Origin of the sequence: Spirosoma luteum DSM 19990, assembly GCF_000374065.1 — a bacterium.
Lineage (GTDB): Bacteria > Bacteroidota > Bacteroidia > Cytophagales > Spirosomataceae > Spirosoma > Spirosoma luteum.
The window spans coordinates 922,166-1,037,508 of the sequence record NZ_KB893245.1; the positions used below are offsets into that span (position 1 = coordinate 922,166).

Consider the following 115,343-nt stretch of genomic DNA (forward strand, 5'->3'; position numbering starts at 1 on the left):
TCGAGCGTAAAGCTCGGTCGTTCGGGCAGGTAGAACCCATCGGCACACCAGGGCACCGGGGTCAAATCCGTTGTGTCATACCCTTTCTTGTGTGGGTTCAACCGGATACTTACGGGTGTGGGCTGGGCCAGAGCTGCTTGGAAAGCCGGAAACTCCGCTGCCAGTTGCGCCTGCATCTGCTCCTCAAAAGCAGCCGGTAACGCAGGAGTCGATGCCGCTGGAGGGGATCCGGCCGATTCCCGTTTGTTTGCATTCATTCGGTAAAAATACGGAACAGTCGCCCGGTTTTCACTAAACTTGCGGCATGGCTGCCCTACAAGACCAATTTGCCCGTATAAAGACCTTTATTTTCGATATCGACGGTGTACTGACCGATGGTGGCATCAGCCTGCTGGCAACGGGCGAACGCTTTCGAACCGTCTCCATTCGGGATACCTACGCTATTGAACAGGCTGTAAAAGCGGGCTACCGGGTGGCTATCGTGTCGGCATCAAATGCCGAAGGAGTACGAAACTGGTTAGCTACTATGGGGGTAACCGATGTGTTTATGGGTGGGCCATCCGACCAGAAACTGAACGCCTACCTCGGCTACATTGCCCGCGATACCCTGAACGAATCCGAAATTCTGTACATGGGCGACGATCTGCCCGACTGCCCAATTCTGAGCCGCCCGAACGTGCTGGGTACCTGCCCCGCCGATGCGGTAGATGAAGTGCAGACCATTTGCCAGTATATATCACCGAAACCGGGGGGGCATGAAGCCGCCCGTGATGTCATCGAGCAAGTGATGCGGGCACAGGGCAAATGGGGTGTTATGAATGATAAATGATGACCGGGTAGCCGGTGCGATTATAAATGATTGTCTGGATTGGCGTTCGAGTGATGAACGGGCCATTCTCCATTTTTGCTCAATGATGAACAACCTAGCTGAACGGGACCGGGCCGTAATCTGGCATCCTTTTACGCAGATGCAAACGGCTCCGCTGCCCGTACCCATTGTACGGGGCGAAGGGTCGGTGCTGTACGGGGCCGATGGCCGCGAGTTCCTGGATATAATTTCGTCCTGGTGGGTTAATCTGCACGGACATGCTCACCCGCACATTGCCCGGCGGGTATCGGAGCAGTTGACTACCCTCGAACACGTTATTTTTGCGGGCTTTACGCATCAGCCCGCCGTTGAACTGGCCGAGCGATTACTGGCTATACTGCCGCCCAATCAGGCAAAGGTTTTTTACTCCGATAATGGTTCTACCGCCGTTGAGGTAGCCCTGAAAATGGCGTTTCAGTACTGGCACAATATTGGTCAGCCGCGCCGGAAAGTAGTAGCGTTTGAGAATGCCTACCACGGGGATACCTTCGGGGCCATGGCGGTGGGGGGGCGCAGTGCCTTTACCGCCCCGTTTGCACCTTTTCTGTTCGATGTGGACTATCTGCCCGTTCCCATTGCCGGTCAGGAAGAATCCGTTCTGAAACAGGCTGAGGCACTGTTTACCGATGAGGTAGCCGCTTTTATTGTCGAGCCCCTCGTGCAGGGGGCGGGGGGCATGGTCATGTACGAACCCGGTCCGCTGGATGCGCTGTTCAAACTCGCCCGCCAGCAGGGTACGCTCCTTATTGCCGATGAGGTAATGACCGGTTTTGGCCGTACCGGACAACTGTTTGCCTCCCATTACCTGACCGAAAAGCCCGACCTGATGTGCCTCTCCAAAGGGCTGACGGGTGGCACCATGGCCCTGGGGGTAACGACCTGTACGCAGGCCATCTACGACGAGTTTTTATCCTCCGATAAGCTCAGGACGCTTTTTCATGGTCATTCATTTACCGCCAATCCGGTGGCCTGCGCTGCTTCGCTGGCCAGTATGGACCTGTTGCTTCTGGACGAAACCCGGGCTGCCATTCAGCGTATTGGGCAGAAACATAGTACGTTTGCCCGACAACTGGCCACGCATTCGACCGTTGAAAATATCCGGCAGCGGGGAACTCTGCTCGCCTTCGACCTGAAGGCAGACGACCAAACATCCTATTTCAACACCATTCGGGATGTAGCTAATGATTTTTTGATTAGTCGTAACGTGCTGATGCGCCCGCTGGGCAATGTGCTGTACCTGATGCCGCCCTACTGCACCACAGATGAGCAACTCGACTACACGTACCAACAGATAATTGACTTGCTGCAAATGATTTGATACGGATCACTTGACATTGTGCTGGTAAACGCGCAATTTTGGTGAAGTAAAACAAGCGGGAGTAGCTCAGTTGGTAGAGCGGCAGCTTCCCAAGCTGCAGGCCGTGGGTTCGAACCCCATTTCCCGCTCAAGTATAAATACATAAAAATGAGCCGGTTAACTGAAAAGTTAACCGGCTCATTTCTTTGGTTACCGCAAGCGATTGAAACGGTGGTTGAAACACCACAGCCGGTTGGTATTTTTACAATCTGTTACAGGTCTAGTTCGTCCTTCGTTTCAACACTCATTGATTTTCACGGCTACAATTAATTGCGTAAGAGTATGCTTGGACGTTTTTCTGAACGGTGGCAATGTAGGAGGGAGGTATCCGAAAACCGGCCTTATCGCGTTCAATAAACCCGTTCAGTTTAGTGGTTCAGGTTTTGGGGCCGTAGCAAGGGTTAGTTGAACAGTTTTATAACTGCCTGAAAGGTATTCAACCAGAATTCAGCAGGTGAAGTAATCTACAAACGCTCCTCAGCTATTGTACGATTGTCAGGCTGCAACGTTGCAGATTTTTCGGGCTGTCAGTCAGAAACCGGACCTTTGTTTCATCAGTTTAAGCAAACGACCAGCCATGACCAACACCCCTGAACACCAGATTTTCAACCTCATTATTCTTGATGAGAGCGGTTCGATGGAACCCATCAAGCCCGCCCTTCTGACCGGTTTTCACGAAATGGTGCAGACCATTCGGGGTGCCCAAGCTTTATACCCCGGCCAGCAACACTTTATTACGCTGGTTACCTTCAACGGCCTTGCAATCCGTACCCTGCTGGATAAACAACAGGTCGATATGCTGCAACCCATGACAGACCAGCAGTATCAGCCGGATGCCAGCACTCCCCTGTATGATGCCATGGGGCGCAGCCTGATGCGACTGGAATGGCAAACCGAACAGCTAACTGACTATTCGGTGCTGGTCAGCATCATGACCGATGGGCAGGAGAACGCTTCCCGGGAGTTCAGCGGCTCCGCGGTTCGGGCGCTGGTGGATCGGCTGACAAAACTGGGCTGGTCCTTCACCTACATGGGCGCCAATCATGATGTCGAACGCACAGCTTCTTCCCTGTCAATTCCCTCTTCCCTGCGCTTTGAAAATAGCCAGGCGAGTGTGCGGGACATTTTCGATAAGGATCGTAAAGGACGAATGGCCTACTATGATAAAAAGAGTAAAGGAATGTCGAGTCGGCAGGCCGAAGAAGGTTTCTGGGAACAACCCTGACGGGAAATGAATTTTATCCGCCATTTTTACCCCGTTCGTTATTCCACCCTCGATCTGCTATCCTTTGCTGACTGTTCACCTCCTTCGTGCGCCTGATTATGAACCCGGCGACTATTTTGACGTCTGTTCATTACTAACCTCCCTGGACCTCCATTCTCTACAGTTTGTTGTGCCTGAAACCATCATCGATGACGAAACCTACAACGACCTGAATCAGGGATGGGGAGGGCGGCATTTCCGGGAGCCGGTCTCTTTCAACTACCAATCTCCGGTGGGGAAAGTCATGTACGACTCAGACAGGGGTCTTCCCCTGTCGTGGCAGGAACTGTTCCGGGTATGTAATTTTTACCGGCAGACCGGGGCTGGTACCAGCGATGCGGATGTGGTCATGCTCTTGACCAATAGGCCCAATGCGCTCAACTGGTTCAGTGCCTACGAGGGTCGTAACGTCTTTATCCACACCGCCGACTGGGCCCGGTTCATCCCTTCGCCACCGGCCTATCCGATTGCCTACCAGATTCTGGCCAACATCCTTCGCCTGCAAACGGGGTTGTCCGTTGATGATCATGGCGTGTGGCGGGTATTTCACGAGCAGGCGATTGGCTGCATGAATGATCTATGTCAGCAGAAAGACCAGATCGCGCTCAAACTGCGGACGGGTGACATTTGTGATGCCTGTTTGCGTCAGTTAAAGGAAGAGGAAGTGCCGGACTGGCTGGTGGAAACAGTCCTTTCCGGCTTCGAGAAGTTACGCAAGCAGATGTTGTTTCGGCAGGGGTTTCGGCAAACCCGGGATCCCGGACCGGTTCTAGTGAATCAGCACCATCAGATTATCTTCCCCGAACAGGGCAATCTGGAGCTGGCCATTCCCACGCTGCACCGGTTGGTTTACCTGTTTTTCCTGCAACACCCCGAAGGTGTTTCACGGCAGCAGCTGCCCGCTTATCACCCCGAACTACTCGCGCTCTACGAACGAATCAGCGGTCTGGGGGATCAGCAGATCATGCGCCAGAACGTGGACCGGCTAACGAACCGGCTGGATAATTCATTCGTAGAAAAGCGAACCCGCATTAACACAAAGCTCGTCAAAACGCTGGGTGAGACGCTGGCCAAACCCTATCAGATCACCGGAGAACGGGGTGGGCTGTATCGGATTGGGCTTCCCAGGGATAAAGTAGTGTATGTCCTTCCATGAATATACACCGTAAAAAAATAAATCACCTTCGGTCAAATTCATCCCTTAACGCCTTCTTTATGCCTTCTCAAGCCACCAGTGCCGCGCTGGAAGCGATCCATCACCGACTCATCGATTCCTGGAAACGACAGGCGCACACAAGCCTGGTACCCATGATTTATCCGGACTTTAAGCCAGGCTCATTACTGTTTATCGGAATCAATCCCTCACTGGGTGAACGTGATATTGTCAATGTACTGAAGGGGACCGAGTTCGAGTCCTTTGTTCCCAACCGGGAGTCCGTCAGGCCTTATTTCACCTTTCAACCCGAGTTAATTCATGGTCAGGTAGCCGATTGGCAGGCGATCCAGGCGTATCACCGGCAACGGTTGCGCTACTTTCAACGGCATCGGGAACTGGCCGCAGCGGTGGGCATGCCCTGGGAGCAATTGGATTTGTTTCAACTTCGGGAATCGGCCCAGGTTAATCTGGTCACACTGCTACAGGAAAACAGGACCGATGAATTTTTTACCGAACAGCTGACCCTGTTTTATGATCTGTTAGCGCTCATGGCACCCAGGGCCATCGTCGTTGTGAATGGCAAAACGGGCGAATTGCTTAAAAAGCGGTGGTTGATCGATCAGGCTGACGAATCTATTCTTAGCCCTACTCCCCAGGCCGATGTATTTCAGTTGACCTTACGAGGTCAGCAGATACCCGTTATTTTTAGTGTTCATCTACAATACAAACCCGTGGCTGAACGAATGCGCATTAATCAGCACGTCGTAGAGCAAGTTAAACGGTACACCTCCCTGACATAAGTCAGTACCGGGACCTCCCGGCAAATAGGCTACAGGAAGACGTCTGGCTGGTAGAAGCGGGAGTAACTATCATCAACCCGATCGACAAGGGCATCTAACCGACAGTAGTAGCATCACTCATTTGGAAGTATGCCAAATGGCGGTTACCTTAGTGACATAAAACATCAACCTCATGGAGCTGACCACCGATACAGAATGGACAGGCGATGGCTTTGCCATCGTGGAGCAAACCCGGGCCGGGGTGAGCCGGGCCAAAGCCGATGAAATTGCCCGGCCTTTGGGCCTGACCGATAAAGAGATGGCACGTATTCTGAATCTCTCGGAACGGACCCTGCACCGGCTGCGGCCCGATGCCCGGTTAGACAGCAATGCCTCGGAGCGACTGCTGCTGCTGGATGTCCTGATTAAGCATGGATTGGCCGTATTCGACGGGCGGATGGATGTGCTGGGCCGCTGGCTCCATGGCCCATTGCCCGAGCTTCGCCGGCAAGCTCCCGTTGCACTCCTGGATACGACCACGGGCTTTACCATGGTCCATACGGTGCTGGGTCGGATTGAACACGGCATCTACTCCTAGCTTTTTTCATGGTCTCAACTGAATCGCCGGTGCGCGTGTACCGACTGATCAAAGAACGTTTTCTGAGTACCCCTCTTTCGACCGAAGGAGCCCGGCGGCTGGGCGGTCGGTGGAATCCCCCCGGTATTGGTGTGCTGTATGCATCTGCCAGCCCTGAACTGGCCTTGCTGGAACAGATGGTTCACTTGCGGTCCTTACCGTACAGCGATTTACCCCGGTTGGTCCTGCTTACCCTGGCACTCCCGGAGCCGCCCCGGTTGCTTGGAGTGACGGAGTTGCCGGAAAACTGGCGGGACGAATCGGATTTCAGTGAGAACCGCAAACTCATTGCCCCTTGGCTGACCCGGCCCGACGTATTGACCCTGGGCGTACCGTCAGCGGTGGTACCTGATTCTTTCAACTTCCTGATCCATCCCTTACACCCTTCTTTCGAGGGGGTGACGGTCGAACGGACATCGGCGTTTTCGGTGGATGCGCGTTTGTGGCATGAGCCGGGTGAACTAGCCAAATGAGTCGTTGCCGGACTCATGGTCAGACCAGGTCCAATCCGGACGGTATATGAATACTTTTGTATATTGCCCGGCAAAACGCAAAGGCCCTTTAACGCTTACGCGGGTAATTGGCCGGCCTGTTCGTAAGTAATTGCTTTGTTCCTTTTCGTTTGCATACCACACATCAACTTCCCGTCTATGTCCTCCAACTTTTCCTTCCTTGAAAAGGAGTTTCCGCTCCTACATACAATTGGGATTGCTGCCGAGTCCTACCTACACTCCGATCCGGTCTACTGCTTGGTCAAGCTGCGGTTGTTTGGCGAAAAAATGACCGAGATCCTCTTCGATGAACACGCGCTGGATTTTCCCTCTGATAACAGCTTTCACAACCGGCTCGAATCGCTAAAGGAGGAAAAGCTACTCCCGCTGGCGGTGAAGGACTTATTCTATCTCCTCAAGAAGAAAGGTAATCAGGCCGTTCATGATAACATCGGTACCCAGGAGATAGCGAAACAGGGACTGGAGGAAGCCTTCAAAATCGCGAAGTGGTTCTACGAAACCTATTCCGAGGAGAACCAGAACATCTACATGCGCACGTTCCAGGTGCCCGAACGCACCGATGACACGCTGGCGCTGCAAAAACTGGAAGCGGAATACAAAGCGCTGGAAACAACCCTGAATGCGCTACTGGCCGAGCGGCAAACCGATGGTCTGTCGGAGGAGAAACAGCAGGCCATTCAGCAGCGATCGGAACAGGCGGCCCGTAAAATCGAGATGTCGGAAGCCGAAACCCGCCACCTGATTGATGCGATGTTGCGAAAAGCGGGCTGGGAGGTCGATACCGAAACGATCAATTTCAAAAAGCACAAGACGCTGCCCCAGAAGGGGAAAAATCGCGCCATTGCCGAGTGGCCTGCCGGTACGCTCTGGGCCGACTACGCCCTGTTTGTGGGCATCGACCTGTACGGCTTCGTTGAGGCCAAAAAATACGCCCAGGACATATCTACCGACCTGCGGCAAACCAAAATATACGCCGAAACAGTACAGGCTACCCACGGGGCCACCCTGCTTGGCCAATGGGAAACGTACCGGGTACCTTTCCTGTTTTCGACCAACGGCCGACCCTACCTGGAGCAAATCAAGACCAAGAGCGGCATCTGGTTTCTGGACGTTCGGCAGAAAACCAACCCAGCCTATCCCTTACAGGGCTGGTACTCGCCCGAGGGATTGGTGAATCTGTGGGCGCAGGATATTCAGCAGGTCAACCAGAAACTGGCGGACACCCCGCTTGATTTTCTGCAAAGCAAAGCGGGACTGGGCTTGCGTACCTATCAGATCAAAGCCATTGAGGCCGTTGAAACTAAACTCCTCCGGGAACCCGGCGACCGCAAAGCACTGGTGGCCATGGCGACCGGCACGGGCAAAACAAGAACAATTATCGGCCTGTGCTACCACCTGATCCAGACCAATCGGTTTAAACGCATTCTCTTTCTAGTCGATCGCACCCTGCTGGGCATCCAGGCGATTAATGCCTTTAAAGACAACAAGGTCGTTGACCTGAGTACGTTTGCCGATATCTACGGGGTGAAGGAGTTGAAACAGGCCCTGCCCGATGCCGAAACCCGGCTCCAGTTTGCCACGGTACAGGGCATGGTGAAGCGGCTGTTCTATGCCGATGAGGAGGCCACTATGCCCACCGTCGATCAGTATGATTGCATCATCATCGATGAGGCCCACCGGGGGTATCTGCTCGATAAAGAAATAGATGAAGAGGGACTCAACTTCAAAAACCAGCAGGACTACGTCAGCAAGTACCGCATGGTGCTGGACTATTTTGACGCCTACGCCATTGGGCTGACCGCTACCCCGGCCCTGCACACCACCGAAATCTTTGGCAAAGCCGTTTATACCTACTCCTACCGTGAAGCCGTCATCGACGGGTATCTGATCGACCATGACCCACCCCACCTCATCAAAACGAAGTTAGGCGAAGAGGGTATCAAGTGGAAAGCCGGGGAAAAACCTACGGCGTTCGATCCGGAGAACAACGAGGTGGTGGAGCTGGACGAGCTGGAGGACGAGCTACAGTTCGACATCGAAGGATTTAATAAACGGGTGCTGAACGAGAGTTTTAACCGCACGGTGGTAAAGCGGCTGGTGCAGGAACTCGATCCCGACGGTGACGAAAAGACGCTGATCTTTGCCGCCAACGACATGCACGCCGATACCATCGTGAATTTACTGAAAGAGGAATTCCGGGCCATCGGCCTGGCCATTCAGGACGATGCCATCCAGAAAATTACGGGCAAGTCCTACAATCCGCCGGAGCAGCTAAAACGCTACAAGAACGAGAAGTTTCCGACCATTGCCGTGACGGTCGATCTGTTGACGACCGGTATTGACGTACCAGCTATTTGTAACATTGTCTTCATGCGCCGGGTCAAATCCCGGATTCTGTACGAGCAGATGCTGGGCCGGGCTACCCGCCGATGCGATGAGATCGGCAAGGAAATCTTTCAGATCTACGATGCCGTCCGGCTTTACGAGGCCCTGGAAGATTATACCCAGATGAAACCAGTGGTGGTGAACCCCACCGCTACGTTTGAGCAGCTGGTGCACGAACTACCGGCCATTGATTCGGAGGAGCGGGTGCAGGGGCAAATCGAACAGCTCATCGCCAAACTACAGCGTAAGAAGCACCGAATGACCAGCGACCACGAGGAATGGTTTAGCTACAATGCCGGCGGGCAACGCCCGGATGACTTTATCCAGTCGCTGCGGGAGCAACCCATTGCCCAAAGCCGGGAACAGCTGCCGAAGCTAGCCACGCTCTGGCGCTACCTGGACGAGCTGAAATTTGCAGGAAACCCGGTGTACGTATCTGAGCACGAAGATGAGTTTCTGGGCATGGAAACCGGCTACGGGCGGGCCAGTAAACCAGCCGATTACCTGGACAGCTTCACCCGGTTCATCCAGGAGAATCAGAATAAAATTGCAGCCCTGAACATCGTTTGCACCCGGCCGGCCGAATTAAGCCGCCAGTCGTTAAAGGAATTATTGATAGCTTTGGCCCAGGATGGTTACCAGCCCAACGCGATAAAAGCCGCCTGGAAACAGGCCCGGAACGAAGACATTGGGGCCGACATTATTTCGATGATCCGAACGCTGGCCTTGGGCAGTACGCTGGAGAGCCACGAGGACAAGATCAAGAAGGCGGTCAACAAGGTGCGCGCCATGCAGCCCTGGAACAAGGTGCAGCAAAAGTGGATCGACCGCTTTGAGAAGCAGCTATTGGCCGAAACGGTGTTGCAGGTAGATGACCTGGACGAATCGCCGTTTGCCGATGCGGGGGGCTTTACCCAACTTAACAAAGTGTTCGATAACCGGTTGGGCCAGGTTATCCAGACCATCAATTATCATTTGTACCAGCAGGCTTGACAAGAAGATTGAAGGAACCACCCCCAACCCCCTCCTAAAACAGGAGGGGGCTTTCCAGGGAAGCCCCTTTATAGCCCCCCTGTTTTAGGAGAGGGTTGGGGGTGGTCAACACGCAAAACGTTAACCCACTTATGCGCCAATGAGAACCGGCCAATTGAATAATCTAAACGTACTGATGCCTATCCGGAAGGAGTTGCGCAACAACGCTACAGAAAGTGAACAGTTCCTCTGGCAATTTCTAAAAGGAAATAAGTTGGCGGGCCGTAAATACAGGCGGCAGCATAGCATCGGATTGTTTATACTGGATTTTTACTGTCCATCCGAGCGGTTGGCTATTGAACTAGACGGAGCGGTGCATGATACTACCGACGCAAAACAACAGGATGAAGACCGGCAAAAAGCCATTGAAGGACTATCGATTACCGTGCTGCGTTTTAAAAATGAAGCCGTTCTGAAAAACATTAATCAGGTGCTGGACGAGATAGAAAAGCATTTTAAATGAGCACCACCCCCTGCCCCCTCCTAAAACAGGAGGGAGTTCCAGCGGAACCCTCTTTTTTACCCCCTCCTGTTTTAGGAGGGGGCAGGGGGTGGTAAAACCAACAAAACCATGAGTGCCGAAGACATTGCCAATAAACTCTGGGGCCTGTGTAACCTCCTCCGCGACGATGGGGTGACCTACCACCAGTATCTCAACGAGTTGACCTATATCCTGTTTCTGCGACTGTCGGAACTCAAGAAGTTTGAGGCCGATATTCCCGAAGAATACCGCTGGGGCAAACTGACGGCCATCACCGACAATAAAGACCTGTTCGATACCTACCGCGAACTGCTGGCCACCATTTCGGCCAAGTCGGACAATGCAGCCGTGAAGGAGATTTACACCAATGCCTCCACCACGCTGCGCAAGCCGGTCAACCTGAAATCACTGATCACCAGCATCAACGCCCTGAACTGGTACGATGAACACGAACAGGACAAGCTGGCCACCATTTACGAAGAGTTGCTGGAGAAAAACGCCGGGGAGAAGAAATCCGGGGCCGGGCAGTACTTCACCCCGCGCCCGCTGATCAACGTGATGGTAGAACTGCTGGCCCCGCGCCTGGGCGAACGCTGGAACGACCCCGCTGCTGGTACGTTCGGCTTTATGATTGCCGCCAATGAATATCTGCGCCAAAAGAACGACGATTACTACGACCTCGACATCACCGCCCGGACGTTTCAGGTGAACGAAGCCTTCAGCGGTTGCGAACTGGTGCAGGATGCACACCGGCTGGCCCTGATGAATGCCAAACTGCACGGCCTGGAAAGTCCTATCTACCTCGGCGACACGCTCTCCGAACTGGGCAAAAGCTTCCGTAATTACGATGGGGTGCTGGCCAACCCGCCATTTGGGACCAAGCAGGGGGGCGAACGCCCTTCGCGCGATGATCTGACGTACCTGAGCAGCAACAAGCAGCTCAACTTTTTGCAACATATCTACCGCTCCCTGCACAAACGCGGGGGCGCGCGGGCGGCCGTAGTGCTGCCCGATAACGTCTTATTTGAAGATGGCGACGGCCGCAAAATCCGGCGCGATTTGATGGATAAGTGCAACCTGCACACCATTCTGCGCCTGCCAACGGGCATTTTCTACGCGGCTGGTGTAAAAACCAACGTGCTGTTTTTTGAACGAGGCACTTCGGAGACGGGCAATACGCAGAAGGTCTGGTTTTACGACATGCGGACCAACGCGCCCAGCTACGGCAAGCGCACACCCTTTACGCGGGCTGCTTTTGCCGATTTTGCTCGGGCCTACACCGGGGGTATTGACCTTGCCGACCTGAGCGACAATTATGACGGCACCATCGACCACGCCAAACGGGCCACCGTAACCGACGAACGCTTCAGCTGCCTTACCCGCGAGCAGATTACGGCCAAGAACGACTCGCTGGATCTGGGCCTGATTGCCGACGACAGCCACAGTACCGGCACCGACGATGCCGAGCCACTCGACATTGCCCGCGAAGCCGCCAATGAATTGAAGGCAATGCACCTTGAATTAGAAAAGATTATTGAACTGCTGGGATGATGGAAAATGAATTGCCAGAAGGGTGGATATTAGCCAAAGTCAATGAATACTTTGAATTGGTAAAAGATAAAATTGAACCCGCTGAAAACACGTCGCTTTCATATGTCGGCTTAGAGCACTTAATGAAAGGCGGTGGAATTGACGTGACTGGAAATTCAGATGAATTGAAAAGTACAAAATCTGTTTTTCAGAAGGGCGATGTGTTATATGGAAAGTTAAGACCTTATCTGAATAAACATGCTTTTGTAAATTTTAATGGCGTTTGCTCGACAGATATTCTTGTTTTTAGATCAAAAGAAAATTCTAATAACAAATATTTAAATTATTACTTAGGAACGACTGAAGTAATAAGTTATGCAAATGAAAATTCGCAAGGAATAAATCTGCCAAGAGTTTCAGGGACAATAATGGGTAATTTAGAAATTCCTCTCCCACCCCTTGCCGAGCAAACCCGCATTGTTGCCAAGTTAGATACGGCCTTTGGTCATTTGGAGACGCTGAAAATGGGCTTAGCCCGCATTCCTGAACTTCTCAAGAAATTCCGCCAAACCGTTCTCACTCAAGCTGTAACGGGGAAATTGACGGAAGAGTGGCGAGAGGAGAATCCTCATACAGAAGATTCTAAAATACTACTTGATAGAATCTTTGAGTATAAACAAGAATGGGCAATAGGTGAAGCTTTAAAGGGTAATTCTGAAGCAAGAAGACTATTAAGTAGACTTAAGCATGCGAAGGAAATTTCCCCTGAAAACATTCCGGATAAGTGGCTACTTGGATCACTATACGATGTCTGTCATTTAGTGGTAGATTGCCACAACAAAACGGCACCATATGAGCCATCTGGAATATACTTAGTAAGAACTACGAATGTAAAAAATGGTCAGATAATCTTAGAAGATATAAGATACATTTCGGAAGAAACTTATGATTATTGGGCACGGAGATGTCCCCCAATGCCAGGTGATATAATCTTCACAAGGGAAGCACCTATGGGCGAAGCAGCAATAATACCTGATAACATGCAAATCTGTTTAGGACAGAGGACTATGCTGTTGAGAATGCCAGGTAATTTACTGTTAAACAAGTATTTGCTTTACACATTACTTGCTCCAACCATGAATAACCAAATAAAAGATAAAGCGGTTGGAATGGGGGTCGAGCATCTACGAGTAGGTGATGTTGAATCATTAATGATTCCACTACCTCCCCTCGAAGAACAACAAGTAATCGTCAATCGGGTAGAAGCGTTATTTGCCAAATCGGATGCCATCGAAGCGCAGTACCAGTCGCTGAAAGCAAAGATTGACCAACTGCCGCAGGCGTTACTGGCCAAAGCCTTCCGGGGCGAGTTGGTGCAACAAGATCCCACCGATGAACCAGCCTCGGTGCTGCTGGAGAAAATAAAGGGATTAACGGAAGCTGTCGGGGGCAAAAAGAAAACCAAAGCCGGGCAAACGTCGCTGGCGTTTATGGAGGAGTAGTATTGGCTTCCGGCACTGTACGCAAAGCCATCAGCGTTTTTTCTATGACCCCAACCGAAACGCAAAGCCATACAGAACGCCTGTACGGGTACAGCCTTACCGACTGGCAACCCCTCTTCGCGTTTATCCCGCAGATGGAGTCGTCGGAGCAACTCACCGGAGATGCTTTAGAAAACCTGGTCTGGGACTTTGTCCGGGCAAGCACTCGCACCCCTAACATTGAGATTGTATTTGACTGGCCCAACTGGCACGAGGGCAAAGCCGTGGTAATGCAGCCCAAACTAACGTTCGAACACTACGACTTACTCACCCTCTGTATGTTCATCACGGCCATTGTTCGGGCCGAGCGGTTTAACGAAGGCATCCTTATGGATTGCTACGAAAGAGGGATTATCGTAAGCGTTCTCAAAGCCATAAAAGCGCGTGTAGAAGAGCATTTCCATCAACCTGGATCTTATTGATCTGATATTGTTCCCCTGGCTGACACCGGAAAACGGCTTTATCTTTCGTGTCCTAGTACTGAGTAGTCTGGCTCTTGAATGGGAGCATAATCTTGCCTGCCAAAACTGCCATTATCTGACGCAACAGCCTGGTCTTGCCGACAACTACTGTAAAAGTACTCGCCAATATGAAGTTATATCATTACGCTGACAAGATAGGACTCGGAAAGTACAAAGGCCTAACCCTCAGGCAGATTTATCAGGGAACCTTGTCCATAGATAACAGTCCGGTGGCTGATCGCCAATGGGGGTCAGTTCGCAAATCAGCAATGGATAGTTTCGTGATATAAAATTAACCCGTTGCAACAACTCTATTGTGTATTGTTCCTACAATCCGCTACCCGTGAACTCAGTATGTAGGGCAAATGCAATTCAGATAAGCATTACCAATAAGCAGGCGCTACTGATGGCAATAGTTGACCAAATCCTACCCACGAAAACTGCCGATACATCCGCGTCAGTAGCTGACATTGACCAACTGGTTTACAGGTTATATTTCCCCATAACACTCAACTGATCTAAAAACTGGGTCCTTTTGTAAGGGCCAAAACGTTTGTCCTGCACACTGATTAATATACCATCACTGGCGGCAGAGAACTATACACCCTGCTCTGAAAATACCTTTTCAATCGCTTCGTAGGTCTGTCTGTCGGCCAGATTTGTGGTTATGTAAATTGAATTAGCTTCTTCCAAGGGGGTACGCTGCCCGTAAGCCACATGTAAGGCAACGGAAAGCAGAATGGCCATGCAAAAGCCGGGTGTCAGTAAACGGAAGAATTTCGTGGCCGCCGATAACAAGAGGTTACACTTGCGCAGGAATACATGGATCAACGCGAACTATGAGAGTTTTGACCACCTAGTGACGGGCCGCTGGTGTGGTAGGACGTTTACAGGAAAATGCTGTTTTGAACCAATTTGCGTACCTATAGCACGTCAACTTGCTCATAATCATCGATAAACTCTTATAATTCGCGAAGATTTAGCTTCTGGCGAAGGAAATCGAAACCAGCAATGCCATATATAAATAGGGCTGAAAATTTAAAGGCCGCTTGCCCGGAAATATCAATCGAGCCCCTTTGTTCAACCAGCTTGACCCAGACTGATGCCAAACTGTACAGGTGCAGGGCCAGAAAACAACCAATAGCTAGGCTGATAATAATAATACCAATTAATGCTAATCGCCGGGTGGAGTGAAGTGAGTTCATGGTGTATACTTCGATAAGTCAAGTAATGGATACCCTGTGGCAATTTGTCTGCCAAGTAACCTATCGGGCACGTTTATTTATCTTTTGGTTTCCATTCCGGATGTATTCATATGATAAAGGTGATAACATACCTGTTTTGGGTATTTATCTGTTGTCCGGTAGGGAGCCAATAAGCCATTAGTATATAGCAATTACGGGGCTACCTGTGAACTATTATCCACATAAATGGTGGCTTTTTTGGACAGAGATGGCATGCCAACGGGTGAGTACAGGACGAGTTTGGCTATGAGTTCTGGAAGATAACCGCTGCTTAGTCTATCAGGATGACACCCCACTAGGGCTTGTAAAACAACTGTATCCTATATCCGGATGGGTGGTACCTGAACAAATTTTGGCGAACTAGTCCATCTTTTCTGAACAAAAAAAATCCCGGCTAGTTAATTAGCGGTTGAAAATAATTCATTACACTAAAAACTGTATAGTTATGAAAAAGGTAATCATGGTTGCTTCAGTGTGTGCCATGCTGCTGATAGCTCAAGATGGATTTTCTCAGGCGGCTCAGGAAACCAAGGCAGCCAAGAAGGAAATGAAAGCGGAAAAGAAAATGGCAAAAGCCCGCGAACTTAACACCAATGCCGCTACGGGCAAAGGTGTAGAGGTTGCCGGTGTATCGGACCCCAATACCCGTAATGCTAAAGCGGATCGAAAAATGGAAAAGGCCCAGAAGAAAGTGATTAAAGCCGATGCCAAAGAATTGAAGGCCGCAGCCAAAGACAAGAAAAAGCAGGCTGCTGGTGTCAACTAACATTACGCACTAATCTCACCTCATTACTAAACCTGAAAAAGCTCCATCGTAACGGGTGGAGCTTTATTTTTTGCTGTTTTTCCGTAAGTTACTGGCGAATGGGAAAAAGGGTAAGGGCCATTGGGGCATTATCCCCTTCAATAATTCGTATCCTCCTATCCGTGGCCTACTGGCATTGCCATGATCAGGTTAGCCTGACATCCTTCGGCAAGTTTTCTGGTGGCTTCCGTTCCATCCTGGGCATAAGTTAGCGTTATGCCTGATGGCAGGGCTGAATGTGTTGGGTTAGCAAGAATAAATCATCACCATCAACCATAATTATGGTAAAATTCAAAGGTAGGTGCGTGTTTGGATTTCACGGGAATAAATAGGTTGATAATCAACTTTTTAAGCTGTTACCTGTACTGGCAGGTAACTAACCCCCTTTGGTAATGGACTGTTCAGGTTAATTAATAAAACATTAAATGGTCTACTAACCAGGGGGTTAGTAGTTGTTTTATGCACTGAAATCAAGTATCATTGTACACCTACGAAGCCCGCTCCTGCTAGTATACCACCGTTTAGCTCAACTGATTTATGTGTACCTCTACCGTATGGGTAGTTGATGATGATGAAGACGATCAGCTGTTTATTCGAACAGCGTTTGCCAGTGGTAAACAGCCTATCGAGGTCTTTTCCCTAAGCGACGGTTCAGAACTATTACCCAAGCTGGGTGAATGTGTCGAATTACCCGGTCTGATACTGTTGGATATTAACATGCCCCGAAAGAATGGTTTTGAAACCCTGATAGAACTACGGGCTGTTCCTGCCTATGCCGATATACCGGTTGTCATGCTAACGACCTCATCGGAAGCAGAAGAACGTAATCGTTCGCTGGCATTAGGAGCCAATCAGTTTCTAACGAAACCCCTGTCGTACGATCAATTGAAATTACTGGCAGAAGAGTTGAGTGATGAATGGAACCTGGTTTAACTTTTCCATTAAGCCAGGTACGTACCTGTCGCAGTCATATTATATTACGCTAAACTTTTTCGTAAAGCGTACTCGCCAAACCCTTAGTCAGGCTTACGCCACCTTACAACTCACGCCCTCCATGGCCTGTAACGCGCGCAGAAACGTGTTGGCAGGGTGAACTTTCAGGGTGCGTGATTGCAGACTGACTTCAATGCGCTCCTGATGGTCCACCACATTCAGCGATAGGGTGCAGGTGCCGGGGTGAGCATTGACGAGGTCGTTTATCTGTGCAACCAGTTGCGCACTAAGCGAGTCGATGGTAAGCGATACACGGAGTTCCTTGCAGAATTTCTCGCGCATTTCGGTGAGGAGCCGGATGGTGACTGCCTTAAATTCCAGGTTATCCGAGTTCCAGCGATTCTGGGTTTTGCCGGTGATGTGCAGGAACCGCCCCACCTCAATGTACTGCCCCAGCCGAACATAATCTTCCCCGAACAGGGCCAGTTCGATAGACGTATTATAATCCTCAATCTTGAAGATGCAGAACGGGTTACCGTTTTTGGCAATCTTGGTCTGCATAGCCGATACGATACCTGCTACCTTGATTTCGGGCTGGCGCGTTTCGTAGATTTTGTCCAGCGTGCAGTTGCAGAAGCCGTCTAGTTCCAGCCGGAATTCGTCGAGCGGGTGGCCGGTGATGTAGAACCCGACTACGTCTTTCTCGAATTTGAGTTTTTCGATCTGGTTCCACTCCGTTACCACAGGCGGTTTAGGCCGGGAGAGCATGGGTTCTCCGCCCATCATCGCCCCAAACAACGACTGCTGGGCGGCTGCCTTTTCGGCGTGGTAGTTGTTGGCGTAGCGGATAATTTTGTCCAGGAAGGGCGACGTATCACCTTCCGCCAAGTCGAAATACTGCGCCCGGTGGTATTCATCGATGCTGTCGAAAGCACCCGCGTAGGCCAGTGATTCAAATGTTTTTTTGTTGACCGTTCGGAGGTTGACCCGGATGGCGAAGTCGAAAATATCGTTGAAAGGGCCACCAGCATTACGCTCTTCGATGATGGCTTCTACGGCGGCATCGCCCGCGCCTTTGATACCACCCAGCCCAAACCGGATTTCGCCCTTTTTGTTGACCCCGAAGAACCGCTCTGATTCATTCACATCCGGCCCTAACACCGGCAGGCTGAGGTTTTTACATTCTTCCATGAAGAACGTAATCTTATCAATCGTGCCCAGGCAGCTGGTCAACACGGCGGCCATATACTCCGATGTGTAGTGGGCTTTGAGGTAGGCGGTCTGGTACGCCACGAAGGCATAACAGGTGGAGTGCGATTTGTTGAAGGCGTAGGACGCGAAGGCTTCCCAGTCGGTCCATACTTTTTCGCAGACTTTCAGGTTCAGGCCGTTTGCTTTGCAGCCGTCCATAAACTTGCCCTTCATCTTGTCGAGCACGTCTTTCTGCTTCTTCCCCATGGCTTTCCGCAGCACGTCGGCATCACCCTTGGTAAAGTTGCCGAGTTTCTGCGACAGCAGCATCAACTGCTCCTGATACACCGTAATGCCGTACGTGTCGCCCAGGTACTCTTCCATTTCGGGCAGGTCGTACTTAACTTCTTCGCGGCCGTGCTTGCGGTTAATATAATTCGGAATGTAGGCAATCGGGCCGGGACGGTAGAGGGCGTTCATAGCAATGAGGTCCTCGAAGCGGTCGGGCTTGAGGTCCTTCATGTGCTTTTTCATCCCATCCGATTCAAATTGGAAAATGGCGTTGGTTTCGCCCCGCTGAAATAGTTCGTAGGTTGCCGGATCGTCGAGTGGAATGTTATCTATCTCAATGGTTTCGCCGTGATTCTGCTTGATCAGGCGCAGGCATTCTTTGATGATGGTCAGGTTGCGAAGTCCCAGAAAGTCCATCTTGATTACGCCTGCATCCTCAATCACTTTACCCTCGTACTGGGTAATAATCAGGTTCGTATCTTTCGAAGTCGATACCGGTACAATGTCCGATAAATCACTGGGGGCAATGATGATACCGGCGGCATGGACGCCCGTGTTCCGTACCGTCCCTTCCAGTCGACGTGCCTGTTTCAGTACATTTTGGACTTTCTCGGTATCAATCATTTTCATCGTGCGACCCACACTTTGGTCGCCCGATTCCAGGGCCCGCATCTTCTTCACGTTCTCCACCTCGTCGGGCTGGATCAGGTTGGATAACCCGCCCGGCCCGTCGATGGGGTCCTCAAAAATGCGCTTCAGTGTCATGTTATAGGTTGGCTTGTCGGGTACAAGCTTCGCCAGCATATTAGCATCGCTCAGGGGTAGGTCCATTACGCGGGACACGTCCTTGATAGCCGATTTAGCCGCCATGGTGCCGTAGGTAACAATAGCCGCAACCTGTTGCTTGCCGTACTTTTCCACCACATAATCAATCACTTTCTGCCGACCTTCGTCGTCAAAGTCGGTGTCGATATCGGGCATTGACTTCCGGTCGGGGTTGAGGAACCGCTCGAACAGAAGGTCGTATTTAATTGGGTCGATGTTGGTGATACCGGTACAGTAGGCCACCACCGAGCCTGCCGCCGAACCACGCCCTGGTCCAATCATAACGCCCAGATCGCGCCCGGCCTTGATGAAGTCCGATACAATTAGGAAGTAGCCCGCGAACCCCATCGTTCGGATGGTAAACAATTCAAAATCTATGCGTTCCTGCACATTGGGTAATATGTCAACATACCGTTCTTTGGCCCCCGTGTAAGTGAGGTGGCGCAGGTATTCCCACTGGTTCAGGACATCGTCGGTATGCTGCTGGAACTCTTTGGGAATGGGGAAGTTGGGCAGCATAATATCGCGCTTCAGCTTCAGCACGTCCACCTTGCCCACAATCTCGTTGGTATTGTCGATAGCTTCGGGCAGGTCTTTGAAGAGCGTGCTCATCTCCTGCGTGTTCTTGAAATAGAACTGGTCGGAGAAGAAGGCAAAGCGGGTATTCTTCGGCATCACATCATCGTCGCTGAAATCCTTCATCGACGGGGTGCTCTGCTTTTCGTTGGTGTTCACACACAGCAGAATATCGTGCGCTACCCAGTCGTCCTGATCCACGTAATGCGAATCGTTGGAGGCAATAATCTTGACGTTGTACTTCCGGGCAAACTTGATTAATACTTCGTTGGCCTTAATCTGGTCAGGAATCTCGTGGCGTTGCAGTTCAACGTAATAATCCTCGCCGAATCGGTCGAGCCACCATTTGAATTCAATTTCGCCTGCTTCCTCGCCCTTTTTTAGAATCGTTTTGGGCACGCTGGCCCCAATGCAGCAGGTGGAGGCAATCAGGCCCTCTTTGTACTGCTCAATCAGGGCTTTAGTCACGCGCGGGTATTTGCCATACAGCCCCTCCATGTAGCCCAGGGAGCAGAGTTTCGCCAGGTTTTTGTAGCCCTGTGCGTTTTTGGCTAACAGCAACTGGTGGTACCGAACGTCTTTTTGCTCTTTGGTAAACTGTTTTTTGTGGTGATCCTCCACTACGTAAAACTCACAGCCCACAATGGGCTTGATACCCTGCTTACTGGCTTCGGCCACAAACTCGAATACACCGAACATATTGCCGTGGTCCGTAATGGCAACGGCGGGCATATTATCGGCTTTAGCCTTGCTAATCAGCTTCTTGATATTGGCCTGCCCATCGAGCAACGAGTATTGGGTGTGGCAGTGGAGGTGGGAGAATTGCATGGTTTCCGCTAATTACTGGCTTAAAAATAACCACTTTCAGCGGGGAAGCGGCAAGGTTGCCGGGAGAATTTCTGCAGAATTCAAGTAACCGGCTGATGGTGAAACAACTGAGTTAAATTAACTCTTTTACCGCTTTTGAAATCCGTCGTTTTACTTCAGGCCACGTAATGCCTTTCAGTACTATCGGATCCGCCTGGGCTTCAGCATCATCAAAGTAGGTCAGGGAGCGAACCACATACCCTTGATCGCTATTGGTGTATTTTAATTTAAAAAGTTGAAGCATCTGCTCCAGCGTAAAATGATTGAGCAATTCGGCCATGTCCCAGAAACCTTTTTTTGCACCCCGCCCACTAACGGCCCCTAGTTTCATGGCAATCACATCATCAACTGACCAAAGTCGGATAGCTGTTTCTTCCGTAAAGTCAACCAATAGCGGATAACGATGAGCCAGCAGATTAACTTTTACCATGTCAATCATCAGGCTAAGTGTATTTTTTCCTTCGTCCGTTTTAACAATTCCGGGAAAATAGCTTACCAGTTCGTCAAATACGTCTGCTTCCGAAAAAGACTGATTGGTGAATAAATCAAGGTCGATTGATAACCGGTGCCCGTACCGCAGTGAAAGGTTTGTGCCACCAGCCAAAGCGAATTGGTTAAGTGTAGGCAATTGCATAAGCTTTTTTAAGAGTTCCAGGGTAGCGGGTTTGACTGTTGCCGTTTGTAGCATCGAAACTGATCGGGAGTAAGATCAAATATAGTGCAACAGAAGGAAAGCGTTTTCTTCTTGAGATAGGCTGCCTGAGTAATCTCTGTTTTTACGCGTTCATGACCGTAATAGCGTAATACCTCCAGCATATCGTCCCACAAGCCGTAGTTCATCACTTTTTCAATGATAAACCGGGCGTTGGTCTCGTAATCGAGCGATTGCATATCTACATCCCAAAATGCAGTGGGAGAGAGCGTGGGTATCGTATTCATTGTGGGAAAGCTATATTGAGGAGTTGTTGCGCTTTTTTGAGATTTTCCAGCGTGGCGGCTATGTCTAATTTGCTATCGGTCATTACGCGATACTCACCTTGCCAGCGGGCTATTGTCATCCAATAGCCTTTTGGAAATTTTGTAATCTTTACTGGTGTTCCAATTTGATCGCTGGTCTTCAATAAACTTTCTAGTTTATGTCAATTAGAATGTCTGGTTTCCCGACCTGCCTTCTCACTTCAACGGTTTTAAGTATTGCTTCTGCATAATTCAACTTTTTTCTAATCATCGAAACGACAAAACGCTGAGCAATTTCATGAAGCCCAACATTAATGTTAGCATCGATATCTTTGTACTTCGGGTCTGCCCAGGCGGCTAACCAGCAGATGAAAGCGTCTTGCGATAACTCACTGGTAGCGTATTGAAATAGATTAGGGCGGTCCTGATTTTTCATCGTGGAGACAGGTTCGATAGTATGGCGGCAAGATACGGATTTGACCAGTACCCCAATTAGTTTCGACTGGCTAGTAAGACAGGTAAGCAAGTTTTAGGAGCAGCTAATTGCCTGAATGGTAACGACATAACGTCTTGACTAAGCTATCATTCTACTTTCAGTACTTTACTCATTGGCTATCAATGCATTTTTTTATCCACAAAGTTGCATATGCAACTTTACTTTCTAATCTTTAGGCTATGAATACCGAAAACTACTGCATTGCGGGTCGGTTGCGGATGCTGGCTCGGGTAATGACGGGGCGTTACAACGATGCGTTTACGCAGGAGGGGGTAACTTTTGCTCAGGCGGGTTTACTCATGCGCATTTTCGCCCAACCGGGCATTCGTCAGGCTACCTTGTCGAAACAGTTGCAGATCGAAAAATCGGCGATGAGCCGGGATGTGCAACTTCTGCAAAAGAATGGCTGGCTGACCGATAACCTCCGCAATGGCCTTTTCCTGACCGAAGAAGGTACCCTGCTGGCCAAGCGATGCCATAAGATATGGAAAGCCTTAAATCAACAGGTATGGGAAGAAATTGGTCCCGACACTGTGGCGGGCCTGTCCGCTTTTTCTGATAAAATTCTAATAACGAACACCCAATGACTACACAACTATTATCCCAAATCTGGCTGGCGAACCAGAATGCTGCACAAGGCCCTATTCGCAAACTGACTCCCGATAACTACCGCAACCGCCTGACGCCCGAAACGGCTTCGGCGGGATTCATTGCCCTGCACACGGCGGAGGTAATTCACCGGTTTGCCAGCATGTTATTTGGTCGGGACGTTACGATTACCCTACAGGCGGTAGGGGGCGTTTCAGACGAGGGAAAACCCCTCGATTTGGCCGCTGTTCAGCAATTGGTAACGGACAGCTTCGAACTGATTGCCGACCATATTCAGCAAGTCAGCAACGAGCAGTGGACGGAGGTTATTTCGTCGCCCTTTGGTGAAGTACCCCGGATGCAGCTCCTTGTCTTTCTAATGCACCACAATTCGTACCATGCCGGGCAGATTGCGCAGGCTATCAAGAAGGGAAAAGCGCTTCAACCTGACTCCGTTCAGCCTTTGTAAGCCTGAACTGTAGACCAACGAAAAAATGAAGCCGTCTTTTTTACAAACCACACGGAAAGAGTCAGCCAGTACGTGGCGATTTCGACAGTTGATGAATTGGTATCCCATGTATTTTGGAACGGGTGGTAAAATCCTGTTCTGGTCGGGCGACTCCCGCGAAGTACACATTCGTCTGCGCCGAAATCTGTGGACGTACAATTACGTGGGTACCATTTTTGGCGGCAGCCTGTTTTCTGCCGGTGACCCGTTTTATATGCTGATGCTATTACGAATACTGGGCAACCAGTACGTCGTCTGGGATAAATCGGCCAGCATTCAATTCCGTAAACCGGGGCGACAGACGCTCTACGCTCGATTTGAACTGACGGAGGAAAAAATTGAGCACATCCGGCAGGAGGTAGCAGCTGGTGGAAAAACCGAGCAAACATTTACCCTGGATTGGGTTGATGAAAACGGGGTTGTCCATGCAAAGCTTGAGCGGCTCTGCTACATTGCGGACAGGCGGTTTTATGAACAACGCAAAAACGATCGGCAGCAAACACGGCTTTATCGGTAATTAGTCATGATGCAGGAGAAGCATTTATCGGTTCAGCGCACAGCCCGGTACTATACTATCGGCGAACTGACGGATCAAACGAAAAACATCTGGTTCTGCCTGCATGGGTTTGGGCAACTGGCGCAGTACTTCGGGCGGAAGTTCACTGATTTGGCCGATGGCGAAACGGTTATTGTGGTGCCGGAGGGGTTGTCCCGGATGTACCTCAACAACGACTATAAGCGGGTGGGAGCCTCCTGGCTTACCCGCGAAGACCGTGACCACGAAATCAGCGATTTCATCGGCTATCTGAACGAGCTCTACGACAATATTATGGACCGCTGCGACCCCGAAAAAGTACATATCACGGTACTCGGTTTTTCGCAGGGGGCGGCTACAGCCTGTCGGTGGCTGAATGCGGGTCACGTTCGGGCCGACCGGCTTATTTTGTGGGCGGGCTACTTCCCGCAGAGCGTATCGGGGATGATTCAGCCGGAGACGTTGACCAATACGGAAACGCATTATGTGTACGGAAACCAGGACGAATACATCCAGGAAATACCTGACATCGATGGCTACCTGAATCGTCTGAAAACGGATATCCCAACCCTGAGAATCACGGCTTTCGACGGTGAACACCGCGTGGAATCAGAGGTGTTGAAGCAGTTAGTGGCCATCACGCAATCGATTCCGTAGCCGTTGGAAGAAAGTGAGTTTTTTGTAACCTCCAACCGTGATAACCTCGCCCAAAGCCGCTGAGTCTTCATGCAAGCTAATCAAGGGTGCGTTTAGTTGGCCGGACTTCAATTGTATCTCTTGGGTCAGGTAGCCAATGCTGGCTATTTGCAGAGTAATCTGATCACTCGTGAGTTCAGTCGGTATGCGAACCTGAAAATGGCCTTCGGCATCCGTATTGGCCCCTCTATTCGTTCCTTTAATAACAACAGTGGCTCCCGAAAGAGCCGCGTGCGTCGCCTGTTCAATTACCCGGCCCGTAATGACCCATACCGAATCGGTCACTATATCTTCGCCCATAATGGGCAACACTGAAGGGATAGCTAAGTCGGTGATGTGTTGCCGGGTTGGCTCGAGTGGGGCTGGTAACGTGTTGGCCTGTGCCGCTTGAAGGCCAAGTAGACCAGCTGTCAGCAAACTAAAAATCCGGGCGGGTGACCGTGAAACTGGTGGATCAACGGATAACACCCGGCCAAGTTGCCCCGCCCGAAAGCGACCACATCCCGCCCCCTTCTTTTGCGCCAACAGGCTGATAACCTGCTGATCGGTCAGGGTGGAGAAGTCTACCACCGTCTTCTGACAGCTCGTACAGAATCGTCCCGCTTCCAGGGTTTCCATGTCCTGCCAGCGCTGCGGGCAGGGTGTTGGAATCGTAAGATGAACCGGTTTTATAGCCATACGCTGGTCCTTGTTGCTAATCAGCCGTTATTTCCTCTAAACTAAAAAATAAATGACTGGCCGACAACTGCTGCCGTTACTTCCGGTGAATAGTCTGGGCCCCGGCCTGGGCCCCGGCCAGAATGGTCATGTCGGCGATGGTAACGTGGGCGGGAGCCGTAACGGCAAACACAATGGAATCGGCAATGTCCTCGGCGGTGAGGGGGGTAAAGCCCTGATAAATTTTGTCGGCCCGCTCTTTATCGCCTTTGAACCGCACCATTGAAAACTCCGTTTCCACCGCGCCAGGCGCAATATTGGTCACTTTAATACCGTGCTGGGTTAAATCCAGCCGCATACCGTTGCTGAGGGCTTCCACGGCGGCTTTACTGGCGCAATACACTGCTCCATTCGGATAGGTTTCTTTGCCCGCCACCGAACTCAGGTTCACAATATGGCCCCGTTTGCGGGTTACCATGCCGGGCATAACCGCCTTCGACACGTACAATAACCCCTGCACATTGCCATCAATCATCTGGTCCCAGTCAGCAGGGTCTCCGTCCTGAATAGCCGACATCCCATAGGCATTGCCCGCACTATTCACCAGAATATCAATTGCCTGCCATTCTTCGGCTAGGGTGTTAATGGATTCATAGACCTCTACCCAGTTGCGTACGTCGAAATTGAGGGTCGTAACCAGCGTTTTTGCTCCCAGGTACTCCTGCATTTCGTCCAGCCGTTCCTGTCGGCGGCCACACAGAATCAAACTAAAATCAAGGTCAGCGAAGGCTTCGGCGGTGGCGCGGCCAATGCCGGAGGTTGCGCCGGTAATAAGTGCAATACGAGCCATAGAAATGATAGAAAAGAAATGAGTCCGCAAAGATAAACGTACAATCGGAGGTTTGAGGAAGATGACCGTTTAATCAGAAAATTGGATTTCAGGAAAATCATTATTTCTCCAGTTAATGTGCTGTTTAAAAGGGTGTTACTTGATAAATGGCTATGACAGGGAAAATAGCAGGCGGTTTTTGGTTAAGTTTTTGCAATGTCCTCTCAGGATGTGGTTTTGGACAAAAACGAGTTATCGGGTCGTCTGAAAACTACTGGCCCACCCTTACCCCGTATTATTCCTTTATAGGCTTTTTTTATAACCACTCTCGCCGGTCCTCTATGTTACCAGAATTTTCGATTGTTATTCCTACCTACAAACAACCGGCCGTATTGCTCAAATGCCTTGATGCACTCAGTCGTCAGCGACTGCCGCGCAACCAGTTTGAGATTATAATAGTGGGTGAAGACGACTTACCCGAAACTGAAACCGCCGTTCAGCTATTTGCCAAACAGATTGCCCGGAACGGTGGCCCGCTGGAAGTTCGTTACCTCAGTCAGCCCGAACGGAAAGGGCCAGCCGCAGCCCGGAACCGGGGCTGGCGGGCCGCCCGGGGCCGTATTATTGCGTTTACCGACGAAGATTGCCTGCCCGAACCGGGATGGCTTTCGTCGGCACTTCCCGGTTTTCAGCGTGGTGCCCAGGTCATGACGGGTCAGTTGCGGGTCCATTTGCCCAACCGGCCAACCCCCCTCGACCGTACCGCTATGTTGCTGAAACGAACCGATTTTCTGTCCGCCAACTGCCTTTGCCGAAAATCTACGCTGGAGCGGGTTGGCGGTTTTGAAGAAGCCTTCAACACGGCCTGGCACGAAGACAGTGACCTTCAGTTTAAATTTATTCAAGCAGGTATTCCTATCGGCAAATGCCCCGAAGCCGTAGTAGTCTACCATATCCGACCTTATCCCTGGTATGGTCTTTTACACGATGAGCGTAATAACAGCTACGATGCACTGCTGTATAAACGACATCCCCGCTTATTTCGGGAACGGATTCCGTCCCACCGGCGGCAGACATTCCATTATTATGCGGCTGTATTGAGTATGGCCATCAGCCTTATTGGCCTGCCGATGGGTCAGGCTGCTATTTCTCTAACCGGCTTAGGGGTATGGGTAGCCTTATCGGTAGACCTGGTTATGCGATACCTTCCCAGTTACCCACTTTCCTGGCCAATCATCAAGCATGCTATCATTACGGCACTGGCAACCCCGTTCTTATCGGTTTACTGGCGCCTGCATGGAGCCTTCAAATACAAAGTATTGTATCTGTAAGAATTTGACAGTTGTATAGTAAACAATACCCGCTTCTCGATGTCGTGTAAAGCATAGGGGAAACTCGCAAAAGCCGAATTAGTAGCGTAAAAAGCCTGCTTTTAGGCTAAAGACCCGAATACAAACAGTATTTTAAGGAACCAATAACGATTTGATTGTATTTTTGACAGACAGAGACAGTATTACTCAACTGGCTTTGTCTGTTCATGAATCATTTGCATCAGGCGTTTAGCGTTCGGTTTACGTACACCGTTTTTTTTACCGAGCGACTTTTTGATCCGACCAATTCCGTACTTGCCGATTTCTTTACTCAGCAGGTAAATGGCGAAATCCGCAAAAAAATCCTGTTCGTTATCGACTCGGGAGTGCTCGATACCCATCCATCTCTCAAAGCGGACATAAGCGCGTACTTTGCTCAACTAACTGGTGCGGTTGACCTTGTCTCCGATATACTCATCATCCCTGGTGGGGAAACAGCCAAAAATGAACCCGCTTACGTTGAACAGATCGTTGATGCCGTTGATCGCTATGGTGTGGACCGGCATTCGTACGTAGTTGGTATCGGGGGCGGTTCGGTATTGGATTTGGTAGGCTACGCAGCCGGTATTTCGCACCGGGGTATCCGCCACATCCGCATCCCAACAACGGTACTCTCCCAGAATGACTCCGGCGTCGGTGTTAAAAACGGCGTGAACTACCGGGGTAAGAAAAACTTCCTTGGCACCTTCGTCCCCCCCGTAGCGGTGTTCAACGATAGCCAGTTTTTAACCACGCTCGACGACCGCGACTGGCGGGCGGGCATTGCCGAAGCGGTAAAAGTAGCACTCATCAAAGATGTCGCTTTTTTCGAGTGGATCGAGACTAATGCCGAAGCACTGGCCACCCGGGATAAATCGGCGATGGATTACCTCATTCACCGCTGCGCGGAAATGCACCTGACCCATATCTCGGGGGGCGACCCGTTTGAGATGGGCTCTTCCCGACCACTGGATTTTGGGCACTGGAGTGCCCACAAACTCGAACAACTCACCAATTTTGACCTGCGCCACGGCGAAGCGGTCGCTATTGGTATTGCGCTGGATAGTTTGTACTCCCAGCAAATCGGCTGGCTCACCGAAGCTGATACCAACCGAATTCTGACTACGCTGCGTACCCTTGGCTTTTCGCTCTACCAACCGATGCTGGATGCCAATAATAGCGAAGGCGTGTTGAAAGGGCTGGCCGAGTTCCGGGAGCATCTGGGCGGGCAGCTTACCATCATGTTATTGAAGAGCCTTGGCAAGGGCGTAGAAGTACACGAAATGGATGCCGACCAGATTCGGCGGGCCATTGCCACCCTGAAAGAACAGGAACAACAGGCGCTACCCGCATGAAAACACTCCTTGGACACCTTGGCTACTGCACTAATATTCATGCAGGCGAAACCTGGACGGACCACTTTGCGGCCTTACAGGAAGCCATTCCTACCCTGAAACAGCGACTTTCGCCCGATGCGCCGTTTGGCATCGGACTGCGGCTCTCCAACATAGCCAGCGAAGAACTGGAACAACCCGATAACCTGGTGGCTTTCCAGCACTGGCTGGCCGATAACGATTGCTACGTTTTTACGATGAACGGATTTCCGTTTGGCGGCTTCCACGATGTTCGGGTAAAGGATCAGGTACACACCCCCGACTGGACTACGGAAGCAAGGGTTGAGTATACCAAACGGCTGTTTCGGATTTTGTCCGTGCTGCTGCCCGTCGACGAGCTGGGAAACCCCATACAGGGGGGCGTTTCTACCTCGCCACTATCGTACCGGCGCTGGTTTGAGTGGGAACTGCCCGCAGCCCGCGATCATATTTTTTCGCAGACTACGCAGAACGTTCTTGAGGTGGTGGCCGAACTGGTCCGGCTGCGGCAGCAAACCGACCGGCTCATGCACCTCGATCTGGAACCGGAACCCGATGGCGTGATTGAAACCGCCGATGAGTTTATCGCCTGGTTTACGGATTACCTGTTGCCCATGGGTATCGAGCAACTGAGCGAGCAGTTTGGCCTGACCGACGAAGAAGCGGAAGCTACCATCTGCGAACACGTCCGGCTGTGTTACGATGTGTGCCATTTTGCCGTTGGCTACGAACGCCCGGCCGAGGTGCTGGACAAACTCAAAAACTACGGCCTGCGCGTTGGTAAAATCCAGATTAGCGCGGCCTTGAAAGCCGAATTTCCTGACACTTCGGCAGAACGGGAAGCCGTGCGGCAGTCCTTTGGGCAGTTTAACGAGCCAACATATCTGCATCAGGTAGTGTCGAGAACACAGGTAGGCGGGTTGTTGCGCTTTCCTGATTTACCCGAAGCACTGGCTGCTTTTAGCGACGATCATGCCGAATGGCGGGCTCACTTCCACGTTCCCCTTTTTGTGGATGACTACGGCGTGCTGAAGTCCACCCAGGATGATATTCGTGAGGTGCTGCGTCTACAGGCCGAACGGGCGTTTACGAGTCAGATGGAAGTGGAAACCTATACCTGGGGCGTATTGCCCGGTGAATTGAAAAAAGAGTTGATCGACTCTATTGAACGGGAGTTGACATGGGTGAGTAAATTAATTATGAATGAGCAAATGAGTGAATAACCATCAGACAGAGCATCGCTCAGACGACCCGGTTATCATTCATCATTTATAATTCATTAGTCTACATTAGTTATGAAAAAGACCGTAGTACTCGACGTTGTGGGCTTGTCTTATTCGCTGATTGGCGAGCACACGCCTTTTCTGAAGCAGTGGTTTGCCAGTAAACACCAGGCTACCATTGACCCTATGCTTCCGGCTGTTACCACCTCTGTACAGTCTACGTATGTAACGGGCAAATGGCCCAGTGAAACGGGTATTGTGGGCAACGGCTGGTACGACCGAACCGATGCAGAAGTGAAGTTCTGGAAGCAGTCGAACAAGCTGGTAGCGGGCGAGAAAATATGGGAAGCGGCCAAAAAGATTGACCCCAATTTCACCGTTTCTAAAATGTTCTGGTGGTACAACATGTACTCCACCGCCGACTTTTCGGCCACGCCCCGGCCACAATACCCGTCGGACGGCATGAAGCTTCCGGATTGTTATACTCACCCCGCTGACCTGCGTGATAAATTACAGCAGGAACTCGGCACCTTTCCGCTGTTTCAATTCTGGGGGCCTGCTACTACCATCAAATGCAGCCGCTGGATTGCCGATGCTTCTCTGCTGGTCGACAAATGGCATAACCCGACGCTGACGCTGATTTACCTGCCGCATCTGGACTATTGCCTGCAAAAGTTCGGCCAGGATTTTTCGGTAATAGCCAAAGACCTGCGCGAGATTGACGACGTTTGCCGGGACCTGATTCAATACTACGAAAAACAGGGCGCCGAAGTAATTGTCCTGTCAGAATACGGGATTACGAATGTGAGCAAGCCCATCCACATCAACCGGATTCTGCGCGAAGCGGGCATGATTCGCTACCGGGAGGAGCGCGGACTGGAACTGTTTGATGCGGGGGCATCACCCGCCTTTGCTACACCGGATCACCAGATGGCCCACGTTTACATCAACGACCCGTCAGTGGCTGACAAGGTCAGGACATTGCTGGAAAAAACGCCGGGTATCGAGTTAGTGCTGGACAAGGCTCAGCAGAAGGACTATCACATTGATCATGAACGGTCTGGTGATTTAGTTGTGGTGGCTGATGCCGACAGCTGGTTTACCTATTATTACTGGCTCGATGATGCCCGCGCCCCGGACTATGCCCGTCTGGTAGCCATCCACCAGAAACCCGGCTACGATCCCGTCGAGATGTTTATGGACCAGACCAACCCACTTATCAAACTGAAAGCCGGGTACAAATTAGGGCGTAAACTACTCGGCTTCCGGTATCTGATGAACGTCATTTCCCTGGATGCAACCCTCATCAAGGGGTCGCACGGGCGGGTGGATATAGCACCCGAGCACCACCCGGTATTTGTGAGCAGTCGGAACGTTGGGAAATCAATGAAAGCGACGAGTGTTTACGACCAAATCTGGAATACGCTTACCGTCGACACAGCGCAAAAACAGATTCTGTAGGTTCTTGGTTATTACGTTGAAAGCCTGTAATTTACCTGTATGAAAGCCCTCATCGTCCTTCTGTTGTTGGTTTCTGCCTGCGCATCGCACCGTACACCAACTGTAAACGCGCCGGCTGATGGTGCTGAGTACTATCAGCGCAGTCAACCGGTTGCTGGCTTTCAACAACGACTTTATCCCGACCCGGAAGGCGGATTGGGGCACTCGCAGGACCCCGATATCAAGGTAACGGATATCCGACTCACAGCTACGTATACGGTATTGTACATGCGGTACGGCAAAGACCCGGACGGGCGGAATAACAATCTTTACGGGTCGAGTGCTATTTCGTTCAATCCAAAGGCCGTGTTAGCGTCGGCGGATGGCAAAAAAACGTACGCACTGCTTAAAACGGAAGGTATTCCGATGTCACCCGAAACACTTGACATTAAAAATGATCAGCGGATACCCTTTGTGCTTTACTTCGAGCGGCTGGACCCCGGCATTGAGTCCTTCGATTTGTTCGAGTGTAAGAGCGATAACGAAAATTCCTGCTTCAATGTGGCTGGTATGACCGTCCGGAATCCAGACCGCTCTGCTGGTTCAAATTAGGGTAGGGCTTCGTTCGATGGCCTGGCCCTACGTGCGAAACCCAACAGGCTGTACCGGACGTAGACTGAATCCAAGTTGCTCCTCTATTTAGCAAATTTTCTTGTGGACTGCACTTACTACCCGTACCTACTGCCCATTTTTTCTGCTTATCCACACACCGAACGCCCGGATTAGACGTTACAAAGAAAGTAACCCTATCTAGTTAGTGCTGATTATGTCTTCTTTTGCCCGTATTATTTCCCGTTCCCGCGTACCTCTTCTTTTAGCTGTCGGTGTCTTTTTTAGCCTCGTTGCGATTGCCCAGGTTGCCTTAAACTACCGATTGCTAACCAGCTATATATTAGATGCTGATGCCTCTGTCAATAGGGAAAAGCCTACGCTGCTTGTGTTTGAACAGGCCGATGAGTTTGGGAAAGCCTTCAAACCAGATGATACCGGCAAACGGCCTACTCCCATAAATTTTACGAAAGAGACGGCAATTGGCATTGTCATCCCGCCTACCAGCAAGCCCCCTAAGCTATCGGTCAGCCGGGTGTTTGTGCAGGATTCCGTTCTGACGGTTCGCTATATTCGCCTGAAGGATACGACCGTAATTAATCATCCGTTGCCTGCTGTGGTTCAGCCTATGCTGCTGCTGGCTATTCCGAAGCAAACCGTTCTGAAAACCCGGCTTATCGAAAATGGAAAAGTTGTGCAGACGATAACGACCAAGCAAAAAGACAGCTAGTTATTCCACGCCTTTCACCCGCATTGGCAGCGTATACACCGACTCCGTTGCGGTGATGAACAGTACATTCCGCCCCTTGCCGCCAAAGCAGAGATTACCCACCCAGCGGGATGGAACCGGAATAGTACCCAGTTTTTCTCCAGCCGGTGAATATACGGTTACGCCTTTGCCCGACAGGTAAAGATTACCCTGATTATCGAGCGTCATACCATCGGAACCCTGCGAAACAAACAGCTGGCGATTCGTTAATGCCCCATCGGCGGCAATGTCGTACTTATACGTCTTGCCAGCCCGGATGTCGGCCACGTACAGGTGCTTCCCGTCGGGCGTTCCCACAATGCCGTTGGGCTGCTGTAGATCGGCATCAACGATGATGGGTTGCTGTTTCCCTTTGGGCAGGTAATACACCTTCTGCCCGTCGATATCCGGCTTTTTTCGCTCCCAGTAATCGCGCTGGTAATAGGGATCGGTGAAGTAAATGTTGCCTTTGGGGTCAATCCACAAATCGTTCGGGCCGTTCAGTTTCTTACTGTCAAAGTCGGTGAGCAGAACGGTAATTTTCTTATCTGGGCTGATGGACCATAATTCGTTTTTAACATCGGCACATGAAATCAGATTCCCCTTTTTATCGAAGTACAGCCCGTTTGAGCGGCCTGTTTTATCCATGTACAGGGATAATTCACCGTTTGTGTCGTACCGCCAGATTTTATCATTGGGCTGGTCGGTGAAGTAAATGTCCCCTTTCTTATTGACGGCCGGACCCTCGGTGAAGGTAAACTGACTGGACACCTGCTTAAGCTCCGCATTCGGAGCTACCACGGACAGCGAATCAAGTCTGCCAGACTGAGCCTGCATAGTTGCTGCAATAGCCATCATTCCTAAAAATATTAATCCTGCTTTGCCGTAGTAGTTCATATACCTGTTTAAATACACAATGTAGTACGTTTAATGTACTCTCGTTGCTTTACGCAAAAAGAACACGTTAAACTTACCGCTACGAACCAACTTAACCTAACCAATTCGCTAAGTGAAGGTACACTACCCATCAAAATTAGGAAACTGACCACCGCCCTATAAGCATTTAACTAAAGTGAAATATGCGTAGCCTTGTACTGGACCCTTAATGTGGGTTACCAAATGCTATCAGCATTCGGCTAAATACCGGATGGCCTACTGGCCATCATGCCAGAGAGACCTTAATTAGGCACTATATAAAGGTTAACCCGGCTAACCAGCAACAGAAGAAGATTTAAATAACAGTGGAGTTAAAACTCCGAAGACCGCAAATGTGCGATTGGTGAAGGGGATTATCTGTAAGTTTATAGAATGAAACCAGCGAGTAAAAATATTCTGATTACCGGCGTTTCCACGGGTATCGGCTACGGGGCCGCCAAACAGTTTATACAGAGAGGATACACTGTTTTCGGCAGTGTACGAACACCGGATGATGCCAACCGGATACGGGCCGAACTAGGCGAATCATTTACACCCCTCGTATTCGACGTGACCGATGCTGAAGCCATTGCCCAGGCCGCTCAGTTTCTGACGAATCACCTGGCTGGTAGTGGTCTGGGCGCCTTAATCAATAATGCGGGCGTGGCCATTGGTGGTCCCATTCAGGACCAGCCGATGGATGTATTCCGGCAGCATTTTGAGGTCAACGTACTAGGACTGGTACAGGTTACGCAGGCGTTTTTACCGCTGCTGGGGGCCCGGGAGAATCACCCGGTAAGGCCAGGTCGGATTCAGAACATCAGTTCGGTAAACGGGCAGGTAGCCATTCCCTTTATGGGCGCTTACGTGGGGTCTAAACACGCCGTAGAAGGGCTGTCGCACAGTCTGCGCCGGGAACTGGCCCTGTTTGGTATTAAGGTGATTATTGTGGGGCCGGGAGCTGTGAAAACCCCCATTTGGGGTAAGGGAACGGATATCAGCCGATATCAGAACACGCCTTATTACCCCGCCATGCAGTGGTTTCTGAAACAGGTTGAATCGGCAGAAGCGCGTGGCTTATCGGTCGATTACCTGGGGAAATGGTTGGTCGACATTCACGAAACTTCCCGGCCCCGCATTCGGTATGCGCTGGTACCCAACAAACTCATGAGCTGGACACTGCCCCGGCTGTTGCCTGTTCGTGCCATGGACTGGGTTCTGGGGCGAATCAGCGGGCTGAAACCGACTAAACACTAATCTTCAGATGGTACTCAAGCCTGCCTTTCAGAAAGATGACGAATTACTTACCGACATTGCCGAATGCCGTAGCCAACCCGACCGGCTGCACATCTGGTGGCTTGGTCAGAGTGGTTTTTTGCTGCAATTTGCAGGTAGCCATCTGCTGTTCGATCCCTACCTGTCCGACTCGCTGAGTCGAAAATACGCCGATACCGACAAGCCGCACGTGCGTTTGTCAGAACGGGTTATTGACCCCGCCCGGTTGACAATGATTGATGTAGTTACCTCAAGCCACAACCACACCGACCATCTGGATGCCGGCACGTTACGCCCCCTTATGGCGGCCAATCCCGCGCTGCAATTCGTTATCCCCGAAGCCAACCGGGTTTTTATTGCCGACCGGCTGGGGTGTGATCCCGCATGGCCGGTTGGACTGAACGACGGCCAGTCGGTCACGATTGGCCCGTTTACGTTTTACGGCGTTCCGGCCGCTCACAACGAACTGGAGCGCGATGACGCGGGGCACTGTAAATTCATGGGATTTGTGGTCGAACTAGGCGGAGATAACGGTGGGCCATTCCGTGTATATCACTCCGGCGACACGCTCTGGTACGATAGTATGGTGGATATACTCCGGCCCTTTGCGGTCGACGTTGCCTTCCTGCCCATCAACGGCAACAAACCCGAACGGCGGGTGGCCGGTAACCTCAACCCCGACGAAGCCGCCCGATTGGGCCGCGCTATAGAAGCAAAGCGAGTTATTCCGCATCATTACGATTTGTTTGCCTTCAACACCGCTGACCCCAACGAGTTTATACTGGCCTGTCAGCAGTACGGGACACCGCATCAGGTGATGCAGTTGGGGGAGCGAATAAGCCTGAGCCGGTAGTATAAACGGTCTAGTCCCTTTTTGTCATGCTGACGAAGGAAGCATCTTCGGGTAAGGCATTCTGTTTTCCAGTTACTGAAGATGCTTCCTTCGTCAGCATGACAAAAAAGATATGAAAAACTACCCTTTTGCTTGCCTGATTATCCTGGCTTCAGTGCTGGCGCAACTCGATTCCGTTGGGCAGAGTACGCCGGACTTTAAAATTCAGGTGGTCGATAGCCAGATTAGTATCGGGTATGGGCTGGCCATTGGCGATGTGGATGGCGACCGAAAAGCCGATATTTTGCTGGCCGACCAGAAAGAAATTGTCTGGTACAAGAACCCCGGCGACAAAACATCACCCTGGAAACGATACGTGATGGCGGCAAACCTGACCCCGCAGGATAACGTGTGCATTGCTGCCCGCGACCTCAACGGCGATGGTCGGGTAGAGGTGGCCGTTGGCGCAGGCTGGAACCCGTCAGAAACCAGTGACAGTACCAAATCGGGTGCTGTTTTTTACCTGATTCGGCCACAGGACCCAACCCAACGATGGGAACCCGTGCGCTTACCCCACGAAGTAACCACTCACCGGATGCGCTGGGCCAAAGTTGGCGCAGATAGCTACCAGTTGGTGGTGGCCCCCCTGCACGGGCTGGGCAATAAAGACGGTAAGGGGAGGGGTGTGCGTATATGGGGGTACACGTTTCCAAAGAATCCGAAAGGAATCTGGAACCAGCATCTGGTAGACTCAACTTTGCACCTTACTCATAATTTTGACGTGTGGGAAGATGGAAATGCGACCGGCATGATTGTGGCCAGTAAGGAAGGGGGACAGATTTTTCGGTGGCAGAAAAATAAGTGGCAACCTGTTGATGACGAATCAGCCAGCAATACGCTGGATATACTCAATAAAGGCGTTAGCGGCATCGGCGAAATCCGGCGCATGGACAACGGCCAGCGAATCGCTACCATTCAACCGATGCACGGCAATCTGCTTCAGATAGAGACTGGATTTTACTCCTTCCGCGAACCCCGAAAACCTGTTGATGAAAAAGAAATTACCCTCATTACCGACATATTCAATCAGGGGCATGCGCTGGTGTGCGGGGATTTTCTGGGTCTGGGCAGCGACCAGATAGTGGCTGGCTGGCGAAATCCCAATGCTGGAGGGAAAGTAGGCGTCCGGCTATTCAAACAAAAAGAACCAGGCAATATGGAAGGATACCCGCTGGACGACAGCGTTAGTATGGCCTGCGAAGATATGCAAGCCGCCGACCTGGACGGCGATGGTGACCTGGACCTGATCGCATCCGGCCGGTCAACGCACAACGTACTGATTTACTGGAATGGGCTGAAATAAGCTTACGGTATTTGGTTTAAGGTTTTCGGTTAGCTAACCGAAAACCTTAAACCAAATACCGTAAACTCCTAATCTATCTGATTGGTGAAGTTCCGCAGCGCGTTGGCCAACTGCTCAAGCTGGTGAGCGTTCGTTTCGTCAACCATTGGTTCGTGCGAAATGGTCAGGGTGTGGCTGGCCATGTTGAGCATCAGCGTACGAATTAGTTCATTATCGTATTCACCGGTTTTAAGGTGATCGCGCAGGGTTTCAATTTCCGACAGAATCCGGCCGATACCAATAGAACCGGGTAGCGCATTTAGCCAGCCTTCGAGTAGCAACAATCCCCGTTCGGCCGAAATATCTGCTTGTGTGCCATCGCCAAATGCTCCCAGCGTGTCGGTGAGCATTCGCTGTTCCAGTGTTTCTTCGGTATCTTCCATACTATAGTCAATGGTTTTAATGATTGTCAGAATAAACGTGTCGCCACTCCGTTTGTTTGGTTTTTGAGTGTATAATTGAGTAAATCGCATGTCATCAGCTTACCCTTACAGCTAAACAAGTTCGTCAACGTCAGATGGATTTTACCCGCCTACAACCCGATCTACAGTATCAATTTGCCCGGAGTGGCGGTGCCGGTGGGCAGAATGTCAATAAAGTAGCTACCAAAGCCGAGCTGCGTTTCAATGTCCGTAATTCTTCGTTATTGACCGACGAGGAACGGGCAATTCTGGAAGAAAAATTAGCCAGCAAGCTGACGACCGAGGGCGAACTGGTGCTGACGCATCAAACCGAGCGGACGCAGCTGGCTAATAAAGAGAAGGTAACGAAGAAGTTTTACCGACTGATTGAAAAAACGTTTGAAGTCCCCAAACCCCGCCGGGCAACCAAACCCTCAAAGGCATCGGTAGAGGAACGTATTACCAGCAAAAAAAAGAAGGGCGATACAAAAGCAGGCCGCCGAAAAGTCAACCCGGATTAGATTATAAGGACAGTTGAACTGGCGTGTATCCCATCGCTCGAAGGTAGTCCAGGATCGCCCTGCGTTGCGTTAGCGTTTGCGCTCCATATCGACCGGACCGGTTATTGATGTACACTTGACTGTCAGTACCAAACCAACACTCACCACCCTAATATGCCTTTTCTCCCCCGGTAATATTGGTGTGGCAAACTACTTTTCGAGCCGCGAACGGATTGGATGTCGACTCCGCCAATAATTTCAGTCCTGATTCGTCAATAATCCACAGGTATTTTCCATCCATGGGTGGGTCGCCATTCGTAACAAGAGCAGGATCAACCTGTATAATACTGACAGAGTTACCCTTCCGACCAAGGTCGATGATGTAGTCGATAAAGATGATATCTTCACCATCGAGTACTCGCCGGGTAAACTGAGTTCTTTCAAAGGGCGAAACCGCGGGACCTAGGCGGGTTTTCCACTCATCGGTTAACTCATTCACTCTGTTGCAACCGGACGTAGCCTTTCTCTTTGGCCTTTTCGAGGATCTCCAGGCTAAATCGCTTTAATGCATCAATTGCCCTGATTGGTTGCAACGGCCCAAAATCGGCTTCCGTCAATTCATTCCTGGTAGAAACAAGATATGTTCCGCTGGAATTAGTGTAAAATGAAAATGGCGCTCTGGCAAACAGTTTTTTAACTGTATTATCGTCCAGGAGTCGGGTCCGTTTCACCGCACGGCTAACTCTATTCGAACCCAGGAGAGAGTCCAGATACCATATATCATGCGGTTTGTCCAAGTATTCGTTCGGCAATAGGTAAATCAGCATCTCATTCCAGAACACGGGTTTACTTCCCTTCGGGCGCCTGATTCGTAGACCCGTAGGCTTTTGTATTGCTTTTTCGACTCCGTCCATAATCGCCCGTTGCTTTTGCAACGGGAGCGCTATGATCTGATCGACATACTCATCTACTGATACCTGGCTCATGCTGTTTACAACTAACTGGTTACGATCTATAAACGAAAAAACGGAGAAACGACGTTCACATCAAGCAATAAGTTGTTACAACTCCCGAATTTTGATATCCCGGTACCAGACGCGCTCTTTGGGGCTATGATTTTGCAGGGCTATTTTGCCTTTGGCGTGGGGCGTAGCATAAGGCCAGTCGGCAAATTTACTTTTGGCAACCATCGCTTTCCACTCGTCAGTACCATACATGTAATCCACTACTTTTTTGCCGTTCAGGAAATGCTCGACATGGTTATTATTCACCACAATCCGTCCCTTGTTCCATTCTCCGGGTGCTTTGGCAACGGTGAAATCCGAGGGGGGCATTACGTCGTAGTTGGCACCCGTCATCTGGGTATCCTTCAGCTTGTAAAGTTTCCCTTCGCCATCCAGATAGCCTTTGTCGTCAATCACCTGGTACTCAGGACCAGACATGTACGTAGACTTGATATCGGGGCTGTCGATGATTTTATACACAACGCCACTATTACTGCCTTTGGGAATTTTAAATTCAAACTCCAGTTCAAAGTTTTCATATTCTTTGTCAGTCACCAGGTCACCACCAGTACCGTCGGGTGTTAGGGCTCCCTCTTCAACGGACCAGCCAACAACGCTATCCTTATGGTAGCTATGCCAGCCTTTTATTGTTTTCCCATCAAAAAGGGATGTCCATTTGCCGGGTTTGAAGGCAACTACCAACAAGAGTGATAAAGTAAGTAAGGTTTTCATAGGGTTTCTGTTTTTGAGTAAAGATAGAATTTTCTTACCTATAGAGAAAACGGAGGTTTTCGTAAAAACGATGTCTTAGTCTACGGTATTAGCAGGGACACGGGTACTTTTACTCATCGTAATTCCTTCGATGGAATCGTGAATGCCATCAGGCCCGCCACCAGCAGAGGGAGCGAAAACAGCAGAAATAGCATGGTCCGGCTTACGCCCGCGTCCGACAGCAGGCCAAACAGGGCCGGGCCAATAATGGCACCAAAACGTCCCACACCCGTTGCCAGGCCCATACCTGTAGTGCGAATTGCCGCCGGATACACACGGGCGATTGTGGGGTAAAAGCCGTTGAAACCACCCTGCACAAAAAAGCCGATTAAAAACGTCATACCAAACATCAGCCCGTAAGCCATCGACAGCGTACCGTAGCCAATCATAGTACCAAAGGCGATGACCATAAATCCCAGAATCAATTGGCGCAGGCCCGTTCTGGCGGCCAACAACCCGAATAAAGCACTGCCCACAAAGGCACCCGCATTCAGGGCCGAACCAATATAGGTGGCCAGGTCGAAGGGCATACCGGCTTCTTTTGCCAGCGTGGGTACCCAGCTCATGAGCGTGTAAAGCGTGAGAAAGCCAAAAAATATACCCACCCACAGCCGCCATGTCGAACCCCGGTAGGCCGGAGCAAACAGGTCTGTCGGGCGGGTGGTAGTTGCCTGTGCGGGTAATGCAGGCAGGCTGTCGACGGTGGCCAGGTTCATGCGAACCAGCAGTTTATTAAGTTGTTTTAACGCATTTTTTGGTTGTTTCTCAAGTAGAAATGCCATGGACTCCGGCATGAACAACAGAATACACACCAGCATTAGGGCAGATACCAGCCCGGCTACCAGATACGCCGACCGCCACCCAAACAGCGGTACGGCCCAGGCCGTGAAAAATCCCGCCAGAATAGCCCCGACAGGCCACCCCGCCTGCACCAGTCCGACGGTAAAATCGCGTCGTTTGTTGTTCGAAAATTCAGCCGCTACAGCCGCCAGATTCGCCAGAATACCGCCAATGCCCAGCCCCGTTACTACCCGAAACACCAGCAGTTGCCAATAGGCCGATACGACCGATGAGAGCAGCATACCCGCCGTAATCAAACTCAGCGAGATAATAAATACCGTCCGCCGACCAATTGTATCGCCCAGTGGGGCCAGCAGAAAACAGCCAGCCGTCATGCCCGCCAGCCCCGCGCTGAACACGTAGCCAAGTTCGGTTTTCGAGAGACCCCACTCGCGGGTAATTTCTGAGCCGGTAAACGATACCACCAGTACGTCGATGCCATCGTTCATGTTCAGGATGAAACAGATAGCCACCAAAAGCAGTTGAAACGCCCCCATCGGGCGGTCATCAAGCAGGGTTTTAAGGTCAGTTTCGGGTAAAGAAGTCGTCACTATGGTTAGTTTGAATATACAATGATACGGAGTTTTGGGTTAGAGATGGAGGCTTAGCCACCAGCCGAATAGGCATCTTTCGGTAGTCGAACGGGCAGGATTATTAAGCTTTTGTTCCGCTATATGGATACAACCAGTTTCGTTTCCAGCCCACCGGCGGCCGTTTCCAGGGCTGTTTGGAGATTGCGAAGCGGGTGGTGCGACGAGATGATAAACCCCGGACGAATCACACGGGCCTGAATGAGCTGGAGCGTCCGCTGAAAATCGAACGGGTGGTCGTAGATGATGGATGGCACGAGGTGAATACCTTCGCGGGCTACCTTCAAAGGCGTAAACGCAGCCGGTTTTTCGGACAGTCCTACCAATACCACCTCCGACCCTCGTGGAGCGGCCGACGTAGCTAGTGAGGCCGTAATTGCCGAGCCGGCACACTCGAATACCGCACACACATCATTGCTGAGCCAAACGTCGGCCAGCATACGGCTTTGCTCGGCTGGGGTAGATTCACCAGTTGGGCTTACTGATTCGGCACCGAGGTCTGTAGCTATTTTTACCTTATCGGCATTGCGTTCAGTTACAAAAACGCGGTAGCCGAGTGCCAGCGCGAGGTGTGTTAACAACAAACCAATGGCTCCCAGCCCAATTACCGCGATGGTGTCACCTGGTTTCGCCCCCGACAGGAACAGGGCGTGTACGGCCACCGCCATGGGCTCCACCGTTACAGCATCGGCATCCGAAACAGTATCAGCAACGGCCCAGCAATAGTCGGCTGGCAGGGTGATGTACTCCGCAAAGCAGCCGGGTTCGTTCAGGCCGATGGTGCGCTTATTGGGACAGATGGTACCTCGTCCGGACAGGCAGTAACGGCACTGCCGACACGGGATGTTTGGCTCGATTATCACCCGCTCCCCAACTGTCCGCTCCATAACGCCTGCCCCCAAACTGTCGATAATCCCCAGGCCCTCGTGGCCAATAACAGTAGGCTGGTTCAACAGCCGATGCCCCAGAAACAGGTGTACGTCGGAGCCGCAGATGCCCACCTGGTTTAGCTTCACACGCACCTCACCAGCTCCAGGTTTGGGCAGTGGTACGTCGCGCAGGGTGATGTGGCCGGGGATGTCCAGAAAAGCAGCTTGCATGTTCTTGCAGGGCAAAGAAGTAGGGTGCCAAAAGTGGATGTCCACAGGAGTGATACCCAAAATGTGGCCTAAAAATACCACGAATTTTCTCAGTTGGGCCCAAAATAAGGATAAAACGAGGAGGGACGGGCCATGTTGGTTGTCGTGTGCTATAGCGAAAAAAATGGGGGCTAACACAGCGTTCCCGCGCTGAATCAGTCCCCATTCATTCTTTATCCAGACCTGTCTAGGTAGCCATATCGCGGGTCGCGTCGGGGTCATTGTATTTTCGGTCCAGACCTTCAGTCGATTTCTGGTCGGAGCGGTCCGGGCCAGATACCATATCCTGCGCCTTTACGCTACTCTCGTCAGTCATTTCGCGGGGCATGTTCCGGGCTTCCTTTGCTTCTTCGGGCCGCTCACCTGGTTTGTGTTCAGCGTTGTCTTTCGCATTTACATCGTACGGCCGGGCGGAGTCCCCGGTGTTTGGTTTCACTTGCATTCCTTCTTCCGAACCCGGTTCAGCAGTGGCTCCTTCGTCCAGCCCTTCGTACTTTGTTTCGGGTATAGCTCCATCCGGTTTTGGGCCGTTGGTTGGCACCACTCCGGGGGCAGTCGAGGTAAACGTTTGCGCGTTAATCTCGTGTGAGCGGTCGGGTTGGTCGGGCTCCTGAATTTCGGGCGTTACCGGATTGGGTGAACCCGGCAGGTCAGGTATTTCCGGACCCGGTACGGGGGGAGCCGGGGGCGTTTCGGGAATACCCGGAACGGGTTGCATCGGATCAGGGCTACCCGGCGTGGCCGGTATCATGTCGCCCGTTGGCTGACCAGTGCCTATCACGTTCCAGCCACCAAATGAGTTGGTTGGCGTCGTGTTATCGTTTTTTTTTGTCGATTCTGCCGACTCCTGTTCGGAGGGGAGACCGGTATTGACCGTAGCGCCGGCATCCGGATTACCCGTAATCTCAGCTACGGCAATGGCTGGTTCGGCATTTGTCTCGTCCAGTGTCTCGTTACCAAGACCTTCGCCAGCCTGGAGGGCCGCTTCGGAGTTTTCATACGTTTTGCCACGCAGTTCGTCGCCCTGAAGGCTACGTTCTTCGTCAGAACTGTATCGATTTCTGAGCTGTCCGTCTACAACATCGTCTTCCGTGTCGCCAATGGGGGTTAATTTACCATCAACGAGTTTAACCATATTTGTTTCGGCCTGGTCGGCTCCGAACTTAGTATCTGCATTTTCGTTCGAAACCAGGTTAGCCTGTTGAGCGCCATCGCTAAGGGTTGAATCTTCCATAATTAGTAGTGTCTGTTCTTTTGGTATAGGGAAAACAACCGGGAACCGAAAAGGTTTTTGGTGGCTAACACGGACAGAAATTCGCGTTACTTCAGAGCATTGAAAAGGATTTCGGCGGGGTGCAATGCCTTACGGCCCGTTCCATCTTTTATCTGGTGGCGGCAACTGGTACCAGCGGCTGAGATAATGGCACCTTCGGCCTGACGAACCGCGGGAAACAACACCAGTTCGCCAATTTGCATCGACAGGTCATAATGTTCTGCTTCGTAGCCAAACGAGCCAGCCATGCCACAACAGCCCGATGGTATCAACTGTACGGTGTAATTCGGGGGTAATAACAGGACTTTTTTGACCGGAATCATACTGGACAGGGCTTTCTGGTGGCAGTGGCCGTGTACTTTCACGACCTGGGTATCGGTGGTGAATAACGTACGGTCGATTCGTCCGGCATCGGCTTCGCGGGCCAGCCATTCTTCAAACAGAAAAACGTTTTTGGCCAGCCGAAGCGCATCCTCTTTCAATTCTGCCGGAACCAGGTCGGGATATTCGTCGCGGAAGGTCAGGATGGCCGATGGTTCCAGCCCAATCAGGGGAGCATCCTCCGATACAATGTCCTTAAGCAGAGCCACATTCCTGATGGCGAGTTGCTGAGCCTCTTTCACCAGCCCTTTCGATAAATACGTCCGGCCACTTTCAACGTGCCGGGGAATGCCAACGGTGTATCCCAAACGCTCCAGGAGCTGCGTAGCTTTCTGGCCTACTTCCACATCGTTGTAATTGGTAAATTCATCGCAGAAGAGAAGGATTGACCGACCCGCCGGGCGGGTGCCATTCGGTTCACTTCTCAACGAAAACCACTTCTTTAACGTTGTCTTCCCCAGTTCCGGCATGGAGCGGTTAGGGTGGAAACCAACGGCCCGGTTGGCCATTCTGCTCAGTGCGGAGGAGCCGTAAATACCGTTGTAAGCCCAGGGGGCCAAACTGGCCAGTGACATCAATTTAGTGAAGTTCCCTACCAGCCGTGCCCGGAGCGGAATGCCTTTTCGTTCATACTGCTGCTGCAAAAATTCGGCCTTCATTTTAGCCATGTCGACGCCCGACGGGCATTCGGCTTTGCAGGCTTTACAGGATAAGCATAGGTCCAGCACGTTTTTTACGGCTTCATAGTCGTGGTCGGTGGGGGTGTCCTGATTGCTGTAAAAATGCCGTAGCATATTAGCTCTGCCGCGGGTGGTATCACTTTCCCGACGGGTAGCCATGTAACTGGGGCACATTGTCCCGCCCGAAATTTCGGTTTTGCGGCAATCGCCGGAGCCGGAGCATTTTTCGGCCAGTTCCAGTAATCCGCCTTCGTTCGAAAAGTCGAACACCGTTTTTGGCTGGGGAAGAACTATATCCGCCACGTAGCGCAGGGATTCGTTCATAGGCGGGGTATCCACTACCTTACCCGGATTGAATACATTATGCGGGTCCCAGAGGGCTTTTACGTCCTTACATAACTGGTAATTCTCGGGTCCGAGCATGAACGCGATGCACTCACCCCGTAGCCGGCCATCGCCGTGTTCGCCGGACAGAGAGCCACCGTATCGTTTGACCAACTGCGCCGTATCCATCAGCAAGGCCCTGAAATCGGTGCGCCCCGCCGATGTTTTTAGATTCATCAATGGCAGAGCATGAATTTCGCCCGCTCCCGCATGAGCCGAGAACTGGAGCCGAAGGCCATACTGTTCCCACGCCAGCCGGCCGAGGTCATCAATAAAATCCGGCAGGTCGAGCACATCCACCGCCGTGTCTTCAATAACGTTCACCGGTTTAGCGTCGCCGGCAACGTTGTACATCACGCCCAGTCCGGCCTTGCGCAGTGCCCAGGGTTTCTTGGTTTCCTCATCAAACAGAATAGGGTAGGTATAGCCCAGCCCTTTTTCGGTCAGTTCCCACACGAAGGCTTCGGCCCGCCGGGTGACGGCCTCCAGCGTGTCGTCAAAAAACTCGACCATCAGAATCGCCGTGGGGTCGCCCTCTACAAAGGTGCGGTTCTTGCTTTGCTCAATGTTGACTTTGGTCAGTTGCAGAATGTGATCGTCCACCAGTTCGGAGGCCGAACAGTTGTGCGCCAGCGCCACCAGATTCGCTTCCAGTGATTGCCGTATGGTGGAAAAATGAGCGCAGACCAGCGCAATTTCTTTAGGAGGTAAGGGCAGCAAATTCAGTTTGGCTTCGGTGATGAAGCAGAGCGTCCCTTCCGAACCGGCAATGAGGGAGGCAAAGTTGAATAGGGGTCCCGTCTGTTGCGATTCCGACGGAACAAAAAACGCTGCCAGTGCATCCAGAGCGTAGCCCGTGTTCCGGCGCGTAACGGTTGGTTTGGGATACCCGTCGTGAATTTGCTGCTGCATGGCCGGTTGCGACAGCCAGTCGCGGAACTGAACGTACAGCCGTTGTTCGAGCGGACTTACTACGTTTTCCCCCCGGCATTTGGCATCGAACTGCTCCTGAGTGAGTGGGCCGAAGGTGACATCGGCTCCGTCGCTCAGGATGGTACGTACCTCCAGCAGATGGTCGCGGGTGGTGCCCCAGATAATGGAGTGCAATCCGCAGGAGTTATTGCCAATCATACCGCCAATCATGGCCCGGCTGGCGGTACTGGTTTCCGGTCCAAACAGCAGTCCGTACGGTTTCAGAAAAGCGTTCAGGTCATCGCGGATAACACCCGGTTGTACGCGTACCCACCGCTCCTGTTCGTTGACTTCCAGAATCTGCCCGAAGTATTTTGAAATATCGACCACGATACCGTTCCCCACTACTTGCCCGGCCAGTGACGTACCGGCAGCGCGCGGAATAAGCCCGACCGGCGTTCCGGCTACTTTATGCTGTTGCGTAAACCGCAGCAGTTTCTTAATGTCGGCTACGGATTTTGGCAGAGCTACCGCGACGGGTATTTCCTGATAGACCGACGCATCCGTTGCGTACAGTACGCGCTGGGCCGTATGCGCTGGGGACTCATCGAAATACAGGTCACCCTCAAAGCTGGGCAACAAGGTAGAAAAAGGCAGTTTTGGCGAAACGAGGAACATAAAATGGTTCTTTATTCAATACATAAAGGTACGAACAAAGCGATTTTACTACGTGTCTCTCCTGGGTTCGAATCCGGCAAAAGAGCATCCCTCAGCGGACGATTTTAATCGTCCGCTGAGGGATGCATTCCGATTACTCGGTATCACTGCCGGGAGGGGCGTAAGCGCAGATTTTTTGTGTAAACAATACCCGAAAAGGTTAACAGGGAAGCGAGTGGCTGCCCTACCGTAAATTGGGTACGGGTAATACTGGTAATCCCTCGTTGCCATCCTCACTCACGGCCTGCACCGCGAAGTAGTAATTGTCTTTGGAGTAGGGGAGGGTCATGCCGAGTTTAGGGGTGAAGAATTTCTTCTGCCAGAAAGGCCAGTACGTTTCGCGCATCAGCACGTAGTAGCCTTTCACTTTACCGGCTTTGGGTGCCTGCCAGTACAACGTAGTTGAGTTGGCCAGGGTCCGAACATCGATGGTTACCTGCTGGGGCATGGGGGGCGATTTGGCCAGGTTCGTCAGTGTGGCGAGGTTGAGGGCGGTATTTTTGCGGAGATAGTCGAAATCCATAAACTTGATCAAGTCACCGTATTCAATACCATCCTGCGTCCGCAAATCCTGGTGCTGGTGTTCGTAGTTCTCATTCATCTCGGTCATCCGAACGGCGGCAAAACCGCGTTGCACGTACGGCGTATGGTCGCCCCCGCGCAGATAGCGGTCATTACGGTACACCATTACAACTTCCAGGTTTTCGACGTAACGTTCGCCCACTTCTTTCAGATACCGGGCCAGGGTGCGGGCTTTTCCGTCATTCTCATTACCAAATCGCTGTATCTGGCCAATACGCCCCGTTGTGTCTTTGAGCAGTACACTTGGTAGTCCTTCGCTGAAAACGCGCAACCGGGTATTATCAATGATGCGGGTGTCGGAACTGTTGTTGCTGCCCATAATGTCGTTGTTTAGGACGGCTTCTAGGTTCCATTTTTCCTTCAGGGCCCGCTCCGCTAGATGCTCGGCGCCCAGTAATCCCTGCTCCTCGCCGGTGAGGGTAACGAAGATAACCGTAGCGGGAAACGACGATTTGCTCATAACCCGGCAGAGTTCGATGACAGCAGCCGTACCGGACCCATCGTCGTTGGCACCCGGTGCGTCGGATTCCCGGTTCATGACGTTGGTTACCCGGCTATCCATATGGCCCTGCACAATAAATATACGGTTGTCGTTGGGGTCAGTGCCTTTGAGGGTGGCCATCACGTTACCCATGTTGGCGGGCTTGTCTACGCGTCGCCCGTCGGGTTGCAGCATCCAGGTATCCAGCATGGCCGTCATGCGCCCGTTCGACTGTTTGGCGTATTGCTGGAACTTGCCCAGAATCCACTGTCGGGCAGCTCCCAGTCCTTTTTTGGCAACGGCAGCATTCGCATCGGCGGGAACACTCAGCGTGTGGCGGGTCCCGAAACTAACCAGCCCCGTTACGTGCGCCCGCAGGCTATCTGCCGATACCTGCGCAACCAGGTCGGCAATTTGCGGGTCACGGTTGATGATGACCGTTTGGGAAAAAGCGGGTAACGTACCCAGTAAAAAGGCAACGGGAAGGAGTTGTACTTTCATGAAGTTGATGATTAGTGGGCGAAGCTACTAAAAAACCGGCAGGGTGCCGCGCGCCGTTATTCACTAATTAGTGGCAGGATGGGCACTAGCGGGCGTTGGAGAAGGGTAGGCGATGAAGCCCATAACGCGCACGCTTTTAAGCCATCACCGAAAAAGTGGTTTTAATGCACGGGACGGATAAAGAATAATCGTAAACTTATGGTCGGATTCTCCGTTCAGGTTAGGGGTAAGACCAGCGGATAACCGTTGATGAATTTGCCCTCGCCTATTAGTTATTACTGTATGCCTGCTATCGAACCCGACCTCAAAAAAGCTATCGTCCGAATGCCGGGCGTGGAAAAAGACAAGCTGCTGCTGCGCCTGGTAGCTAAAGACGCTGTGCTGACCGAAAGGCTCCAGTTCGAGCTGGTCGAAGAAGGCAGGACCATCGACGAACGGCGTAAACTGATTCGGGACTTCATCGACCGAACGGCCCAAATTCATGCCGATACACCCGGCTGGCTGATGATGGATATGCGGACCGTGGCAGGTTACATCACCCGCCACCTGAAAGTAACCAAGGATAAATATGGCGAGGTGGACCTGATGCTGTACACCCTTAACACCTTTTACGACCACAACGCGCATCTATTGCAGAAATATAACTCCCGTTCCGATTCGGCGGCCGAATACATTGCCAAACGGACGGACATGATTCTGAAGAAAGTCGTTAAGCTCGATCCTGATTATTACATTGAATTCGCCGGGGGTATCAATAAACTCCTAGGTTGGATTCATAATACAGCCCCTGCTCACTACGCCCGGCAGCTTGGGTTGCCTGCCGATTGGCAGGTGTGATATTTATAGAATACTGATGGCTTCGTTAATCTGTTTGAGCAATAAATAAACCCTGAGTTATGTTTCTATAAATGTAGTATGCAGTATGAGTACAAATCAAACCGTTTTAATTACCGGGGGCACCGGCGACATTGGTCGTCGGCTGACGCAGTTGCTGCTCCAGCAGGGTTATCAGGTTGCTTACCTGAGCCGAAGTAACAAATCCATTCCTGATGTGACCGTTTATCAGTGGGATATAAAAAAAGGACACCTCGACCCGCAGGCCATTGCTACCGCCGACCATATAATTCATTTGGCGGGGGCTGGCATTGCTGATGAACGCTGGACCGACCAGCGTAAGGAGGAGATTCTCAAAAGCCGTACCCAATCCACAGACCTGTTGACGCAGGCGCTGACCAAAAATAAACACCATGTGAAGTCATTCATTGCTTCCTCGGCCATTGGCTATTACGGGGCCGACACCGGCGACCGGCCCATGACGGAAACCAGCGTTGGCGGTACCGATTTTATGGCGCAGGTTGTGCGGGCCTGGGAACGCTCCGAAGAGCAGGTAGCGGCACTCGGTATCCGAACCGTGAAACTGCGCACGGGCGTAGTGCTGACCATGACGGGCGGAGCGTTGCCTAAACTAGCGCAACCCGTTAAGCTGGGGGCGGGGGCGCCCATTGGGTCCGGGCAGCAGTACATATCCTGGATTCACCTCGATGACCTGTGCCGGATGTACATGCAGGCCTTAACCGATGAATCGTGGCAGGGAGTGTATAACGCCGTAGCGCCCAGCCCGGTCACCAACGAAACCCTGACCCGTGCCATTGCCGATGTACTGCACCGGCCAATGATTCTGCCCAACATTCCCACCTTTGTTATTAAGCTGCTCTACGGCGAAATGGCCATCGTGGTAACGGGCGGTAACTACGTACTAAACAAGCGTATTGCCGAAGAAACCAGTTTCACGTATCAGTTTACCGATGTAGGAACGGCCCTGGAGAATCTACTCTTGAATGGGTGAATACTGGAATGAGTGAATGAATCAACAGTTGGCTTGTGCCTGCGTTATTCATTCACTCATTCCAGTATTCACTCAGTCAACATTAACTCCATTCCCGGTCGGCGGAATCCTTCGTATTCCAGTTCTCGGTGGGGGCAAACCAGGTAGCTCCTTTTTTGAGGAATTTTTTGGCTGCCTCTTCGTTCAGTTCAACGCCGAGACCTGGCCGGTCAGGGACCTTAACGAACCCTTTTTCAACGATGGGTTTGATGCCCGTTACAATGTTCTCCCATCCCTCCACATCGACGCCGTGGTGTTCGAGAGCAACAAAGTTCTCCGTAGCAGCCGCGCAGTGAACATTGGCCATCATGGAAATGGGCGACCCGGCAAAGTGCATCGCCATCGGAATTCCGGCTTCTTCGGCATAGTCGCCAATCTTCTTCGTTTCCAGCAACCCGCCTGATGAGGCCAGATCGGGATGAATCATATCGACAGCTCGCGCGTCGATGAGTTTTTTGAAATTTTCTTTCAGATAGATATCCTCTCCGGTTAGCGTTGGGGTATCTATTGCATCCGAAACCTGTTTCCATTGATCGGTGTAGAACCAGGGGATCAAATCTTCCAGCCAGGCTAGCCGGAAGGGTTCCATTGCCTTTCCAATCTGAATGGCGGTATTGACATCGAAGTGCCCAAAATGGTCAGCAGCCAGTGGGGTGTCGTAGCCAACAATTTCCCGCACCCGCCCTACGTGGTCCACTAATTTATCCAGCCCTTTTTTTGTAACCTGAATGCGGGTGAAAGGGTGTTTTGTGTTGGCATAATTCCCCACCTTTCCCGGTTCTGAATCGCTCCACTGCCGCTTCACGCTCCAGTTACTCCCATTGACCAGTAATCCCGGCTGATCGGCGAGCATACCGATTCCAAAATCCATTTTCAAAAACGTATAGCCCTGATCTTTACGCTTCTTCATATTCTCCGCAAACCCCTCGTAGGTATCGGCTTCCGGTGTATCGGCATAGAGCCGGACAAAATCGCGGTATTTTCCACCCAGCAACTGATAGGCGGGCACGTTGTAGGCTTTTCCGGCCAGATCCCACAGGGCCATCTCTACACCACAAACGCCACCAGCCGCCCGGCTTTGCCCACCAAACTGCTTGATTTGTTTAAATACCTGCTCAACGTTACAGGGGTTCTTGCCCAATAGCCGACTTTTGAGCATCAGGGCGTAGTTGGCACTGGCTCCATCACGCACTTCGCCCCAGCCTACCAGACCCTGATTGGTATCAATCCGGATAATAGGGCTGCTGAAAGGCACCCCGTTCAGAACGGCCACGCGTAAATCGGTAATTTTCAGGTCTGCCGGTTTCGAGTCGCGCGGGACTTTCTGGGTGACAAATTCCAGTTCCTGATCCACCGAATGTGGGCTCGGCTTGTTATCAAACATAAAACCAAGAGACAGCCCACCCAGCCCGGCGTTGCGCAAAAAGTCACGGCGATCAGGGGAGGGAGAGCCGGAAGCGGCTAATCGGGACAACAAGTTTTTCATGGCAAAGGGATTTGAGGTTATGTTTATAGCTACTGGCGTGACTCACTCTTTATTTTGTGCAACGCCATACGGGTATATAAATAAACGAATGGCAGTATTTTACTCATGCTCCGTTCTTTTTGATTCGACGGATAGGGATGTCTGGTAACTGACGGATGAAAAGCTCATAATCAGACCTATATCCTGTTTGTTCACCCTAAACGCATGTATTGACCCCTTAAACTAGACCATGAAAGCACAAACACGATTTTTGTTAACCGTCCTTGCCCTGGCGGGGAGCCTGGCAGCCCACGCCCAGCGGGTAGGGTCAACGCCCGACTACGTCACTACTTTAACCGCCAGCTGGAAAGGAGAACGATTGCCCGATGGCCGCCCGAACGTTTCTGACCTGGTACTGGACCGCCTGCAAAACTGCACACTGGAGCAGATATGGGGCTATCTGAGTAATAAGGGCTACCGAAATCAGGTGGAGAAAAACTGGCTTATTCTTAAGCCCGGCGAAACCATGACGGGGCGGGTGGTAACGGCTCAGTTTATGCCCACCCGCCCCGACCTCGACAGTATGGTGCGGGCAGCGGGCAAAACCGAAGGCCGCTCCCAGAAGGGGGGAATCAATATCTGGCCCATCGACATCCTGAAGAAAGGGGATGTTTACGTGGCCGATGGTTATGGCAAGATTAAGGACGGAACCCTGATTGGGTCAAGCCTGGGGAATGCCATTTACGGCAAAACGGGCAAGGGCGTTATCTTCTACGGTTCAGTTCGGGATATGCAGGAACTGAAAGATACCAAAGGGTTCAATGCCTGGGTGAAAGGACAGGATCCATCGTACATCAAAGACATGACGCCCACTTCCATCAATGCCCCGATTCGGATTGGCGACGTTACCGTGTTGCCCGGCGATGTGGTGTTTGCCAATGAATACGGGGTGGTTTTTATTCCGGCTCACCTGGTAGAAGGCTTGGTATCTGCTTCGGAAATGACGGCCCTGCGCGACGAATTCGAGCGAGTACTGTTGCAGCAGGGAAAATACCCATCCGGCGAAATTCATGGTGATTGGTCCGATAAGATAAAGGGAGAGTTCAGAACGTGGGTGGCCAAATACCCCAAAAAATTAGCCATCACGACTAAAGAAATAGAAACGTACCTGGCAAAAGAAGGCCATTAATTCACTACCCTGATGAGATTCAGTGCTGCTTTTTTGCTTCCTTTTTGGGTTGCACTTTACGTTTATGTTCCCTTATCGGCGCAAACAATTCCGAAAGACGAACTGGTTTTTCTAACGTCCGACTGGAAAGGAGAACGATTCCCGGATGGTCGGCCTAAAATTTCTGATGCCCTAGTAGAACGGGCCAAACACATCGGGATTGATGATGCCTGGACTGTTTTGAAGAATGAAGGCTACACCAATCAGTTTGAAGGGGGTTGGAAATTGATACAGAATGATGTGCCGGTAACCGGGCGGGCCGTAACGGCGATGTTCATGCCCAGCCGACCCGATGTGGAGAAAAACATTAAAGAGCGGGGAATTACCAAACAGGGACGAAAAGGGAACACCAACACCTGGCCCATTGAAACGTTAACGAAAGGGGATGTGTATGTAGCCGATGCGTTTGGCAAAATTGGCGGGGGCACCCTGATGGGGGCTACCCTAGGGAATGCCATCTTTAGTAAAACGGGAAACGGCGTTGTTTTCGACGGGGCCGCCCGCGATTTGCAGGAGCTGCAGAACATCAAAGGATTCAACGCATTCGTCCGCGATTTTCACCCTTCTTTTCTGGAAGAAATGGTATTGATGGGCCTCAACTCTCCCATTCGCATTGGGCGCGTTATGGTGCTGCCGGGCGATTTGGTTATTGCCCAGCGGGAAGGTGTTCTTTTTGTGCCAGCCCACCTGGCCGAGCAGGTTGTCAGTACTGCTGAGTTCGTTACCCGCAAGGACCTGTTTGGCTTCGAGATGGTCAAATCTGGGCGCTACACAACCGGCCAGATCGACAGCCAGTGGACGGAGGAAATCAAAACAGCGTTTCTTACCTGGTTAGGTAAGCACCCCGAAGCGGGAACCATGACTAAAACTGAGTTAGACAAAGTAATGAGTAAACGAACCTGGTAAGGAGTGGTTTTAATCACAAAAAAGCCTTCCCCCGTTCAGGGTAAGGCTTTTTTGTGTGATGCCAGAGACAACGAACTGCTAATAAAACTTAGCCCGTTTGTCTTCTACTTTAGCCGCATCTTTGATAGCTTCGTTGATATACAGGCTAATCCGGGACGTGTTGTTCTGCTGAATCTGCGTTTTATACATCGTATAGTCTGCCACGGCCGGGGCTGGCGTTATGGATGTTGTTTCCATCATCAAAACACCGCCTTCACCAATAAATGGTTTTGAGCGTTTACCCGGCTTGAGACCAAAAGTTTTACCCAGCGCAATCGGATCTACACCGGCACTACGCAGGAACCCCGTTGCCAGATTAACGTCTTCGGCTGTTTCTACCAGTGCACCGGAACCATACTTCTGAGCAATACTTTCCAGTGTGCCAGTAGCATTTCCCAGTTTGCTGATAATCTGTTCCCCCTTCAGTTCGTTACGAACTTTGGCGGTGAGCTCATTACGGTAGTCATTCAGTGTCACCTTGTCCTTATCTGTCTTGTTGGTGAGTACGGCAATAACGTATTGATCACCCACTTCAAACGGTTCAGATACATCGCCCACATCAGTTTTATCATTAAAAGCCCAGCGCACAATCTGCCGTACTTCGGTACCCGCCAAGGCGTTGATTTGAGCGGCTCCTTCCGGAATACGCTCGGCGGTAGCCATAACCAGCGACTTGTCTTCTTTCACTTTGGTATCAAATGCTTCCCTGGTATGCACATCCGAAGCAAACTGATCCGCTTTCCGCAGGGCTTCATCCCGCGTAATCTGACTGGGAGAAATCGTTTTGCCGATGGCAGCAATACGGTACAATACATTTGTTTTGGGCTCCGTCACTTTGATGATGTGGTAGCCAAATTCGGTTTCGACCAGACGGGGAATCAACCCTTCTGACGAAGCGCCAAACACTGCCGACTCAAACGGTTTCACCATTTGGCCATTGTTCTTAAAATACCCAAGGTCGCCACCAGCGGACCGGGAACCATCATCGCTGTTTGTTTGCGCCAGTGCCTCAAAGCTGGCACCACCCTGAATCTGTTTCAGGATACCCTCGGCCCGCCGACGGGCATCTGCTTTGGCAGAATCGGCCAGCCCTTTGGTCTGGATCAAAATATGGCTGGCACGGGCGGTGAAATTGGTATCCCTCTTGGTACCGCCGTACTTATAGATGAAATAGGTGTTGCCTTCGCGGAAGGGACCGTAAATGCCCCCCTGTGTAAAGCTTGGAATAGCATCCTGAAGTTGCTGGGGCATTTCTCCGGCGGTCAGGTAAAGAGGAACCCGAACATCACTATTTTGCTGAGCAAAAACGGAGTCGTTTTGGGCCGCTCCCAATCCACGAGCCAGCGATTTGATTTCGGTGTACAGCGTCGCACTATCTTCTTTGGATGGAGCCACCGAAAAAGTTACGTACTGGATAGACCGGCTATCGGTGCCGGGATACTCATCCTTGTGCTTGTCAAGATAACTCTGCAACTGTGAGTCCGTCACCTTTACGGTCGTGTCGTTGATCGCGTAAAAGGGAACGAACAAAAACTTCACGTTAGCCTTGGCATTCTGCGCCTGATATTCTTTTTGAGCTTCAGCCGTAGTAGCAAACACCGACATCGTCATCAACCCTTCGTACTTTTCGCGCAGACGGTTTGATTTCAGATTATCTTCGAAGCTGGCCCAGGCTGCCTGCTGCTGAACCGGCAGATTTTTCAGCCCTTTGAGGTAACTGATGATAGAGCTCTTATCGAAAACGCCCGTTTGAGGATTGGTAAACGCCTGCCGCACAGTAGGACTTATGTTGTTCCCCTGTACCATGTCGACCAGCTCTTCGGGCGATACTTTCAGGCCCAGTTTGTCGAACTGTTTTTGGTACGCAATTTCAAACAGCATCTGATTCCAGGCTTGCTCCCGAATCTGACCCATTTCCTGCTCGGCTGGAGCACGGCCAGTTTGCTGCTCATATTGCGCCCGAATTTCATCCACTTTCGCATTGAAATCCTGATAGTCAATAGATTGGCCGTCAATAACACCAACTTCCTGCTGGTTTCCACCAAACAGCTGACTACGGCCACCGAGCAAATCACCCCCTACAATGAACAGTAGTAAACTGACAGCAATGACGCCGACAGCCAACCCTGAACGTTCTCTAATCTTATTAATGACAGACATTTCGCTTTTAACAGTCAATTTAGCCCGCAAAATAACAATTTTCCTTCGTGCAATACAAGGAAAAATCGTTTCGTAACGGGTGTTCGTGGGTGTATCGGCTTACGAAGTGCGTCCGGGTCAGGTAGTTTTTGTACAACTACACTGGCTCATCCCATAAAAGAAGCGTATGGGCAGGTCATAGCCCGGTGCTTACTGGGCAAGTTCCTGGGTTATTGTGCTGCTCAAGCGCAGGAGTTCGATTTCGGCCGCCTTCGCATTATACTCGGCCTCAATCAGGCGGGTTTGGGCATCGATGGCGTTACGCTGCACGTTACGAAACTCAACAAAGGTTGAGTTACCAATGCGGTATCGGTCATACGCAATGTCAACGTTCTGGTTAGCCAGCAGGTTATTCTGAACCTCTAAATTAAGCAGTTTTAAACTGTTCTGGTAAAGCTGATACGTTTGTGCCATGGCCGATTGGAGCTGTAATCGCTGGTCATTTTCCTGGCTCTGGGCGATAATTGTGTTGACACGGGCATTCTGCACCTGACGTTTGAGGTTGTAGCCGTTGAAAATTGGAATGGTAGCCTGAATTAGGTAAGTAGGGCCACTTGCCCGACCCGTTTTTATACCGAAGCCCCCCTGGTTGTCAATAAACTGGTAGTTGTACCCCGTTTGAGCCGTAACAAGCGGCAGAAGCTGCGCATTGGCCAGTTCTGTATTCAGGTTGGCAACGGTACGGTTCAGTACAGCCGCAGCCAGTTGCGGGTTATTTGAATTCAGCGATTGCTGAAGCGGCTCCAGCTGTAGATCTGGCTGAGCAATGATAGTATCGCGAACAGAAAACTCCGTTTGAGGCTCCCGAACCAGTAACCTGTTCAGAATTATTTTAGCATTGCGCAATGCCTGCTCCTGCGAAAGTAAAGCAGCGCTATCCGTGTTATAATCGACCTGGGCACTCAGGAAATCTACTTTCGAGCGTGTCCCCACTTCGTAATTGGCCCGCGCCAGTTCAAGCCGCTCCCGCGAAATATCGAGTGCCTGGCTAAAGGCAATGAACCGCTGCACCTGCCGAACAACATCGTAGTAGCTGGTAGCCACCTGCGCCATCGTAGACTCTACATTGGCACGGGTATTCACCGTACTTATCTGAAGAAATTGCTGCAGCTGCGTATAAAGCGACCGGCGGGCGTATCCATTGAAAACGGTGTATGTTACATTAACGCCCACGTTACTGGTACGGTTAAATGCCCCATTCACCTGCAACGGAGGTCGGTTTGCATCCAGATACGTTTGCCGCAGACTTTGCAGACTACCATTTGAATTCAGGTTGCCGGTTATCGTGGGCAGATAGCCCGCGTTCCCTTTTGAGTAATTATTCCGGGCAATATCCTCCTGCGAGCGATTGATCTGAACCTGATAGTTTTTCTCGACCGACTGACTAACAGCCTGCTGTAAGGTTAGCAACTCTCCGGTCTGAGGCAGGGTGGCTACCGTATACGTTCGCTGCTGAGCACGTTGAATAGCATTAGGAAGTTGTTGAGATAAAGCGGGGAGTGATAAAAAGACAAGGAGAACCCAACGGTTGTGTTTCATTGAATTGAGATTAACAAGGACAATTAGCACAAAAATACGAGAAACTGTCATTCGCTGGTGTCTAATCAACTTTCACTTATCTTGCATGCTTTCTCTGTCAATCGGTATGAAATGTCTTTCCCTGTTGCTTTTTACTCTGTCAATGCTCCTGGCGGGCTGTTCTTTTAAGGAAAAAGCAGATTTGCTGGTTACCAACACGCGGGTGTATACCGCCGATTCAAGCTTCTCTACGGCCACGGCTTTCGTCATTAAAGAGGGAAAATTTCTGGCTGTAGGCCAGGCCAGTGCGCTGGCTGAGAAATACGACCCTGTGAGCACGGTGGATCTGGCCGGGAAACCGGTTTACCCCGGCTTTTACGATCCACATTCTCACTTCCTGGGGCTGGGCCAGGTGCTTGACCAGGCCGACCTGGTAGGAGCTGCCTCCTACGATGAGGTAATCGAGCGACTCAAAACATTCCACAACGCTCACCCCGATGTGATGTGGCTTACGGGGCGGGGCTGGGACCAGAACGACTGGCCCGAACAGGTATTCCCGACAAAAGAGAAACTAGATGCGGCTTTTCCAACTGTTCCCGTCGCCCTCATGCGCGTAGATGGCCATGCCCTGCTGGTCAATTCAAAGGCATTACGCCTGGCGCAGGTAACGGCGGGGTCGAAGCTGGCGGGTGGTGAGGTGATGCTCGCCAATAACCAGCCAACGGGCGTACTGGTCGACAATGCCATGCAACTTATCAAGCGGGTAATTCCTCAGCCCACCGTGGCGGACAAAGCCCGGATGCTGCTGAATGCGCAAAAGGCCTGCGTGGCACTGGGGTTGACAACGGTTTCTGACGCGGGAATAAGTCCGGATGAGATCAAACTCATTGACAGCCTGCACAAGGCGCGTAAACTCAAAATTCGCGATTACGCCATGATTAGTCTGGGCGAACCCAATATGGACTATTTCCTGAAGCGGGGTCCGTTCCAAACTGAACGACTAACCGTCCGTTCGTTTAAACTGTACGCCGATGGGGCCCTCGGCTCGCGGGGTGCCTGCCTGCGTAAGCCCTATAGCGACCGGCCCGAAACAACCGGCTTTTTACTCCTCAGCCCGGCCGAACTGGAACGCGTAACGAAGCTCCTGTATGCCTCAAACTTCCAGGCCAATACGCACTGCATCGGCGATTCGGCGAACCACCTGATGTTAGACTTATACGGTAAACTGCTAAAAGGGAAAAATGACCGGCGGTGGCGGATTGAACACGCGCAAGTCGTGTCGCCGGAGGATGTCTGGTTATTTGGGCGATACTCGATTATTCCGTCCGTACAACCTACTCATGCTACATCGGATATGTACTGGGCTACCGACCGGTTGGGGCCGATTCGGGTAAAGGGTGCGTACGCATTCAAGGACTTAATGAATCAGAACGCAATGATTGCGTTTGGCAGCGACTTCCCGGTGGAGGCTGTTAATCCCCTGTTTGGATTTCACGCGGCTGTAGCCCGTCAGGACGCTAAAAACTTCCCGCCGGGCGGGTTCCAGATGGAAAATGCCGTCGACCGGAAATCGGCGCTGCTGGCCATGACGCGCTGGGCTGCCTATGCCTGTTTTGAGGATCAGTTGCGCGGCAGCATCGCCCCCGGAAAACAAGCGGACTTTGTGATTCTTGACCGCGATATTATGTTTGCACCAGCCAATCAGCTTCGCCAAACCAAGGTGCTACAAACCTGGATTGGTGGCGAGCGGGTGTATTGAGTGTATTTTTCAGTTGGCAGATAAAAGAGATTATTTTTCGTATGGATGGAAAGAGACCCGCTGATTAAGGGTACGGAAAGTGGTATTCGGTTTAGCGGGGTCGTTGGCCGCGCTGAATTCGGGTTAGTTCATCCAGCAGATAATCCAGTCCATTCAGTCTGATTTCATACATGGTTTGCAACAGCATCCCCAGCTTACCCGCCGGAAAGCCCTTCTGCACGAACCACTCCAGGTACGAAATGGGTAATGTCCGGATAAGTTTGTCCTTGTATTTGCCGAAAGGCATTTTGTAGGTTAGCAATTCAGTCAATAGTTCGGGGTTGCCGAAGGCTGGTTCTCCTGTCATATCGTTTCTTTTTACTAGTTACACCACTGCCGGTTCGAGCAGTCGGATAGTGCCTGCTGTGGCATCAATTTCCGCGTCGATACCCAATGGTACGGTAAATTTATCCTTAATGTGGCCAATCATGGCACCGGTAAAGGCGGGTTTGTTTAAGGGAATGATGTGCTCGGTCAGTATATCGCCCAGGGTCAACGAGCCGTAGCTACCGCCCTTCGGTTCGCAATCGGTGCACTTGCCGAAAACAAAACCCGCCAGCTGATTCAGGATACCCGCCAGTTTGAGCTGGGTCAGCATCCGGTCTACGCGGTACGGTTCCTCATGCGTATCTTCAATGAACAGGATGGTATTCTGCCAGTCGGGGAGGTAGGGCGAACCAACCAGGTGACTCAGTACGGTAAGGTTGCCGCCCACCAGCCTGCCCCGCGCCAGACCCGGTTTAATGGTGGTTATTCGGTCCTGTACCTGGGTGAGGTTATCGCCTTTCTCGGTGGGGTTACGCATGGTTACGGCTTCGCCTTCGATAAGGACCCGCCGGAGCCAATCCACCGTATAGGCATTGAAGGTAGCCGAGCCTACCAGGCCATGCATCGTTACTAAACCAGTTTTTGCGTATATGGCCAATAGTAAAGCCGTAATGTCGCTGTAGCCAATCAGAATTTTTGGATTGCGTCGAATCAGGTCATAATCAATCAGAGGCAATAGTCGGGCGGAGCCCCAGCCGCCGTGAATCGCCATGATGGCTTTCACGTTTTTATCGTCGAACAAGGCGTGCAGGTCGGCAACCCGGTCGGCATCGCGCCCGGCCAGGTAGCCGTAGCGGTCGTACACGTGCGGTCCTATTTTCGTTTTAAATCCCAGTGCCAGCAGCGATTCCTGCGCGATGGCCACCGTTTGCGGGTCGTAAGCCGGAGCAGCCGGGCAGAATAACCCGATAGTGTCGCCGGGTTGTAATCGTTCTGGTTTTACGATGGCAACGGGTGGTTGCTGAAAGGGAGTCAGCGGGAGAAGCGGGACGACGCTGGCAGCCTGTAAAAATGAACGACGGGATGGCATTGGTAAAAGTGATATCAGTGGCAGAAAGATACTGGAAAGCAACTTATCGGCCAAGCCATTGAGCGACTTCGCCTGACCCTCCTTTTATTTTGATGAAGAAAGGGTTACTTTCGGGACAACGGTCCCGGTGCTCCGTTCAGAAATCGGCTTATAAACCGTGCGTCACAACCCAACCAATTTATCAGTATGCTAATCAAATCACGTTTACAATTCATGGTTGCCCTCGCAGGCTTGTTCTGGGTATTTTCGGCTGCAGAAGCCGCTGCCCCATTCACGACAATTACCCAGATGACGACCGACTGGCAACGGGCCAAAGAATACACGAAAGAGTACCTGGATACGATGCCCGAAGACGGTGTTAACTTCAAACCAACCCCCGAAATTCGCTCGTTTGCCGAACAGATGCTACACCTGGCTTCAGCCAACTATGGCTTTGGGGCAACTGCCAGTGGTAAAGCCAACCCCATGCAGGGAAAGAAAATGGAAGAAATGGCTGACCTCAAAACCAAAGAGGCACTAACGAAAGCTGTTATGGACAGCTACGATTTTATGCTGGACGCGGTGAAAGGTATGACCGATACTCAACTGGCCGAATCCGTAAAAATGGGGCCGCGCGAAATGACGCGGGAGGTCGTGCTGGCGAAAGCCTTCGAGCACCAGACTCACCACCGGGGGCAATGTACCATCTATATTCGGATGAAAGGGGTTAAGCCACCCAATGAAAAATTGTTTTAACGGACAAAAAGGCTTGCCGGTGGCAGGCCTTTTTTTGTAGTAAGAAACGCTCTCGAGCAGGGTGTATTAATCCTGCTCCGTGGCAGCCGGTAAAACTGAAGGCTGCAATTGCCTCACCAGAGAGGACGTGAAGTTAGTTTCAGCGAACAAAACGTACCCGATGCCGCCAACAATGACCGATTGATGGATAGAGTCGAATTGCCTGGTGCCGGGCAGTATTAGCCGGTTGATGCGTCAGAGCAGCACACGTAAACATTCCGTTCACGAAATATGTTGGTAGGGTAACGCAATAATTTGCGCTATTCCCAACCTACCACTACAGTTTACTGACGATGATTCGATTTTTAACGGGACTGGCAACAGTGCTATTGATGGCGCAGTGCCAGCAGTCAAAACCAGAGGCACCCAAAGCGGAGGGGTTTGACCCGCCTATTCCATCAACGCTCTCCTATGTTGCCGGGCCAATTACGTTTCCATTACAGGTATTAAGGGATAAAATCAATCAGGCACTCGACCCCGTGCTGATTGGTAAGGAAACACCGGATGGTAAAGTGAAAGGCATCGTTTCATTTCGGGTCAAACGCATGGGGTCGGTTCGGGTTGAGTACGTCGATCAGCAAGTGGTCCTGTCGGCACCCCTGCAAATGTGGCTCACCAAACCGTTTAGTAAAGACACGACCCCGCCCGATAAGCCATTTTGCGCGATGGAGGTCAACTTCAAGACGCCAATCAGCGTAACATCCAACTGGCGGATAGCCAGCCATACCACGTTTTCGGATTATACGTGGCTTCGTAAACCCGAAATGCGTTTGTTAGGGGCCAATATTTCGATGACCAATATGGTCCAGCGGATTCTGGATAAACATAAAACGGATATTGAGCAGGCTATCGACTCCGCTGTTTATGAAAAACTGCGGTTGGACCAGATGATAGAACCCACCTGGCGCGACTTGCAGGAACCCATGCTTATCGATAAAAAATACGGCCTCTGGCTACTACCAAACCCTGTTAGTGTGGCAGCGGGTAAGGTAGAAGGCAATGATAAGCAGCTAACAGTGCCCCTGCGCATTGCTTTTGAGACATCGACAAAGATAAAGCCTGAAACACCGGAATACACCAAAACACCCCTGCCTTCATTACAGAAACGGGAACAGGTACCGCTCGTATCTGACCTGCACCTGATGAGTTATATTCCGTATGCCGACATTAACCGTATGCTGGCCATAACGGTCAATAAACGGGATAAAAAAATGGCAATGGGTAGCCTGACGCTTAAAAGTGCATCGGTATACGGCGGGCAGCGTGCGTTGATTGTGAAGGCCGATGTGGAAGGACTCTTCGACGGTACGGTATACCTGAAAGGCAGGCCCGTATTCGATACGTTGACCAATACATTGAAGGTGGATAGTCTGGACTTTGATGGGGAAAGCGGCAGTATTTTATCGAAAAAAGCGGGTGCCCTGTGGCACGATAGTCTCCGCAAGCTGCTGGAGGAATTGATTACCATTAAACTGGGCGACGATATTGCCAGTCTGCCCAATAAAATAAACGAAGCGTTTGAAAAAGGACCCGGCAAAAAAACGGATATGGGCATCCGTACCTTCCAGTTTGTGCCCCAGAAAATTGCCATCCGGCCTGATGGAATTCAGGCCCTCATCCACGTAAAATCGACCATCGCCCTGCGGGTTGATGCATTATAATGATGAAGCCTGAATAGCTTCGATGCGTAACTAAACCGAAAGAGAGTTAGCCAATGATTTTTTTAGGGAGCATACTTGTACTGATAGCAGGCTGGCTTGGCTGGCGGTACTGGCAACGGAAAAGCCGGGAATCCCAACCGCTGCCCGCTACGTATCCCCGGCTTTTGCAGGAACACGTGGCCTATTACCAGTCGCTGAGCGATGAAAAAAAACGGCTGTTTGAGGAGCGGGTGAACCGTTTTCTGCACGATGTCCGCATCGAAGGGGTTGAAACCACCGTAGACGATGTCGACAAGGTGCTGGTTGCCAGCAGTGCCATTATCCCAATTTTTGGCTTCGACGACTGGTATTATCCACTCACGAATGTGCTGCTTTACGAAGGCAGTTTTAATAAAGACTATCAAACCACCGGCGAAGGCCGTAACATATTGGGCATGGTAGGCGAGGGGGGGGCATTGCAGAGTACCATGGTGCTGTCTAAACCAGCGTTGCACGAAGGCTTTGCCAACGAGAACAGTAAAGGCAATACCGGTATTCACGAATTTGTTCACCTGCTCGACAAAGCCGACGGGGCCACGGACGGCTTACCGGAACACTTGATGGAACAGGAATACGTTAAACCCTGGCTAAAACTGATTCACCGGAAAATTAACGAAATCAAGGCCGACCAGTCAGACATTAACCCGTACGGCATCACTAATGAAGCGGAGTTCTTCGCCGTAGTGTCGGAGTACTTCTTCAAACGACCGAATTTGTTGCGGGAAAAACACCCAAAACTGTTTGCCCGGCTGGAAGAAATTTTCCGGCAGAATCCCGCAGAAGCCGATAAAGGTCTGTAAAACAGGTTGTACATTGCGCTTTGTCACAACCTGTAGCCATGGAAAAAACACTACTCGTCTACCTGCTTCTCGCTTCGTCCGCTCTACTTGCCCAAACTCAATCAAGCAGCCTGAAAGTCAACCAGCAACGAATCGATGGCCGACTCCTGGAACTGGCAAAATTCGGGGCGCAGCCCGGCGGGGCATCCCGCGTGGGGTACAGCAAAGCCGATCAGCAAGGCCGCACCTACTTTATTGGGCTGATGAGAAAAGCCGGACTCGACGTAAGCATCGACTTCGCAGGGAATATCATTGGGCGACGGAAGGGAAAAAATCCGGCCCTGAAACCCATCGGTTTTGGGTCGCATATCGACACGGTGCCCAACGGAGGTAATTACGACGGCACTGTTGGCTCCGTGAGCGGCTTGGAACTGGTTGACGTGCTTAACGAAAATAACATCGTAACCGAACACCCGCTCGAACTGCTGATTTTTTCCAATGAAGAAGGTGGCACCATCGGCAGCGGGGCCATGATTGGTAAAATCACGCCAGCCGCGCTGAAAGCGGTAACCCAAAGCGGCCTGACCATGGCCGACGGTATCCGGGCCATTGGTGGTAATCCCGATAGCCTGAGCAAAATGGTTCGTAAAAAAGGAGACCTGGCCGCTTTTGTTGAGCTACACATCGAGCAGGGTGGAATCCTGGAGAAGGAGAACCTGCAAATTGGTGTAGTAGAAGGCATTGTGGGCATTGAAGATTGGGAGGTAACGATTCTGGGTACGCCCAACCACGCCGGTACTACACCCATGAACAACCGGCACGACGCGATGCTGGCAGCCGCCAAACTGACCATTGCCATCAACGAAGTAATTACAAGTCACGAAGGCCGACAGGTGGGTACGGTGGGAAAAATTGCGGTAGAACCGGGCGCGTACAACGTCATTCCGGGTAAAGTGATGCTGGGTATGGAAATCCGCGATTTGTCGTACGATAAAATCTGGAGTCTGTTTCGCGAGGTAGAAAACAGGGCAAAGGAGATTGCCAGAGTCTCTGGCACAACCATTACATTCCGACAACCATTAACGCCGGTGACCCCCGCCCTTACGGCCAAACCGATTCAGGATAAAATTATTCTTGCCGCCAAATCGCTGGGTTTTTCCTACCGGACTATGCAAAGCGGGGCCGGGCACGATTCGCAGGAAGTGTCCCACATTGCACCGGTGGGTATGATTTTTATTCCCAGCGTGGGCGGCATCAGTCATTCGCCCAAAGAGTTTTCGAAAGGGGTGGATATTGCCAACGGAGCTACCGTACTGCTGCAAACGGTACTGGCGCTGGACCGGGAGTAGGGCCAGAAACACCATTTTTCCGGAAGAATCGAAACCGTGAGCGGTAAGATGGCCATTGTCAGCGTAGGCTTATTAGCAGTATAGTCTATGCGGCTACGCGATCCACGGGTCAATGAAAAACTCACCAGCGCACCTGCCCGTCGCCCACGACAATCCACTTCTCGGTGACCAACTTTTCAAGGGCAAATGGTCCACGGGCGTGGAGTTTTTGGGTTGAAATGCCAATTTCGGCGCCCAATCCGAATACTCCCCCATCGGTGAAGCGGGTAGAGGCATTGGCATACACGGCAGCGGCATCGACTTCGCGCAGAAACTGGTCAATAAGGGATTGATTCTGCGACAGAATCGCTTCGGAATGCCGGGAGGAGTAGTTCTGGATGTGCGACAGGGCTTCGTCCAGACAATTTACTACTTTCACGGCGCATTTGTAATCCAGAAACTCGCGGCCAAAATCGTCGGGCTGGGCGTGTTGCAGGTTGGAATAACCAGCTTTCTCAAAAATGGGATAAGCAATTTCGTCGGCGAACACGGCTACATTCCACTTCGCAAAATCGTCCGTCAGCATAGGCAGAAAACGGTCAGCAATGGATTCGTCGACCAGCACGCAATCCAGCGAATTACAAACCGACGGGCGTGAGACTTTGGCGTTCACGACAATGGCAGCAGCCTTCGTCAAGTCCGCTGATGTTTCGACGTAGGTGTGGCATACACCGGCACCGGTTTCTATGGTAGGCACAAGCGAGTTTTTGCGGACAAACTGAATCAATGACTCCGACCCACGTGGAATGATAATATCCACGTAACGGGTTGCGGTAAGTAATTCATTGACCACCGCTCTGTCTGGCGGGAGCAGGGTAACGGCCGCTTTGGGTACGTTGAACTCAACCAATACACCTTGAATCAAACTAATCAGGTACCGGTTCGAGAAATCGGCTTCTTTGCCTCCTTTCAACACGCAGCCATTTCCCGACCGCAGGCAAAGGGAGGCTACATCGACGGTAACATTTGGGCGGGCTTCGTAAATGACGCCCACGACTCCAAGTGGCACCGCGATTTTCTTCAGGGTCAAGCCCTGCTCAATGGTTCGTTCCACTATCACTTCGCCCGCCGGGTCGGGCAGAACGGCTACTTCGCGCAGGCTCTTTGATAGGTCAGCGACGCGGGCTTCGGAAAGTTTCAGCCGGTCGTATTTGGGGTCCGTTTCCAGCATCCGGTGGAGGTCCTTTTGATTCTCGGCCAGAATGTTGGCGGTATGGTCGGACAATACATCGGCCAGCCGATTGAGTAAATCCGTTTTTTGGACTGGCGTTAACCGCCGAACAACGGCAGCGGCTTGTTGCGTCGCCTGGAGGAGTGGAGTAATGGTGTTCATGTTAAGCTTTTTGTAATTGGTCGCCGATGTAAATGAGTACATCGATAAGGACCACATCAAAACTATCAGTTACAACTTCCTGACCGGTTCGGTAGTCGTGCCGGTGATGCGGAAAAGAGGCAATTTTAGGGAAATGCGGAACGTTGTCCCACCGAACAAGCCAACTATCACTGGCAGTTTGCCATTGAAAAGCATATTTTCTGATCGTGCTGGTGATGTATTCATTCGTGTAAAGAACCGACTCGTCGATAAATTCTATGCGCAGCTTCATGTGAAATTTGTCGGCGGTATGATCATGAAGAAGAACTTTGAGTCTGTGTACGATTGGTCTGTCTTCTAAAGAAGCCAATTCACTGGTTATCAGCGATACGTAAAGATTCATTCGACGATCTCTATTGACCCCCGTTTTATCTCTTCGATACTTTGGATTACGTCGGGAAGCATACCCACAGCCGCTGACCAGTCTATGTTATCGTCCCACTCTTCGAATACTTCTTTCTGCGCCGTTTCGATGTGTTTTTCAAATTCAGCCAGTGTCATGCCATACTTGCGTTCCATTCGGGTAATCGTTTCTTCGTAGCGGTGTTTCTGAGCCAGATAGTCGATCATGACCCATTGCTGCACGGTTTGTTTGGTTACCTGTACCATATCGAACGCAGTTAAGGAACAAAGTTGGCTAAAAAAAATGGCCTACAAAAGAACGATGTCGTTGGCATTGGCTACTTCAACGTTTTGCTGGTTAGGCTGCTGAACTAACGTTTCTGACGAAATCCGGGTTCGGGCCACGGCGATGGTTGTCTGTGTCTCGTCTAAAATCTCAATCATCTCACCAGTGGCAAATTCGCCCAGTACGGCCCGAACGCCTACCGCCAGCAGACTTCGCCGTTGCTGCAAGGCCCGCACGGCTCCCGCGTCTATCTGCACGCGCCCAACGGCTAAACTGCCACTGGCCAGCCACCGGTTTCGGGCCGACAGGGCGATGGGATGCGGAACAAACTCGGTTCCGGTTTCGCCCCGCAATGCCCGCGAAAGGCCATCGGGTTCGCTCAGCCCGAAAATGACCACCCGAATGCCCATGCGCGTAGCCAGTTTGGCAAAGGTCAGTTTGGAGGCCATACCTCCCAGTCCCATCGCCGACTTATCAGTTCGGACAACGCCAAAGATGCGCTCATCGAAGTCGGTCACCTGGCGGATAATCTGCCCATTGGCATCCAGCAACCCACCCACCGAAGTGCAGAGCATCAGGGCCTGGGCACCGAAGCCAACGGCAATCAGGGTTGCCAGTTCATCGTTGTCCGAAAACTTCAGTTCCCGGTTGCTCACTACGTCATTCTCATTGGCAATCGGAATTAAGCCATTAGCCCACAGTTCTTCATACGTCTGTTTGAGTTGCAGAAATTGGTCGCGGTTGGCAAAGTGATGCCGTTCGCATAGGCTCTGGGCAATGGAAATGCCGTATATAGAAAAGAAGCGGGAGTACTGGTTGAGCAATAGCAGATTGCCAACAGCCGCTGCGGCCTTTCGCTGGGTAATATCGCCCCGATAGTCCCGAATAAGGGATTTTCCGGCACCTACAGCCCCGGACGATACCAGTACAATGCGGTAGTGTGGATGCAGGGCTGCTACCTGACGGGCAATATCCACCATAACGGGTTCATTGGGTTCGCCGGTTGGTTTGGTAATGGAAGCCGTACCAAACTTCAGCACAAGAACAGGCTTTGACATGCGGGCAAAGATACAGGTTTCGGTTTTTGGTATTCAGTTTACGGGAACTGTAAACCGAGTTATTCCACCGTTACAATAGCCCCCGAAAATCTAAAACCGTAAACCGGATACTACTTCACACCCGCTCGGAAACTTCTGCCGTAAACCGGGCTTTCTGGCGGAGGCCTTTTTTAAGTTGCCGGAGATAATCTGCCTTGGGGATTTCAATCGCTCCATACCGCCGTACGTTGTCGTTGATAAACTGGGTGTCGAGCAGCGTGTATTGTTGCTGGCGCAGAATAAGAATGAGGTGATGAAAGGCAACTTTAGAGGCATTGCTAACCTGGGAAAACATGGATTCCCCAAAAAAAACGGACCCCATTGCCACTCCATACAACCCACCCACCAGCCGATTGTCTATATACGTTTCAACACTGTGCGCCAGCCCCATTTCGTGCAGTTCCGTATAGGCATCAACAATCTCATTGGAAATCCAGACGCTGTCATCCTCCGAGCGGGGTACGGAGCAGGCACGCATAACATCGGTAAAAGCTGTATCGATACGAATCTCAAACTGGTTCCGGTTCAGAACGGGGCGGAGCGATTTGGCTGGTTTATAGCTGTGAATAGGAATAATGGCTCGCGGATCGGGCGCGTACCAATATAACGTACCGTCGGCATCGGCCATTGGAAAAATGCCGTTGATATACCCGTAAATCAGGTCGTCGGCGGTCAGTCTGTTCATAAAACCAGGGGCGCAGTCGTATCAACAAAGATAAAAAAAACGGGTAGAAAGGTATTGAGTTTGCGAATAGATACACCGAATTTAGAAAACATGGTTAAAATAATGCCAGAACCCGGTAAAGGCGAAGGCGTACTGTCAGGCATAATTCGGAACTTTGACTATCTGATTTTAACTCGTTTTACTACATGAACGTTTCTGTACAATGGGAAGGCGTTTACCCCGCGCTACTGACCCCCTTCACGGCTGATGGCCAGGTCGATTTGCCGCTTTTCGAGAAAAATCTCCACGCTCAACTTGATGCGGGTGTTCACGGATTCATCATTGGTGGTTCACTTGGCGAAGCCAGTACCCTGTTGCACGACGAGAAAATGGCGTTGCTAAAGTCGGCACTGGCGGTGTGCGACGGCAACGTGCCGGTACTGGTCAACATTGCCGAACAGGGTACGAAAGTCGCTATTGGGATAGCAAAAGATGCCGAAGCCAATGGGGCCGACGGGCTGATGCTGCTGCCGCCCATGCGCTACCCGGCCGACGCCCGCGAAACAGTAGCGTTTTTTAAGGCCGTAGCGCAGGAAACATCGCTGCCGGTCATGATTTATAACAATCCCTACGATTACAAAATCATGACTACCGTAGCCATGTTTGAGGAACTGGCCGAACTGCCCAACATTCAGGCGGTAAAAGAATCGACCCGCGATCTGACGAATATTACCCGGATGCGGAATGCCTTCGGCAACCGCTTTAAGCTGATGGGCGGTGTGGACACATTGGCACTGGAAGCCCTGTTGCTGGGTTGTGACGGCTGGGTGGGCGGTCTGGTGGACGCCTTCCCACAGGAAACCGTGGCTATTTACAACCTGGCCAAAGCGGGTCAGGTGGCCGAAGCGCTGGAAATATACCGCTGGTTTATGCCGTTATTGGAACTGGATATTCACCCAAAACTGGTACAATACATTAAACTGGCCGCTCAGGCAACGGGCATCGGTTCGGAACACGTGCGGGCACCCCGCCTGCCACTCATCGGCGCCGAACGCGAACAGGTGCTGGCTATCATTGAGAAAGCAATGGCGAACCGGCCGGTATTGGTATAAAGAGTGAACGTGTGAATGAGTGAAAGAGTGGCTGACACGCCAGCTTTCGCTTACTCACAATTTCGCTCATTCACTTTTTAAATTATGGCTGAATTTCATTTTTTCTGCATCGATGCCCATACCTGCGGTAATCCGGTGCGGGTAGTAACGGGGGGCAGCATTCCGTTTTTGTCCGGCGAAAGCATGAGCGAGAAGCGGCAGCACTTCATGCGTGAGTACGACTGGATTCGGCAGGGGCTGATGTTCGAACCGAGGGGGCACGACATGATGTCGGGCAGCATTCTCTATCCACCTACCGACCCCGCCAATGATGCGGGCGTATTGTTCATCGAAACATCGGGTTGTTTGCCCATGTGCGGGCACGGCACCATTGGGACCGTAACCGTAGCCATCGAGCAGAATCTGATTACGCCCAAAACGCCGGGCATGCTGAATCTGGAAGTGCCCGCCGGACTGGTTCGAGCGGAGTACGTGCAGGAAGGGAAGAAGGTGACGTCAGTGAAAATTACCAATATCAAATCGTATTTGGCAGCTGAAAAACTAACCGTTGAATGCCCGGACCTGGGCGAATTGACTGTCGATGTTGCCTACGGTGGTAATTTCTACGCTATCGTTGACCCGCAGCCTAATTTCCCCGGCCTGGAACACTATAAAGCCGAGCAACTTATTGGCTGGGCGCGGGAAATGCGCCAGCGTATGAACGAGCATTACACGTTTGTTCATCCCGAAAACCCAACCATCAATGGTCTGAGTCATATCCTCTGGACGGGGAAGCCACTTCAGGAAACCTCCACCGCCCGCAACGCCGTTTTTTATGGCGATAAAGCTATCGATCGGTCGCCGTGTGGTACGGGAACGTCGGCCCGGATGGCGCAGTGGTATGCGCAGGGGCGATTGAAGCCGGGTGATGTCTTTGTACATGAGAGTATTATCGGGTCTATTTTCAACGGGCGAATCGAAGCCGAAACAGCCTTGGCAGGTCAACCCGCCATTGTACCCAGCATTGAAGGATGGGCCAGAATACACGGGTATAATCACCTAATTCTGGACGACGAAGACCCCTACGTTCACGGCTTTCAGGTAATCTAAAGAGTGAATGAGCGAAAGAGCGATTGCTCTGGATATCGCTCTTTCGCTCATTCACTCATTCGCTCTTTATAAAATGCACATCGGTATTATTGGCGGAGGAATCATCGGCCTGAGTTCAGCCTATTATCTGCATAAGGCGGGCCACCGCATAACGGTATTTGACCAGGGACCCATTGCCGATGGGTGTTCTCTTGGTAATGCGGGGATGATTGTGCCCAGCCATATTATTCCGCTCGCCCAGCCGGGTATGATGGCTAAGGGAATGCGCTGGATGCTGAAATCGACCAGCCCCTTTTATGTGAAACCCCGCTTAAACGCGGACCTGATGCGATGGGGCTGGTTATTTTACCGGCACTCGACTCCCGAACACGTAGAACGATCTATTCCACTCCTGCGCGATTTGAGTTTGCTTAGTAAAACGCTATATCAGGATTTGGCGGCTAATGGTGACCTGGATTTTGAATGGCAGGAACGAGGGCTGTTCATGCTCTATAAAACAGCGGCTGCGGAACGCGAAATGGCCGAAGAAGCCGAAGTAGCTAACCACGCCGGTATTGAAGCTAAGATGCTGAACGGCCAGGAGGTGCAGGATTTTGAACCTCATGCTCGTGTCGATGTGCGGGGAGCGGTTTATTACCCCGGCGACGCGCACCTGAATCCCGGCCAGTTAATTCATTCGCTGGTCACTTACCTTAGTAAAGAAGGGGTAACGTTTCTGGAAAAACATCCCGTAACGGGTTTTGGTACAACGGGGTCACGCATAACCGCCATCCACGCGCGCGGCTCACATGAAGTAGACCAAGTGGTAGTAGCCTGCGGTGCCTGGTCGCCGGAAATGGCGGAGCAATTAGGGCTGAAGTTGTCGTTGCAGGGTGGGAAAGGATATAGTTTTGTGTTGCAGAACGTAGTTAATAATGTTCGGGTACCGGCCATAATGCTCGAAGCCCGTGCCACCGCTACCCCAATGGGCAGCGACCTTCGCTTTGCCGGAACGCTCGAAGTGGCCGGTACCGATATGCAGGTAAATATGAACCGGGTGCGAGGTATTGTAGAGGCTATCAATCAGTATTACCCGGAAGCTCCCGTTGCCATGCCTGCCGTCGAACGGGTTTGGCGGGGGCTGCGTCCGTGCTCGCCGGATGGCCTGCCCTACATTGGTCGCATCCAGAAATACGAGAATGTGATTCTGGCTACAGGGCATGGCATGATGGGATTGAGTCTTGGTCCGGCAACCGGTAAATTGGTGAGTGAAGTAGTAGATGGTCCATCAAAAAGTATGGATATTGCCGCTTTCAGCCCAGAACGATTTGCCTGAATGCATCCAGAGCAATTCCGCTTCCGTGATCCGTTAATGAGTCTTTTTTGTTACTCGCTTCCAACCCATTTTACTATGCAGGCATCACTACATCTACTTTTCGTGCTGTTCGTTGGTACTCTAGCTGGGGCCATTGCCCAGCCGACCTCGTCCACAAACCAACAAACCAGTGACGTGCATGATCTGCTCACGCAGTACGAAGCCGATTATGGAAGCCTGAGTCGGTTTTATGTCGTAGATGGTTCGCCCGAAAGGCGGGAGCGGTTTCAAAAACTGAACGTCGACTATCTGAGCCAGCTACAGCAATTGAATTTCGATCGGATGTCTACCGACAGCCGGGTCGATTACCTTTTGTTCAGGCGTGACTTGCAGGGAAACGCGCAACAACTGGCGCAGGAAGCGACCGAACGCAATCAAATAAAGGCTTGGTTTCCCTTCGCTGATTCGTTGTACGCCATCGAAAAACTGCGTCGGCGGGGCCACAAACTGAATGCCCAGGCGTTGGCCGGAATGCTTAACGCATTGGGTCCCCAGTTGACCACCGCCCGGAAGGAAGTTGAAAAAATGCAGAAACCCGACCCCGCGCTGCTACGTCGGGCGGAAGAAACCAACCGGGGACTACAGAAAGCACTGAAAAGCATTTACGCTTTTTACAATACCTACGACCCCGATTTTACGTGGTGGCTACAGAAACCCTATCCCCAGGCAGACAGTCTGCTGACGGCCTACGGTAAATTTTTCAAGAAGAAAGCGGAACAGGCTGCGCCGGTTAAAGATGATGGCAGCGGCATTGCCGGGATAGCCGTGGGACGGGCCGAACTACTCCGTCAGTTGCAGTTTGCTATGATTCCGTACTCGCCGGAGGAACTGGTCGAGATTGCCAACAAAGAGTTTGCCTGGTGCGACCGGGAACTGCTGAAAGCCTCCCGCGATATGGGATTTGGCGACAACTGGAAATCGGCCCAGGAAAAGGTGAAAAATACCTACGTGCCTGCTGGTGAACAGCCCGAAATGATTTTGCGGCTCTACAACGAGTCCATTGCGTTTCTGAGAGCTAAAGACCTCATCACCATTCCGCCGATAGCGGAAGAAACCTGGCGCATGAACATGATGTCGCCCGAACGGCAGCGGGTTTCTCCCTTCTTCCTCGGTGGTGAACAACTACTCATTTCGTACCCCACAGACGATATGAGCCATCCTGATAAACTGATGAGTATGCGGGGAAACAATCCCCATTTCTCCCGCTCCACGGTACATCATGAACTCATTGCGGGCCACCATTTGCAGGGCTTCATGAACAACCGATACAAAACGTACCGCAATTTTGGCACCCCTTTCTGGACCGAAGGATGGTCGTTATACTGGGAAATGTTGCTCTGGGATCAGGGCTTCCCACAATCGCCCGAAGACCGGATTGGGATGCTGTTCTGGCGGATGCACCGCTGCGCCCGCATCATTTTTTCGCTCAACTACCACCTCGGCAACTGGTCACCCCAGCAGTGCATTGATTTTCTGGTGGATCGGGTAGGGCACGAGCGCGCTAATGCCGAGGGCGAAGTAAGGCGGTCGTTTGTAGGAGGTTATCCGCCCTTGTATCAGTTGGCCTACATGACGGGTGGTTTTCAGTTTCTGGCGTTAAAAAAAGAACTCGTCGATAGTGGTAAAATGACCTACAAGCAGTTTCACGATGCCGTTTTGCACCAGAATGCCATGCCAGTAGAAATGGTTCGCGCTATTCTTACCAATCAGACGCTACCCAAAGATTTCAAAACTACCTGGCGATTTTATCCCCTCGGTGCGGCTTCGCACTGAGATACACTTTCTTTCCTGTCGTTATGATGAATGCTCCCGAAAAAACTATGAGTACCGATTCTTTCCAGGGTATCAACCCTGCTACTGGCCAACCCTTACCCGGCTCCTTTCAGGAAGCAACTGCCGCTGAAGTCGCGCAGGCCTGCGAACAGGCCGCCGTCGCTTTTGTGGAGTATCGAAAAAAATCAGGGACTGAAAAAGCCGATTTCCTGGAAAAGATAGCGGACGAAATTGACGGCATCGGGGATGAACTATTGCAGCGTGCCCAGGCTGAATCGGGCTTGCCGCTGCCCCGCCTGACGGGCGAACGCGGACGGACTACCGGGCAGCTTCGGTTGTTCGCCGAATACCTGCGCGAAGGCTCCTGGGTAAACGCCCGCATCGATACCGCCCTGCCCGACCGTCAGCCCTTACCCCGCCCCGATTTGCGCCAGATGCTTCGTCCGCTGGGGCCGGTGGGTGTGTTTGGGGCCAGTAATTTTCCGCTCGCTTTCTCTGTGGCCGGTGGTGATACGGCTTCGGCCCTGGCGGCTGGCTGCCCAATTGTGGTGAAGGGGCATCCGGCGCATCCGGGTACGTCGCAGTTGGTGGGCGATGCCATTCAGCGGGCCGTTACGGCTTGTGGCATGCCAGCAGGTACGTTTGCGATGGTGCAGGGGCGCACAACGGCTGTAGGCATGGCCATTGTGGAACATACAGCCATCAAAGCCGTTGGGTTTACGGGTTCGCTGCGGGGGGGGAAAGCACTGTTCGATGCTGCCGCCCGTCGTCCGGAACCCATTCCGGTTTACGCCGAAATGGGCAGCACTAACCCGGTTTTCTTTTTACCCCAGATTCTTAAGGAAAAGGGAAGTGCGCTGGCCCAGAACTACGTTAGCTCCGTTACGCTGGGAGCCGGGCAGTTCTGTACCAATCCCGGTGTAGCTGTCCTTCAACAGTCGCCTGAAGCAGATACGTTTATGGAAGTAGCCGCCACGGCAGTTACCGCCAGCCAACCCGCCACTATGCTCACGCAGAGTATTCAGCGGGCTTTTACGGAAGGAATCAATAAACTGACCCACGCCGAAGGGGTTCAAACACTGGGGCAGGCAACAGCCGCCGATAGCTTTGCCAACGGTACACCCATATTACTGAAAACCACCGCCGAGACATTGCTGGCCAATCAGGAACTAGCCGAAGAAGTATTTGGGCCGGGCAGCGTTTTGGTCGAAGCTAACAGCCGGGAACAATTACTGGCTGTAGCGCGGAGTCTGGAGGGGCATCTGACCGCTACGGTATGGGGAACGAACGAGGAGCTCCCCGACTACGCGGACCTGCTCGAAATTCTTGAACAGAAAGTAGGTCGCCTGCTAATTAACGGCTTCCCGACGGGTGTGGAGGTTGGCCACGCTATGCAGCACGGTGGTCCGTATCCGGCCACCACAGACGCTCGTTCTACCTCCGTGGGCACCAACGCCATCCTTCGATTTGCGCGGCCTGTGTGTTACCAAAACTTCCCGGATTCGCTACTGCCCGACGAACTGAAGGCCGCCAACCCGCTGAATATCCAGCGATTGGTTGACGGAAAGTGGACCAGCTAATACGGATGACTTTTGTCTATTTTGGTAATTGATAGGTACCCTGGACTTTAGTCTGGCTGTAATTGAGGTGTTGATGCAGGCCGCCGGACTAAAGTCCAGGGTACTAATTTTAGTTATTTATGCGCAAAATCTGCTTTATCTACCCTGCCCTGATGCTGGCCAGTCTTTGTGGATTCGCGCAATCGGCTGCTTCGCCGGGGCAGAAGAACACTGGTAATGGCTATACATTGGTATGGGCTGACGAGTTTAACATCGATGGAGCACCGAACCCTGAGAACTGGAAATTTGAAACGGGTTTTGTGCGGAATCATGAAATCCAATGGTACCAGCCCGACAATGTACGGTGCAATGATGGCTTTCTCATTATTGAAGGCCGTCGTGAACAAAAGCCCAACCCTGGCTATAAACCCAACAGCGCCAATTGGAAAACGAATCGTCCGACCATTGATTATACCGCTTCCAGTTTGTACACCAACGGGCTGCATAGCTGGCAATATGGTCGGTTTGAAATGAGGGGGCGTATTGATACCAGCCCCGGCATGTGGCCTGCTTTCTGGACGCTGGGCGTAAAAGGGGAGTGGCCTGCCAATGGTGAAATTGATATTATGGAGTACTATCGAAACATGCTTCTGGCCAACGTAGCCTGGGGAACAGCCAAACAATATACCGCTGAATGGAGGAGCACTAAAAAGCCGATGGACTCTTTCAACGACCCCAACTGGTCGAAGAAATTCCACGTCTGGCGGATGGATTGGGACGAAACGGCCATCCGATTGTACGTCGATGATGAATTGCTGAATAGTGTTTCGCTATCCGAAACCGTCAATAAAGACGGAACTGGTATAAATCCGTTTCGGCAGCACCAATACATGTTATTGAATCTGGCGATTGGTGGCGATAACGGGGGAGACCCATCGCAAACTTCATTCCCCCAACGGTTTGAAGTTGATTATGTTCGGGTGTACCAGAAAAAATAACTTGCCCCGTCGTTAAAAAGCAGTTCGTCTGCTCTTCCCTGTCTGACAATCAACTTTTATGATGCAGAAAAAAACAAAGCCCAGGTTAAAGGCACTAATACTTAGTGGCTGGGCAATCAGTTTATTGGCTCCCAATGCTACACTGGCGCAGACTACCCCTCCACAACCGGTTACGATTGAGGTGGATTTAAACCAGGACAAAGGCCCGTTAGACCCCATTTGGGCCTGGTTTGGGTACGACGAGCCAAACTATACGTACATGAAGGATGGCAAAAAACTGCTCACGGAAATTTCTCAGTTGAGTCGGATACCCGTCAATGTGCGGGCGCACAGCCTGCTCGTAACCGGTGATGGTACTGCGGCCCTGAAATGGGGGTCGACCAATGCCTACACAGAGGATAAGCAGGGAAACCCGGTGTACGACTGGACGATTGTCGACAAAATTTTCGATACGTACATTGAGCGGGGGATGAGGCCCATCGCCCAAATCGGGTTTATGCCCGAAGCACTATCCACAAATCCCCAACCGTACCGCCATCACTGGAAACCCGGCGATAATTACAACGACATTTACCTGGGCTGGGCCTATCCGCCAAAGGATTATACCAAGTGGGGTGAACTGGTTTTTCAATGGGTGAAGCACTCTGTGGCCCGGTACGGCCGTAAAGAGGTAGAAAGCTGGTACTGGGAGTTATGGAATGAGCCGAACATCAGTTACTGGAAAGGTACTACCGACGAGTACATTAAGCTGTACGATTACACCGCCGATGCTGTGAAAAGAGCGTTGCCAACGGCTAAAATGGGTGGTCCTGAAGTAACCGGACCCAACTGGGACGTGTCGGCCAAATTTTTTCGGGCTTTCATGGACCACGTTGTCAGTGGGAAAAACTATGTAACGGGTAAAACGGGTTCGCCCATCGATTTCATTACGTTTCACGCCAAAGGGGCTCCCAAACTGGTGGATGGGCATGTGCAGATGAACATGGGCACGCAACTCCGCGATATTGATAAGGGCTTTGAAATCGTAGCCTCGTACCCGACGCTGAAAAACCTGCCCATCATCATCGGGGAATCGGACCCGGAGGGGTGTGCGGCCTGTTCAGAAGATATGAGTCCGCAAAACGCCTATCGGAATGGCACCATGTACTCTAGCTATACAGCGGCCTCCTTTGCCCGTAAGTATGATTTAGCGCAGGCGCGTGGCGTCAATTTAGCGGGTGCCGTTACCTGGGCGTTTGAATTCGAAGACCAGGCCTGGTTTCGGGGTTTCCGCGATTTAGCCACGAACGGAGTAGATAAGCCGGTACTGAACGTGTTTCGGATGTTTGGTATGATGACCGGCAACCGGGTAGGAGTGAAAAACGGTCTGGCGTACGACTACGCCCGTATTCGGGACCAGAGCGTGCGGGCCGAGGCCGACATCAACGCCCTGGCGACTAAGGACGCTAAAACAGCCGCCGTCATGGTCTGGAATTACCACGACGATAACCTGCCAGCTTCCGATACGCCCGTTTCTATTCGTATTTCGGGTGTACCCGTTCAACGGGTTTTGGTTCAGCATTACCGTATCGATAAGCAGTTCAGCAATTCGTACGAAGCCTGGAAAAAGATGGGATCGCCCAAAACGCCGACCTCTGAGCAGATAACCGAACTGGAAAAAGCCGGACAACTCCAGTTACTTACCTCGCCCGAATGGGTAACCGTAAAGGACGGCAACGTAATGCTCACTATGGCATTGCCGCGTCAGGGTGTATCATTGTTGAAACTTTCCTGGGAGTAAATCCGTCTAACGGAAGTCTATCGACAATTAAACCAAACCCTTTTCTCCCTGTCGAACGTTTATCTAAAAAAATCAATGATGAAAAAATCCCTCGTTTTAGTTTTGCTCGTGCTGCCCCTGTTTTTTAGTCAGTGCAGCGTAAACCAGCAGATTTCGCAGGCCAAAACCCTGGGAGACTGTAAATACAATATTGTTTCGGCCGATAGCGTATTGCTGGCGGGGACGGATGTGAGGCAGTTTCAGTTCAGTAAACTCGAAGACCTGACCCGTTATCCCAGACTGGCGGCCGGTCTGCTTTTACGGAATGTGCCGCTAAGTGCCCGTATCAATCTCGGCATCAGAAACCCTACGGCCAAACTAGCGGGCATCAATCAGATGGAGTACAAAATTCTGCTGGCCGGTCAGGAGTTATTCACCGGGTTTTTGAATCAGCGTATCGAGGTGCAACCCGGTAGTACGACTACCATACCTATTCGGTTAAGTACGAATGCCTATCAGTTGATTACCGACGGAGCTACCCGCGACGCCTTTGTTCAACTGGTACAAAACTTAGGCGGGGCGGCTGATACCCAACCCTCTAAACTGACGGTTAAACTGAAGCCAACGCTGGCATTGGGCGATAAAGCTGTCAACTATCCGGGGTATATTACCATCGAGCAGGAAATAACCAACAAAACTATAACGGGTAATTAAGGGTATTGTGGCCCTATCTAATCCTTTTACGTTGTATTCGGTAGCATTTGACTCGCCCCGGCTTTTTTTTCCGGGGCGGCTTTTTTAGCTTGCTTTAGATTAAGCAATAAATTTTTCATCTTGATCAATTATTAATCAATGCGTTATTACTTTACTGCCCTGCTGTTATTCAGCCTGATCGCATCGGTCAGTGCTCAATCCAATACGATTCAGATTACGCATAACGAAGCGAAAAAACAGGTTACGGTTACGGTAGACGGTAAGCCCTTTACGGCCTACATTTATCCTGGTCCGGCGGTGCTGAAAAAGCCGGTTTTATACCCAATTATGTCGGCTGGCGGTAACTTCATTACGCGGGGCTGGCCACTCGCCCCCCGCCCGAACGAGCGTACCGATCACCCGCATCATGTGGGCATGTGGTTCAATTATGGCGATGTAAACGGGCATGATTTCTGGAATAATTCAAACGAAATCAGCCCCAGTTTCAAAGGGCCTTTCGGGACTATTGTTCATACAGGCGTGAAGTCAATGAAAAGTGGTAAGGGCAAAGGAGTGCTGGTCGTTACGTCTGACTGGCTCGATAAAGACGGGAAACCCATGCTTCAGGAAACAACAACCTACAATTTTATAGCTAGTACTGACAACCGCACGATTGAGCGTGTCACCGTGCTAAAAGCCACGGATAAGGACGTTGAATTTAAAGACAACAAAGAAGGTATGATTGCCTTACGAGTGGCCCGCCAGCTGGAACAGCCTTCCACCAAGCCCGAAGTGTTTACGGATGCCCAGGGTATTGCTACGAAAGTGCCGATGTTGAACAATGAAGGCGTAACGGGTTTATACCACAGTAGTGAGGGAGTGAAAGGCGATGACGTATGGGGAACCCGGGCTAAATGGATGAAATTGACTGGTAAGGTCAACAACGAAACACTTTCGGTGGCACTGATCGATAATCCACAGAATATAGGCTATCCAACCTATTGGCACGCTCGGGGGTATGGTCTGTTTGCGGCCAATCCGCTGGCACCATCCATCATGAGTAGTGGGAAAGACTCTGCCATGAACTACACGTTACCAGCGGGGAAAGCCGTTACGTTTCGGCATCGGCTGGTGATTCAATCGGGCGAACTGACTGATTCTGCTCTGAGTCAATTGACGAAGTAGTAAAAACCACCCCGTTGGCAAATATCAACAGATGAGTTTTCTGGCATCTTATTTGTAAGTTGGGCTAAACAGTACATCAAATTGTGTAGGTTATTATGGCCCGTATTTCTTCCAGGCATTTTCTAAGTTGGATTTATCTGCTTGCTGCTGCCGCTACGCTAACGGTTCCTCAACTCCATGCGCAGCCTCGCATCAGACCTACATCCCCAACACTAGCTGCACCAGTTGTAAAGTCGTTACGGCAGGCAGCAGACGGGTTGCAAACGATTGAAAATGATCAGATTAGGGTTGGAGTCAACACGAATGCTGGTGGAGCTATTACGTACCTTGCTTTTGTTAATAACCAGGGTGGTAATGTGAACACCCGAAACATGGTTAGTAACCCCGATTTAGGTCGTCAGATTCAGATAGGCCTGTATAGTGGCCCCATTAATTATTCGGACGCTACCGGCTGGACAAACCTGGGGTGGGATCCAATCCAGGCTGGTGACGCCTTCGGTTATCCGTCAAAGGTGATTGCCTTCGAGCGGGGTGATAATTTGTTGTACGTTAAAACCATACCCAACCAGTGGGGCGTACCGAACGAACCTGGCGAAGCTACAATTGAACACTGGGTTCGCCTGGAGGGGAATGTGGTGAAGGTGCATGCCAAAGTGGTCATGTTCCGAAGTGATAAAACCCAGTACGTTGCTCGTCAGCAGGAGCTCCCCTGTGTCTATTTGACCGGCGATTACCATAATATGTGGTATTACAGCCATGGTTCACCCTATACGAATGGCGATTTAACCCTGTCCCGTATCCAACCACCTGCCACTGCCATGTTTGGGGACGTATTTCCTACCGAGCCCTGGATGGCAACGACTAACGCCAATGGCTATGGGGTTGGATTGTACGTGCCGAATAACTTCTCCTGGAAAAGAGGCTATTTCGGATCTGACCTGAGTGGGGATGAACACAGTTTTGAAGCTTCTTATATTGCTGCTACGAACTACGTTGTTCTTGATCACAACCTGGTTTATGAGTGGGATTACGAATTGATTATGGGAAACCTGAATACGATTCGTTCTTACGTGTACAACAAACCCCGGTCAGCTTCCGGACCTAATTACGTGTTTGATAATTCGCGCCATGGCTGGTTCTATGAATCGGCGACAGATACCGGATTTCCCCTCTCGGGTAAACTGCACGTTAATCTGACCGATGCGTCGCGGTCGCATATCAGCTCACCGTTTGTTTTCTGGAAGGGGCGCGATAATCCTAAGATTTATCTTCGGGCGGCCTTCAAAACGCTCAGCGATACGTTTCGCATGAAATGGCGACTGAGCGATGAAACGACCACCTATGGCGATAAATTCATTGATTTCCCAATTATCAACGATGGTCAGTTTCATACGTACGTCATCGATGTGAGTAACCAGCAAAATTGGCTCAACAGCAACATTGGGCAATTAATGTTCGAAACGACGGCTACGGCAAACGGGAATGACTTATGGGCAGAATTTGCCTCCATTTCTACCAACACGGATACCCCTGCACCTACCCCCCAGCCCCCTGTGGTTACGATTCCCTGCGACCCTAGCTGTTCTATATTTACCGTGCAGAAACTTCAGTACAATCGTCCCAAGCGATAACATTGGAATAGAGAAAAGCGGGTCAGCCTGATGAAACGGTGCTGACCCGCTTTTCTTTGGTAAAAACGCTGCTTACCAAACCGCAGAGCCTGGGCAACAGGGTAGCATCCCGCTAATTAAGATGGACCAGGGCCGAACGATAAACACGACCGTCCAGTGATTGCATCCACGTACGCAAGACCTCATTTTCCTGAGTGGCCCGACCAAGCTCACTGTCAATCTGCCGAAGCAGGAAAAGGAGTTGATGGATGTGTTGCCATTGAATGTCCAGGGGATCTATACCGCACGTTGTCGGTTGCTTATGAACCTCCTGCGTGAGCTGGCGCAAACTCATCTTAAGGTGATACCGTAATATAATCAGCCTGCTGGCCATTGGTAGTCCTTTCGGATTACGTTCCAGATGGGAAATGCCCTTGGCCATCACATTATTACGTTGCTGAAGTTGATCGGATACGATCATCCAGGCATGTTCGGCCTGAAGTAATTCATAAGAAATCCTTTTCATGTCGATTAGCACAGTACGGTATAGTAATAATACAGAACTAAATATACGTTATTTACCCGGTATATTTGTTAAATCGGCAAATATATATTGGCGAAAAAGTCGTTTCCTGAATTATTATACTAACGATTTACTTGTTTACCCAATATCCGTACAAGGAACGTTGGCGCAGCAAACGGTTATCATCAGTTTGTGAACCTGCTTTATCTGCTGATTGGGGGTGGGGAGGTTTACACTAAACTCTTTATATTCGCCCTGAATGTGGGGTTTCCCTCAAACTGCCTTTTTTATGGATCCTATCTACCGTGCCCTAATCGTTTGTACAAACCATACGGACTATCCGACCAAGGCCCACAAAACAGGTTTATGGCTGAGTGAAGCTACTCATTTCTACGATGAATTAGCCGACCGGAATTTACCTTACGACATTGCCAGTCAAAACGGGGGACCTATAGCCATCGACGAGAAAAGCGTTGACAGGCGCGATACAACAGACGAAAAATGGTATAACAACCCGATATTTAGATCGAAACTGGCGAATTCCCTAAAGCTGGATGATATTGATCCCGCCAATTATCAAATCATCTATTTTACCGGTGGGCACGGTACCATGTGGGACTTTCCCAATAATCAGTCAATCCAGCGAATTACGCAGTATATGTACGAAAATGGAGGAATGATAGCCGCTGTTGGTCACGGTGTAAGTGCCTTGCTCAACGTTACCCTGTCTGACGGGAGTTTATTGGTGGAAAACCGCCAGATAACGGGTTTCTCCAATACGGAAGAAAAACTCGTTCGACTGGATGGGGAGGTGCCTTTTTTGCTTGAGGATGCTTTACGGCAGAAAAAAGCGCTGTACAGCAAAAATCTTATTCCGTTTCTGCCCTATATTGAAGTTGACGAACGGCTAGTAACCGGACAAAATCCGTTATCAGCCCGGAAAGTAGGTCGTAAAGTATTAGAAGAGATGTATGAGAAATAGGCCAGAACAACAGCGTAAATCGTTCTGTATTCCTTAAACGACCGATTGAGCCATTACTTCCCGTAAGGTTTTTAATTCCTGGTCTTTCTCTGAAACAATAGGATCTTCTACGCCCCAGTTGATATTCAGGTCTGGGTCGTTCCAGATAATGCCCGATTCGGCCGCTTTGTTATATACATTCGTGCATTTGTAACTGAATACACTGTCTTCCAGTGCTACAAATCCATGCGCAAAACCTTCCGGAACGTACGCCATGTTGGCCAGTTTGGCATCCAGCAAAAAGGTTTCATACTGACCGAAGGTGGGTGAATCAGGCCGTAGATCAACGGCAATATCCAGAACCTGACCGCTGACAACCCGAACCAGTTTTCCCTGCACAAAAGGTTCGTTCTGCATGTGTAACCCCCGCAAAACACCCTTAACAGAAAAGGACTGATTGTCCTGTACGAAATCCATTGGCAAGCCTAAGGATATGAACAGGGGCTTGTTATACGACTCAAAAAAATGGCCGCGTTCATCCTCAAATACGCGTGGAATCAATTCAATCAGGCCCTCAATGGCCGTTTGGCGGACTTGCATAGAAGTTAGTTACGTGTCTTTAGGCAAATTTATGAAACCAATACCGTAAGTCGTACTTTTGGCCCAATCATTTTAGGGTTTTGATTACACGATTTCGCATGACTTACCAGGAACTGAACCACCAGATTTTTCAAAAACAGTCGTACCTCTGCGTCGGTCTGGACACTGACATCCGTAAAATTCCTTCTCATTTGCTGACAGAATCTGATCCTGTCTTTGCTTTTAATAAAGCCATAATTGATGCTACTGCGGATGTAGCTGTGGCGTATAAACCCAATATTGCCTTTTATGAAGCGCAGGGACCTCGTGGTTGGGAAAGCCTACAGAAAACAATAGAGTATATTCCCCGAACTATCTTCACCATTGCCGATGCTAAACGGGGTGACATTGGTAACACATCGGATTTGTACGCCCGTACGTTCTTTGACCCCACGGCTGCGGGTTTAACCTTCGATTCAGTAACGGTAGCTCCGTATATGGGGCATGATTCTGTACTGCCTTTTCTGAACTACCCGGGCAAGTGGGTTATCTTGCTGGCCCTAACATCAAACCCCGGGAGTGCAGATTTCCAACGGCAATCGGTAGACGACCAGGAGCTTTTTGAACTGGTTATCGGACAGGCTCAAATCTGGGCCGACCCCGAAAAACTGATGTTTGTGGTAGGCGCTACGCAGGCAAAAGAATTGAAGCGAATTCGGGAAATAGCGCCCAAAAATTTTCTGCTCGTGCCGGGTGTAGGAGCGCAGGGAGGGTCGCTGGCCGACGTATCCCGTTATGGACTCACCCCCGACGGTGGATTGCTGGTAAACGCTTCCAGAAGCATTCTGTACGCATCTAGTGGGCCTGATTTTGCGGAGCGGGCGCGAAATAAAGCAGAAATTCTGCAACGAGAAATGGCCACCTACTTAGCCGGAATCTGAGTTCCTTAAACCGGTTTTTATTTGTGTATATTAGGGCCTGCCAACGTGGCTGCTGACCCTGTTTACCGTGCCTGAATCTTTCCTTTATTTTATCTGGCAGTACCAGTACTTCAATAAGGCCAGCCTTGCCACTACGGATGGCGAAGTAATACAAGTATTGCACACAGGTTTCAGGAACTATGATGCCGGTCCCGATTTTACCCACGCCCGCTTGCTCATCAATGAAGTAGAATGGGTAGGTACGGTAGAAATGCACTGCCGTACGTCGGATTGGCTCTCGCACCGTCACCAGCATGACCGGGCTTACGATAATGTGATTCTGCATGTTGTATGGCAGGATGACCGGTCTACCAATGGTCGCCGGGTAGATCGCACCAATGGAACAGCGCTACCAACACTCGAACTAAGCCCCCTTACCGACGTAGCATTGCTAGACCGGTTTCATGCGCTGAATGATGCGGTGGACAGTATCCCCTGTGCCGGGCAATTCAGGGCTGTGTCACCCCTGCGTATTACATCCATGCTGGATAAAGCTATGCTGCAACGGCTCGAACGAAAAGCAACGGCTGTGCGGCTTGTGTTTGAGCAAACGAATGGCGACTGGGAAGAAACAGCCTACCGGATGCTGGCCATAAATATGGGGTTTAAAATTAATGCAGACCCTATGGAACAACTCAGTCGGGCGGTGCCGCTAAAGGCTATTCTGAAACACCGGGATGCATTGCATCAGGTGGAGGCCCTGTTATTCGGTACCGCTGGCTTGCTGGCCCTGGAGGAGGCCGATGAGTACATTGTTATGTTGCAGCGGGAGTATCGGTTTCTGGCTGCTAAATATTCCCTTGCAGACAGGCAGGTAGAAGCCCATGCCTGGAAATGGGGACGGCTACGACCCGCCAATTTTCCAACGCTGCGTTTGGCTCAGCTAGCCCGCTTATTGACTAATCAGGGTAGCTTATTCTCGCTTTTTGCCGATATGATGGATACCGAAACACTCTTATCGGTCTTGCAGGTACAGCCATCTGCTTACTGGCAATCGCATTATCGATTCGGTAAAACGACGGAGAAGCCTGCGCCAGCACTTGGGCAGACTTCGGCTGAGAATATTGTGGTGAATACCGTGGTGCCGTTACTGGCAGCTTACGCGCACCACCGGGGCGAGCCGGCTTACATTGACCGGGCTATCAGTTTGCTGGAGGGGCTGCCAGCCGAAAAAAATCACCTGACAGATAAATGGAATACGCTGGGGCTAGGTATCCGAACGGCGTTCGATTCGCAGGCCGCCATTGAACTTCACAATGAATTTTGCGCCGTTAAAAAGTGCCTGAGTTGCCAGGTAGGCGCGGAGTTGTTAAAAAAATGATGAGTTATGAATGATGAATAGGTTCGGAAGAAACATCGTTCATCATTCATAACTCATCATTTTTTAGCTAATTACCATATCCTGCTTCGTGGCATCCCATGTAACGCGTTTGCCCGTGTGCAGAGCTGTAGTTGCCATGATGTTGGCCACAGAGTGGTTAAAACCTACCCGGGCAGGTGCATTTGGCTCTTTACGGCTACGTACGCACTCCATCCAGTTGAGCATGTGCAGGGATGTCATTGGATCACCACCAGTATTGGCCGATGTTTCCATTTTGGCTGCTTCGCCGAGTGACATGGTTGGAAGCAGGTTAGCCTGCATGTTCATGTCTTTGGCGTATTTGGCTTCCAGACCACCCTCTGGCGAGATTTTATTCGTGTCGAGGTTAATCATACCCCCGTTTGAGAAATAATATTCCTTTACCCCACCGGCTTCATTGTTCATGCGGGAGGAGTAGAGCACCTGGAAACCTTTGGTTTTATCATTATCCGGGCCGTAATCAAATACCGCCGTGAAGGTGTCGGGATTTACCCGGCCATCTTTCCAGCTATAAATACCCCCATTGGCCACTACCGAACGGGGATGATCCAGTCCGCTGAACCAGTGTACAGTATCAATCTGGTGCGACATCCACTGGCCCGGAATACCCGACGAGTACGGATAGAACAACCGGAATTCGAGGTACTTACGCGGATCCCATTCCGTCTTGGGCCGGTTGAGCTGATACCGGTCCCAATCCGTATCTTCCTTGCGAATTTCAGAAACTAATTTAGGACGACGCCACCGGCCGGGCTGATTTACATTCCAGGTCATTTCAACCATGGTTATATCGCCAAACTTGCCGGACCGGATAAAATCATTGGCCTGGTGGTAATTGGGTGCCGACCGGCGCTGCGAACCAACCTGTACAATCTTCTTTGAGCTTTCTACGGCCTTAACGGCTTTGCGGGCATCGTCCAGGGCTTCGGCGAAGGGCTTTTCGCAGTAGGCATCCCGTCCCGATTCAACGGCGGCTGCGCAATGCAATGCGTGCTGAAAATCGGCGGTAGAGATGATAACGGCGTCAACGTCTTTCCGGTCAAGAAGCTCATCATTGTTGCGGGCTTTGAAGAAGGAGCTATCGTTAAGCCCTTTACCTTTCAGATACTGTTCTGCTTCGTCGCGACGGCGATTCCAGATGTCGGAAACACCAACGAAGGCAAAGTTCTGGGCTTTTGCATGTTCAGCAAAAGCGGGCGCCAGCGACTGCCGGAACCTATCCGAGAAGCCGATGATACCTACCCGAACGCGGTCATTAGAACCTATAATTCGGTTATAACTACTGGCCGAGACACCCACCGTTGGTAGTGCCAGCCCCAAACCGGCCACTGCCGATTTCTTTATAAACTCACGACGATTTTCCATATGGTTCAAGCTTAATAGAAAGATAGTGTTATATGCACAAAGGCAAAAAACAGGTAAGTTTTGTTCTTTATAACGATTTAATCTTGATGTTTCGGAAATAAACCCGATTACCATGGTCCTGAAGCAGAATATGTCCCCTGGGTGCTTCGCCAAATCGACCATTGGCGTTGTAGGAAGGTGCTTTATATTTGCTCAAAGCTACGGCATCCCGGAAGTTGGCGCTACCCCGGTCGTAGTCAACAACTTTTTTGCCATTCAGCCAGTGTTCTACGTGATTACCTTTCGAAACGACGCGCCCTGTATTCCACTCCCCAATTGGATTGGCTTTTTTACCACTTGCCGGTATCAGATCATACAGTGAACCTACAGTTCGGTTTCCATTACGTCCCAATTTGGCATCAGGGTGTTTGTCATCATCCAGAACCTGGTATTCCAGGCCGTAAGCAGATCCCTTCGGTTTGGGTTTTTGTTCCACGACGAAGTACTTGAGGCCACTATTCGCCCCATCCGTTAGTTTGAAGTCGAACATCAGGTCAAAGTCACTGTATTCACCATCCGTTACAATGTCGCCAAAGCTCTCGGATTCGGAGCCATTGGATTGCTGAATGGTGAGCATACCATCCATTACATCCCAGCCTTTTGCCGGAAACTTATCGGTATAAGCACCCCGCCAACCATTCGTCGTTTTACCATCGAAAAGTAGTTTCCAGCCCTCTTTTTTCTCCTTGGCTGTTAGTGTATTAGGTGTTTGAGGTTCTGTCGCGGCCATCAGACCCGATAACAGAAGACCGAAAACAAGTAGTTTTTTCATAGTTGTTATCGCAAAAACTTACAAAGGATGATTCAGTGTCTTAGTGATATACTCCTTATTGATTTCAGCGCACTCCTTTGGGGTTTTATCCTTTTCGGGAACACCATCCAGCTCAACGATTCCCCAGCCTTTAAACTTGATATCATCCAGTGCTTTAAATACGGCTGGTACATCCACATTGCCCCGACCCAGTTCCACGAATTTATACGCTTTCGTGTTGTCTTTATTATCGGGCAGGGGCGACATTGTATCCTTCAAATGGAGCGCATAAATAATGTCTTTGTATTGTTTTACCGCCTTTTCGGGCTGACCACCCCCCTGTTTGTAATGGGCAATGTCCAGCTCCAGTTTCACGTATTTCGGATTCATGGCCTGCACAATCACATCTACTTCCTCGGGCGTTTCGCCAAGCTGGTGCATGTGGTTGTGGTAGGTTGCCTGGACACCTAAATCCGCGGTTTGCTTACCAATCTCGTTCATCACTGTAGCTAACCGCTTTAATTCCTCTGTAGTAGGCATCCGGTCTTTAGGCCGGGCCGAGTTGGTTAGCTGAATGGCCGACCCTCCCAGGGCTTTCACAAAACTGGCATGAGCAACGTGGGTATCAATCGTGCTCTGTTCTTTGGCCGGGTCTATCTCAACATTTCCGCTGGAAAACATAGCCAGCGCCAGGTGATGCTGATCAAGCAGAGCTTTCAATACAGACGGTTTAGCTCGATAAGGCCCAAACGTATTGGCCCGAATCTGAATACCATGATAACCAAGTGCCGCCAGATCCGTAATGGCTTGGGCATCATTCCCTCCCCACGTAATGGAAGAATAGGCTATTTTTAATCCTGGGGCTATAACTGACCGGGCAAACGCCTTATCAGCCGCAAGGGCTAGGCCAAGTGTGGATAGCCCCGCTGTAGTCAGAAATTGGCGCCTGTTAACAGATTCGTTCATGATGCACTGAGAGAATAATAATTAATAGTAACCACTTGTATGGTTACCGATAGTGGTTAAAATGACACGCTTTCTAAACGAGACTACTTATAATAAGCACAATATGTAGTTGTTCTACTACTGTAAAAGAGCAAAAGAGTGAACGAGTTGGAACCTATAGGGTAGGTTTTCACTCGTTCACTCTTCGTGCATTCAGTTATTAATAGCCTGGATTCTGCGCAAAACCAGGGCTGCCATCAGCCGCTTTCTCCGTTCGATCAATCTGGGTTTGCGGAATTGGACGCAGGTTGCTGGTTTCTTTCACGTTAGCAGCTCCGTCGGGGTTATATAACTTAACCCGCTCAACCAAATTTCCCCACCGTTTTAAATCCATCCACCGGGTTTGCTCACCGGCCAGTTCGCGGGCCCGCTCCTGATAAATCATTTCCATATTCATTTCAGCAGGGGTAATGATCATGGCGGCTTCCTTACCTGGGTAGGCAGCTCGCTGACGTACTACATTGATCGCATCTACAGCCGCCTGGGTCTGGCCAAGTCTAAACTGCGCTTCAGCCAGGATAAGATACGTTTCAGCTAAACGGAAGGCTAGATAATCGCGGCTGCCAGGCTCATACGTTAAGTCAGGACGCTGTGGATCGAGGAATTTTTGCAGCGTTGGAAACAGAGCTGCTGTATAGGCACTTGGTACCAACACCTGATAAGGCTTGGCAGCCCGCTGCGCTAATGTCCATTCAACACCCGGAATGTAAATGGCGGTGTCTCCCGCTTTCAATGTCATCTTGGCCTTACTGTTATCAAAAGAGGTATTAAGGTTGGCGCCGGGGTTGTTGCTCAACCACGTATCTTTAAACGTCTTTTTATAGCGCGAATCGTTTACCCGGTCTTTAAAGACGGTTTCAAGCAGGTAAGTCGTTGGACGCAGTCGCTTAAAGGGTCGGTCATTGGCAATATCCCGTTTCAAACCCGGCTGTACGTCATACTGCATGCCGAAGTACAAATGGAGTTTGTTTCCCTCACCATTGTTCGTATTTAACGAGTTTACGTTCGTTAGCGGGTCTGAGGTATACTGTACGGCGAAAATGACTTCGTCATTAATTTCCCCGGAGCCTTGTGCAAATACACTGGCAAAATCGGGCAGCAGTTTAAACCCGTAATTTTTAATGACACTCTGAGCATACGTTACTGCTTTGCTGTAATCATCAGCCGCTTTGGCCGATGAGGTTGCTTTGGTCAGGTACACACGCGCCAGCAGATGTTCAGCCGCGGGTTTGGTGGCCCGGCCATAATCAGCTGCCCGGATTTTAGGCTCTAAATCGGCAATAGCGGCTTCCAGATCAGCAATGATCGATTTATAAATATCTGCTTCAGATGCCCGCTTGGTTACCTTCGTAGGCCCCAGGGTTTCCGTCAACCGCAAGTCGACCCCACCCCATTGCTGAACCAGAATAAAGTAGTAGTGCGCCCGTAGAAACTTCATTTCAGCCACACGCAGTTTACGGACCGCATCGGAAACCGTAGCGGCCGGAGCGCGTTCAATAACCGCATTACAGGTATTAATACCTTTGTACAGTTCTTCCCAAACCTGCTGGAGAATATCCACGAAGCTATTTATTTGGGTGTCGTAAAAATGAAACCCTTTATAACTTCCATCGGCACCAGCCTGATAAATATCCGTACCATATTCGGTCATGGTCAGTCCACGCTCCGATGCATAGAAATTCCGAAGCGATGAGTAAGCAGCTTTACTGGCATCTTCAAAACCTTTCGGGGTATTGATGTAATCATTCCCGATAGCAGAGATTACTTTTTCATCCAGTATATCCTTACACGCCTGCCCACTGAGGAGTAAGGCTGTAAGTGCCAAAATTCGAATTGATTGTATTGATTTCATTTTTGTATACAGATTTACAAACACGTAGGTAAAGAAAGGCCCAGGCGCTTAGAATTTTACGTTTAAACCGAAGGTAGCAACCCGGGTAGCCGGTACGACGCCGTTACTAATGGTACCATCAGACGTTTCAGGATCCACACCGTTATACGTTGAGCGGTAAGAAGAGAAAATGAAAGGCTGCTGGATGCTGGTAAATAACCGCAACGACTGCAATCTGAGCTTCGAGGTGATTTTGTTAGGGAACGTATACCCAAAGTTGATATTCCGCACCTTTACGAATGACCCATCGAAGTAAATGATAGCTGTGTTATAGACCGGGAACTCCTGGCTGGAGTTAGGACGGGGAAACTCGTTTGTTGGGTTATTTGGTGTCCAGTAATCAACCTTGATTTGCTGATAACGGCCGGCTAACTGGTTATTGTCCCGGTGGAAACCACTCAGAATGGTCTGGCCAATTCGGGCATAAACAAAGAACGACAGGTCAAATCCTTTGTAATTAAACCGGTTGGTAATACCACCACTAAAAGTTGGAATGTCGGAGCCTAAGAATACACGGTCGTCAGCTGTAATCTTACCGTCGTTATTAGTGTCCTGTACTTTAATCTGACCAACTGAACTCTGGTACGATTTGGCAGCATCGGCTTCATTGGTCTGCCAGATACCTGCTTTTTTGTAATCGTAATACTCTGTTAGGGGTTTGCCAATGAACCGCTTATTTCCAACATCATCGATTGGGCCGTTGAACAATGAGATGATAGCTTCTGTGTTCTTGGTGAACGTAACATCCGTAGTCCACTTAAAACCTCCGCTGGTGTTCATGTTTACCGACGATATACTGGCCTCAAACCCTTTGTTCTGCGTTTCGCCAATATTTCGGGTTACCGAGTTAAAGCCAATGGAAGTAGGCAATAAATCAGATAGCAACAGGTCTGTTGTGTTAGTTTGATAGAGCTCCATAGAACCGGCTAACCGACCCCGCCAGAAGCTAAAATCAACCCCTACGTTCGTCGTCGTTGATGTTTCCCAGTGCAGGTCATCATTACCAATTGTTTCAGGACGATACCCGTAAGCTGGCGTATTCCCCCAGGCATATACGGTACGTCCCAGTAATCCCTGCGTTTGATAAGGAGCCACGCCCTGGTTACCCACTGAGCCACGGCTAACCCGTAATTTCAGCAGGTCGATCCAAGAAATGCTTTTCATGAAATCTTCATTGCTGATATTCCAGCCTAAAGCAATACCAGGGAAGTTACCGTATTTGGTATTTTCTCCAAACCGGCTCGACCCATCCCGGCGCAGGGTAGCCGTTACCAGGTACTTGTCTTTGTAGTCGTAGTTAATACGGCCCATGTACGAGTTTATCGTCCATTGAATCAGGTTACTGCCTACACCCAGTACAGAACTGGCATTGCCTTCATTATAGAACTGCTGCGATTCGGCCGGAACACCCTGCACTGAAATGTTATTCTGCTCGAAATTATCCCGCTGAATAGACTGTAGAGCTGTTACACCAAAATTGTGATCACCAAATTTCTTATTGTACGTTAATACATTCTCCAGCGTGTAATTGAACCCAAATGCGCTCAGGGTCTGGGCTTGAGGGTCACCAAACTTCCGGGCGTTGGTTTGGGCACCAATGAAGCGGCCGAACCGATTGATGGTGAAATCAGGGCCAAAATTAACCCGGTACTTTAACCCATCAATAATGTCGACTTCTGCATAAATACTGTTGAAAATACGATACTTTTTTCTATTTTCCACTTGAGCGCCCGGCACAATTTCGGCAAGTGGATTGGTTAGTAAAGCATCATTTGTTGGCGAGAAAATCAGATTCCCGTTGTCATCGTAGGGGCGGCCAAGTGGATTTTGCTGAAGAGTAAAGTTGTACGGGTTCAGGCCCTCTCCATTTCGCACACTGTACATCATATACGATGAAAGTCCCACTTTGAGTACCTTATTAATCCGGTGGTCAATATTAGCACGCAACGAGTAGCGGGTGAAATCAAGTAAAGGCATGATGCCTTTATCCAGGAAGTATCCTGCTGAAATGTAGAATTGCGTTTTCTCATTACCGCCCTGCACACCCAGCGAGTGATTCTGCTGAAAGCCCTGCTTCAAAATTAACGATTGCCAATCTGTGTTCCGACCAGCGGCAATACCGGCCGCTACGTTCGGGTCACCACCTAAAACGGCAACTTTAGAGTCAGCATACGCATCGGTTACGCCCGTCGGAACAGGATTGCCATTGGCATCTTTATAGTTGCCCGTAGTACGATAAGCCTCACGAACATATTCCGCAAATTCGGGACCACTAAACAGGTGTACTTTATCCAGGGCATTTGTAACACCAGCATAAGTATCGTAACTGATTACGGTTTTACCCACCGAGTTGCCCCGTTTTGTTGTTACCAGCACAACGCCATTGGCACCCCGTGCGCCATAGATAGCGGTGGCGGTAGCATCTTTCAGGATTTCCATCGACGCGATGTCGTTGGGGTTAATATCCTCGTAACCTGCTGACAGGGGGATTCCGTCCACTACGTACAGTGGATCGTTACCCGCATTAAACGAACGACGACCCCGAATCCGAATGGTTGGCACCGAACCAGGGCGGCTTCCAGATTGTGCTACGTCAACCCCGGCTACCCGTCCCTGCATGGCCTGACCCAGGTTCGTGATAGGCATTTCGGTAATTTGCTTCGACGAAACGGTCGATATTGCCCCGGTAGTCTGGCTTTTTTTCTGAGAACCGTAACCCACAACGATAACTTCATTCAGCGCACGGGTATCGGTCTCAACTTTAACGTTGATAGTCGACTTGTTACCTACTGTAATTTCCTGGGTTATAGAACCCACGGATGAAAACACCAGAACGGCTTGTGCGTTAGGGACGCTGATGCTGTAATCCCCATTGGCATCGGTAGTAGTACCACGTGTGGTGCCTTTTACGGCTACGTTTACGCCTGGTAATGGCGTGTTGTCATCTGCTGAAAGGACTCTACCCGATACAGAGCGATCCTGAGCAGGGTTTTCGGTTACTGGCCGGCCTGTAGGTGGCGCGCTAAATGCTGGCTGACCGACAAGCGTAAGCGCTGTCAGACCAAGCATTGGAAGCCACGACCGCCGTGAAAAGTGAGTAATTGTTGTCTGCATTGTAGGTATAAGTAAGAGTTGATTTTTAAGGTAAAGATTTGGTTAAATCACTGGCTATCTCAATCGAATCGCCGGGTTTGAGTTGAATTGATTGCTGTTTTTTAAGTAGTACGTTCACCTGCCCGGAGGCCAGTGCTACACAGGTGCCCGTTGGGTTTTGCCGCACCCGAAAGGCTGTACCTACTGCTTCTATAGTAAAGTCGGGCAAATGCACCCGAAACAACCGGGAGGAGGAGGTATCATTTCGGTGTGCAATCGAAAAGTCAGCTTCTCCATTCAGCCATACTGCCCTGGGGGTTTCATCGGCCCACCGGCGTGCGTATCGAACCGTACTGTTCGGATGCAGCGTCATGTATGAATTGTCAGGCAACCGTATTTCTTTGGTCTGATTGGCCGGTGTACTAATCGTCCAGACATTTTGGTCGGGTCCATACTGCATCCAGAGAGCCCAGCCAACCAATAGCAATACGCCCAACAGGGCCGCAACGGTTCTAATAAAATACCACCATCCAATAACCGCTCTTACATCGGCTTGTAAAGGGCGCAAATCTTCCAGCGTTTGTAACGAACCCCGGATTCGGCCCCAAAGTGACGAAACTTCTTCTATTGATAAAGCTGGTAATATGGACTGGCCTCCTTCATCAATCAGCCTTCGAGCCGTTTCAGCCGTTTCAGCACAATCCGGGTTTTGGTTCAACCAGTTTTGCCAATAAGCCTCTACCTCGTCGTCGTCGGGAAATTGTACCCAACGAACAAAGAGGTCATCGAGGGCAAGCTCCTCAACGCTATAGGCAGAGTATGGCTTATTTGACACGGCGTATGACTAGTTCGTGTTAACCAAAGCCACTATTCTAAGGGTTTCTACTCACTATAAACTTTATCCTTCCTCGAAAACTACCATTGGTGAAATGGGGTTAATTGTGGACAATTCTTTGATATGGTCTTTATCTATGTTATTGGACTTTATCGAAATGTACATATAATATTGAATAGAAAATAAGATATAACGAATATTTTATCTGGTTTTTTTTATGCAAACGTTACCGGCAACGCTACCGGATAGGAAATGCACAAGAATTAATTGTGCAGAATAGCTAAGAAAGTACTCACTAGAAATTTTTGGAGTGCCATAAGACGCAAAATATGATGCTAAAAAATTGTATTTATCTAAGATAGCGTACCAGATGAAGATGCACATTCGGATAGATGTTTGACGATAGGTAACCGGTAATGGAGTGGCTCTGTCCAACCATTCAACCTGTCCATTGTTACAAGTGGTGTAAATGATACACAACTCATGCAATTCAAGTGGATTTTAGGCGGACTCTGTATAAGCTTGCTTTATTTAGGTTCTGGTACAGGTGCTTCCGCTCAGTCTGCTACGGATATTGAACCACCCACTGCCCCAACCGCCGAAACTTCTCAAAGCAGTAGTCCCAATTCACTAACGTTTACGGCTTCGACAGACCAGCGGTTCTTTTTCTTCAATGACACTCGTACGGAAGATAATCGACGGGTTCCGGTGAGTGTTTATGGGATACGCGCTGGATTCTTGTTTCCCGCCCAGCGCGAACGCCCGGCTCTTGGAAGTGAACGGGTAGCCAGTTTTAAGGCAGGGGCAGGATTTTATTTTGTAAATCAGCGTCTCGATATACCAGGGTTATTACCGGGTACATTAGAATCAGTTACGCGCCATTTACGCATTGCTACGGTTTACTATGAACGCTTCCTGTTGCGCCGGAAGGCCTTCGAAGTAAGTATGCCTGTGGAGTTTGGTTATGGCCATTCGCGTTACGAACGCATTGATGACCAGGCTAATAAGTATGAAGTGGCCCGAGGGATATTTCTCCCTTTGGGGGTAGGGGTCTCTGCCAGTTATCAGTTTCCACCCATCCGCTGGTTTCGACCGATACACTGGTTTGGTATAAATGTACTGACGGGGTATCGGTTTATCCTTAAAAAGGATATTCCTGATAGCCAGATTAACTACACAGGCTTGTATATATCGGTTGGACCATCCTTCTTTCTCGAAAACCTGGTGGCAGATGTTAAACAATGGCGTCAAAAACGAAAAAAGTAGTCGGCTGATACTCCCTGATGCGCTGCCATTTTGATAAAGCGAGTGGTCAGGCCATTACGCCTTCTTCCCAGCGAAGACTCACTTTTTGCTCGATATCGGGGTGTAGGCTAATGGCCACAGGGCAAGTGTGAGTGATAGTCTCCAGCCGGGTTCGAATGGCTTCTTCAGGAATAAAAGGTGTACCATTGTGACTGGCACGTAGAACCAAGTCTATGTCAATACGAGCAATGCGTCGGGGTGGCTCACTGGTCATTACTTTGGTTACGGCTAACTGACTGCCTTTTAGGTCGATGTCTTCCCGTCGGGCAAAGATAGCCATGGTCGTTATAATGCAGGTGCCGAGCGCGTTGGCCACCAGATCAGTGGGCGAAAAGGCTTCGCCTAAACCCTGATTATCAGTTGGGGCATCTGTGTTTATGTGTGTGCCGGACTGTATGTGTACACAATCGGTACGTAGCCCACCCAGGTAATCAATATGAATCGTTGCCATAGAAAAAAGGAAGTTGATCAGCGGGACGGTAGTAGCTGACGCATCAACTCTTACCAACTGACTCACAGGTCGACTTGTTAACTGGGTTCAAACATATGAATAATGGGATAGTTACACTAATTGTGGGAGTGGATTTTGTGAATAATAGTAAAATTGAGTAGCTTTAATTCAGGATTTTACGGCAATGCGAACACTATACAGATTACTTGGACTTTCGATTGGTTACCTGTTACTGTCAGGGCAAATTTCCAATGCGCAAAACAATGATGGCGAGGATGACAATTACCCAACGGTAACCACATTCGGCCTGACCACGAATACAAATTCGGGTATTGTGGGCGGCTTCTCTTTTCGGAAAGTGAAGCTGTTGCCGGGTACGCTTTTGGGAATGCCCCAGTATAGTTACCTCAGCGTTGAACTGGTGAATGTAAAGCACCCCAAAGAAATTCAATCATCCCTCAATAATATTGGGTCACGCTACATTGATGGCAAAGAAAATTATTTGTTTGTCCTCCGTCCGCAGTATGGCCGGGAGATACGGTTGTTCCAGCGAAATAGTGATGAAGGCATTGCTGTCAGCGGGATTTTGGCCGCTGGCCCTTCGCTGGGTATCATCAAGCCCTACTATGTAGAAGTAACCTCAGGGAACACCTCCCGGAATGTGCCGGTTTCACAGTTGAATGGGTCTACAACTGCCACCGGCGAGGTAATTACCGGGGCGGGTGGATTCTTCCAGGGGCTGAGTGATTCCAAACTAACCGTCGGGTTAAACGTAAAGGCGGCATTAAGTTTTGAACTCAGCGCTTTTAGAGCCAATACGACCGGGGTAGAGGTAGGGTTCCTGGCCGAAGCATTTCCAAATAAAATTCTTATCATTCCCAATAACAGCCCCAATGGTAACCGTTCAGACGGAAACCGAAGTTTCTTCACCTCTGCTTATATTACCCTGTTTTTCGGAAGTAAAAAATGAATCAGTTAGGTACCGGTGAGTTAGCCGGTAAGCTGGCTACATGACCAACTAATTGACTCACTGGCCAACTAATCAGCTGACCAACTCTTTAATCATTTCCTGAACTTTACGGGCGAAAAACGAATTTTCCTGAAAAGGATTGAGGAGCTATGATTGAATTACCCATAATACCCTCTCAGGTACAAACGAACCGGTCGGGAAGCCGCATCCCGGGGATTGGCACCTCGGAAAGCCATATCTCTACCGATGCGGAGCCTGTACGGAGGAAACGCCCTGACTGGTTACGCGTGAAACTGCCAATCGGACCGGAATACGCCAAAGTCCGCAAATTGGTTGATGAGCACAAACTGCATACGATTTGTGAGAGTGGAAACTGTCCGAATATGGGTGAATGCTGGGGCGCTGGTACTGCTACGTTCATGATTCTGGGCAATGTTTGTACCCGGAGCTGCACGTTCTGTGCAGTGGCAACCGGCCGACCAAACGAATATGATACTGACGAACCCCGGCGCGTGGCCGAAGCCATTGTGCTGATGAAGGTCAAACACGCTGTTATCACATCGGTCAATCGGGATGAATTAAAAGACCGGGGTGCCGAAATCTGGTACCAAACCGTCCGACTGATTAAAGAAGCATCGCCCACTACCACCATCGAAACCCTTATTCCCGATACAAAAGGAAACTGGGAAGCCCTTGAACGAATGATTTCAGCCGGGCAGGAGGTTGTTTCGCACAACATGGAAACCGTGGAACGACTATACCGTCGTGTACGCCCGCAAGCCCGCTACGAACGGAGCCTGGAGCAAATTCGCCGGACGAAGAGCTACGGGCAGCGCACGAAGTCGGGAATTATGCTTGGTTTGGGCGAAACGCCGGAAGAAGTATTTAAGGCGATGGACGATTTGGTCAGTAACGGACTCGATATTCTTACCCTGGGCCAGTACCTTCAACCGACAAAAATGCACCACGAAGTCATCGAATGGATTCACCCCGAAACGTTTGCCATGTATAAAGAAGAAGGGCTGAAGCGTGGGTTAAAGTACGTGGAATCAGGCCCCCTGGTCAGGTCGAGCTACCACGCTGAGAAGCACGTAGACGTGTAACGCAGGGTATCATTTAAAAACAACTAAGCTTTTCTATTACTTAAAGAAGTGAGTCCGGGCCGGGAGTTCGGACTTTTTCTTTACTGCATGAAAAAATACGACTTTATCATTGCCGGAGGGGGCATGGCAGGATTGAGTCTGGCTTATCACCTAAGTCAGTCACCATTGCGTGACCGTAGTATACTCATCCTGGACCGGGAGTCGAAGGACCGTAACGACCGAACCTGGTGTTTTTGGGAGCGAGCGCCCGGTCCGTTTGAGTCTATTCTGTTTAGAACCTGGAATAATGTCAGCTTTCATGGCACCACGTATGCCGGGCAATTGGGTATGGGACCGTATCAGTACAAAATGCTGCGCGGTATTGACTTCTACGACTTCGTGAAAGCAGAGCTGGCCAAATACCCGAATATTGAGCAAAAACAGGCTACTATCGAACGGATCAGAGACACACCACAGGGAGCTTTTGTAATCGCTGCGGAGGAGCCATATATTGCCGACTATGTGTTTGATAGTACATTCTCGCTCCAACTGAACAGGCCCGAAAACCACAATCTGCTCCAACATTTTAAAGGCTGGTTTATTACCACAGAAAAGCCCTGTTTCAACCCGGCTCAACCCGAAATTATGGACTTCCGGACTGAGCAGCACGGCGATTGTCGTTTCCTGTATGTGTTACCTTTCGATGAAAAAACGGCCTTAGTTGAGTTTACGCTCTTTAACGACAAACTCCTGACGGATGCTGAATATGAAACCGAATTGCGCCAGTACATCGATCGGTTTCTGGATGCGGGCACCTACAGTATTTATGATACCGAGTATGGGGTTATTCCGATGTCGGATGTGCCAACACAGGAGAACCCATCCGACCACATCGTTCGAATTGGTACATCAGGCGGATTTACCAAACCGTCTTCAGGGTATACATTTCAGCGTACCCAACGGTATTTGCAGTGTATTGTCCAGAACTTGGCTGCTACTGGCAAACCGCATCGGTCCTTACCCTGGTTCAAGAGCCGCTTTTTGCTATATGATAGTATTTTCCTGAACGTACTGGAAAAACATCGCTACCCTGCCGATGATATTTTTACCAGAGTGTACACGAGAAACCCAGGTCGCGTTTTTACCTTTTTAGACGAAGACACGCGGTTTTTTGAGGAACTGAGGCTGTTTTCCACCATGCCTAAATGGCCATTTATCGTCGCGTTTTTCGATGTAATGCGCCGTAAATTATTCGGTTAGCAAATGAGGTGCTAATTCATCGTTTGACCCTTGCTCATAAACGTGTAGCTTTGCGGTTTAAAATCAAGCTATACGCAAAGCGAAATGCCTTATCTTTTCACTTCCGAGTCTGTTTCCGAGGGACATCCCGACAAAGTCGCTGATCAAATCTCCGACGCATTAATTGATAACTTTCTGGCGTTTGATCCTTCCAGCAAGGTAGCCTGCGAAACACTCGTGACAACGGGCCAGGTTGTATTGGCCGGCGAGATTAAAACCGACACGTATCTGGACGTTCAAAAAATCACGCGTGAGGTAATCCGTAAAATAGGCTATACCAAAAGCGAATACATGTTCGAGGCTAACTCGTGTGGTATTTTTTCGGCCCTGCATGACCAGTCGGCCGATATTAACCAGGGTGTTGACCGGGAGGTAGCCAAAGACGATTTTGAGTCGAAAGCCAACGCTCAGGGCGCGGGTGATCAGGGTATGATGTTTGGATACGCCACCAACGAGACGGACAATTACATGCCGTTACCGCTTGATCTGGCCCATGCCATCCTGCGGGAAATGTCGCATATTCGCAACAACGAAAGTGATCTGATGCCTTATCTGCGACCCGATGCCAAATCGCAGGTAACGATTGAATATTCAGATGACGACCAGCCAACCCGTATCGATACGATCGTTGTATCGACTCAGCACGACGATTTTGCAGATGACGACACGATGCTGGCCAAAATCAAAGAGGACATCATCAACATCGTAATTCCTCGGGTCAAAGCCGCACAGAAAGCTGAATTACAAGGTTTGTTTGACGGTGATATTACGTATTATATCAATCCAACCGGCAAGTTTGTTATCGGTGGTCCCCACGGCGATACGGGGCTAACCGGTCGTAAAATTATTGTAGATACATACGGCGGTAAAGGTGCTCACGGTGGTGGTGCCTTTTCGGGTAAAGACCCGTCTAAAGTAGACCGGTCGGCGGCCTATGCAACGCGGCACATTGCCAAAAATCTTGTCGCTGCCGGTCTGTGCGATCAGGTGTTGGTGCAGGTATCCTACGCCATTGGTGTTGCCAAGCCCTGTGGTTTATATGTCAATACGTACGGCACCTCCAAGGTGGATATAAATGATGGTGCTATTGCCGAAAAGGTGGCTGAAATTTTCGATATGCGTCCCTACGCTATCGAGCAACGTCTCAAACTTCGTAACCCTATCTACTCAGAAACCGCTGCCTATGGTCACATGGGGCGTAAAAACGAAGTAGTGAAAAAAACCTTCGGTTCCAATGGTCAGATGATTGAATTGGAGGTTGAGTTGTTTACCTGGGAAAAGCTGGATTTTGTTGATAAAATAAAAGCTGCTTTTAGCCTGTAAGAGATTGTAAAGCAGGTTATATCACGCCTACAATAGCGAAAGCCACTCCGTATGGAGTGGCTTTCGCTATTGTAGGATTCGTTAAATTTTCCTACAACTCATCCGACTCATAAATCTCATCCTCTACGTCTACCTGCGATTTGGCTTCAGTAATGGCTGGACTGGATATGTTGTTGCGCTTCTGTTTGAACCGAACGAGTTTGTCTTTCAAAACATCCATTATTCGATCCGTTGCGCATTCAAAGCTTTTATCTTGTTCTTTGACGAATAACTCTTTGCCAGGCAGCAGTAGTCTAACCTCAACTACTTTGTCTTTGACCTTGTTGGAGTCGGCGCCTTCTAATCTTAGAAACACCTCTCCACTAATAATTCGGTCGTGGAATGTGTCTAACTTATCAAGTTTAGCCTGGATGAAATCTAACAGGCTCTGATCTGCCGTAAACTTAACGGCGTGCATTTGTAGTCTCATTGTGTCGCGTTTTAAGTGAATTGATACGAAGAACATCAATGGACTGCCTAAGTTTGGCGTTATGAACCATAAAGTCAAGGCACTCTACGAAAGGTCCAAGTCTGTATATCACTGGTTATGGCAATAGATAAGATAAGATGCTGATAACGTTATCTTTCTAAATAGAGTAGGGTTAGCCAATCGTGAAAATTCCTTTTATAATCTAATTTCAAGGTTGAGACAATGTTACCCAAACCGGTTGTTTGGGCCGTAATGTAATCAACGGTTGCATGGTAACGCGCTGATTAGCCAATGGTTGTATATCGAATTCACGGATTAGCATTGCCAGTAAAATCTGCATCTCCATCAGGGCAAACTGGTTACCAATGCATAAACGGGGGCCACCGCCAAAGGGCAGATAAGCATAGGAATGAAGCTGGTCTCTTGGGCCGTTTGGCGCAAATCGGTCCGGGTCAAACCGTTCGGGGTCAGGCCAGTTAACGGGGTCGCGGTGGAGTAAGTAAGGGGCAATGAGCGCCGTACCCCCCGCCGGAATAGTATAAGGGCCAAGATGGTCATCCTGCAACGCCAGACGACTCATGATCCAGGCTGGTGGGTATAAGCGCATGGATTCCTGAATGACCTGCATCGTGTAAGTAAGTGACCGAAACACACTGGGCGACGGGCTGGCTACATCCCCCAAAACGGCCTTGCTTTCAGCCTTGAGTTTAGCCAGCACTGCTGGATGCTGACTTAATAAATACAGCGTCCAGGCCATGGACACCGATGTTGTTTCATGTCCGGCTGCAAACAGCGTTACGCACTCGTCGCGCAGTTGCTGATCAGACATACGCTCGCCCGTTTCCTCGTCTTCAGCTGCCAACAACATACCAAGCAAATCATCACTATCGCCTGCCTTTAGCCGACGCTGGTCAATGACGCTATAAATAAAGGAATTTACCTGCGTCCCGGCCTGCTGAAAGCGTACATTAGCCGGGGTTGGCCAGTGTAAAGGAAACCGAATGATCGATAGTAGCCGGTCATTCGCCATGTAATTGAGCGTGTCCAGTGCCAGGGATAGTCCGTCCAGTTTACCAATGACGTCGGCGCCAAACAGGGTTTTACAGACAATTCGCATGGTCACATCCATAAATGCCTGGGAGATATTGACAGGCTGTTGTCGATTAAGGTGTTTCAGTTCATTAATCCACGCGGTAGTTTCGTCAATCATTGTTTGCGCCAATGCAGCCAGCTTTTGCCGGTGGAAGGCCGGTTGGGCCAGTCGCCGTTGGCGTCGCCAGAAATCGCCCTCGCTGGTGAGCAGGCCATTTCCGAGAAAAATCTTCAACACTTCGAAAGCGGGCGACCGGCCATAATTTCGATTGTTCTCCTGCAAGATGTATTTGGCGTCTTCCGGCTGGAAAACCAGATACTGATGCCTGCCGCCAATGCGAAAATGGATCAGGCGTTCTCCCTGACGTTGTGCAGTTTGCAACGTACCGAGTGAGTCACGCAAAAACGCCAGTGTATTACCCACCAGGGGTAAGCCCGGATGGAGTGGTACAGGAAGGGAAGAACTAACTATTGATTCCATAAAAAACCGTTCTGAATTGGGTTTCTGAACAGGTATAAAGATACGGTTGCCTGCTAGAAATCAATGTAATTGATGGCTTCGCTACCGTTGTATCAAACTGGGATTTTGAGCGACATAAATCATTGGTTATTTTTATAGTGAAAGAACAAATGCTTATGAACATTACAGGCGACGCTAAAGCGGCCCGAACGTACGATGCCATTGTTATTGGCTCTGGTATTAGTGGGGGTTGGGCGGCTAAGGAATTGTGTGGTAAAGGGTTACGTACGCTTGTACTGGAGCGTGGACGCGATGTCCGGCATATTGTCGATTACCCAACTGCCACGCAGAACCCGTGGGACTTCCCACACCGTAACCGGATGCCGGAAGCGTTCGATCAGGCCAACCCGATTGCGACCAAGTGCTACGCCCTGGACGAAGCAACCCAGCAGTTTTTCGTGAAAGACGCCGAGCATCCGTACGTGCAGGAAAAACCGTTCGACTGGATTCGGGGGTATCAGGTAGGCGGTAAGTCGCTGATTTGGGCGCGCCAAACGCAGCGGTGGAGTAAATTTGATTTTGAGGCCAATGCCCGTGACGGGGCCGCTGTCGACTGGCCCATTCGTTACGAAGATGTTGCACCTTGGTACAGCTACGTAGAAAAATTCGTGGGCATCAGTGGCAATAAAGATGGGCTGGAGACCCTACCCGATGGTGAATTTCTGAAACCGTGGGAGTTGAACTGCGTGGAGAAGCATATTCAGAAGCGGGTAGCCGAAAGCTATAACGACCGGAATGTGATTATCGGTCGGTGCGCCCACCTGACCGAACCCAGACAAATTCATTACGACCAGGGACGTGCGCAGTGTCAGGCCAGGCATTTGTGCTACCGGGGTTGCCCCTACGGCGGGTATTTCAGCAGTAACTCATCCACTATTCCCTGGGCAGCCAAAACGGGTAAGTTGACCCTGCGCCCGGATTCTGTAGTACATTCAATTATTTACGATGAAGGAAAAACCGGGGCCAGGTCCGGCCGGGCGACTGGGGTTCGCGTGATTGATACGCACACAAAACAAATGACGGAGTATTATGCCCGAATCATTTTTGTGAATGCTGCCTGTTTGAATACCAACCTTATTCTGCTCAATTCTACGTCAAAACGATTCCCAAACGGATTGGGTAATGACAACGGGTTGCTTGGCCGATACGTCGCCTTCCATAACTATCGGGGTAATATTATGGCCGATTATGAAGGGTACGAGGATGGATACTACTACGGTCGACGACCCACAACGGCGTTTATGCCCAATTTCAGAAATGTCCGGAAGCAGGAGACGAGCGGTCCGGCGTCCCGGTTTCAGCGGGGTTACATGGTCGCTTTTAGTGCATCCCGTGGAGGCTGGCAGCGTGGCAACGCACAGCCTGGCTTCGGAGCTGATTTCAAGGATAACTTAAGTGACCCCGGCTCCTGGCATGTATTTATGATGATGCAGGCCGAAACCGTTCCGCGTTACGAAAATCTCGTTCGGCTTAGTACCGACCATAAAGACCCCTGGGGGATTCCGCAACTGGTTACGGACATCGACTATACGGATAATGATCTGAAAATGATGAACGATTTCCTGGTGCAGGGGGCAGAAATGCTGGACAAATCAGGTTGCAAAAACATCAGGCCTTACGATGACCATCGGAATCCTGGTCTCGATATCCACGAAATGGGGGGAGTACGCATGGGCCGCGATCCTAAAACGTCGTTGCTCAACGCTAATAACCAACTTCACAGTGTGAAAAATGTGTTTGTTACCGATGGAGCGGCTATGACTTCTACTGGTTCACAAAATCCGTCTATTACCTTTATGGCGCTTACCGCACGGGCTGCCGATTTTGCGGTTAAAGAGATGAAAAAAGGAAATTTATAGCGTGCACGAACTAGCTCAGAACACCAAATCTGCCCTTTTTAGCCTTTGCCAGCAATACGTAAAGCAACGGATTGATACGGCCCGGCAAGCAATGGAAGCCGCGCAGGAAGCGGCCAACTCCGAATCGAAAAGCAGTGCGGGCGACAAGTACGAAACAGGCCGTGCTATGGCTCAACTCGAACGCGACCGAAATGCTCAACTCCTGGCCGGTGCTTTACAGCTGGAACGTGATCTTCAGCAGATTACAATTGATAAAACCTACGAATCCGTTCAGCCGGGGAGTATCGTCACAACTAATCGAGGAGCGTATTTCATTAGCATTGGTGCTGGTAAATTGTTACTCGGTGACGATGCTTATTTTGGCGTATCGGCCGGATCGCCTATTGCTGTAGCATTGGCAGGACGGAAAGCAGGAGAGGTTGCAGCGTTCAATAAAATGATGTATGAGGTGCTGAGTGTGGTTTAAATGCAAAGGGTGATCAATAAAACGAACTACAATCGCACACGCTACTCAATCGTCAGCAGTTTGTCAATCCGCTTAATTGACTGAATAACCGATCGTACAGTATGGTAGTTTATTTTCCAGGAATGGCTCATGTGTGTCCAGATGGGTATACCCTGCCGGGTCATTAACGGCCACCATTCTCCCACCGGGTGATTGATCATTTTGTCTAGTACAAACCGGTGAACATTTTCGTAAGCCTTCCCGTATTTTTCATCCCCAAAAATCCGCCAGGCGTCTAGAAAACCAATCAAGACTTCCGCCTGCTGCCAGAATTCCTTTTCGCGGTCATACACCCCGCCACTGTGCGAACCTTCCACAAAAATACCCCCAAAGGTCCAGTCGACGCCGTAATCGACTGCGTGCGAAAAGGATTTCAGGAGTTGGTCCCCGTAGGTATCGTGTGGCACGTCCAGCACATCGAGCGCGTGTAGCAGCAGCCAGGCAAACTCAGCATTATGACCATAGCTGGTGTTATCCTCCGCCGACTGTTTACTGCCCTCCTCAGTAAACCGATCCCAGCCCCAGATGATGTCGAACTTAATTTGCGGAGCCACCTCCCAGTTGGCCCAAAACTGCGGAATGCCGGTGCCGTAAACCGGGTGCATAATTTTATGGACCAGCAGGTCAATTACCTCCAGCAGTTTCCGGCGATGGATGGGTTGCCGGGTGCATTCGTACAGGGTTGTGTATGCTTCCATCAGGTGCATGTGTGCGTCGAGCGTTTTGTGGTCGCCCCCGCCCGAACACGGCTCTTTTAGTGTCCAGTCCCGATAAAACATTTCGAAATAACCGCCGTAACAGGCATCTGACGCATATTTCTGTAATAGGTCGAATACTTTTTGAGCATACTCAATACCACGTGTATCGCCCGTGGCCAGTGTATATTCACTCAGGCAGTAAATGGCGAAGCTCTGACCGTACACTATTTTCTGGTCATTCATCACGTTGCCTTTCCGATTGGTCATCCAGTAAAACCCGCCGTTTTCGTGGTCCCACATTTGGGTGAGCAGGTAATCGACCCCATGCCGTGCCAGTTTAGCCAGTTCGCCGTTGCCATAGCCTGCCCGGTGCGCCGACGCGTAGGTATATATGGAACGGGTCTGGGCAATGAGTGATTTTTCGTCCTCACCCGAATCAGTACCGAACTGGTCAAAATGCGTAATAAAACCGCCGTGTTCATGGTCGGCCGTACGGGATGTCCAAAAGGGTAATAACTCGTGGGTCAAGTGCTGGTGCCACTCCTGGCGCCAATGGGAAAGCAGTTCGTTACGCATGATATTGGTGTTCATCATGAAGGATAAGAATTTCTGTCAGGCTGGCCGTTCCGGTCTGGCCAAGTTTCTGCACAGTGACGCCAGCAGCTAGGTTGGCCATTTCCAGCCCCTGTTTAGGTGTGGCTCCGGCTCCCATGCAGGCAGCCCAGGAGGCTACAACGGTGTCGCCAGCTCCAACGGTGTCCAGTTCACCCCGTAGAGTTAACCCATCGATTGACTCTGTTCCAGTCTCATCCATGTATAAAATACCGGCCTGCCCACGTGTAATCAATAAGGGGACGTTTACCTGTTTTCGGAAAGTAATTCCCTGCTCCATACACCAGTTCAGGTCAGGATGTTCGGGTAGGTCGGTACCCAAAAAATAAGCTAGTTCGGCGGTGTTAACTTTTAGCGTGGCGCCCCGAATGTGCATCCCAACGTTACGCATATCCGCCACGACCCGAACCCTGGGAAAGCGGGCTATCAACGCATTCAGTGCGGCTACTCGGTTGGCCGTGAGTAAAGGATTTGAAAATTGCTGGTTGATGATCAGCACATCCAGGGTAGGCAGGCATTGCTCCAGACCCGCCATGAGGTTGTCAAAAAGGTGATCGGTGAGGGCATTGGCGGTGCCAAAATCAATTCGGTTCAATTCCTGATGTTGCCGGTTCGGCTTGGTATATAGACAGGTAGTCCATTCATCAGCGAGTAGCACGTGTTGGGTATTCACCCCCAGCGAATTAAACTGGTGTACCATTTCACGCCCAAACAGGTCATCGCCTACGCATCCTATAGCCCAACAATGTTTCACGCCTAGCGCATGCAAGTTCTGCACCACATTACCGGCGGCTCCCAGTGAGGCACGGGGCTGGCTTCCCCAGAAAACTTCCCGGCCTGTTTCGAGTGAATACTCACCGGTGCGCGTCTGTATGTCGAAGTATAAATCAAGGGCAAAATCGCCAATCACGCCTGCCTTCAGAGAGGTAAAGCGTTGAGAGAGGGCCGTAATAGCGGAACCAGTCATTAGGTCTGAATCGGGTTTGGTAAAGCAAAAAGCCACATACACTACCCTGACTACTCGATTTTCATTTTCCGAAAAATACCTTCTCGTTGCCTGCCAAATCCATACTTGCTTACGGGAGTACTGGTAATCATTACCTTTGCTCTCCTAAACCTGTTTATAGCTTTCTTGTCATGTCTTTGTCTGTACCGCCCGATCCGGCTCCCATTACCCGCCACCTGCGTGCCATGTTTGGCTCCCGATTACTACTGGCCGCTATTCATCATATTCCCGTTTTTGAGGAGTTAAGTGTAGGCCCTCTCTCCTTATCTGAACTGCGTCATCAACTCCATCTGAATAAGCGACCCGCTATGGTACTCTTTCCGGCTTTGTGCGCTATGGGGCTGCTGGCTTATGACGCAGCCGGTCGGCTATACATTACGGAACTGGGTGAGTATGTTACTACAGGGCATATCCCTGATTTAACTGGATACACGGGTTTGGAAAAGAATGATCCGGGCGTAATCGATATGGCCACCCTACTCCGGAACGACGGACCACTCGACACAAACAAGGGGTTTTCATTCGTGAAAGAAGGAAGTACGCCTTCGCCGATGGATGACTTGAAACTGGCTCGCACGCTTACCCTGGGTCTGGCGGGTCGTGCCCGGCACCTGGCTCCTCTGGTGGCGGCAGCACTACCGGAGAGTAGCGGCCATCTGCTCGATGTTGCCTGTGGTACAGGTTACTATTCCTATGAATGGCTGCTACGAAACCCTATTGCCACCGCCACCCTGTTTGACCGCCCGGCTGTGCTTGCCGTGGCCGCTGAACTACTGGATGAATTTAGCCAAGGTGGAAGAGAAGGCGCCGAGACAGTGAAAGGACGGGTTACCTTTTTGCCCGGCGATATGCTGACAGATACCCTCCCAGAAACGAATATCATCCTGGCCGCAAGTCTCTTTCACGATTGGCCCACGCCAACCTGTATTGAGTTGGCCAGTCGGTTTGCCGATGCGCTTCGTCCGGGTGGTGAACTCTGGGTCCATGATTCGTTCCTGAATGACACGCTCGATGGACCACTGGCGGTTACGGATTACTCTGCCCAGCTTTTCTGCGTAACGAAAGGACGTGCCTACAGCCGGGCGGAGTACCGAAACTGGTTTGCACAAATGGGGTTAATAAATACCCCGGATACAATAGCCACTCAAATGGATTACGGATTGATTTGGGCAGAGAAGCCCCAATAAACGCGAAGCCCGTGCAATACCCAGACACGATAGGAAGGGTACAAAAAAACAGACAGCCTGGCACGCCGTTTAATTAATTGGCAGACAGGCTGTATACTGGTGCGCTAATGATCGAAAAGGACATTAACTGAATTGATATGCCGGAATCCGGTGCTATGCCGCAGGGGCAAAACCAAAAAAAATAGCATACCGTACCAACAAAAAGGCAGCACTTCGTGAGCAGGCCCCATTGACGGAGCTTGTCGTTTCAATCGCCTTTCAGAAGCAGGTGAAAATGTTCGCCGTTACTTTTTACGTTTCGGCGATGTGCGGGCAGCTACTTCGGCCTGAAATTTAATCTTGAGTTTACGATCAAGCTCTCTATCCCGGGGGACATAAATACTGGTTTTCCCGTCCGAGAATTTGAGCATCCAGTAAACGTTGTCGGTGGTGGGGGGGATGGAGGTGTAAATCGGCTTACTCATAATATAGATGGTATTGATGGAGCTGGTGTCCGCGTTGGCACCTGGCTTTATTGGACAACGAGGATTGACCGTCGTTGGTACTTATAATTTCTGGAAGTAGCTGGCAGAATCCGTATAGTAGCTGATTCGCTTACGCTAAACGACTTTTTTTACATCAACGGCATTTAGCCCCTTTGGGGTCCTTGTGACTTCGAAGGTTACTTTGTCCTGTTCGCCTACTGCATCAATTAAACCGTTCATGTGTACGAATATACTCTCCTGCGTTTGCAGATCGCGGATGAACCCGTATCCTTTAGAGGCATTAAAAAAAGTCACAATTCCTTGGCGAACTGCATCCTGCGCTTCAACGGCTTCTTGTCTGGATACGCCGATCTGGATATCTTCCTGATCAATAATTCGCTTTTTTCGGGGATCAGGTGGTGTAGAAGTAATGTTTCCATTCTCATCCACATAGGCCATCATCAAGTCAAGTGCCTGCCCTTTCTGCGCACTTGCTTTGCGTTCTTCCTTTTTTTCCTCTTTGTCTTTTCTCTTTTTCTGTCTTGCTTTTTCTTTTTCTTTTTTACTAAATGTCTCCATTCTTTATTGGTTTACGTACGAATAACCTGTTTACTGTAAACAGGTTATGGTTTTTGAGGGGAGTGTTTCGTATTAAACGGTTATCGATTCATGCAAAATCGCCCGTCCTACTACTAGTCAACCGTATAAAATCAAAATTAGTTGTTTGATATACGTTTAATATTTAAACATAGAATTCACTAACTCTATGTTCCCATGTTTGGGACTCTATTCGCAGCTTAACAGAACTTATTTCTCTATACCTAAATATCACTGCTTTTTCTAGAATTCCATACTAGACCCAGTTGAGTTTATGGTTACGTATGAGTATGTGCGCTTAGTTTCTGGCATGGCCTTTGCAAACGTGGTTTTATAAATCAAACTACACAATAATCATTATGAAGAAGTCCCTATTGCTAATGACTCGTATCAAGCACGTTGCAGGTACGCTGCTTCTCGTAGCATCATTAGGTTTGTTGCAGGCCTGTAGCTCCGACGGAAAGAAAGAATCACGCACGGAGGATGCCGTCGAGAACACGGGGGATGCAATGTCTGCCGATGCTAATGATGCAGCCGATAAAGCTGATGCAAAAACGGATGAAATGGCCGGCGATTTCAAGCGGGAACGCGATGAAGCCGTAGAGAAAATGAAAGTGCAAAAAGATAAGCTGGACGCTGAAATAGACGAATTACAGGCAAAAGCTGAAAAGCAAAGCGATAAAGCAAAAGCTGAAACAGAGCGTCAGAAAGCCAAACTGGAGGAGCAACGGAAGGAGCTGGACGACGATATGGATAAGGCAAAGAATGCTACTGCCGATGCCTGGCAGGATGTGAAAAGCGGCTTTAAGCAGGCTGGTCGTGAAATCGGTGATGCCTTTGATAAAGCGGGTAACAAAATCGAAAGAGCAGGTGACAAAATCGACGGTAAAAACTAACGTTTCTACTAGTGCATTTCACACAAAAAGCGTAGGCTGATTCACTTTAGCCGACGCTTTTTGTGTGAAATGTGGAGTGATTTCCCCACTATTGTTGATTGTTTTGCAGATTTGGGCTGCTAAAATTTAGTTCGGTTCTCTTGGAATACTATTGTTGGTTTTATTCCCGAAAATCAGTTATTTTTATCCTCTGTTCGTCTGTTATTTAAGCAAAATTGCCTGTCGTTGGTGCTCAACGCTTCTGAGTTTGGTCTTTCAGAAACTTTAGTAACAATTTTTCGGTGCCATCCAGCCCCTGTGCGTCCGTTTGTCTAAAACGGGCTTTCTGTTTGATATAAGGCATTAAATCCTGGCATTCGTAAGCTTCCAGAATTTGGGGATGTATATAGTGTTTTCGGCAAACGGTACGGGTATTCCCTAACTTATGGGATACTTCGTCCAATATTGTGTTCACGTTCTTCTTCCGTTCCTTTTCAGTTTCGCAGGGATTCAGTTCGGCTAGCAGTCGAAACGCGTTTACGGTACCAGCCCAAGTCCGGAAATCCTTCGCCGAGAAATCGTCGCCCATCGTCTCGTGCAGGTAATCATTCACCATACCTGAGTCGATTGGATGGCGCTTACCCTCCGCATCGAAGTACTGAAATAGCTCCTTGCCCGGAATATCCCGGCAGGCTTTTACCAGACGTGATAACCGCCGGTCACTCAGGGTTATATCATGATAAATACCTTTTTTACCTTTAAAACTAAATCGTACTTCACGCCCATCCATTTTTACATGGCGGTCCTTGAGCGTGGTAAGCCCGTAGGAACCATATTCTTTTTCATAAGCCGCATTACCAACCCGAATGAGCGTCTGCTCCATAACACTCAGGGCAATAGCAATTACTTTTTCGCGGGTGAGTGACTCGACTCTCAGATCTTTGGCTAACCGGGAACGAAGCAGTGGCAGGGCCTGACCAAAGGCCACCATTCGGAAAAACTTCGTCTGACTTCGAATCGCGTTCCATTTTGGGTGGTAGCGGTACTGTTTTCGGTTTTTAGTGTCGATTCCCGTTGCCTGCAAATGGCTATTGGTTTTCGGGCTAATCCAGACATTTTCCCAGGCAGGGGGCAGGGCCATGCTCTGGATTCGGGTCAGGGTGTCGGAGTCGGTCAACTCATTGCCTTTGGTATCAAAATACTGGAACAGACTTTCGTTGCGCTGTCGCTGAATACCCGGCATGGTATCTGACACATAAACCAGTCGGGCTGCCCGCGCCGTTTCGACGGGGTCATGGAGTAACTCGGATGCATTCACGGTTGTTGAGTAGGTAAAAAATGCGTCACTGAGTAACTGCTGTATCCGCCAAATAGTTATCAGATTATCCTTCCTGCACACGACAAAAAATGGCTTTACCGCAATCTCACGCGCCAATCGGAGGCTTTCCCGAAAAACCAGAGAGCCAGCGCCGTGGCGTACTGGTAAAAATCCGTTGGGTGAATGAGTGAGTAAAACGCTTCTGCTTTGGTAGCCAGCCCCATCATCATAGCGGCCAACACGATCCAAAGCCCTCGTTTGTTGCGTTGAAGTAATGAAAACACCGCCAGTAGTACCAAAACCAATATACCCAGTGATGGTACGATAGGGGTGAAAACGCGTACGCGGGGTAATAGTAATGAAGTAAACAGAAATAAACCAAACGCTACCGTGGCAACAAATGGAAACAAGGAAAGTGTACGCTGATTAAGCAATGCATATACTGCCGACACCACGCATACAATACCCAGCGTATCGGACAGAATAATCATGGAACGATGCAACGGTTCCAGCGATTCGTTTCCCGAAAAGCGGATCACTCCCATCAGAGCGGCCAGGGAAATGGTTAAGAAAAAGAATCCCCAAAGCAGTCGGTTGAGCAGGGGAATACGTCCGAAAAAGTGCCAGAACACCCCAACGCCCACTCCGGCCAGAACAGAGCCAGAAAGGATATGCGAAAAAATCATCACGTAATTTAGGAAGTTTCGGCTACTTTTGCCCAACTTTCTACCAGAAGCAGGAAGGGCCGATAAACGACTAAAGATAGCTGGTTAAATGCTATTTTTCGGCTTCCTTCCGTATGTCCGTGTTGCCAACGATTTCCAAATTCCTGTTATGTCTGTTCTAGTTAACAAAGATTCAAAAATTATCGTCCAGGGCTTCACCGGCTCAGAAGGCAGTTTTCATGCTCAGCAGATGATTGAATACGGCACTAACGTTGTTGGTGGGGTAACGCCGGGAAAAGGAGGGCAAACGCACCTCGACCGCCCTGTTTTCAATACAGTTCAGCAGGCTGTTGATCAGGCTGGCGCCAATGTATCCATCATTTTTGTGCCGCCTGCTTTTGCTGCCGATGCTATTATGGAGGCTGCAGAAGCGGGTATAAATGTGATTATCTGCATTACGGAAGGTATTCCAACGGAAGATATGGTAGCGGTGAAAAACTACCTGAACGACAAAGATGTGACGCTGATCGGGCCCAACTGCCCCGGTGTCATGACCGCCGAAGAATGTAAAGTAGGAATCATGCCCGGCTTTATTTTCAAGAAAGGGCGTATCGGAATCGTTTCCAAGTCGGGTACATTAACCTACGAAGCTGTTGACCAGCTTACCAAAGCTGGTCTTGGACAATCGACAGCTATTGGTATCGGTGGCGACCCAATTATTGGTACCACTACCAAGCAGGCAGTTGAACTTCTTATGAACGATCCGGAAACCGATGCTATCGTTATGATTGGCGAAATAGGTGGCGGCATGGAAGCAGAGGCTGCTAACTGGATCAAGGCTGATGGCAATCGTAAACCCGTTGTTGGTTTCATTGCCGGACAAACGGCCCCCAAGGGTCGTCGGATGGGCCATGCCGGTGCTATTGTTGGTGGCGCAGATGATACAGCAGCCGCCAAAATGGCTATTATGCGGGAGTGTGGTATCCACGTAGTTGAATCACCCGCTCTTATCGGTGATACAATGCTGAAGGCGCTGGGGAAATAAATTCTAAAGAGCGAAAGAGCGAATGAATGAAAGAGCGAAAGAGCGGCCAACGATAACCAGAATAACTAGTGACTATTTCCGTGACGCTCTTTCACTCTTTTTTACTCTTTCACTTTTTTACTCTTTCGCCACTGCCCAACCTCGCCAGACAGGTATTGGACCGGGTGAAACATACTATCCCGTTCACAATTTTCACGACGACTTTCAGGTGTACGACGAAAGGGCAAAAGCTTACGTACCCTACATCGTTGAGAAACATGCCGACCAAACAGCCCTGAGCGTATATGTGGACCTGGAGAGTAATCGGCACTACAGCCTGCTCATTGCAACCCGGCAAGACGGATACCTGTTTATCAACGCTGCCCTT

108 protein-coding genes and 1 tRNA gene (2 of these 109 running past the window's edge) are annotated in these 115,343 nt (G+C 50.5%); 62 read left to right on the plus strand and 47 right to left on the minus strand.

Annotation, left to right across the window (positions count from 1 at the left end; all coding sequences use genetic code 11):
• Positions 1-257, minus strand: partial view of a methyltransferase RsmF C-terminal domain-like protein gene (locus tag B156_RS0103875; RefSeq protein ID WP_018618326.1) — the 5' portion only. Its footprint begins 1,162 nt before the window's first position; the window shows 257 of its 1,419 coding nt (coding positions 1-257); the start codon lies at positions 255-257; its stop codon lies beyond the left edge, outside the window.
• Between the two features lie 47 nt (positions 258-304).
• Between B156_RS0103875 and B156_RS0103880 the strand changes: the two genes are divergently transcribed.
• The 13 genes from B156_RS0103880 (at position 305) to B156_RS30200 (ending at position 13,964) form a co-directional block, all read left to right on the plus strand.
• Positions 305-829: a KdsC family phosphatase gene (locus B156_RS0103880; protein ID WP_018618327.1), complete on the plus strand. Its 525-nt coding sequence runs from the start codon at positions 305-307 to the stop codon at positions 827-829.
• Between the two features lie 85 nt (positions 830-914).
• The gene (gene bioA, locus B156_RS0103885) at positions 915-2,186 is read left to right on the plus strand and encodes an adenosylmethionine--8-amino-7-oxononanoate transaminase (protein ID WP_026260576.1); all 1,272 of its coding nucleotides are present in this window, start codon (positions 915-917) and stop codon (positions 2,184-2,186) included.
• A gap of 55 nt (positions 2,187-2,241) precedes the next feature.
• Positions 2,242-2,314 (plus strand) — tRNA-Gly (locus B156_RS0103890).
• 488 nt (positions 2,315-2,802) lie between these two features.
• On the plus strand, positions 2,803-3,450 hold the full coding sequence (locus tag B156_RS0103895) for a vWA domain-containing protein (protein WP_157626896.1): 648 nt from the start codon (positions 2,803-2,805) through the stop codon (positions 3,448-3,450).
• A 64-nt stretch (positions 3,451-3,514) separates the two neighbouring features.
• Positions 3,515-4,645 carry a hypothetical protein gene (locus tag B156_RS30195; protein ID WP_157626897.1) on the plus strand — a complete coding sequence of 377 codons (1,131 nt, stop codon included), beginning with the start codon at positions 3,515-3,517 and terminating at the stop codon, positions 4,643-4,645.
• Positions 4,646-4,704: 59 nt separating this feature from the next.
• Positions 4,705-5,445 (plus strand): hypothetical protein, encoded by a 741-nt coding sequence (locus B156_RS0103905; RefSeq protein ID WP_018618331.1) that lies wholly within the window; start codon positions 4,705-4,707, stop codon positions 5,443-5,445.
• Between the two features lie 172 nt (positions 5,446-5,617).
• Positions 5,618-6,022: a type II RES/Xre toxin-antitoxin system antitoxin gene (gene parS, locus B156_RS0103910; RefSeq protein WP_018618332.1), complete on the plus strand. Its 405-nt coding sequence runs from the start codon at positions 5,618-5,620 to the stop codon at positions 6,020-6,022.
• 8 nt (positions 6,023-6,030) lie between these two features.
• Complete coding sequence (locus tag B156_RS0103915; RefSeq protein WP_018618333.1) at positions 6,031-6,534, plus strand: RES family NAD+ phosphorylase; 504 nt, start codon at positions 6,031-6,033, stop codon at positions 6,532-6,534.
• A gap of 177 nt (positions 6,535-6,711) precedes the next feature.
• Positions 6,712-9,951: a type I restriction-modification system endonuclease gene (gene hsdR, locus B156_RS0103920; protein ID WP_018618334.1), complete on the plus strand. Its 3,240-nt coding sequence runs from the start codon at positions 6,712-6,714 to the stop codon at positions 9,949-9,951.
• Between the two features lie 139 nt (positions 9,952-10,090).
• Positions 10,091-10,453 carry an endonuclease domain-containing protein gene (locus B156_RS0103925; RefSeq protein WP_018618335.1) on the plus strand — a complete coding sequence of 121 codons (363 nt, stop codon included), beginning with the start codon at positions 10,091-10,093 and terminating at the stop codon, positions 10,451-10,453.
• Between the two features lie 108 nt (positions 10,454-10,561).
• Complete coding sequence (locus B156_RS0103930) at positions 10,562-12,022, plus strand: type I restriction-modification system subunit M (protein WP_018618336.1); 1,461 nt, start codon at positions 10,562-10,564, stop codon at positions 12,020-12,022.
• Entirely contained in the window at positions 12,019-13,503 is a 1,485-nt protein-coding gene (locus tag B156_RS28800; RefSeq protein ID WP_018618337.1) for a restriction endonuclease subunit S, read from the plus strand. Before B156_RS0103930 ends, B156_RS28800 begins: the two co-directional genes overlap by 4 nt.
• A 44-nt stretch (positions 13,504-13,547) precedes the next feature.
• Positions 13,548-13,964 carry a DUF6508 domain-containing protein gene (locus B156_RS30200; protein ID WP_157626898.1) on the plus strand — a complete coding sequence of 139 codons (417 nt, stop codon included), beginning with the start codon at positions 13,548-13,550 and terminating at the stop codon, positions 13,962-13,964.
• Positions 13,965-14,600: 636 nt separating this feature from the next.
• Here the strand turns inward: B156_RS30200 and B156_RS28810 are convergent.
• On the minus strand, positions 14,601-14,750 hold the full coding sequence (locus tag B156_RS28810; RefSeq protein ID WP_018618339.1) for a hypothetical protein: 150 nt from the start codon (positions 14,748-14,750) through the stop codon (positions 14,601-14,603).
• A gap of 215 nt (positions 14,751-14,965) precedes the next feature.
• Positions 14,966-15,208, minus strand: a complete 243-nt coding sequence (locus B156_RS31885) for a hypothetical protein (RefSeq protein WP_018618340.1) — start codon at positions 15,206-15,208, stop codon at positions 14,966-14,968.
• Positions 15,209-15,692: 484 nt separating this feature from the next.
• Here B156_RS31885 and B156_RS0103960 point away from each other — a divergent pair, with 484 nt between their 5' ends.
• Together B156_RS0103960 and B156_RS0103965 are read left to right on the plus strand one after the other, a co-directional pair.
• Positions 15,693-16,013: a hypothetical protein gene (locus B156_RS0103960; RefSeq protein ID WP_018618341.1), complete on the plus strand. Its 321-nt coding sequence runs from the start codon at positions 15,693-15,695 to the stop codon at positions 16,011-16,013.
• A 576-nt stretch (positions 16,014-16,589) separates the two neighbouring features.
• Positions 16,590-16,985, plus strand: coding sequence for a response regulator (locus B156_RS0103965; RefSeq protein ID WP_018618342.1), 396 nt, complete (start codon positions 16,590-16,592; stop codon positions 16,983-16,985).
• Between the two features lie 93 nt (positions 16,986-17,078).
• Here the strand turns inward: B156_RS0103965 and dnaE are convergent, their stop codons facing one another.
• From dnaE to B156_RS0103990, 5 genes are all read right to left on the minus strand, one after another.
• The gene (gene dnaE, locus B156_RS0103970) at positions 17,079-20,696 is read right to left on the minus strand and encodes a DNA polymerase III subunit alpha (RefSeq protein ID WP_026260578.1); all 3,618 of its coding nucleotides are present in this window, start codon (positions 20,694-20,696) and stop codon (positions 17,079-17,081) included.
• 112 nt (positions 20,697-20,808) lie between these two features.
• Positions 20,809-21,369 carry a nucleotidyl transferase AbiEii/AbiGii toxin family protein gene (locus B156_RS0103975; RefSeq protein WP_018618344.1) on the minus strand — a complete coding sequence of 187 codons (561 nt, stop codon included), beginning with the start codon at positions 21,367-21,369 and terminating at the stop codon, positions 20,809-20,811.
• 8 nt (positions 21,370-21,377) lie between these two features.
• Positions 21,378-21,674 carry a DUF6922 domain-containing protein gene (locus B156_RS0103980; RefSeq protein ID WP_018618345.1) on the minus strand — a complete coding sequence of 99 codons (297 nt, stop codon included), beginning with the start codon at positions 21,672-21,674 and terminating at the stop codon, positions 21,378-21,380.
• On the minus strand, positions 21,671-21,856 hold the full coding sequence (locus tag B156_RS0103985; RefSeq protein WP_018618346.1) for a BAR domain-containing protein: 186 nt from the start codon (positions 21,854-21,856) through the stop codon (positions 21,671-21,673). The genes B156_RS0103980 and B156_RS0103985 overlap by 4 nt, the downstream gene beginning before the upstream one ends.
• An 8-nt stretch (positions 21,857-21,864) precedes the next feature.
• Positions 21,865-22,128 carry a hypothetical protein gene (locus B156_RS0103990; protein ID WP_018618347.1) on the minus strand — a complete coding sequence of 88 codons (264 nt, stop codon included), beginning with the start codon at positions 22,126-22,128 and terminating at the stop codon, positions 21,865-21,867.
• 239 nt (positions 22,129-22,367) lie between these two features.
• Between B156_RS0103990 and B156_RS0103995 the strand changes: the two genes are divergently transcribed.
• From B156_RS0103995 to B156_RS0104010, 4 genes are read left to right on the plus strand one after another with little or no spacing between them, the layout of a single operon-like run.
• Positions 22,368-22,775 (plus strand): MarR family winged helix-turn-helix transcriptional regulator, encoded by a 408-nt coding sequence (locus B156_RS0103995; RefSeq protein WP_018618348.1) that lies wholly within the window; start codon positions 22,368-22,370, stop codon positions 22,773-22,775.
• Complete coding sequence (locus B156_RS0104000) at positions 22,772-23,245, plus strand: DinB family protein (protein WP_018618349.1); 474 nt, start codon at positions 22,772-22,774, stop codon at positions 23,243-23,245. Before B156_RS0103995 ends, B156_RS0104000 begins: the two co-directional genes overlap by 4 nt.
• A gap of 25 nt (positions 23,246-23,270) precedes the next feature.
• Positions 23,271-23,801, plus strand: coding sequence for a DUF4442 domain-containing protein (locus B156_RS0104005; protein ID WP_018618350.1), 531 nt, complete (start codon positions 23,271-23,273; stop codon positions 23,799-23,801).
• Between the two features lie 6 nt (positions 23,802-23,807).
• Entirely contained in the window at positions 23,808-24,476 is a 669-nt protein-coding gene (locus B156_RS0104010) for an alpha/beta hydrolase (RefSeq protein WP_018618351.1), read from the plus strand.
• On the opposite strand, the gene B156_RS0104015 is transcribed toward B156_RS0104010, so the two are convergent.
• Positions 24,447-25,193: a carboxypeptidase-like regulatory domain-containing protein gene (locus B156_RS0104015; protein ID WP_018618352.1), complete on the minus strand. Its 747-nt coding sequence runs from the start codon at positions 25,191-25,193 to the stop codon at positions 24,447-24,449. The two genes, B156_RS0104010 and B156_RS0104015, sit on opposite strands and share 30 nt — an antisense overlap.
• Before the next feature lie 76 nt (positions 25,194-25,269).
• Positions 25,270-26,022 (minus strand): SDR family NAD(P)-dependent oxidoreductase, encoded by a 753-nt coding sequence (locus B156_RS0104020; RefSeq protein ID WP_018618353.1) that lies wholly within the window; start codon positions 26,020-26,022, stop codon positions 25,270-25,272.
• 320 nt (positions 26,023-26,342) lie between these two features.
• On the opposite strand from B156_RS0104020, the gene B156_RS0104025 reads away from it, so the two are divergent.
• From B156_RS0104025 to B156_RS0104050, 6 genes are all read left to right on the plus strand, one after another.
• Entirely contained in the window at positions 26,343-27,332 is a 990-nt protein-coding gene (locus tag B156_RS0104025; RefSeq protein WP_018618354.1) for a glycosyltransferase family 2 protein, read from the plus strand.
• Positions 27,333-27,538: 206 nt separating this feature from the next.
• Complete coding sequence (locus tag B156_RS0104030; protein ID WP_018618355.1) at positions 27,539-28,705, plus strand: 3-dehydroquinate synthase; 1,167 nt, start codon at positions 27,539-27,541, stop codon at positions 28,703-28,705.
• On the plus strand, positions 28,702-29,946 hold the full coding sequence (eboE, locus tag B156_RS0104035; RefSeq protein WP_018618356.1) for a metabolite traffic protein EboE: 1,245 nt from the start codon (positions 28,702-28,704) through the stop codon (positions 29,944-29,946). The genes B156_RS0104030 and eboE overlap by 4 nt, the downstream gene beginning before the upstream one ends.
• Positions 29,947-30,018: 72 nt before the next feature.
• On the plus strand, positions 30,019-31,407 hold the full coding sequence (locus B156_RS0104040; protein ID WP_018618357.1) for an alkaline phosphatase family protein: 1,389 nt from the start codon (positions 30,019-30,021) through the stop codon (positions 31,405-31,407).
• A gap of 39 nt (positions 31,408-31,446) precedes the next feature.
• On the plus strand, positions 31,447-31,998 hold the full coding sequence (locus B156_RS0104045) for a hypothetical protein (protein ID WP_018618358.1): 552 nt from the start codon (positions 31,447-31,449) through the stop codon (positions 31,996-31,998).
• A gap of 214 nt (positions 31,999-32,212) precedes the next feature.
• Complete coding sequence (locus B156_RS0104050; RefSeq protein ID WP_018618359.1) at positions 32,213-32,725, plus strand: hypothetical protein; 513 nt, start codon at positions 32,213-32,215, stop codon at positions 32,723-32,725.
• On the opposite strand, the gene B156_RS0104055 is transcribed toward B156_RS0104050, so the two are convergent.
• Complete coding sequence (locus tag B156_RS0104055) at positions 32,726-33,640, minus strand: SMP-30/gluconolactonase/LRE family protein (protein ID WP_018618360.1); 915 nt, start codon at positions 33,638-33,640, stop codon at positions 32,726-32,728. It abuts the gene before it with no gap.
• 411 nt (positions 33,641-34,051) lie between these two features.
• Here B156_RS0104055 and B156_RS0104060 point away from each other — a divergent pair, with 411 nt between their 5' ends.
• The 3 genes from B156_RS0104060 (at position 34,052) to B156_RS0104070 (ending at position 37,128) form a co-directional block, all read left to right on the plus strand.
• Positions 34,052-34,915: an SDR family NAD(P)-dependent oxidoreductase gene (locus B156_RS0104060; RefSeq protein WP_018618361.1), complete on the plus strand. Its 864-nt coding sequence runs from the start codon at positions 34,052-34,054 to the stop codon at positions 34,913-34,915.
• Positions 34,916-34,922: 7 nt separating this feature from the next.
• Positions 34,923-35,786 (plus strand): MBL fold metallo-hydrolase, encoded by an 864-nt coding sequence (locus tag B156_RS0104065; RefSeq protein WP_018618362.1) that lies wholly within the window; start codon positions 34,923-34,925, stop codon positions 35,784-35,786.
• A 112-nt stretch (positions 35,787-35,898) separates the two neighbouring features.
• Positions 35,899-37,128 (plus strand): FG-GAP repeat domain-containing protein, encoded by a 1,230-nt coding sequence (locus B156_RS0104070; RefSeq protein ID WP_018618363.1) that lies wholly within the window; start codon positions 35,899-35,901, stop codon positions 37,126-37,128.
• A gap of 68 nt (positions 37,129-37,196) precedes the next feature.
• Here the strand turns inward: B156_RS0104070 and B156_RS0104075 are convergent, their stop codons facing one another.
• A complete protein-coding gene (locus B156_RS0104075; RefSeq protein WP_018618364.1) occupies positions 37,197-37,640 on the minus strand; it encodes a hypothetical protein in 444 nt (147 codons plus the stop codon).
• Positions 37,641-37,684: 44 nt separating this feature from the next.
• On the opposite strand from B156_RS0104075, the gene arfB reads away from it, so the two are divergent.
• Positions 37,685-38,089 carry an alternative ribosome rescue aminoacyl-tRNA hydrolase ArfB gene (arfB, locus tag B156_RS0104080; protein WP_018618365.1) on the plus strand — a complete coding sequence of 135 codons (405 nt, stop codon included), beginning with the start codon at positions 37,685-37,687 and terminating at the stop codon, positions 38,087-38,089.
• Positions 38,090-38,237: 148 nt separating this feature from the next.
• Here the strand turns inward: arfB and B156_RS0104085 are convergent, their stop codons facing one another.
• The 8 genes from B156_RS0104085 to B156_RS0104120 form a co-directional block, all read right to left on the minus strand.
• Positions 38,238-38,567 carry a hypothetical protein gene (locus B156_RS0104085; protein ID WP_018618366.1) on the minus strand — a complete coding sequence of 110 codons (330 nt, stop codon included), beginning with the start codon at positions 38,565-38,567 and terminating at the stop codon, positions 38,238-38,240.
• Positions 38,560-39,054, minus strand: coding sequence for a hypothetical protein (locus B156_RS0104090; RefSeq protein WP_018618367.1), 495 nt, complete (start codon positions 39,052-39,054; stop codon positions 38,560-38,562). The genes B156_RS0104085 and B156_RS0104090 overlap by 8 nt, the downstream gene beginning before the upstream one ends.
• 75 nt (positions 39,055-39,129) lie before the next feature.
• Positions 39,130-39,804 (minus strand): 3-keto-disaccharide hydrolase, encoded by a 675-nt coding sequence (locus B156_RS0104095; RefSeq protein WP_018618368.1) that lies wholly within the window; start codon positions 39,802-39,804, stop codon positions 39,130-39,132.
• A gap of 113 nt (positions 39,805-39,917) precedes the next feature.
• Complete coding sequence (locus B156_RS0104100; RefSeq protein WP_018618369.1) at positions 39,918-41,234, minus strand: MFS transporter; 1,317 nt, start codon at positions 41,232-41,234, stop codon at positions 39,918-39,920.
• Between the two features lie 119 nt (positions 41,235-41,353).
• Positions 41,354-42,373, minus strand: a complete 1,020-nt coding sequence (locus B156_RS0104105) for a zinc-dependent alcohol dehydrogenase (RefSeq protein WP_018618370.1) — start codon at positions 42,371-42,373, stop codon at positions 41,354-41,356.
• A gap of 226 nt (positions 42,374-42,599) precedes the next feature.
• Complete coding sequence (locus B156_RS0104110) at positions 42,600-43,646, minus strand: hypothetical protein (RefSeq protein ID WP_018618371.1); 1,047 nt, start codon at positions 43,644-43,646, stop codon at positions 42,600-42,602.
• An 86-nt stretch (positions 43,647-43,732) separates the two neighbouring features.
• Positions 43,733-46,720, minus strand: a complete 2,988-nt coding sequence (locus B156_RS0104115; protein WP_018618372.1) for an FAD-binding and (Fe-S)-binding domain-containing protein — start codon at positions 46,718-46,720, stop codon at positions 43,733-43,735.
• Positions 46,721-46,943: 223 nt separating this feature from the next.
• Complete coding sequence (locus tag B156_RS0104120; RefSeq protein WP_018618373.1) at positions 46,944-48,323, minus strand: M28 family metallopeptidase; 1,380 nt, start codon at positions 48,321-48,323, stop codon at positions 46,944-46,946.
• A gap of 282 nt (positions 48,324-48,605) precedes the next feature.
• Here B156_RS0104120 and B156_RS0104125 point away from each other — a divergent pair, with 282 nt between their 5' ends.
• Both B156_RS0104125 and B156_RS0104130 read left to right on the plus strand, forming a co-directional pair.
• Positions 48,606-49,160 carry a hypothetical protein gene (locus B156_RS0104125; RefSeq protein WP_026260581.1) on the plus strand — a complete coding sequence of 185 codons (555 nt, stop codon included), beginning with the start codon at positions 48,606-48,608 and terminating at the stop codon, positions 49,158-49,160.
• An 85-nt stretch (positions 49,161-49,245) separates the two neighbouring features.
• Positions 49,246-50,169 carry a TIGR01777 family oxidoreductase gene (locus B156_RS0104130; RefSeq protein WP_018618375.1) on the plus strand — a complete coding sequence of 308 codons (924 nt, stop codon included), beginning with the start codon at positions 49,246-49,248 and terminating at the stop codon, positions 50,167-50,169.
• An 82-nt stretch (positions 50,170-50,251) separates the two neighbouring features.
• On the opposite strand, the gene B156_RS0104135 is transcribed toward B156_RS0104130, so the two are convergent.
• The gene (locus tag B156_RS0104135; RefSeq protein WP_018618376.1) at positions 50,252-51,694 is read right to left on the minus strand and encodes a mandelate racemase/muconate lactonizing enzyme family protein; all 1,443 of its coding nucleotides are present in this window, start codon (positions 51,692-51,694) and stop codon (positions 50,252-50,254) included.
• Positions 51,695-51,923: 229 nt separating this feature from the next.
• Between B156_RS0104135 and B156_RS0104140 the strand changes: the two genes are divergently transcribed.
• Both B156_RS0104140 and B156_RS0104145 read left to right on the plus strand, forming a co-directional pair.
• Positions 51,924-52,862 (plus strand): RraA family protein, encoded by a 939-nt coding sequence (locus tag B156_RS0104140; RefSeq protein WP_018618377.1) that lies wholly within the window; start codon positions 51,924-51,926, stop codon positions 52,860-52,862.
• A gap of 12 nt (positions 52,863-52,874) precedes the next feature.
• A complete protein-coding gene (locus B156_RS0104145) occupies positions 52,875-53,807 on the plus strand; it encodes an RraA family protein (protein ID WP_018618378.1) in 933 nt (310 codons plus the stop codon).
• Between the two features lie 78 nt (positions 53,808-53,885).
• Here B156_RS0104145 and B156_RS0104150 read toward each other — a convergent pair whose 3' ends face one another.
• Both B156_RS0104150 and B156_RS0104155 read right to left on the minus strand, forming a co-directional pair.
• Positions 53,886-56,006, minus strand: coding sequence for a peptidylprolyl isomerase (locus B156_RS0104150; RefSeq protein WP_026260582.1), 2,121 nt, complete (start codon positions 56,004-56,006; stop codon positions 53,886-53,888).
• 189 nt (positions 56,007-56,195) lie between these two features.
• Positions 56,196-57,584 carry a TolC family protein gene (locus B156_RS0104155; RefSeq protein WP_018618380.1) on the minus strand — a complete coding sequence of 463 codons (1,389 nt, stop codon included), beginning with the start codon at positions 57,582-57,584 and terminating at the stop codon, positions 56,196-56,198.
• A gap of 106 nt (positions 57,585-57,690) precedes the next feature.
• Here B156_RS0104155 and B156_RS0104160 point away from each other — a divergent pair, with 106 nt between their 5' ends.
• The gene (locus tag B156_RS0104160) at positions 57,691-59,322 is read left to right on the plus strand and encodes an amidohydrolase (protein WP_026260583.1); all 1,632 of its coding nucleotides are present in this window, start codon (positions 57,691-57,693) and stop codon (positions 59,320-59,322) included.
• Positions 59,323-59,413: 91 nt separating this feature from the next.
• Here the strand turns inward: B156_RS0104160 and B156_RS0104165 are convergent, their stop codons facing one another.
• Positions 59,414-59,668, minus strand: coding sequence for a DUF3820 family protein (locus B156_RS0104165; protein WP_018618382.1), 255 nt, complete (start codon positions 59,666-59,668; stop codon positions 59,414-59,416).
• 18 nt (positions 59,669-59,686) lie between these two features.
• Positions 59,687-60,718: a S66 peptidase family protein gene (locus B156_RS0104170; protein WP_026260584.1), complete on the minus strand. Its 1,032-nt coding sequence runs from the start codon at positions 60,716-60,718 to the stop codon at positions 59,687-59,689.
• Between the two features lie 186 nt (positions 60,719-60,904).
• On the opposite strand from B156_RS0104170, the gene B156_RS0104175 reads away from it, so the two are divergent.
• From B156_RS0104175 to B156_RS0104190, 4 genes are all read left to right on the plus strand, one after another.
• Entirely contained in the window at positions 60,905-61,453 is a 549-nt protein-coding gene (locus B156_RS0104175) for a DinB family protein (RefSeq protein ID WP_026260585.1), read from the plus strand.
• A 332-nt stretch (positions 61,454-61,785) separates the two neighbouring features.
• Complete coding sequence (locus B156_RS0104180) at positions 61,786-63,153, plus strand: DUF4403 family protein (protein ID WP_018618385.1); 1,368 nt, start codon at positions 61,786-61,788, stop codon at positions 63,151-63,153.
• A 53-nt stretch (positions 63,154-63,206) separates the two neighbouring features.
• Complete coding sequence (locus B156_RS0104185; protein ID WP_018618386.1) at positions 63,207-63,992, plus strand: M90 family metallopeptidase; 786 nt, start codon at positions 63,207-63,209, stop codon at positions 63,990-63,992.
• Positions 63,993-64,030: 38 nt separating this feature from the next.
• Positions 64,031-65,320 carry a Zn-dependent hydrolase gene (locus B156_RS0104190; protein ID WP_018618387.1) on the plus strand — a complete coding sequence of 430 codons (1,290 nt, stop codon included), beginning with the start codon at positions 64,031-64,033 and terminating at the stop codon, positions 65,318-65,320.
• Between the two features lie 121 nt (positions 65,321-65,441).
• On the opposite strand, the gene B156_RS0104195 is transcribed toward B156_RS0104190, so the two are convergent.
• The 5 genes from B156_RS0104195 to aat all read right to left on the minus strand — a co-directional run bounded on the left by B156_RS0104195 (position 65,442) and on the right by aat (position 69,141).
• Positions 65,442-66,692: a glutamate-5-semialdehyde dehydrogenase gene (locus tag B156_RS0104195; protein ID WP_018618388.1), complete on the minus strand. Its 1,251-nt coding sequence runs from the start codon at positions 66,690-66,692 to the stop codon at positions 65,442-65,444.
• A gap of 1 nt (position 66,693) precedes the next feature.
• Positions 66,694-67,074: a toxin-antitoxin system TumE family protein gene (locus B156_RS31890; RefSeq protein ID WP_018618389.1), complete on the minus strand. Its 381-nt coding sequence runs from the start codon at positions 67,072-67,074 to the stop codon at positions 66,694-66,696.
• On the minus strand, positions 67,071-67,340 hold the full coding sequence (locus B156_RS0104205; protein ID WP_018618390.1) for a hypothetical protein: 270 nt from the start codon (positions 67,338-67,340) through the stop codon (positions 67,071-67,073). Before B156_RS0104205 ends, B156_RS31890 begins: the two co-directional genes overlap by 4 nt.
• Before the next feature lie 42 nt (positions 67,341-67,382).
• The gene (gene proB / locus B156_RS0104210; protein WP_018618391.1) at positions 67,383-68,417 is read right to left on the minus strand and encodes a glutamate 5-kinase; all 1,035 of its coding nucleotides are present in this window, start codon (positions 68,415-68,417) and stop codon (positions 67,383-67,385) included.
• Positions 68,418-68,532: 115 nt separating this feature from the next.
• Positions 68,533-69,141, minus strand: a complete 609-nt coding sequence (gene aat / locus B156_RS0104215) for a leucyl/phenylalanyl-tRNA--protein transferase (RefSeq protein WP_018618392.1) — start codon at positions 69,139-69,141, stop codon at positions 68,533-68,535.
• A gap of 185 nt (positions 69,142-69,326) precedes the next feature.
• Here aat and B156_RS0104225 point away from each other — a divergent pair, with 185 nt between their 5' ends.
• From B156_RS0104225 to B156_RS0104275, 10 genes are all read left to right on the plus strand, one after another.
• The gene (locus B156_RS0104225; RefSeq protein WP_018618394.1) at positions 69,327-70,232 is read left to right on the plus strand and encodes a dihydrodipicolinate synthase family protein; all 906 of its coding nucleotides are present in this window, start codon (positions 69,327-69,329) and stop codon (positions 70,230-70,232) included.
• Between the two features lie 84 nt (positions 70,233-70,316).
• On the plus strand, positions 70,317-71,321 hold the full coding sequence (locus B156_RS0104230) for a 4-hydroxyproline epimerase (RefSeq protein ID WP_018618395.1): 1,005 nt from the start codon (positions 70,317-70,319) through the stop codon (positions 71,319-71,321).
• A 73-nt stretch (positions 71,322-71,394) separates the two neighbouring features.
• Positions 71,395-72,636 carry an NAD(P)/FAD-dependent oxidoreductase gene (locus B156_RS0104235; RefSeq protein WP_018618396.1) on the plus strand — a complete coding sequence of 414 codons (1,242 nt, stop codon included), beginning with the start codon at positions 71,395-71,397 and terminating at the stop codon, positions 72,634-72,636.
• 75 nt (positions 72,637-72,711) lie between these two features.
• Positions 72,712-74,448, plus strand: coding sequence for a DUF885 family protein (locus B156_RS0104240; RefSeq protein ID WP_018618397.1), 1,737 nt, complete (start codon positions 72,712-72,714; stop codon positions 74,446-74,448).
• 23 nt (positions 74,449-74,471) lie between these two features.
• Positions 74,472-76,028, plus strand: a complete 1,557-nt coding sequence (locus B156_RS0104245; protein WP_018618398.1) for an aldehyde dehydrogenase (NADP(+)) — start codon at positions 74,472-74,474, stop codon at positions 76,026-76,028.
• 119 nt (positions 76,029-76,147) lie between these two features.
• Entirely contained in the window at positions 76,148-77,005 is an 858-nt protein-coding gene (locus tag B156_RS0104250) for a glycoside hydrolase family 16 protein (RefSeq protein WP_018618399.1), read from the plus strand.
• 58 nt (positions 77,006-77,063) lie between these two features.
• Positions 77,064-78,785 (plus strand): GH39 family glycosyl hydrolase, encoded by a 1,722-nt coding sequence (locus tag B156_RS0104255; protein WP_018618400.1) that lies wholly within the window; start codon positions 77,064-77,066, stop codon positions 78,783-78,785.
• A gap of 78 nt (positions 78,786-78,863) precedes the next feature.
• Positions 78,864-79,478 carry an LEA type 2 family protein gene (locus B156_RS0104260; protein ID WP_026260586.1) on the plus strand — a complete coding sequence of 205 codons (615 nt, stop codon included), beginning with the start codon at positions 78,864-78,866 and terminating at the stop codon, positions 79,476-79,478.
• A gap of 138 nt (positions 79,479-79,616) precedes the next feature.
• Positions 79,617-80,642: a DUF6807 domain-containing protein gene (locus B156_RS0104270; protein WP_018618403.1), complete on the plus strand. Its 1,026-nt coding sequence runs from the start codon at positions 79,617-79,619 to the stop codon at positions 80,640-80,642.
• A 95-nt stretch (positions 80,643-80,737) separates the two neighbouring features.
• Complete coding sequence (locus B156_RS0104275; protein WP_026260587.1) at positions 80,738-82,273, plus strand: hypothetical protein; 1,536 nt, start codon at positions 80,738-80,740, stop codon at positions 82,271-82,273.
• Between the two features lie 112 nt (positions 82,274-82,385).
• Here B156_RS0104275 and B156_RS0104280 read toward each other — a convergent pair whose 3' ends face one another.
• Positions 82,386-82,778, minus strand: coding sequence for a hypothetical protein (locus B156_RS0104280; RefSeq protein WP_018618405.1), 393 nt, complete (start codon positions 82,776-82,778; stop codon positions 82,386-82,388).
• 286 nt (positions 82,779-83,064) lie between these two features.
• Here B156_RS0104280 and B156_RS0104285 point away from each other — a divergent pair, with 286 nt between their 5' ends.
• Entirely contained in the window at positions 83,065-83,757 is a 693-nt protein-coding gene (locus tag B156_RS0104285; protein ID WP_026260588.1) for a type 1 glutamine amidotransferase domain-containing protein, read from the plus strand.
• Positions 83,758-83,790: 33 nt separating this feature from the next.
• Here the strand turns inward: B156_RS0104285 and rfbC are convergent, their stop codons facing one another.
• Complete coding sequence (rfbC, locus tag B156_RS0104290) at positions 83,791-84,336, minus strand: dTDP-4-dehydrorhamnose 3,5-epimerase (protein WP_018618408.1); 546 nt, start codon at positions 84,334-84,336, stop codon at positions 83,791-83,793.
• 98 nt (positions 84,337-84,434) lie between these two features.
• Here rfbC and pyrF point away from each other — a divergent pair, with 98 nt between their 5' ends.
• Positions 84,435-85,256: an orotidine-5'-phosphate decarboxylase gene (gene pyrF, locus B156_RS0104295; RefSeq protein WP_018618409.1), complete on the plus strand. Its 822-nt coding sequence runs from the start codon at positions 84,435-84,437 to the stop codon at positions 85,254-85,256.
• Positions 85,257-85,323: 67 nt separating this feature from the next.
• A complete protein-coding gene (locus B156_RS0104300; protein WP_018618410.1) occupies positions 85,324-86,616 on the plus strand; it encodes a DUF2851 family protein in 1,293 nt (430 codons plus the stop codon).
• A 63-nt stretch (positions 86,617-86,679) separates the two neighbouring features.
• Here the strand turns inward: B156_RS0104300 and B156_RS0104305 are convergent, their stop codons facing one another.
• The 6 genes from B156_RS0104305 to B156_RS0104330 all read right to left on the minus strand — a co-directional run bounded on the left by B156_RS0104305 (position 86,680) and on the right by B156_RS0104330 (position 95,634).
• On the minus strand, positions 86,680-88,020 hold the full coding sequence (locus B156_RS0104305) for a Gfo/Idh/MocA family protein (protein ID WP_018618411.1): 1,341 nt from the start codon (positions 88,018-88,020) through the stop codon (positions 86,680-86,682).
• A 67-nt stretch (positions 88,021-88,087) separates the two neighbouring features.
• A complete protein-coding gene (locus B156_RS0104310) occupies positions 88,088-88,831 on the minus strand; it encodes a 3-keto-disaccharide hydrolase (protein ID WP_018618412.1) in 744 nt (247 codons plus the stop codon).
• A gap of 18 nt (positions 88,832-88,849) precedes the next feature.
• A complete protein-coding gene (locus B156_RS0104315) occupies positions 88,850-89,776 on the minus strand; it encodes a sugar phosphate isomerase/epimerase family protein (RefSeq protein WP_018618413.1) in 927 nt (308 codons plus the stop codon).
• Positions 89,777-89,975: 199 nt separating this feature from the next.
• Complete coding sequence (locus B156_RS0104320) at positions 89,976-91,667, minus strand: RagB/SusD family nutrient uptake outer membrane protein (protein WP_018618414.1); 1,692 nt, start codon at positions 91,665-91,667, stop codon at positions 89,976-89,978.
• Between the two features lie 48 nt (positions 91,668-91,715).
• A complete protein-coding gene (locus B156_RS0104325; RefSeq protein ID WP_026260589.1) occupies positions 91,716-94,820 on the minus strand; it encodes a SusC/RagA family TonB-linked outer membrane protein in 3,105 nt (1,034 codons plus the stop codon).
• A 25-nt stretch (positions 94,821-94,845) separates the two neighbouring features.
• Complete coding sequence (locus B156_RS0104330) at positions 94,846-95,634, minus strand: FecR family protein (protein WP_018618416.1); 789 nt, start codon at positions 95,632-95,634, stop codon at positions 94,846-94,848.
• A gap of 522 nt (positions 95,635-96,156) precedes the next feature.
• On the opposite strand from B156_RS0104330, the gene B156_RS0104335 reads away from it, so the two are divergent.
• On the plus strand, positions 96,157-96,900 hold the full coding sequence (locus tag B156_RS0104335; RefSeq protein ID WP_245563682.1) for a hypothetical protein: 744 nt from the start codon (positions 96,157-96,159) through the stop codon (positions 96,898-96,900).
• Between the two features lie 46 nt (positions 96,901-96,946).
• Here B156_RS0104335 and B156_RS0104340 read toward each other — a convergent pair whose 3' ends face one another.
• Positions 96,947-97,390: an OsmC family protein gene (locus B156_RS0104340; protein WP_026260590.1), complete on the minus strand. Its 444-nt coding sequence runs from the start codon at positions 97,388-97,390 to the stop codon at positions 96,947-96,949.
• 184 nt (positions 97,391-97,574) lie between these two features.
• On the opposite strand from B156_RS0104340, the gene B156_RS0104345 reads away from it, so the two are divergent.
• The 4 genes from B156_RS0104345 (at position 97,575) to metK (ending at position 102,064) form a co-directional block, all read left to right on the plus strand.
• Positions 97,575-98,360 (plus strand): hypothetical protein, encoded by a 786-nt coding sequence (locus B156_RS0104345; protein WP_018618419.1) that lies wholly within the window; start codon positions 97,575-97,577, stop codon positions 98,358-98,360.
• Positions 98,361-98,509: 149 nt separating this feature from the next.
• The gene (gene lipA / locus B156_RS0104350; RefSeq protein ID WP_018618420.1) at positions 98,510-99,463 is read left to right on the plus strand and encodes a lipoyl synthase; all 954 of its coding nucleotides are present in this window, start codon (positions 98,510-98,512) and stop codon (positions 99,461-99,463) included.
• Between the two features lie 87 nt (positions 99,464-99,550).
• Positions 99,551-100,702, plus strand: a complete 1,152-nt coding sequence (locus B156_RS0104355) for a lycopene cyclase family protein (protein WP_026260592.1) — start codon at positions 99,551-99,553, stop codon at positions 100,700-100,702.
• A gap of 84 nt (positions 100,703-100,786) precedes the next feature.
• Entirely contained in the window at positions 100,787-102,064 is a 1,278-nt protein-coding gene (metK, locus tag B156_RS0104360; RefSeq protein WP_018618422.1) for a methionine adenosyltransferase, read from the plus strand.
• 91 nt (positions 102,065-102,155) lie between these two features.
• On the opposite strand, the gene B156_RS0104365 is transcribed toward metK, so the two are convergent.
• Complete coding sequence (locus B156_RS0104365) at positions 102,156-102,533, minus strand: HPF/RaiA family ribosome-associated protein (RefSeq protein WP_018618423.1); 378 nt, start codon at positions 102,531-102,533, stop codon at positions 102,156-102,158.
• 208 nt (positions 102,534-102,741) lie between these two features.
• The gene (locus tag B156_RS0104370; protein WP_018618424.1) at positions 102,742-104,106 is read right to left on the minus strand and encodes a cytochrome P450; all 1,365 of its coding nucleotides are present in this window, start codon (positions 104,104-104,106) and stop codon (positions 102,742-102,744) included.
• A 155-nt stretch (positions 104,107-104,261) separates the two neighbouring features.
• Here B156_RS0104370 and B156_RS0104375 point away from each other — a divergent pair, with 155 nt between their 5' ends.
• Together B156_RS0104375 and B156_RS0104380 are read left to right on the plus strand one after the other, a co-directional pair.
• Positions 104,262-106,004, plus strand: coding sequence for a GMC oxidoreductase (locus B156_RS0104375; protein ID WP_018618425.1), 1,743 nt, complete (start codon positions 104,262-104,264; stop codon positions 106,002-106,004).
• Position 106,005: 1 nt separating this feature from the next.
• Positions 106,006-106,470 carry a hypothetical protein gene (locus B156_RS0104380; RefSeq protein WP_018618426.1) on the plus strand — a complete coding sequence of 155 codons (465 nt, stop codon included), beginning with the start codon at positions 106,006-106,008 and terminating at the stop codon, positions 106,468-106,470.
• 41 nt (positions 106,471-106,511) lie between these two features.
• Here B156_RS0104380 and B156_RS0104385 read toward each other — a convergent pair whose 3' ends face one another.
• Positions 106,512-107,801, minus strand: a complete 1,290-nt coding sequence (locus tag B156_RS0104385; protein ID WP_018618427.1) for an AGE family epimerase/isomerase — start codon at positions 107,799-107,801, stop codon at positions 106,512-106,514.
• Entirely contained in the window at positions 107,776-108,786 is a 1,011-nt protein-coding gene (locus B156_RS0104390) for a bifunctional heptose 7-phosphate kinase/heptose 1-phosphate adenyltransferase (protein ID WP_018618428.1), read from the minus strand. The genes B156_RS0104385 and B156_RS0104390 overlap by 26 nt, the downstream gene beginning before the upstream one ends.
• Positions 108,787-108,956: 170 nt before the next feature.
• Between B156_RS0104390 and B156_RS0104395 the strand changes: the two genes are divergently transcribed.
• Positions 108,957-110,012, plus strand: coding sequence for a methyltransferase (locus B156_RS0104395; protein ID WP_018618429.1), 1,056 nt, complete (start codon positions 108,957-108,959; stop codon positions 110,010-110,012).
• A gap of 284 nt (positions 110,013-110,296) precedes the next feature.
• On the opposite strand, the gene B156_RS0104400 is transcribed toward B156_RS0104395, so the two are convergent.
• Positions 110,297-110,476: a hypothetical protein gene (locus B156_RS0104400; RefSeq protein ID WP_018618430.1), complete on the minus strand. Its 180-nt coding sequence runs from the start codon at positions 110,474-110,476 to the stop codon at positions 110,297-110,299.
• Positions 110,477-110,611: 135 nt separating this feature from the next.
• Positions 110,612-111,055, minus strand: a complete 444-nt coding sequence (locus B156_RS0104405; protein ID WP_018618431.1) for a cold-shock protein — start codon at positions 111,053-111,055, stop codon at positions 110,612-110,614.
• A gap of 377 nt (positions 111,056-111,432) precedes the next feature.
• Here B156_RS0104405 and B156_RS0104410 point away from each other — a divergent pair, with 377 nt between their 5' ends.
• Positions 111,433-111,969, plus strand: coding sequence for a sll1863 family stress response protein (locus B156_RS0104410; protein ID WP_026260593.1), 537 nt, complete (start codon positions 111,433-111,435; stop codon positions 111,967-111,969).
• Positions 111,970-112,201: 232 nt separating this feature from the next.
• Here B156_RS0104410 and B156_RS0104415 read toward each other — a convergent pair whose 3' ends face one another.
• Both B156_RS0104415 and B156_RS0104420 read right to left on the minus strand, forming a co-directional pair.
• A complete protein-coding gene (locus B156_RS0104415; protein WP_018618433.1) occupies positions 112,202-113,266 on the minus strand; it encodes a DNA topoisomerase IB in 1,065 nt (354 codons plus the stop codon).
• A gap of 95 nt (positions 113,267-113,361) precedes the next feature.
• The gene (locus B156_RS0104420) at positions 113,362-113,952 is read right to left on the minus strand and encodes a DUF6962 family protein (protein ID WP_018618434.1); all 591 of its coding nucleotides are present in this window, start codon (positions 113,950-113,952) and stop codon (positions 113,362-113,364) included.
• 148 nt (positions 113,953-114,100) lie between these two features.
• Here B156_RS0104420 and sucD point away from each other — a divergent pair, with 148 nt between their 5' ends.
• Both sucD and B156_RS0104430 read left to right on the plus strand, forming a co-directional pair.
• The gene (gene sucD, locus B156_RS0104425; RefSeq protein ID WP_026260594.1) at positions 114,101-114,976 is read left to right on the plus strand and encodes a succinate--CoA ligase subunit alpha; all 876 of its coding nucleotides are present in this window, start codon (positions 114,101-114,103) and stop codon (positions 114,974-114,976) included.
• Positions 114,977-114,998: 22 nt separating this feature from the next.
• On the plus strand, positions 114,999-115,343 hold the beginning of the coding sequence (locus tag B156_RS0104430) for a DUF4271 domain-containing protein (protein WP_018618436.1). Its footprint extends 876 nt past the window's final position; 345 of the gene's 1,221 nt are visible here — the first part of the coding sequence; its start codon is at positions 114,999-115,001; its stop codon lies beyond the right edge, outside the window.

Bases quoted from the DNA above. Each gene is read 5' to 3' on its own strand.
- B156_RS0103965 (WP_018618342.1), top strand. From the start codon at position 16,590: ATGTGTACCTCTACCGTATGGGTAGTTGATGATGATGAAGACGATCAG.
- B156_RS0104325 (WP_026260589.1), bottom strand. From the start codon at position 94,820: ATGCAGACAACAATTACTCACTTTTCACGGCGGTCGTGGCTTCCAATG.
- B156_RS0104370 (WP_018618424.1), bottom strand. From the start codon at position 104,106: ATGGAATCAATAGTTAGTTCTTCCCTTCCTGTACCACTCCATCCGGGC.
- B156_RS0104030 (WP_018618355.1), top strand. From the start codon at position 27,539: ATGAATCATTTGCATCAGGCGTTTAGCGTTCGGTTTACGTACACCGTT.
- B156_RS0104255 (WP_018618400.1), top strand. From the start codon at position 77,064: ATGATGCAGAAAAAAACAAAGCCCAGGTTAAAGGCACTAATACTTAGT.
- B156_RS0104355 (WP_026260592.1), top strand. From the start codon at position 99,551: ATGAAAAAATACGACTTTATCATTGCCGGAGGGGGCATGGCAGGATTG.
- B156_RS0104015 (WP_018618352.1), bottom strand. From the start codon at position 25,193: ATGGCTATAAAACCGGTTCATCTTACGATTCCAACACCCTGCCCGCAG.
- B156_RS0104165 (WP_018618382.1), bottom strand. From the start codon at position 59,668: ATGACAGGAGAACCAGCCTTCGGCAACCCCGAACTATTGACTGAATTG.
- B156_RS0104125 (WP_026260581.1), top strand. From the start codon at position 48,606: ATGCCTGCTATCGAACCCGACCTCAAAAAAGCTATCGTCCGAATGCCG.
- B156_RS0104245 (WP_018618398.1), top strand. From the start codon at position 74,472: ATGATGAATGCTCCCGAAAAAACTATGAGTACCGATTCTTTCCAGGGT.
- B156_RS0104315 (WP_018618413.1), bottom strand. From the start codon at position 89,776: ATGAACGAATCTGTTAACAGGCGCCAATTTCTGACTACAGCGGGGCTA.
- B156_RS0104410 (WP_026260593.1), top strand. From the start codon at position 111,433: ATGAAGAAGTCCCTATTGCTAATGACTCGTATCAAGCACGTTGCAGGT.
- B156_RS0104310 (WP_018618412.1), bottom strand. From the start codon at position 88,831: ATGAAAAAACTACTTGTTTTCGGTCTTCTGTTATCGGGTCTGATGGCC.
- B156_RS0104180 (WP_018618385.1), top strand. From the start codon at position 61,786: ATGATTCGATTTTTAACGGGACTGGCAACAGTGCTATTGATGGCGCAG.
- B156_RS0103980 (WP_018618345.1), bottom strand. From the start codon at position 21,674: ATGAATACGATACCCACGCTCTCTCCCACTGCATTTTGGGATGTAGAT.
- B156_RS0104340 (WP_026260590.1), bottom strand. From the start codon at position 97,390: ATGGCAACGATTCATATTGATTACCTGGGTGGGCTACGTACCGATTGT.
- B156_RS0104110 (WP_018618371.1), bottom strand. From the start codon at position 43,646: ATGGAAGATTCAACCCTTAGCGATGGCGCTCAACAGGCTAACCTGGTT.
- B156_RS0104160 (WP_026260583.1), top strand. From the start codon at position 57,691: ATGAAATGTCTTTCCCTGTTGCTTTTTACTCTGTCAATGCTCCTGGCG.
- B156_RS0104235 (WP_018618396.1), top strand. From the start codon at position 71,395: ATGCACATCGGTATTATTGGCGGAGGAATCATCGGCCTGAGTTCAGCC.
- B156_RS0104260 (WP_026260586.1), top strand. From the start codon at position 78,864: ATGAAAAAATCCCTCGTTTTAGTTTTGCTCGTGCTGCCCCTGTTTTTT.
- B156_RS0103915 (WP_018618333.1), top strand. From the start codon at position 6,031: ATGGTCTCAACTGAATCGCCGGTGCGCGTGTACCGACTGATCAAAGAA.
- B156_RS0104365 (WP_018618423.1), bottom strand. From the start codon at position 102,533: ATGAGACTACAAATGCACGCCGTTAAGTTTACGGCAGATCAGAGCCTG.
- B156_RS0104070 (WP_018618363.1), top strand. From the start codon at position 35,899: ATGAAAAACTACCCTTTTGCTTGCCTGATTATCCTGGCTTCAGTGCTG.
- B156_RS0104025 (WP_018618354.1), top strand. From the start codon at position 26,343: ATGTTACCAGAATTTTCGATTGTTATTCCTACCTACAAACAACCGGCC.
- B156_RS31890 (WP_018618389.1), bottom strand. From the start codon at position 67,074: ATGAATCTTTACGTATCGCTGATAACCAGTGAATTGGCTTCTTTAGAA.
- eboE (WP_018618356.1), top strand. From the start codon at position 28,702: ATGAAAACACTCCTTGGACACCTTGGCTACTGCACTAATATTCATGCA.
- B156_RS0104020 (WP_018618353.1), bottom strand. From the start codon at position 26,022: ATGGCTCGTATTGCACTTATTACCGGCGCAACCTCCGGCATTGGCCGC.
- B156_RS0104050 (WP_018618359.1), top strand. From the start codon at position 32,213: ATGTCTTCTTTTGCCCGTATTATTTCCCGTTCCCGCGTACCTCTTCTT.
- metK (WP_018618422.1), top strand. From the start codon at position 100,787: ATGCCTTATCTTTTCACTTCCGAGTCTGTTTCCGAGGGACATCCCGAC.
- B156_RS0104185 (WP_018618386.1), top strand. From the start codon at position 63,207: ATGATTTTTTTAGGGAGCATACTTGTACTGATAGCAGGCTGGCTTGGC.
- B156_RS0104105 (WP_018618370.1), bottom strand. From the start codon at position 42,373: ATGCAAGCTGCTTTTCTGGACATCCCCGGCCACATCACCCTGCGCGAC.
- B156_RS0104405 (WP_018618431.1), bottom strand. From the start codon at position 111,055: ATGGAGACATTTAGTAAAAAAGAAAAAGAAAAAGCAAGACAGAAAAAG.
- B156_RS0104005 (WP_018618350.1), top strand. From the start codon at position 23,271: ATGAAGCCGTCTTTTTTACAAACCACACGGAAAGAGTCAGCCAGTACG.
- B156_RS0104395 (WP_018618429.1), top strand. From the start codon at position 108,957: ATGTCTTTGTCTGTACCGCCCGATCCGGCTCCCATTACCCGCCACCTG.
- arfB (WP_018618365.1), top strand. From the start codon at position 37,685: ATGGATTTTACCCGCCTACAACCCGATCTACAGTATCAATTTGCCCGG.
- B156_RS0104280 (WP_018618405.1), bottom strand. From the start codon at position 82,778: ATGAAAAGGATTTCTTATGAATTACTTCAGGCCGAACATGCCTGGATG.
- B156_RS0104075 (WP_018618364.1), bottom strand. From the start codon at position 37,640: ATGCGATTTACTCAATTATACACTCAAAAACCAAACAAACGGAGTGGC.
- B156_RS0104175 (WP_026260585.1), top strand. From the start codon at position 60,905: ATGCTAATCAAATCACGTTTACAATTCATGGTTGCCCTCGCAGGCTTG.
- B156_RS0104195 (WP_018618388.1), bottom strand. From the start codon at position 66,692: ATGAACACCATTACTCCACTCCTCCAGGCGACGCAACAAGCCGCTGCC.
- B156_RS28800 (WP_018618337.1), top strand. From the start codon at position 12,019: ATGATGGAAAATGAATTGCCAGAAGGGTGGATATTAGCCAAAGTCAAT.
- B156_RS0104285 (WP_026260588.1), top strand. From the start codon at position 83,065: ATGGATCCTATCTACCGTGCCCTAATCGTTTGTACAAACCATACGGAC.
- B156_RS0104095 (WP_018618368.1), bottom strand. From the start codon at position 39,804: ATGAAAACCTTACTTACTTTATCACTCTTGTTGGTAGTTGCCTTCAAA.
- B156_RS0104240 (WP_018618397.1), top strand. From the start codon at position 72,712: ATGCAGGCATCACTACATCTACTTTTCGTGCTGTTCGTTGGTACTCTA.
- B156_RS28810 (WP_018618339.1), bottom strand. From the start codon at position 14,750: ATGGCCATTCTGCTTTCCGTTGCCTTACATGTGGCTTACGGGCAGCGT.
- B156_RS30200 (WP_157626898.1), top strand. From the start codon at position 13,548: ATGACCCCAACCGAAACGCAAAGCCATACAGAACGCCTGTACGGGTAC.
- B156_RS0103895 (WP_157626896.1), top strand. From the start codon at position 2,803: ATGACCAACACCCCTGAACACCAGATTTTCAACCTCATTATTCTTGAT.
- B156_RS0103990 (WP_018618347.1), bottom strand. From the start codon at position 22,128: ATGAAAAATCAGGACCGCCCTAATCTATTTCAATACGCTACCAGTGAG.
- B156_RS0104145 (WP_018618378.1), top strand. From the start codon at position 52,875: ATGAGATTCAGTGCTGCTTTTTTGCTTCCTTTTTGGGTTGCACTTTAC.
- proB (WP_018618391.1), bottom strand. From the start codon at position 68,417: ATGTCAAAGCCTGTTCTTGTGCTGAAGTTTGGTACGGCTTCCATTACC.
- B156_RS0104190 (WP_018618387.1), top strand. From the start codon at position 64,031: ATGGAAAAAACACTACTCGTCTACCTGCTTCTCGCTTCGTCCGCTCTA.
- B156_RS0103960 (WP_018618341.1), top strand. From the start codon at position 15,693: ATGAAAAAGGTAATCATGGTTGCTTCAGTGTGTGCCATGCTGCTGATA.
- bioA (WP_026260576.1), top strand. From the start codon at position 915: ATGAACAACCTAGCTGAACGGGACCGGGCCGTAATCTGGCATCCTTTT.
- B156_RS0104135 (WP_018618376.1), bottom strand. From the start codon at position 51,694: ATGAAAAACTTGTTGTCCCGATTAGCCGCTTCCGGCTCTCCCTCCCCT.
- B156_RS0104155 (WP_018618380.1), bottom strand. From the start codon at position 57,584: ATGAAACACAACCGTTGGGTTCTCCTTGTCTTTTTATCACTCCCCGCT.
- B156_RS31885 (WP_018618340.1), bottom strand. From the start codon at position 15,208: ATGAACTCACTTCACTCCACCCGGCGATTAGCATTAATTGGTATTATT.
- B156_RS0104400 (WP_018618430.1), bottom strand. From the start codon at position 110,476: ATGAGTAAGCCGATTTACACCTCCATCCCCCCCACCACCGACAACGTT.
- pyrF (WP_018618409.1), top strand. From the start codon at position 84,435: ATGACTTACCAGGAACTGAACCACCAGATTTTTCAAAAACAGTCGTAC.
- B156_RS0104390 (WP_018618428.1), bottom strand. From the start codon at position 108,786: ATGACTGGTTCCGCTATTACGGCCCTCTCTCAACGCTTTACCTCTCTG.
- B156_RS0104140 (WP_018618377.1), top strand. From the start codon at position 51,924: ATGAAAGCACAAACACGATTTTTGTTAACCGTCCTTGCCCTGGCGGGG.
- B156_RS0104230 (WP_018618395.1), top strand. From the start codon at position 70,317: ATGGCTGAATTTCATTTTTTCTGCATCGATGCCCATACCTGCGGTAAT.
- aat (WP_018618392.1), bottom strand. From the start codon at position 69,141: ATGAACAGACTGACCGCCGACGACCTGATTTACGGGTATATCAACGGC.
- B156_RS0104090 (WP_018618367.1), bottom strand. From the start codon at position 39,054: ATGAGCCAGGTATCAGTAGATGAGTATGTCGATCAGATCATAGCGCTC.
- B156_RS0104275 (WP_026260587.1), top strand. From the start codon at position 80,738: ATGGCCCGTATTTCTTCCAGGCATTTTCTAAGTTGGATTTATCTGCTT.
- B156_RS0104250 (WP_018618399.1), top strand. From the start codon at position 76,148: ATGCGCAAAATCTGCTTTATCTACCCTGCCCTGATGCTGGCCAGTCTT.
- B156_RS0104065 (WP_018618362.1), top strand. From the start codon at position 34,923: ATGGTACTCAAGCCTGCCTTTCAGAAAGATGACGAATTACTTACCGAC.
- B156_RS0103880 (WP_018618327.1), top strand. From the start codon at position 305: ATGGCTGCCCTACAAGACCAATTTGCCCGTATAAAGACCTTTATTTTC.
- B156_RS0103975 (WP_018618344.1), bottom strand. From the start codon at position 21,369: ATGCAATTGCCTACACTTAACCAATTCGCTTTGGCTGGTGGCACAAAC.
- B156_RS0103995 (WP_018618348.1), top strand. From the start codon at position 22,368: ATGAATACCGAAAACTACTGCATTGCGGGTCGGTTGCGGATGCTGGCT.
- B156_RS0104320 (WP_018618414.1), bottom strand. From the start codon at position 91,667: ATGAAATCAATACAATCAATTCGAATTTTGGCACTTACAGCCTTACTC.
- B156_RS0103930 (WP_018618336.1), top strand. From the start codon at position 10,562: ATGAGTGCCGAAGACATTGCCAATAAACTCTGGGGCCTGTGTAACCTC.
- rfbC (WP_018618408.1), bottom strand. From the start codon at position 84,336: ATGCAAGTCCGCCAAACGGCCATTGAGGGCCTGATTGAATTGATTCCA.
- B156_RS0104385 (WP_018618427.1), bottom strand. From the start codon at position 107,801: ATGATGAACACCAATATCATGCGTAACGAACTGCTTTCCCATTGGCGC.
- lipA (WP_018618420.1), top strand. From the start codon at position 98,510: ATGATTGAATTACCCATAATACCCTCTCAGGTACAAACGAACCGGTCG.
- B156_RS0103925 (WP_018618335.1), top strand. From the start codon at position 10,091: ATGAGAACCGGCCAATTGAATAATCTAAACGTACTGATGCCTATCCGG.
- B156_RS0104040 (WP_018618357.1), top strand. From the start codon at position 30,019: ATGAAAAAGACCGTAGTACTCGACGTTGTGGGCTTGTCTTATTCGCTG.
- sucD (WP_026260594.1), top strand. From the start codon at position 114,101: ATGTCTGTTCTAGTTAACAAAGATTCAAAAATTATCGTCCAGGGCTTC.
- B156_RS0104375 (WP_018618425.1), top strand. From the start codon at position 104,262: ATGAACATTACAGGCGACGCTAAAGCGGCCCGAACGTACGATGCCATT.
- B156_RS0104305 (WP_018618411.1), bottom strand. From the start codon at position 88,020: ATGGAAAATCGTCGTGAGTTTATAAAGAAATCGGCAGTGGCCGGTTTG.
- B156_RS0104130 (WP_018618375.1), top strand. From the start codon at position 49,246: ATGAGTACAAATCAAACCGTTTTAATTACCGGGGGCACCGGCGACATT.
- B156_RS0104055 (WP_018618360.1), bottom strand. From the start codon at position 33,640: ATGAACTACTACGGCAAAGCAGGATTAATATTTTTAGGAATGATGGCT.
- B156_RS0104045 (WP_018618358.1), top strand. From the start codon at position 31,447: ATGAAAGCCCTCATCGTCCTTCTGTTGTTGGTTTCTGCCTGCGCATCG.
- hsdR (WP_018618334.1), top strand. From the start codon at position 6,712: ATGTCCTCCAACTTTTCCTTCCTTGAAAAGGAGTTTCCGCTCCTACAT.
- B156_RS0104120 (WP_018618373.1), bottom strand. From the start codon at position 48,323: ATGAAAGTACAACTCCTTCCCGTTGCCTTTTTACTGGGTACGTTACCC.
- B156_RS0104345 (WP_018618419.1), top strand. From the start codon at position 97,575: ATGCGAACACTATACAGATTACTTGGACTTTCGATTGGTTACCTGTTA.
- B156_RS0104150 (WP_026260582.1), bottom strand. From the start codon at position 56,006: ATGTCTGTCATTAATAAGATTAGAGAACGTTCAGGGTTGGCTGTCGGC.
- B156_RS0104010 (WP_018618351.1), top strand. From the start codon at position 23,808: ATGATGCAGGAGAAGCATTTATCGGTTCAGCGCACAGCCCGGTACTAT.
- B156_RS0104420 (WP_018618434.1), bottom strand. From the start codon at position 113,952: ATGATTTTTTCGCATATCCTTTCTGGCTCTGTTCTGGCCGGAGTGGGC.
- parS (WP_018618332.1), top strand. From the start codon at position 5,618: ATGGAGCTGACCACCGATACAGAATGGACAGGCGATGGCTTTGCCATC.
- B156_RS0104170 (WP_026260584.1), bottom strand. From the start codon at position 60,718: ATGCCATCCCGTCGTTCATTTTTACAGGCTGCCAGCGTCGTCCCGCTT.
- B156_RS0104270 (WP_018618403.1), top strand. From the start codon at position 79,617: ATGCGTTATTACTTTACTGCCCTGCTGTTATTCAGCCTGATCGCATCG.
- B156_RS0103905 (WP_018618331.1), top strand. From the start codon at position 4,705: ATGCCTTCTCAAGCCACCAGTGCCGCGCTGGAAGCGATCCATCACCGA.
- B156_RS0104205 (WP_018618390.1), bottom strand. From the start codon at position 67,340: ATGGTACAGGTAACCAAACAAACCGTGCAGCAATGGGTCATGATCGAC.
- dnaE (WP_026260578.1), bottom strand. From the start codon at position 20,696: ATGCAATTCTCCCACCTCCACTGCCACACCCAATACTCGTTGCTCGAT.
- B156_RS0104000 (WP_018618349.1), top strand. From the start codon at position 22,772: ATGACTACACAACTATTATCCCAAATCTGGCTGGCGAACCAGAATGCT.
- B156_RS0104060 (WP_018618361.1), top strand. From the start codon at position 34,052: ATGAAACCAGCGAGTAAAAATATTCTGATTACCGGCGTTTCCACGGGT.
- B156_RS0104225 (WP_018618394.1), top strand. From the start codon at position 69,327: ATGAACGTTTCTGTACAATGGGAAGGCGTTTACCCCGCGCTACTGACC.
- B156_RS0104115 (WP_018618372.1), bottom strand. From the start codon at position 46,720: ATGTTCCTCGTTTCGCCAAAACTGCCTTTTTCTACCTTGTTGCCCAGC.